The 111,971-nt window shown below is 66.3% G+C and carries 112 protein-coding genes and 4 tRNA genes (2 of these 116 running past the window's edge); 60 read left to right on the forward strand and 56 right to left on the reverse strand.

What is annotated here, in order from left to right; all coding sequences use genetic code 11:
* The 6 genes from DK847_RS12385 to DK847_RS12410 all read right to left on the reverse strand — a co-directional run.
* Positions 1-311: the 5' portion of a M24 family metallopeptidase gene (locus DK847_RS12385; protein WP_111198829.1), read on the reverse strand. Its footprint begins 787 nt before the window's first position; only the first 311 of its 1,098 coding nucleotides appear in the window; its start codon is at positions 309-311; the stop codon falls past the left edge of the window.
* Positions 312-406: 95 nt separating this feature from the next.
* Positions 407-652 carry a hypothetical protein gene (locus DK847_RS12390; protein WP_111198830.1) on the reverse strand — a complete coding sequence of 82 codons (246 nt, stop codon included), beginning with the start codon at positions 650-652 and terminating at the stop codon, positions 407-409.
* 127 nt (positions 653-779) lie between these two features.
* Positions 780-2,822 carry an ASKHA domain-containing protein gene (locus DK847_RS12395; protein WP_111198831.1) on the reverse strand — a complete coding sequence of 681 codons (2,043 nt, stop codon included), beginning with the start codon at positions 2,820-2,822 and terminating at the stop codon, positions 780-782.
* A 144-nt stretch (positions 2,823-2,966) separates the two neighbouring features.
* Positions 2,967-3,926 (reverse strand): methyltetrahydrofolate cobalamin methyltransferase, encoded by a 960-nt coding sequence (locus tag DK847_RS12400; protein WP_111198832.1) that lies wholly within the window; start codon positions 3,924-3,926, stop codon positions 2,967-2,969.
* Positions 3,923-4,222, reverse strand: a complete 300-nt coding sequence (locus DK847_RS12405) for a virulence factor (protein ID WP_111198833.1) — start codon at positions 4,220-4,222, stop codon at positions 3,923-3,925. Before DK847_RS12405 ends, DK847_RS12400 begins: the two co-directional genes overlap by 4 nt.
* Positions 4,223-4,327: 105 nt before the next feature.
* Positions 4,328-4,585: a GlsB/YeaQ/YmgE family stress response membrane protein gene (locus DK847_RS12410; protein ID WP_111198834.1), complete on the reverse strand. Its 258-nt coding sequence runs from the start codon at positions 4,583-4,585 to the stop codon at positions 4,328-4,330.
* A gap of 123 nt (positions 4,586-4,708) precedes the next feature.
* On the opposite strand from DK847_RS12410, the gene DK847_RS12415 reads away from it, so the two are divergent.
* A complete protein-coding gene (locus tag DK847_RS12415) occupies positions 4,709-5,164 on the forward strand; it encodes a YidB family protein (protein ID WP_111198835.1) in 456 nt (151 codons plus the stop codon).
* Positions 5,165-5,527: 363 nt separating this feature from the next.
* Here DK847_RS12415 and DK847_RS12420 read toward each other — a convergent pair whose 3' ends face one another.
* The 7 genes from DK847_RS12420 to DK847_RS20790 form a co-directional block, all read right to left on the reverse strand.
* Positions 5,528-6,751 (reverse strand): CaiB/BaiF CoA transferase family protein, encoded by a 1,224-nt coding sequence (locus DK847_RS12420; RefSeq protein ID WP_111198836.1) that lies wholly within the window; start codon positions 6,749-6,751, stop codon positions 5,528-5,530.
* Between the two features lie 192 nt (positions 6,752-6,943).
* On the reverse strand, positions 6,944-7,396 hold the full coding sequence (locus DK847_RS12425; protein ID WP_111198837.1) for a hypothetical protein: 453 nt from the start codon (positions 7,394-7,396) through the stop codon (positions 6,944-6,946).
* A gap of 80 nt (positions 7,397-7,476) precedes the next feature.
* Positions 7,477-7,923 (reverse strand): arsenate-mycothiol transferase ArsC, encoded by a 447-nt coding sequence (locus DK847_RS12430; protein WP_111198838.1) that lies wholly within the window; start codon positions 7,921-7,923, stop codon positions 7,477-7,479.
* A gap of 9 nt (positions 7,924-7,932) precedes the next feature.
* The gene (locus DK847_RS12435) at positions 7,933-8,412 is read right to left on the reverse strand and encodes a UPF0262 family protein (protein WP_111198839.1); all 480 of its coding nucleotides are present in this window, start codon (positions 8,410-8,412) and stop codon (positions 7,933-7,935) included.
* A 96-nt stretch (positions 8,413-8,508) separates the two neighbouring features.
* Complete coding sequence (locus DK847_RS12440; RefSeq protein WP_111198840.1) at positions 8,509-8,949, reverse strand: DUF2948 family protein; 441 nt, start codon at positions 8,947-8,949, stop codon at positions 8,509-8,511.
* Positions 8,950-8,954: 5 nt separating this feature from the next.
* On the reverse strand, positions 8,955-10,241 hold the full coding sequence (gene murA / locus DK847_RS12445) for a UDP-N-acetylglucosamine 1-carboxyvinyltransferase (RefSeq protein WP_111198841.1): 1,287 nt from the start codon (positions 10,239-10,241) through the stop codon (positions 8,955-8,957).
* A gap of 90 nt (positions 10,242-10,331) precedes the next feature.
* Positions 10,332-10,499: a hypothetical protein gene (locus tag DK847_RS20790; protein WP_193548198.1), complete on the reverse strand. Its 168-nt coding sequence runs from the start codon at positions 10,497-10,499 to the stop codon at positions 10,332-10,334.
* 94 nt (positions 10,500-10,593) lie between these two features.
* On the opposite strand from DK847_RS20790, the gene DK847_RS12450 reads away from it, so the two are divergent.
* From DK847_RS12450 to DK847_RS12465, 4 genes are all read left to right on the forward strand, one after another.
* A tRNA-Thr gene (locus DK847_RS12450) sits at positions 10,594-10,668 on the forward strand.
* Between the two features lie 150 nt (positions 10,669-10,818).
* Complete coding sequence (locus DK847_RS12455; RefSeq protein ID WP_146256109.1) at positions 10,819-11,184, forward strand: hypothetical protein; 366 nt, start codon at positions 10,819-10,821, stop codon at positions 11,182-11,184.
* Between the two features lie 193 nt (positions 11,185-11,377).
* The gene (locus DK847_RS12460) at positions 11,378-11,755 is read left to right on the forward strand and encodes a Rap1a/Tai family immunity protein (RefSeq protein WP_111198843.1); all 378 of its coding nucleotides are present in this window, start codon (positions 11,378-11,380) and stop codon (positions 11,753-11,755) included.
* Positions 11,756-11,929: 174 nt separating this feature from the next.
* The gene (locus DK847_RS12465) at positions 11,930-12,979 is read left to right on the forward strand and encodes a CBS domain-containing protein (protein WP_111198844.1); all 1,050 of its coding nucleotides are present in this window, start codon (positions 11,930-11,932) and stop codon (positions 12,977-12,979) included.
* 19 nt (positions 12,980-12,998) lie between these two features.
* Here the strand turns inward: DK847_RS12465 and DK847_RS12470 are convergent, their stop codons facing one another.
* The 4 genes from DK847_RS12470 to DK847_RS12485 all read right to left on the reverse strand — a co-directional run bounded on the left by DK847_RS12470 (position 12,999) and on the right by DK847_RS12485 (position 16,579).
* Entirely contained in the window at positions 12,999-13,250 is a 252-nt protein-coding gene (locus tag DK847_RS12470) for a hypothetical protein (RefSeq protein WP_111198845.1), read from the reverse strand.
* 151 nt (positions 13,251-13,401) lie between these two features.
* Positions 13,402-14,748: a S53 family peptidase gene (locus tag DK847_RS12475; protein ID WP_111198846.1), complete on the reverse strand. Its 1,347-nt coding sequence runs from the start codon at positions 14,746-14,748 to the stop codon at positions 13,402-13,404.
* Positions 14,749-14,992: 244 nt separating this feature from the next.
* Positions 14,993-15,541 (reverse strand): hypothetical protein, encoded by a 549-nt coding sequence (locus DK847_RS12480; RefSeq protein WP_111198847.1) that lies wholly within the window; start codon positions 15,539-15,541, stop codon positions 14,993-14,995.
* Positions 15,542-15,601: 60 nt separating this feature from the next.
* Positions 15,602-16,579 (reverse strand): L,D-transpeptidase, encoded by a 978-nt coding sequence (locus tag DK847_RS12485; RefSeq protein ID WP_245414596.1) that lies wholly within the window; start codon positions 16,577-16,579, stop codon positions 15,602-15,604.
* Positions 16,580-16,790: 211 nt separating this feature from the next.
* Between DK847_RS12485 and DK847_RS12490 the strand changes: the two genes are divergently transcribed.
* The gene (locus tag DK847_RS12490; protein WP_146256110.1) at positions 16,791-17,093 is read left to right on the forward strand and encodes a hypothetical protein; all 303 of its coding nucleotides are present in this window, start codon (positions 16,791-16,793) and stop codon (positions 17,091-17,093) included.
* On the opposite strand, the gene DK847_RS12495 is transcribed toward DK847_RS12490, so the two are convergent.
* Positions 17,083-17,685 (reverse strand): DNA-3-methyladenine glycosylase, encoded by a 603-nt coding sequence (locus DK847_RS12495; RefSeq protein WP_204508313.1) that lies wholly within the window; start codon positions 17,683-17,685, stop codon positions 17,083-17,085. The two genes, DK847_RS12490 and DK847_RS12495, sit on opposite strands and share 11 nt — an antisense overlap.
* Before the next feature lie 15 nt (positions 17,686-17,700).
* Here DK847_RS12495 and DK847_RS12500 point away from each other — a divergent pair, with 15 nt between their 5' ends.
* Positions 17,701-18,009 (forward strand): hypothetical protein, encoded by a 309-nt coding sequence (locus tag DK847_RS12500; RefSeq protein WP_111198850.1) that lies wholly within the window; start codon positions 17,701-17,703, stop codon positions 18,007-18,009.
* A 63-nt stretch (positions 18,010-18,072) separates the two neighbouring features.
* Complete coding sequence (locus tag DK847_RS12505) at positions 18,073-18,984, forward strand: NAD(P)/FAD-dependent oxidoreductase (RefSeq protein WP_111198851.1); 912 nt, start codon at positions 18,073-18,075, stop codon at positions 18,982-18,984.
* Here the strand turns inward: DK847_RS12505 and DK847_RS12510 are convergent, their stop codons facing one another.
* The 3 genes from DK847_RS12510 to DK847_RS12520 are packed head-to-tail and all read right to left on the reverse strand — an operon-like array spanning position 18,985 to position 21,792.
* Positions 18,985-19,551 carry a thermonuclease family protein gene (locus DK847_RS12510; protein ID WP_146256111.1) on the reverse strand — a complete coding sequence of 189 codons (567 nt, stop codon included), beginning with the start codon at positions 19,549-19,551 and terminating at the stop codon, positions 18,985-18,987. It lies immediately after the preceding gene.
* Positions 19,548-19,997 carry a molybdenum cofactor biosynthesis protein MoaE gene (locus DK847_RS12515; protein WP_111198853.1) on the reverse strand — a complete coding sequence of 150 codons (450 nt, stop codon included), beginning with the start codon at positions 19,995-19,997 and terminating at the stop codon, positions 19,548-19,550. Before DK847_RS12515 ends, DK847_RS12510 begins: the two co-directional genes overlap by 4 nt.
* 31 nt (positions 19,998-20,028) lie before the next feature.
* Positions 20,029-21,792: an AsmA family protein gene (locus DK847_RS12520; RefSeq protein ID WP_161957252.1), complete on the reverse strand. Its 1,764-nt coding sequence runs from the start codon at positions 21,790-21,792 to the stop codon at positions 20,029-20,031.
* A 97-nt stretch (positions 21,793-21,889) separates the two neighbouring features.
* On the opposite strand from DK847_RS12520, the gene DK847_RS12525 reads away from it, so the two are divergent.
* Positions 21,890-23,830, forward strand: coding sequence for an acetoacetate--CoA ligase (locus DK847_RS12525; RefSeq protein WP_111198973.1), 1,941 nt, complete (start codon positions 21,890-21,892; stop codon positions 23,828-23,830).
* Positions 23,831-23,833: 3 nt separating this feature from the next.
* Here DK847_RS12525 and DK847_RS12530 read toward each other — a convergent pair whose 3' ends face one another.
* Positions 23,834-25,516, reverse strand: coding sequence for an ABC transporter permease (locus tag DK847_RS12530; RefSeq protein WP_111198855.1), 1,683 nt, complete (start codon positions 25,514-25,516; stop codon positions 23,834-23,836).
* A 7-nt stretch (positions 25,517-25,523) separates the two neighbouring features.
* Positions 25,524-28,055, reverse strand: coding sequence for a PAS domain-containing protein (locus DK847_RS12535; protein ID WP_111198856.1), 2,532 nt, complete (start codon positions 28,053-28,055; stop codon positions 25,524-25,526).
* A gap of 208 nt (positions 28,056-28,263) precedes the next feature.
* Here DK847_RS12535 and DK847_RS12540 point away from each other — a divergent pair, with 208 nt between their 5' ends.
* Both DK847_RS12540 and DK847_RS12545 read left to right on the forward strand, forming a co-directional pair.
* Complete coding sequence (locus DK847_RS12540) at positions 28,264-28,722, forward strand: phasin family protein (protein WP_161957253.1); 459 nt, start codon at positions 28,264-28,266, stop codon at positions 28,720-28,722.
* Between the two features lie 159 nt (positions 28,723-28,881).
* A tRNA-His gene (locus DK847_RS12545) sits at positions 28,882-28,958 on the forward strand.
* 6 nt (positions 28,959-28,964) lie between these two features.
* Here the strand turns inward: DK847_RS12545 and DK847_RS12550 are convergent.
* From DK847_RS12550 to DK847_RS12575, 7 genes are all read right to left on the reverse strand, one after another.
* On the reverse strand, positions 28,965-29,168 hold the full coding sequence (locus DK847_RS12550) for a glycosyltransferase family protein (RefSeq protein WP_111198858.1): 204 nt from the start codon (positions 29,166-29,168) through the stop codon (positions 28,965-28,967).
* A 106-nt stretch (positions 29,169-29,274) separates the two neighbouring features.
* Positions 29,275-29,427 (reverse strand): hypothetical protein, encoded by a 153-nt coding sequence (locus DK847_RS20625; RefSeq protein WP_161957254.1) that lies wholly within the window; start codon positions 29,425-29,427, stop codon positions 29,275-29,277.
* Between the two features lie 58 nt (positions 29,428-29,485).
* On the reverse strand, positions 29,486-29,725 hold the full coding sequence (locus tag DK847_RS12555; RefSeq protein WP_111198859.1) for a hypothetical protein: 240 nt from the start codon (positions 29,723-29,725) through the stop codon (positions 29,486-29,488).
* A 61-nt stretch (positions 29,726-29,786) separates the two neighbouring features.
* Positions 29,787-29,960, reverse strand: a complete 174-nt coding sequence (locus DK847_RS12560; RefSeq protein WP_111198974.1) for a DUF1328 domain-containing protein — start codon at positions 29,958-29,960, stop codon at positions 29,787-29,789.
* A gap of 44 nt (positions 29,961-30,004) precedes the next feature.
* Complete coding sequence (gene glcF, locus DK847_RS12565) at positions 30,005-31,291, reverse strand: glycolate oxidase subunit GlcF (RefSeq protein ID WP_111198860.1); 1,287 nt, start codon at positions 31,289-31,291, stop codon at positions 30,005-30,007.
* A complete protein-coding gene (gene glcE / locus DK847_RS12570) occupies positions 31,291-32,442 on the reverse strand; it encodes a glycolate oxidase subunit GlcE (protein ID WP_111198861.1) in 1,152 nt (383 codons plus the stop codon). The genes glcF and glcE overlap by 1 nt, the downstream gene beginning before the upstream one ends.
* Positions 32,442-33,932, reverse strand: coding sequence for an FAD-linked oxidase C-terminal domain-containing protein (locus DK847_RS12575; protein WP_111198862.1), 1,491 nt, complete (start codon positions 33,930-33,932; stop codon positions 32,442-32,444). Before DK847_RS12575 ends, glcE begins: the two co-directional genes overlap by 1 nt.
* Before the next feature lie 91 nt (positions 33,933-34,023).
* Here DK847_RS12575 and DK847_RS12580 point away from each other — a divergent pair, with 91 nt between their 5' ends.
* The 12 genes from DK847_RS12580 to DK847_RS12630 all read left to right on the forward strand — a co-directional run bounded on the left by DK847_RS12580 (position 34,024) and on the right by DK847_RS12630 (position 46,020).
* Positions 34,024-34,404, forward strand: coding sequence for a c-type cytochrome (locus tag DK847_RS12580; RefSeq protein WP_161957255.1), 381 nt, complete (start codon positions 34,024-34,026; stop codon positions 34,402-34,404).
* 68 nt (positions 34,405-34,472) lie between these two features.
* On the forward strand, positions 34,473-35,237 hold the full coding sequence (locus DK847_RS12585) for a (Fe-S)-binding protein (RefSeq protein WP_111198863.1): 765 nt from the start codon (positions 34,473-34,475) through the stop codon (positions 35,235-35,237).
* Positions 35,237-36,655, forward strand: a complete 1,419-nt coding sequence (locus tag DK847_RS12590; RefSeq protein WP_111198864.1) for a LutB/LldF family L-lactate oxidation iron-sulfur protein — start codon at positions 35,237-35,239, stop codon at positions 36,653-36,655. The genes DK847_RS12585 and DK847_RS12590 overlap by 1 nt, the downstream gene beginning before the upstream one ends.
* On the forward strand, positions 36,652-37,320 hold the full coding sequence (locus DK847_RS12595) for a LutC/YkgG family protein (protein ID WP_111198865.1): 669 nt from the start codon (positions 36,652-36,654) through the stop codon (positions 37,318-37,320). Before DK847_RS12590 ends, DK847_RS12595 begins: the two co-directional genes overlap by 4 nt.
* Positions 37,321-37,330: 10 nt before the next feature.
* Positions 37,331-37,801 (forward strand): hypothetical protein, encoded by a 471-nt coding sequence (locus tag DK847_RS12600; RefSeq protein ID WP_111198866.1) that lies wholly within the window; start codon positions 37,331-37,333, stop codon positions 37,799-37,801.
* Positions 37,802-37,869: 68 nt separating this feature from the next.
* Entirely contained in the window at positions 37,870-38,715 is an 846-nt protein-coding gene (locus DK847_RS12605) for a fumarylacetoacetate hydrolase family protein (protein WP_111198867.1), read from the forward strand.
* Positions 38,716-38,938: 223 nt separating this feature from the next.
* Positions 38,939-40,375, forward strand: a complete 1,437-nt coding sequence (gene hisS / locus DK847_RS12610; protein ID WP_111198868.1) for a histidine--tRNA ligase — start codon at positions 38,939-38,941, stop codon at positions 40,373-40,375.
* Positions 40,375-41,514, forward strand: coding sequence for an ATP phosphoribosyltransferase regulatory subunit (locus DK847_RS12615; RefSeq protein WP_111198869.1), 1,140 nt, complete (start codon positions 40,375-40,377; stop codon positions 41,512-41,514). The genes hisS and DK847_RS12615 overlap by 1 nt, the downstream gene beginning before the upstream one ends.
* Entirely contained in the window at positions 41,511-42,200 is a 690-nt protein-coding gene (hisG, locus tag DK847_RS12620; protein WP_111198870.1) for an ATP phosphoribosyltransferase, read from the forward strand. Before DK847_RS12615 ends, hisG begins: the two co-directional genes overlap by 4 nt.
* 65 nt (positions 42,201-42,265) lie before the next feature.
* A complete protein-coding gene (locus DK847_RS20400; RefSeq protein ID WP_146256112.1) occupies positions 42,266-42,532 on the forward strand; it encodes a hypothetical protein in 267 nt (88 codons plus the stop codon).
* A 153-nt stretch (positions 42,533-42,685) separates the two neighbouring features.
* The gene (locus DK847_RS12625; protein WP_111198871.1) at positions 42,686-43,894 is read left to right on the forward strand and encodes a lytic murein transglycosylase; all 1,209 of its coding nucleotides are present in this window, start codon (positions 42,686-42,688) and stop codon (positions 43,892-43,894) included.
* Between the two features lie 236 nt (positions 43,895-44,130).
* A complete protein-coding gene (locus DK847_RS12630) occupies positions 44,131-46,020 on the forward strand; it encodes a hypothetical protein (protein ID WP_111198872.1) in 1,890 nt (629 codons plus the stop codon).
* A 2-nt stretch (positions 46,021-46,022) separates the two neighbouring features.
* On the opposite strand, the gene DK847_RS12635 is transcribed toward DK847_RS12630, so the two are convergent.
* Genes DK847_RS12635 through DK847_RS12645 form a run of 3 tightly spaced genes read right to left on the reverse strand, consistent with a single transcriptional unit; the run spans position 46,023 to position 49,206 of the window.
* Positions 46,023-47,231, reverse strand: coding sequence for an ABC transporter permease (locus DK847_RS12635; RefSeq protein ID WP_111198873.1), 1,209 nt, complete (start codon positions 47,229-47,231; stop codon positions 46,023-46,025).
* Complete coding sequence (locus DK847_RS12640; protein ID WP_111198874.1) at positions 47,231-47,935, reverse strand: ABC transporter ATP-binding protein; 705 nt, start codon at positions 47,933-47,935, stop codon at positions 47,231-47,233. Before DK847_RS12640 ends, DK847_RS12635 begins: the two co-directional genes overlap by 1 nt.
* Positions 47,932-49,206 (reverse strand): efflux RND transporter periplasmic adaptor subunit, encoded by a 1,275-nt coding sequence (locus DK847_RS12645; RefSeq protein WP_204508317.1) that lies wholly within the window; start codon positions 49,204-49,206, stop codon positions 47,932-47,934. The genes DK847_RS12640 and DK847_RS12645 overlap by 4 nt, the downstream gene beginning before the upstream one ends.
* A 104-nt stretch (positions 49,207-49,310) precedes the next feature.
* Between DK847_RS12645 and DK847_RS12650 the strand changes: the two genes are divergently transcribed.
* Positions 49,311-50,105 carry an alpha/beta hydrolase gene (locus DK847_RS12650; RefSeq protein ID WP_111198876.1) on the forward strand — a complete coding sequence of 265 codons (795 nt, stop codon included), beginning with the start codon at positions 49,311-49,313 and terminating at the stop codon, positions 50,103-50,105.
* 62 nt (positions 50,106-50,167) lie between these two features.
* Here DK847_RS12650 and DK847_RS12655 read toward each other — a convergent pair whose 3' ends face one another.
* From DK847_RS12655 to DK847_RS12665, 3 genes are read right to left on the reverse strand one after another with little or no spacing between them, the layout of a single operon-like run.
* A complete protein-coding gene (locus DK847_RS12655) occupies positions 50,168-51,037 on the reverse strand; it encodes an SDR family oxidoreductase (RefSeq protein WP_111198976.1) in 870 nt (289 codons plus the stop codon).
* Positions 51,034-52,146 (reverse strand): tRNA epoxyqueuosine(34) reductase QueG, encoded by a 1,113-nt coding sequence (gene queG / locus DK847_RS12660; protein WP_245414597.1) that lies wholly within the window; start codon positions 52,144-52,146, stop codon positions 51,034-51,036. Before queG ends, DK847_RS12655 begins: the two co-directional genes overlap by 4 nt.
* 1 nt (position 52,147) lies before the next feature.
* The gene (locus DK847_RS12665; protein WP_111198878.1) at positions 52,148-52,831 is read right to left on the reverse strand and encodes a glutathione S-transferase family protein; all 684 of its coding nucleotides are present in this window, start codon (positions 52,829-52,831) and stop codon (positions 52,148-52,150) included.
* Positions 52,832-52,997: 166 nt separating this feature from the next.
* On the opposite strand from DK847_RS12665, the gene DK847_RS12670 reads away from it, so the two are divergent.
* Positions 52,998-53,822 carry an undecaprenyl-diphosphate phosphatase gene (locus tag DK847_RS12670; RefSeq protein ID WP_111198879.1) on the forward strand — a complete coding sequence of 275 codons (825 nt, stop codon included), beginning with the start codon at positions 52,998-53,000 and terminating at the stop codon, positions 53,820-53,822.
* On the opposite strand, the gene DK847_RS12675 is transcribed toward DK847_RS12670, so the two are convergent.
* A complete protein-coding gene (locus tag DK847_RS12675) occupies positions 53,789-54,769 on the reverse strand; it encodes a complex I NDUFA9 subunit family protein (protein WP_111198880.1) in 981 nt (326 codons plus the stop codon). The genes DK847_RS12670 and DK847_RS12675 overlap by 34 nt on opposite strands.
* A gap of 134 nt (positions 54,770-54,903) precedes the next feature.
* Here DK847_RS12675 and DK847_RS12680 point away from each other — a divergent pair.
* From DK847_RS12680 to ptsN, 8 genes are all read left to right on the forward strand, one after another.
* Positions 54,904-54,988: transfer RNA gene (locus DK847_RS12680), tRNA-Leu, on the forward strand.
* A gap of 28 nt (positions 54,989-55,016) precedes the next feature.
* On the forward strand, positions 55,017-55,628 hold the full coding sequence (locus DK847_RS12685) for a ribonuclease D (RefSeq protein ID WP_111198881.1): 612 nt from the start codon (positions 55,017-55,019) through the stop codon (positions 55,626-55,628).
* Positions 55,612-56,244 carry an LPS export ABC transporter periplasmic protein LptC gene (lptC, locus tag DK847_RS12690; protein ID WP_111198882.1) on the forward strand — a complete coding sequence of 211 codons (633 nt, stop codon included), beginning with the start codon at positions 55,612-55,614 and terminating at the stop codon, positions 56,242-56,244. The genes DK847_RS12685 and lptC overlap by 17 nt, the downstream gene beginning before the upstream one ends.
* Positions 56,241-56,795 carry an LptA/OstA family protein gene (locus DK847_RS12695; RefSeq protein WP_146256113.1) on the forward strand — a complete coding sequence of 185 codons (555 nt, stop codon included), beginning with the start codon at positions 56,241-56,243 and terminating at the stop codon, positions 56,793-56,795. The genes lptC and DK847_RS12695 overlap by 4 nt, the downstream gene beginning before the upstream one ends.
* 86 nt (positions 56,796-56,881) lie before the next feature.
* Complete coding sequence (lptB, locus tag DK847_RS12700) at positions 56,882-57,664, forward strand: LPS export ABC transporter ATP-binding protein (RefSeq protein WP_111198884.1); 783 nt, start codon at positions 56,882-56,884, stop codon at positions 57,662-57,664.
* 15 nt (positions 57,665-57,679) lie between these two features.
* Positions 57,680-59,194, forward strand: coding sequence for an RNA polymerase factor sigma-54 (gene rpoN / locus DK847_RS12705; protein WP_111198885.1), 1,515 nt, complete (start codon positions 57,680-57,682; stop codon positions 59,192-59,194).
* 196 nt (positions 59,195-59,390) lie between these two features.
* On the forward strand, positions 59,391-59,960 hold the full coding sequence (hpf, locus tag DK847_RS12710) for a ribosome hibernation-promoting factor, HPF/YfiA family (protein ID WP_111198886.1): 570 nt from the start codon (positions 59,391-59,393) through the stop codon (positions 59,958-59,960).
* Positions 59,961-59,990: 30 nt separating this feature from the next.
* Complete coding sequence (gene ptsN / locus DK847_RS12715; protein ID WP_111198887.1) at positions 59,991-60,467, forward strand: PTS IIA-like nitrogen regulatory protein PtsN; 477 nt, start codon at positions 59,991-59,993, stop codon at positions 60,465-60,467.
* Between the two features lie 486 nt (positions 60,468-60,953).
* Here the strand turns inward: ptsN and DK847_RS12720 are convergent, their stop codons facing one another.
* Both DK847_RS12720 and DK847_RS12725 read right to left on the reverse strand, forming a co-directional pair.
* Entirely contained in the window at positions 60,954-61,208 is a 255-nt protein-coding gene (locus DK847_RS12720) for a DUF1150 family protein (RefSeq protein WP_111198888.1), read from the reverse strand.
* Between the two features lie 4 nt (positions 61,209-61,212).
* Entirely contained in the window at positions 61,213-61,635 is a 423-nt protein-coding gene (locus DK847_RS12725) for an Hsp20 family protein (RefSeq protein WP_111198889.1), read from the reverse strand.
* Positions 61,636-61,848: 213 nt separating this feature from the next.
* Here DK847_RS12725 and DK847_RS12730 point away from each other — a divergent pair, with 213 nt between their 5' ends.
* The 8 genes from DK847_RS12730 to DK847_RS12765 all read left to right on the forward strand — a co-directional run bounded on the left by DK847_RS12730 (position 61,849) and on the right by DK847_RS12765 (position 70,170).
* Positions 61,849-62,850, forward strand: a complete 1,002-nt coding sequence (locus DK847_RS12730; RefSeq protein ID WP_111198890.1) for a BMP family lipoprotein — start codon at positions 61,849-61,851, stop codon at positions 62,848-62,850.
* Positions 62,851-62,914: 64 nt separating this feature from the next.
* A complete protein-coding gene (locus DK847_RS12735) occupies positions 62,915-64,432 on the forward strand; it encodes an ABC transporter ATP-binding protein (protein WP_111198891.1) in 1,518 nt (505 codons plus the stop codon).
* Entirely contained in the window at positions 64,432-65,541 is a 1,110-nt protein-coding gene (locus DK847_RS12740) for an ABC transporter permease (RefSeq protein WP_111198892.1), read from the forward strand. Before DK847_RS12735 ends, DK847_RS12740 begins: the two co-directional genes overlap by 1 nt.
* Positions 65,538-66,485 (forward strand): ABC transporter permease, encoded by a 948-nt coding sequence (locus DK847_RS12745; RefSeq protein WP_204508319.1) that lies wholly within the window; start codon positions 65,538-65,540, stop codon positions 66,483-66,485. The genes DK847_RS12740 and DK847_RS12745 overlap by 4 nt, the downstream gene beginning before the upstream one ends.
* A gap of 1 nt (position 66,486) precedes the next feature.
* On the forward strand, positions 66,487-66,879 hold the full coding sequence (gene cdd / locus DK847_RS12750; protein WP_111198893.1) for a cytidine deaminase: 393 nt from the start codon (positions 66,487-66,489) through the stop codon (positions 66,877-66,879).
* Entirely contained in the window at positions 66,876-67,658 is a 783-nt protein-coding gene (locus DK847_RS12755) for a purine-nucleoside phosphorylase (protein ID WP_111198894.1), read from the forward strand. The genes cdd and DK847_RS12755 overlap by 4 nt, the downstream gene beginning before the upstream one ends.
* 1 nt (position 67,659) lies before the next feature.
* Positions 67,660-68,967, forward strand: a complete 1,308-nt coding sequence (deoA, locus tag DK847_RS12760; protein ID WP_111198895.1) for a thymidine phosphorylase — start codon at positions 67,660-67,662, stop codon at positions 68,965-68,967.
* 12 nt (positions 68,968-68,979) lie between these two features.
* Complete coding sequence (locus tag DK847_RS12765) at positions 68,980-70,170, forward strand: phosphopentomutase (protein WP_111198896.1); 1,191 nt, start codon at positions 68,980-68,982, stop codon at positions 70,168-70,170.
* On the opposite strand, the gene choV is transcribed toward DK847_RS12765, so the two are convergent.
* The 3 genes from choV to choX all read right to left on the reverse strand — a co-directional run bounded on the left by choV (position 70,154) and on the right by choX (position 73,248).
* The gene (choV, locus tag DK847_RS12770; RefSeq protein WP_111198897.1) at positions 70,154-71,344 is read right to left on the reverse strand and encodes a choline ABC transporter ATP-binding protein; all 1,191 of its coding nucleotides are present in this window, start codon (positions 71,342-71,344) and stop codon (positions 70,154-70,156) included. The two genes, DK847_RS12765 and choV, sit on opposite strands and share 17 nt — an antisense overlap.
* Entirely contained in the window at positions 71,341-72,195 is an 855-nt protein-coding gene (choW, locus tag DK847_RS12775) for a choline ABC transporter permease subunit (protein ID WP_111198898.1), read from the reverse strand. The genes choV and choW overlap by 4 nt, the downstream gene beginning before the upstream one ends.
* A gap of 114 nt (positions 72,196-72,309) precedes the next feature.
* Complete coding sequence (gene choX, locus DK847_RS12780; protein WP_111198899.1) at positions 72,310-73,248, reverse strand: choline ABC transporter substrate-binding protein; 939 nt, start codon at positions 73,246-73,248, stop codon at positions 72,310-72,312.
* 139 nt (positions 73,249-73,387) lie between these two features.
* On the opposite strand from choX, the gene betI reads away from it, so the two are divergent.
* From betI to DK847_RS12825, 9 genes are all read left to right on the forward strand, one after another.
* The gene (gene betI, locus DK847_RS12785) at positions 73,388-74,005 is read left to right on the forward strand and encodes a transcriptional regulator BetI (RefSeq protein ID WP_111198900.1); all 618 of its coding nucleotides are present in this window, start codon (positions 73,388-73,390) and stop codon (positions 74,003-74,005) included.
* A gap of 17 nt (positions 74,006-74,022) precedes the next feature.
* Complete coding sequence (locus DK847_RS12790; protein WP_111198901.1) at positions 74,023-75,009, forward strand: Gfo/Idh/MocA family protein; 987 nt, start codon at positions 74,023-74,025, stop codon at positions 75,007-75,009.
* A 160-nt stretch (positions 75,010-75,169) separates the two neighbouring features.
* Positions 75,170-75,436: a 30S ribosomal protein S20 gene (rpsT, locus tag DK847_RS12795; RefSeq protein WP_111198902.1), complete on the forward strand. Its 267-nt coding sequence runs from the start codon at positions 75,170-75,172 to the stop codon at positions 75,434-75,436.
* A 794-nt stretch (positions 75,437-76,230) separates the two neighbouring features.
* On the forward strand, positions 76,231-77,658 hold the full coding sequence (dnaA, locus tag DK847_RS12800; protein ID WP_111198978.1) for a chromosomal replication initiator protein DnaA: 1,428 nt from the start codon (positions 76,231-76,233) through the stop codon (positions 77,656-77,658).
* Between the two features lie 96 nt (positions 77,659-77,754).
* Positions 77,755-78,867 (forward strand): DNA polymerase III subunit beta, encoded by a 1,113-nt coding sequence (gene dnaN, locus DK847_RS12805; RefSeq protein WP_111198903.1) that lies wholly within the window; start codon positions 77,755-77,757, stop codon positions 78,865-78,867.
* 9 nt (positions 78,868-78,876) lie between these two features.
* The gene (gene recF, locus DK847_RS12810; protein WP_111198904.1) at positions 78,877-80,031 is read left to right on the forward strand and encodes a DNA replication/repair protein RecF; all 1,155 of its coding nucleotides are present in this window, start codon (positions 78,877-78,879) and stop codon (positions 80,029-80,031) included.
* Positions 80,031-82,463, forward strand: coding sequence for a DNA topoisomerase (ATP-hydrolyzing) subunit B (gene gyrB / locus DK847_RS12815; protein ID WP_111198905.1), 2,433 nt, complete (start codon positions 80,031-80,033; stop codon positions 82,461-82,463). Before recF ends, gyrB begins: the two co-directional genes overlap by 1 nt.
* Before the next feature lie 219 nt (positions 82,464-82,682).
* The gene (locus DK847_RS12820) at positions 82,683-85,544 is read left to right on the forward strand and encodes a beta strand repeat-containing protein (RefSeq protein WP_111198906.1); all 2,862 of its coding nucleotides are present in this window, start codon (positions 82,683-82,685) and stop codon (positions 85,542-85,544) included.
* Between the two features lie 18 nt (positions 85,545-85,562).
* Entirely contained in the window at positions 85,563-87,542 is a 1,980-nt protein-coding gene (locus DK847_RS12825) for an O-linked N-acetylglucosamine transferase, SPINDLY family protein (RefSeq protein WP_111198907.1), read from the forward strand.
* 30 nt (positions 87,543-87,572) lie between these two features.
* Here the strand turns inward: DK847_RS12825 and DK847_RS12830 are convergent, their stop codons facing one another.
* The 4 genes from DK847_RS12830 to DK847_RS12845 are packed head-to-tail and all read right to left on the reverse strand — an operon-like array spanning position 87,573 to position 92,027.
* Positions 87,573-88,541, reverse strand: a complete 969-nt coding sequence (locus DK847_RS12830) for a sugar-binding transcriptional regulator (protein WP_111198908.1) — start codon at positions 88,539-88,541, stop codon at positions 87,573-87,575.
* A 3-nt stretch (positions 88,542-88,544) separates the two neighbouring features.
* Positions 88,545-89,315 (reverse strand): alpha/beta fold hydrolase, encoded by a 771-nt coding sequence (locus tag DK847_RS12835; protein ID WP_111198909.1) that lies wholly within the window; start codon positions 89,313-89,315, stop codon positions 88,545-88,547.
* Positions 89,315-89,554, reverse strand: coding sequence for a biotin/lipoyl-containing protein (locus DK847_RS12840; RefSeq protein WP_111198910.1), 240 nt, complete (start codon positions 89,552-89,554; stop codon positions 89,315-89,317). Before DK847_RS12840 ends, DK847_RS12835 begins: the two co-directional genes overlap by 1 nt.
* Before the next feature lie 13 nt (positions 89,555-89,567).
* Positions 89,568-92,027 carry an alpha-ketoacid dehydrogenase subunit alpha/beta gene (locus DK847_RS12845; protein ID WP_111198911.1) on the reverse strand — a complete coding sequence of 820 codons (2,460 nt, stop codon included), beginning with the start codon at positions 92,025-92,027 and terminating at the stop codon, positions 89,568-89,570.
* A 139-nt stretch (positions 92,028-92,166) separates the two neighbouring features.
* Between DK847_RS12845 and DK847_RS12850 the strand changes: the two genes are divergently transcribed.
* From DK847_RS12850 to DK847_RS20405, 3 genes are all read left to right on the forward strand, one after another.
* The gene (locus DK847_RS12850) at positions 92,167-93,324 is read left to right on the forward strand and encodes a serine hydrolase domain-containing protein (RefSeq protein ID WP_161957256.1); all 1,158 of its coding nucleotides are present in this window, start codon (positions 92,167-92,169) and stop codon (positions 93,322-93,324) included.
* The gene (locus DK847_RS12855) at positions 93,321-94,928 is read left to right on the forward strand and encodes a N,N-dimethylformamidase beta subunit family domain-containing protein (RefSeq protein ID WP_111198913.1); all 1,608 of its coding nucleotides are present in this window, start codon (positions 93,321-93,323) and stop codon (positions 94,926-94,928) included. The genes DK847_RS12850 and DK847_RS12855 overlap by 4 nt, the downstream gene beginning before the upstream one ends.
* A 636-nt stretch (positions 94,929-95,564) precedes the next feature.
* Positions 95,565-95,942 (forward strand): hypothetical protein, encoded by a 378-nt coding sequence (locus DK847_RS20405; protein WP_146256114.1) that lies wholly within the window; start codon positions 95,565-95,567, stop codon positions 95,940-95,942.
* Positions 95,943-95,947: 5 nt separating this feature from the next.
* Here the strand turns inward: DK847_RS20405 and DK847_RS12865 are convergent, their stop codons facing one another.
* Entirely contained in the window at positions 95,948-97,360 is a 1,413-nt protein-coding gene (locus tag DK847_RS12865) for an ATP-binding protein (protein WP_111198915.1), read from the reverse strand.
* On the reverse strand, positions 97,354-98,055 hold the full coding sequence (locus DK847_RS12870; protein ID WP_161957257.1) for a response regulator transcription factor: 702 nt from the start codon (positions 98,053-98,055) through the stop codon (positions 97,354-97,356). The genes DK847_RS12865 and DK847_RS12870 overlap by 7 nt, the downstream gene beginning before the upstream one ends.
* Before the next feature lie 173 nt (positions 98,056-98,228).
* Between DK847_RS12870 and DK847_RS12875 the strand changes: the two genes are divergently transcribed.
* Positions 98,229-98,543: a hypothetical protein gene (locus DK847_RS12875; protein ID WP_146256115.1), complete on the forward strand. Its 315-nt coding sequence runs from the start codon at positions 98,229-98,231 to the stop codon at positions 98,541-98,543.
* Positions 98,540-98,806, forward strand: a complete 267-nt coding sequence (locus tag DK847_RS12880; RefSeq protein ID WP_111198918.1) for a hypothetical protein — start codon at positions 98,540-98,542, stop codon at positions 98,804-98,806. The genes DK847_RS12875 and DK847_RS12880 overlap by 4 nt, the downstream gene beginning before the upstream one ends.
* A gap of 117 nt (positions 98,807-98,923) precedes the next feature.
* On the opposite strand, the gene DK847_RS12885 is transcribed toward DK847_RS12880, so the two are convergent.
* The 4 genes from DK847_RS12885 to DK847_RS12900 all read right to left on the reverse strand — a co-directional run bounded on the left by DK847_RS12885 (position 98,924) and on the right by DK847_RS12900 (position 103,086).
* Positions 98,924-99,724: a BtpA/SgcQ family protein gene (locus tag DK847_RS12885; RefSeq protein ID WP_111198919.1), complete on the reverse strand. Its 801-nt coding sequence runs from the start codon at positions 99,722-99,724 to the stop codon at positions 98,924-98,926.
* A 52-nt stretch (positions 99,725-99,776) separates the two neighbouring features.
* A tRNA-Gly gene (locus DK847_RS12890) sits at positions 99,777-99,851 on the reverse strand.
* A 90-nt stretch (positions 99,852-99,941) separates the two neighbouring features.
* Positions 99,942-101,549: a thiamine pyrophosphate-binding protein gene (locus tag DK847_RS12895; RefSeq protein WP_111198920.1), complete on the reverse strand. Its 1,608-nt coding sequence runs from the start codon at positions 101,547-101,549 to the stop codon at positions 99,942-99,944.
* Between the two features lie 424 nt (positions 101,550-101,973).
* Positions 101,974-103,086, reverse strand: coding sequence for a linear amide C-N hydrolase (locus DK847_RS12900; RefSeq protein WP_111198921.1), 1,113 nt, complete (start codon positions 103,084-103,086; stop codon positions 101,974-101,976).
* A gap of 506 nt (positions 103,087-103,592) precedes the next feature.
* Between DK847_RS12900 and DK847_RS12905 the strand changes: the two genes are divergently transcribed.
* From DK847_RS12905 to DK847_RS12915, 3 genes are all read left to right on the forward strand, one after another.
* Positions 103,593-104,447, forward strand: a complete 855-nt coding sequence (locus DK847_RS12905) for a GNAT family N-acetyltransferase (protein ID WP_161957258.1) — start codon at positions 103,593-103,595, stop codon at positions 104,445-104,447.
* Between the two features lie 107 nt (positions 104,448-104,554).
* The gene (locus tag DK847_RS12910) at positions 104,555-105,322 is read left to right on the forward strand and encodes a hypothetical protein (protein WP_111198923.1); all 768 of its coding nucleotides are present in this window, start codon (positions 104,555-104,557) and stop codon (positions 105,320-105,322) included.
* Positions 105,323-105,493: 171 nt separating this feature from the next.
* On the forward strand, positions 105,494-106,663 hold the full coding sequence (locus tag DK847_RS12915; protein ID WP_146256116.1) for a hypothetical protein: 1,170 nt from the start codon (positions 105,494-105,496) through the stop codon (positions 106,661-106,663).
* Here DK847_RS12915 and DK847_RS12920 read toward each other — a convergent pair.
* The 4 genes from DK847_RS12920 to DK847_RS12935 all read right to left on the reverse strand — a co-directional run bounded on the left by DK847_RS12920 (position 106,660) and on the right by DK847_RS12935 (position 111,104).
* Positions 106,660-107,664, reverse strand: a complete 1,005-nt coding sequence (locus tag DK847_RS12920; RefSeq protein WP_161957259.1) for a DegT/DnrJ/EryC1/StrS family aminotransferase — start codon at positions 107,662-107,664, stop codon at positions 106,660-106,662. The two genes, DK847_RS12915 and DK847_RS12920, sit on opposite strands and share 4 nt — an antisense overlap.
* Positions 107,661-109,139, reverse strand: coding sequence for a class I SAM-dependent methyltransferase (locus DK847_RS12925; RefSeq protein ID WP_111198926.1), 1,479 nt, complete (start codon positions 109,137-109,139; stop codon positions 107,661-107,663). The genes DK847_RS12920 and DK847_RS12925 overlap by 4 nt, the downstream gene beginning before the upstream one ends.
* Positions 109,140-109,391: 252 nt before the next feature.
* Entirely contained in the window at positions 109,392-109,847 is a 456-nt protein-coding gene (locus DK847_RS12930) for a hypothetical protein (protein WP_111198927.1), read from the reverse strand.
* A gap of 144 nt (positions 109,848-109,991) precedes the next feature.
* Positions 109,992-111,104: a 2'-deoxycytidine 5'-triphosphate deaminase gene (locus DK847_RS12935; RefSeq protein ID WP_111198928.1), complete on the reverse strand. Its 1,113-nt coding sequence runs from the start codon at positions 111,102-111,104 to the stop codon at positions 109,992-109,994.
* Between the two features lie 83 nt (positions 111,105-111,187).
* Here DK847_RS12935 and apaG point away from each other — a divergent pair, with 83 nt between their 5' ends.
* Positions 111,188-111,580: a Co2+/Mg2+ efflux protein ApaG gene (gene apaG / locus DK847_RS12940; RefSeq protein WP_111198929.1), complete on the forward strand. Its 393-nt coding sequence runs from the start codon at positions 111,188-111,190 to the stop codon at positions 111,578-111,580.
* A gap of 8 nt (positions 111,581-111,588) precedes the next feature.
* Positions 111,589-111,971 carry the 5' end (the start) of an acetylornithine deacetylase gene (gene argE, locus DK847_RS12945; RefSeq protein WP_111198930.1) on the forward strand. The gene runs 775 nt beyond the window's last position, so 383 of the gene's 1,158 nt are visible here — the first part of the coding sequence; it begins with the start codon at positions 111,589-111,591; the stop codon falls past the right edge of the window.

Below are 111,971 nucleotides of genomic sequence, written 5' to 3' on the forward strand. Positions count from 1 at the left end.
CCCTCGACACCGATGCGCGCCGCCTTGCGCAGTTGCGGAAGGGCCTCGCCGGCCGCCATGAAGGCACCCATGTAGCCCTGCTCGTCACGCCACGGGAAGACCCTGCCCGGGAACCCGATGGGGGTGAAGGAACCCATTTCGAGATGCGGCACAATGGCGACTGATTCGCCCTGACGTGGCACGATGACGGCGAGCGGGCGCTCCATCTGGTGGAAGTCCTTGCCGAAGACGCGGCGGAAATTGGCGCCCGGCACCAGCACCAGGGCATCGAGCCCGGTGCGGGCAAGGACCGTCATGAGGGGAGTGAGCATGCGAGTTGCACTAAGTTGCAGAAATGCTTTTCAGTAACCGTTTGCCAAATTGCTCAACTTACAATTCGGCGCCATAGGGTAGCAGAGGTTCGCCGCTACTCCTTGATCATGTAGATATAGGCGGTGCTTACACCGTATTTTTCGGCCAGCTTGGTGGCCGGTACGCCCTTGGCGCGCTTCGCCAGGATATCGGCACGCATCTTCTCGGCCTCGACAGCCGAGCGCCGCCGGCGCTTGGGCCCGCCCGAGCGGCTGTCCTCGAGATGCGCTGTGTCGAGCATCTTCTGTGCCGTGCTGATGATCTTGTTGAGATAGGCAATCTGTCTTTTCGAAAGTGCCATGTTTGTTCCGCTGGTTGTGGGAGAGCGGCAGAAAGCGGCTGTGGCTCTCGGGCTGTCGACACAGCTTGCTTACCCTGCAAAGTGATGCAAGGCAATCCTAAGTTATGATTGCCCCCGAAGTGGCTGGTCAGCCGCGCCTGCGCCGCCGGCGCTCGGCCCCGTCATCACCTGCCGTCACGACATCCTTGGGCGGCGGCAGCGTCACTTCCTTCGACAGCTGCGGGAAGGGCGCGGTCTTGTGCGGGATGGCCATGGCCTCGACGAAGTGCTGCTGGAACATCGGCTCCACCGCCGTCTCGATCTTCTCGATGCGGCGGACCACACTCTCGATCTCGTCACGCGCCTTCATGTTGAGGAGCGCGATGCGCGCACCCGTGCCCGCGGCATTGCCCGCACTCTGCACCTTGGCGAGGTCGCAATCGGGGATGAGGCCGAGGATCATCGCATACTTGACGTCGATGTGGCTGCCGAAGGCGCCGGCGAGCCTGATCTTGCCGACCTGTTCGATCCCGAGCTTGTCCATCAGCAGGCGCACGCCGGCATAGAGTGCGGCCTTGCCGAGCTGGATGGCGCGCACGTCATTCTGCGTCACGCGGATCAGGGGCTCGTTGCCGCCTTCCTTCGGGGCGCGGATCACATAGTTGAAGGTGCGCTTGTGCGGCTCGATGCGCGGGCTCTTCTCCGCCAGCGAGCCGTCGATGAGGCCATCCTGGTTGATGACGCCCGAGAGATACATCTCGGCAATCGCCTCGATGATGCCGGAGCCGCAGATGCCGGTGACGCCGGTCTGCACGATCGCCTCCTCGAAGCCCTCTTCGTCCGACCACTTGTCGCAGCCGATCACCTTGTAGCGTGGCTCCAGCGTTTCCGGGTTGATGCGGATGCGCTCGATGGCGCCGGGGGCCGCGCGCTGGCCCGAGGAAATCTGTGCGCCTTCGAAAGCGGGGCCGGTGGGCGAGGAGCAGGCGAGCAGCCGCGCCTTGGAACCGAGCACAATCTCGGCATTGGTGCCGACGTCGACGGCCAGCATGATCTCGTCCTGCTCATGCGGCGCTTCGGAGAGAACGACGCCCGCGGTGTCCGCGCCCACATGGCCCGCGATGCAGGGCAGCACATAGGCCCAGGCGCCCGGGTTGAGATGCAGGTCGAGTTCCTTCGCGGGGCAGGTGACGGCGAGCCCGGTGGCCAGTGCGAAGGGCGCACCGCCGAGCTCGGTCGGGTCGATGCCGAGGAAGAGGTGGTGCATGACGGGGTTGCCGACCAGCACCACTTCGAGAATGTCGGTGAGTTCGATGCCGCCCTGCCTCGCCACGTCCTGCGCCAGCGTGTTGAGCGCCTGGCGGATGGCGGCGGTCATCTCCTTCTCGCCGCCCGGATTCATCATCACGTAGGAGACGCGGCTCATCAGGTCTTCGCCGAAGCGGATCTGCGGGTTCATCAGGCCGGCGGAGGCCGTCACCTCGCCGGTCGAGAGATTGGTGAGGTGGGCGGCAATCGTGGTGGAGCCCACGTCGATGGCTAGCCCAAAGACCTTGTCATGGAAGCCCGGCCAGATGGCGACAAGGCGGTTGCCGCCGCCCGGCGCGCGGCTGAACACGGCGGCAGTGATCTTCCACTCGCCCTTGCGCAGCGTCTTCTGCAGGTCGGAGATGATGGAAAGATCGCAGGAGAGATTGTCGATGCCCCACTGGTCGTGCAGCGCCTTGTAGACGCGCTCGAGATCGGAGGACGGCTTGTGCATGTCGGGCTCTTCGACCTCGATGAAGCACAGCCTGGTGGCGGGATCGAGCTCGATGGCGCGGGTGTCGGCTTCCTTGCGGACGACCTGCTTGTGGACCTGGGACTCCGGCGGCACGTCGATGACGAGATCGCCGAGGATCTGCGTCTGGCAGGACAGGCGGCGGCCCGCGGGCAGGCCGCGGATCTTGTCGTAGCGCTCCTCGACCTTGGTGACGCCGGAGACATGGGAGGCGGTGGAGGTGATGCCGTGCTTGGCGAAGTCGCCTTCGCCCACATTGATCTGGCAGCGCCCGCAAATGGCACGACCCCCGCACACCGAGTCGATGTCGACGCCGAGCGCGCGCGCGGCCTGCAGCACCGGCGTGCCGATGGGGAAGCGGCCACGCTTGCCCGAAGGCGTGAAGACGATGAGGGGGTTCGTTTCGGTCATTGCGCTCTGCCAATCTCTGTTCCCCTCCCCCCTTGTGGGGAGGGGTAGGGGTGGGGGTGGTGCCGCGCGGTGGGTGGGGGAGCCTGAGCCTCAGCCATCACCCCCACCCTGCCCTCCCCACAAGGGGGAGGGGGAAGGTCTGTGTTAGCGGCGGCGGCGCGCCTCGCGCGCGGCGCGGCGGGCGGCGAGTTCCTCGGCGGAGGGCGCTGCCTCGCCCGGAGCAAGCGCTGCGGTCGAGGGGGCAGGCGCCATGTCGCGGAACTTGTTGTTCCAGAACTTGCAGTGCGCATCCGTGCCGTTCAGCACGTTGGCACCGAAGATCGCATGCATGTCTTCGTCGTGCAGCGGGTTCATGATGGCCGAGGTCATGCCGTGGCTCGCGGCCATGGCGAGGAAGTAGCCGGTGAGCGCGCGGCGGTTGGGCATGCCGAAGGAAATGTTGGAGGCGCCGCAGGTGGTGTTGACCTTCAGCTCCTCGCGCAGGCGGCGGACGAGGCGGAACACCTGCTGGCCGGCCGTGCCCATGGCGCCGATCGGCATGACCAGCGGGTCGACCACGATGTCATGCGGCTTGATGCCATGGTCGGCGGCGCGCTCGACGATCTTCTTGGCCACCGCGAAGCGCACGTCCGGGTCTTCCGAAATGCCGGTCTCGTCATTCGAGATGGCGACGACGGCAACATTGTACTTGGCCACCAGCGGCAGGATGGCCTCGAGCTTCTCTTCCTCGCCGGTCACCGAGTTCACCAGCGGGCGGCCCTTGGCGGTCTCGAGGCCCATCTTGAGGGCGGAGGACACCGAGGAGTCGATGCACAGCGGCAGGTCGCACACGGACTGCACGATCTCGATGGTCTGGCGCATCAGCGGCGGCTCGGATTCGTTCGGGTTCACCGCGGTGACGCCGGCATTGACGTCGAGGATGTGGGCACCGGCCTCCATCTGGGCCAGCGCATCCTTGATCACGGTGTCGAAGTTGCCGGCCTGCATCTCGGCGGCGAGCTTCTTGCGGCCCGTCGGGTTGATGCGCTCACCGATGACGGTGAAGGGGCGGTCGAAACCGATGATGTGCTCACGCGTGGCGGACGCGACGAGGGTATGGGTCATTGGGCTTTGCCTCCGTTGGCAATGAGTGTCTTGAGCTTGTCTTGCGTGAATAGGGCTTCGATTTCGGCCCTGGCCTTCTCGACTTCCGCCGCGAGGTCGTCACCCACGGGGACGGGCTCGGCCCGGCGCCAGTCGGCGAGGTAGCTGTCGGTATCGGAGGCGCCGCCCCGCATGGCGGCCATGTCGATCGCTTCCTGGAAGCGGTCGGCGAGCATGCGCTTTTCCTCCTTGCGGCCGGCCTTGACCGAGACCGCGGAAGGAATGTCGCGCCAGTACGTGATAATCAGGTTGGCCATGATGGGCCGTGTATGCCCGGTCCCGCGGGGGGCGGATAGCCTGAAAGCGACATGGAAAAAGGGCGGGACGAAGCCTCGTCCCGCCCCTTGCAGACGGTAAACGGTTCAGGCCCGGCGGTTCTTCGAGATCATGCCCCAGACGGCGAGCACGATGATCGCACCGACGATCGAGGCAATGAAACCCGCGCCCTGGCCCGGGCCATACCAGCCGATGGCCTGGCCAAGCCATGTCGCCACGAAGGCGCCGACGATGCCGAGAATGGCGGTGAGAACGAAGCCCTGCGGCTCGTTCGGGCCGGGCATCAGGAACTTGGCGATAACCCCCGCCACAAACCCGATGATGATCGTCCAAATGATTGACATCAACGTCCCCTATGGTTTTCTGGTCTAGGACTACCCAATGGCAAGGAGCGTTTTCAGTTCCCCTGCCCCTTGCAATCCTGGTGGCCGGGGCCACCTCAGAAGACCATAGACTTGGAGCGTCACATGTCAAACCGCATGCCTTCTCTCGCCGCCCTGCTGGGTCTCGTGGCCGTGGCCGGCTACCAGAATCGCGAAAAGATCGGGGAATTCATCAAGAACTTGCAGAGCCCGGGCAGCGGCACCTCGCCCGCCCCCGCCGAACAGGGCACCGACATGGCCGGATCGGGCTATGGCGGTGGTGCCGTGTCCGGCGGCCTTGGCGACCTGATCGACCATTTCCGCAATTCGGGGCTGGCCAAGAAGGCTGACAGCTGGGTCTCGACCGGCCAGAACGAGCCGGTGGACGAGGCCGAGATGGGCCAGGCCCTGGGGCCGGACCTGCTCGACCAGCTGGCCCGGCAGACCGGCCTCAGCCGCGAGGAACTGGCCAAGCGCCTGTCGCAGGTGCTGCCCCAGGCCATCGACCACATGACGCCGGAAGGCCGCCTGCCGCCCCGCTCGCGCGAGGGCGCCGCATAGGCCCGCGCCGAACGGTTTCGATTTTCAGGATGCCCGGGTGAGAGCCCGGGCATTTTCTTTGCGCAGGCACGGAATCGAAATCAGTCAAAGGATATTTTTCCTTGACTTTTGGTCGCACCTATGTTAGGTATGTGTTCCTTGAAGTGCTTGCTGCTGATTGACATTGTGAATCTGTTTTCGGGGCCGGAGCGGGTCTCTCCCGGCGGGGGCGTGTCTGGTGCGCTGACAGTCTCATCATGGCCGGGCTTGTCCCGGCCATCCTTTTCCGTGGCGGCCAACAGGATCGCCGGGACAAGCCCGGCGATGATGGCATGAGGGTGGCATGAGGAGAGTGGAGTGGAAGGGGAAGAGAGGCCGGCCTGTCTACCCGATCACGCCCGCCTTGCGCAGCCGTGCGATCTCATCGGCGTCCAGGCCCAGCTCCTCGCGCAGGACCTTCTCCGTGCCGTCGCCCAGGCGCGGCGGGGCCTTGTCGTACTGGATGGGGGTTCCGGAGAAGACGATGGGGTTGGCGACGCCCGGCACCTGCACGCCGTCGTCACGCGTCAGCCCGATCTGCAGGCCGCGCGCCAGCACCTGCTCATTGGCAAAGACCTGGTCGATCGCGTTGATCGGGCCGCAGGGGATGGCGGCACTCTCGAAGGCCTGGACCCATTCCGCCGTGGTGCGCGTCTTCATCGGCTCGACGAGGAGCGGGATCAGTTCGGCGCGGTTGATGACGCGGCCGCGGTTGAGCTTGAAGCGCTCATCCTCCGCCAGATGCGGCAGGCCGAGGATGCCCACATACTCCTTGAACTGACGATCATTGGCGACAGCCATGATGATGTGGCCGTCCTTCGTCGCGAAGGTCTGGTAGGGCACGATGTTGGGATGCGCATTGCCGAGCCGGGTGGGCGCCTTGCCGCCGACGAGATAGTTGAGAGCCTGGTTGGCCAGCACGCCGACCTGGCTGTCGAGCAGCGCCACGTCGATGTGCTGGCCCTCGCCGGTGCGCTCGCGGTGGAACAGCGCGGCCTGGATGCCGATGGTGCAGTAGAGCCCGGTGAAGATGTCGGCGAAGGCCACGCCGATCTTCATTGGCTCGGCGCCAGGCATGCCATCGGGCTGGCCCGTCACCGACATGATGCCGCCCATGCCCTGGATCATGAAGTCATAGCCGGCGCGCTGCGCGTAAGGGCCGGTTTGGCCGAAGCCGGTGAGCGAGCAGTAGATGAGGCGCGGGTTGACCGCCTTCAGGCTCTCGTAGTCGAGGCCGTATTTCTTCAGGCCGCCGACCTTGAAGTTCTCCATCACGATGTCGGACTTCGCCGCGAGATCGCGGATGAGCTTCTGGCCTTCTGCACTCGCCATGTCGATCTCCACCGACCACTTGCCGCGGTTGGTGGACAGGAAATAGGCCGCATCGCCCTTGGAGCCATCGGGGTTGGTGATGAAGGGCGGTCCCCAGCCGCGGGTGTCGTCACCTTCGCCCGGCTTCTCGACCTTGATCACCTCGGCGCCGAAATCGGCGAGGATCTGGGTGCACCAGGGCCCGGCGAGCACGCGGCTCAAGTCGAGGACGCGAAGACCGGCGAGTGGACCTGGCATGATGGCTCCGTGAGAGTGACTGTGCTGGAGATCATCTAGTCAATATTTGCGGTGACGTCACCCCGCCTTGCAGCCACCTCTGCTCATCATCGCCGGACTTGTCCCGGCGATCCTTGTCCGCCCCACCCGAAATGATGTCCGGGTCAAGCCCGGGCATGATGAGACGCGTGGTGCGGTGAAGCGGAATGGACCCTAGATCGCGGCCCACTGAGCGTCATCGATCTCCAGACCCTCTTGCGCGGCGAGGTCGAGCTTTTCCACATAGGGGTTCTTGTGGCGCTCGCCGCCCACCGCGAAGGACGGGTCCACCGGGCAGCCCAGCCCAATGTTCTCGCGGACCGTGAAAGGCAGCATGTAGAGGCCATGCCGCACGTTGCGCAGGAAGGCGCGGCCGTTGGCGGCGACCTCGCGCATGATGGCGGGGGCGAGGAAGGCGCAGGAGACCTGCTGCAGGTCGATGCCCAGCGCATCGCGGGTGAGGTCCAGCGTGCGGCGCTCGTCCTTCAGCGCCTCGCCCAAGAGCTTCACGCCGGAATAGCCGCAGGCCTCGAGCCAGATGGTGGCCCAGGCGATGTCGGCGGCGTCGGGGAGGCCGCCCAGCTTCTTCGTCAGTTCGGCCTGGGCCGTCTGCATGTCGATGCGCATGGGATGAGTGTAGGACGGAAGCGAGAAGGTGGCTAGACCAACTCCGCGCGTCCTCTCCCGCAGCGCGGGAGAAGACGAAGTCACACGCCTCTTGCCGCGAACGTGCCGAAGCGCTGCTTGATGCGGCGGACCAGCTGGTCGCGCACCTCGCGGTAGCTGTCCAGAATCTGTTCGCGGCTGCCCGCGGTGATCGAGGGATCGAGGGTGGGCCAGTATTCCGTCTCGATGGCCATGGTGCGGGTGAGCTCCAGGGCGCGGTGGTGCGCCTCGGGCGAGAGCGAAATGACGAGGTCGAAGCTCGAATCCTCGAGGTCCTCGAAGCCCTGCGGGCGGTGCTTGCCGAGGTCGATGCCCATCTCGTCCATCACCGTGGCGACGAAGGGATCGGGCGTTCCGGGCCGCACCCCGCAGGAGGCGACATAGACGCGCTGGCCGTAGAAATGCTTCATGATGGCGGCCGCCATCACCGAACGGATGACGTTCTGCGTGCAGGCAAAGAGGACGGCGCTGGGAAGGTCTCCCGCCATCGGGTGAGCCTAGCCCCGCCAGTGCAGGACGCAGACGAGGGTGAAGAGGCGGCGCGCCGTGTCGAAGTCCACTTCCACCTTGCCGTTGAGGCGCTCCTTCAGAAGCTCGCTGCCCTCGTTGTGCAGGCCGCGGCGGGCCATGTCGATGGTCTCGATCTGGCTCGGCGTCGCCGTGCGGATCGCCTCGTAATAGCTCTCGCAAATCATGAAGTAGTCCTTCACGATGCGGCGGAAGGGCGACATCGAGAGGCCGATGAGGGTGAGGCGCTCCTCGCGCTCGTTCAGCACGTCGAAGATCAGCCGGCCATCTGCGGTGGAGAGCTTGAGGCGGTAGGGGCCTTCGGGCTGGCTCAGCAGCGTGAAGCTGTTCTCCTCCACCAGGTCGTAGATGGCGACACGGCGCTCATGCTCGGCCTCGGGCGAGGGGCCGGGGCCGATGGTGGCGTCGAGTTCGACCGCCGCGAGGCGGGTCTTCGGTTTGTCGGTCATGGGGGGAGGATAGCCGGGTGAGGGCAGGCGAGGCTAGGGCGACGAGAGGATAGGGTGGTGGAAGGAATTTTCCCCTCCCCTTGCTGGGAGGGGGATCTAAGCCGGGTCGTCTTCTTCCTCGTCCTCGACGTCGTGGTGCGGCACGGCGATGGCGGCCCAGGCCGGGCCCAGGTCACTCATCTGGCATTCGAGGCATTCGACGGAAAGCCGGATGGTGGCGCCTTCCGAGAAGGCCAGCAGCACCTCGCCCGAGGGCGCATCGATTTCGGCGAAGGTGACGGAGAGCAGCGACAGCACCTCGTCCTTCTCCAGGTGGCTCATGTTCAGCGTCTTGACGGCGAGCACGCGGTCGAAGTGCAGCCCGGTGCGGCGGCGCTGCGGGGTATCGGGGTCATCCCAGGCGAAGCGGTTGGCCAGCAGCACGAACTGCTTGCGCTTCCGGTCATAGCTCATGTCGCCCGCCAGCAGCACGGCGTCCTGCATCTGGGCGGAAATGATGGCGAGGTCCTCGGTGTCGAGGGCGGAGAGGCGCAGCATCAGGATCAGCCGGAGATACGCGCCACATCGGCGCCGCAGGCGACAAGCTTGTCTTCCAGCGTCTCGAAGCCACGATCAAGGTGATAGACGCGGCTGATCATCGTCTCGCCTGCGGCCGCGAGCCCCGCGATAACGAGGGAGACCGAGGCGCGGAGGTCGGTGGCCATGACGGGTGCACCGGTGAGCTTCTTCACGCCGCGCACTTCCGCGGTGTCGCCGTGGAGGTGGATGTCGGAACCGAGACGGGCGAGTTCCTGCACATGCATGAAGCGGTTCTCGAAGATCGTCTCGCGGATGATGGAGGTGCCATTGGCCATGGTCATCATCGCCATCAGCTGCGCCTGGCAGTCGGTGGGAAAGCCGGGGAAGGGCTCGGTGTCGAGCCGCACCGGCGCGAGCGCCGCGCCATTGCGGTGGATGCGCAAGCCATCGTTCTTCACATCGACGCTGACGCCGGCGCGCTGCATGACGTCGATGACGGCGCCGAGGTGACTGGCGTTGGCATCCTTCAGCAGCACGTCGCCGCCGGTCATGCCCACGCACATGGCATAGGTGCCGGTCTCAATCCTGTCCGGGATCACGCTGTGTTCGCAGCCCGCAAGGCTGGTGACGCCCTTGATGCGAAGCGTCGGGGTGTGGATGCCCTCGATCTTCGCCCCCATCTTGACGAGGCATTCGGCCACGTCGCCGATCTCGGGTTCGGAGGCGGCATTCTCGATGATGGTGTCGCCGTCGGCCAGCACGGCGGCCATCAGCGCGGCATGGGTGGCGCCGACCGACACCTTGTCGAACACGATGTGCGCGCCCTTGAGGCCCTTCCTCGCGGCGGCGATCACATAGCCGTTCTCGATCTCGAGGCTGGCGCCGAGCTTCTCCATCGCCATCAGGTGCATGTCGACGGGACGCGTGCCGATGGCGCAGCCGCCGGGGAGCGACACCTTCGCCTCGCCGCAGCGAGCCAGCAGGGGCCCGAGCACCCAGAAGCTGGCGCGCATCTTGGAGACGAGGTCATAGGGCGCGGTGGTGTCGACGATGTCCTTCGCCGAGAGGTGCATCACGTCGCCCATGCCGGTCTGGCCGGCGCGCTTGCCGGCGACCGTGATGTCGACACCGTGGTTCTGCAGGATGCGCTGCAGCAGGCGCACGTCGGCGAGGCGCGGAACGTTGGACAAGGTCAGCGTGCCGGGGGTGAGCAGCGAGGTGATCATCAGCGGAAGAGCGGCGTTCTTGGCGCCCGAAATCGCGATGGTGCCGTTCAGGCGGTTGCCGCCGCGGATGCGGATACGATCCATACTTTGTTCCCCTGCTCGGCAGGCGGCCCGGGAATCACCCCGAATGGCCCCGAACCTGCCCCGGTTTTGGCGCTAACAAGCACAGATGGCTCAATTGGGGCAACCATCCTCGTCAGGGGGCGTTTCCGGGGGGGCTTCTCCCGCGGGCCGCGTGGCGGCCTGCGCCCGGGCCTGCGCCTTGCGCTTCGCGATATTGGCCTTCAGCGCCCGCGCAAGGCGGGCCTTGCGGGCCTCGGATGAGGGTTTTTCGGCAGCCATCACGGGCTTTTCCGCCGCCCCGCGGCAATCGTCAAGCGATGGGGTTGCGCAAGCCCGCCCGCTGTGGCATGTGTCCGCCCGCTTCACATGGTGCGCTGCCGTAGCTCAGTGGTAGAGCACTCCCTTGGTAAGGGAGAGGTCGGGAGTTCAATCCTCCCTGGCAGCACCATTTCACGCCACATCGCTGCATCGACCGGGCCGGCTGCCATATCGTGGCTGGCATGAGCAGGGCGTGGGTGGTTATCAGGCCCGCAGCGGCCTAAGCTTGGCCGATGCCGCGGCCGGGTGCCTTCCGGGCCGCAGCGCTGCGAGGTGCTTCATGAAACGTCGGCTGGCTGCCGTTGCGGTGTTCCTTCTGCTGTCCCCCGTTGCCGAGGCGCGCGACAGGGTGGTCGACTGCGCCATTCTCTCGCTGCCCGGCAAGGCCGTGCAGTTCAAGGGCAAGTGCAACTTCATGCCGGAGGCGGGGGGATCCTTCTCGCTTGCCGATGCCGACGGCAAGCCGAAGCTCTATGGCGACATCGGGGTGGTGTCGGTGACGCTGACGGGCAAGGATACGGCGGAGGTGAGCGGCCTCGTCATCGACAGCGGCGGCGGGCACAGTTCGCGCTGGGGCACGGCGCGGCGGGCGGCGGACGACCGCGCCTGCTGGGATGGCGAGGATTTCCGCATCTGCGCCTGGTAGGCCGACGGGGCGCCGCTGAGGTCGCCTGAAGCAGGCCCCAAGCCGCGCGGATTTCACCACACGTGTCTGGATCCGGTGATCTGAACGCAACGTCAATTTGAGGGAAGTCAATTCAGGGCCGGCTTTGGTTGGCTAAAAGGGACCCATCGCGGAGATTGCAGGATGGCTCTCCGCCACCGAGGAGACTGGGCACATGTCCACCGTGCATCGCTCGCTTGCCGCCGTGCTTGTTATCACCGCCCTGTCGGTCGGCCCCGCCTCCGCCGCGGAGGTCTCGGGCCGGCAGCTGCTGTCGCTCTGCGCGGCCGGACTGGCGGGCGCCGACCACCCTGTCGAGGCGGCGGAATGCACCGGCTTCATCGCCGGGGTGGCCGATACCTTCGACTGTGTTGAGGCAAACCACGGCGCGAGGTGGAACAGCAAGGTGAACCTGCCGGAGGCCGAGCTTGCCGGCCTCGTCATCCAGTACATCCAGTCGCACCCCGAGGCCCTGGAGAGCGACGCCCACCGGCTGGTGGGCGCGGCACTGGCGGCGGCCTATCCCTGCCGGCCCCGCACGGCCGCAAAGTAACGCCGCTTCATCCGGGAATTCCCGCAGCCAGCTTGACGCCATGGCTGGAGGCTTGCGGAATTCACCTAGGAAACTTGCGCCATTCCGCATGAGAGCCATGAGCAATCAATGATTTGAGCTGGCGCCGGCCGCCCGCATATAGCGCTTGGCAGTCGTTAGGAGTGAGGCCAGCCAATGACCGTTGCGGCGATCGTCAAGCGCAGTTCCACCAGGCTCGTGTCCATCGGCGAGGATGCGGACATCCGCGCCGTGGCGGCCAGGATCGGCGAGCCCGATACCGGTGCCGTCGTCGTGCTGAACCAGGCGGGGGAACTCACCGGCATCATCACCGAGCATGACCTCGTCCGTGCCATGGCCACCGGGAATGCCGGCCTCACCGCGCGCGACTTCATGACCCGCGAAGTCTTCACCTGCGCCCCGCGCGACACCGATATCGGCGTGATGCTGGCGATGACGGAGAGAGAGATCCGCCACATGCCGGTGGTGCTGGAAGGCAAGGCAGTGGCGATGATCGGCCTGCCGGAAGTGGTGAAATACCGGCTGGGAAAGATCGGCCGCCTGGCGGAAGAGGCCCAGCAGGAACCGGACGACGCCAAGCGCCTCGACATTCTCTCGAGCCACCTGAAGAAGCTGCCCGGCGACATGCGGCGCGGACAGATCGTCGATGTCGCCCGGCGAGTGATCGTCGAGCAGGGCATGAAGGGCTTCACGGTGCGCAACATCACCCGCGAGGCGGGCCTCTCACCCGGCATGATCAACCTGCATTTCGGCAGCATGGAAGGTCTGCTGCACGCCGTCTTCGATTCGGTGATGTTCGAACTGCCTGACACGGCGGGGCGCGAACCGGTGAACCTGACGGTAGCCATCATCAACCTGCGCCTGATCGTGAAGCGCTATTTCGAGCCGCAGTATTTCTCGCGCCAGAGCCTGCTGGTGTGGCTGCCGCTGTTCGATGCGATGCTGCGCGACCCCGAGTTCCGCAAGAAGGTCTATGCCCGCGACGAGGACTACGTGGCGGAATTCGCCAGCCACATCGCCAAGGTGATGGCCTTCCGCCAGATCGAGGGCGATGCCGTGGCGATCGCCCGCAACCTGATGAGCTTCATGGACGGATTGTGGCTGCGCTGGTGCCATTCCAGCCGTGACGACACGCGGCCCGAACATGCCGCGGCCATGGAATATCTCGAAAGCAAGGTCGGCTCGCTGGCGATCGAGGGCGTCTGACGCGGCGCCCGGCTGCGCCTCACGAGACGTAGGGCGTGGGACCGGGGCTCGGACCGGGGGTCGGCGCGGGATCGAGTGCGGGCAGTACGCCCGGTGCCTGCAGCGGGAACTGCGAATAGCCGCAGCGCGGCGCGCCGCGGTTGCTGCCGGGCGGCAGGTCGTCCCGGCACTCCCAGGTAGGCTTGGCGGCGATGGCTCCGCCGCTGGCCAGCAGGCTCGCGCCGGTGACCGCGCTGGCGAGCGCCATGGCCCGCAGCATCTTGTGTTTCATGTCTCGACGTCCTTCGAGGGAACAGGCCGATGGGCGCAAGACCGCATCCGGCAACTTCTGCGGCTCCCCTAGCAACCCGGAGGCGTCGAAGACAGCTGGTGCTTATGTCACTGGGGCTGGTGCTTATACCTAAGGCCGCAGCAACCCTGCCTCAGAACGGCGCGAGGCTCACGTTGGGCGTGCCAAGCCCGGTGGGTCCGTCATAGCCGGGGCCCGCCTTGCACAGGAAGCCGATGGCGCAGGTGCCGGTGCTGCCGGAGGTGACATCGCGCAGCGCGCCACGCTGGGCATAGAGGTTCCTGCCATAGCCGGTGGCGACGGTGGTGCCGCCCTTGTTCGGATAAACCGAGGAGGCGACGGTGCCGGAACTCAGCGTCAGGCGGATCGCCACGTTGCGCTGGGCGATGATGCCGGCGATGATGGGCGCGCCCACGCTGGTGCCGCCGAAGCGGAAGTAGCTGCCGCGATAGACCACGAAGACGCCGGTGTTGATGTCAGCCACGGCGGAGACGTCCGACGCGACGCGGCCGACGCAGGCGGTGGAGGGCAGCACCGGGCTCTGCCAGGCCATCTGGCTGTAGATCTTGCTGCAGCCGCTGCCGGCCTTGGCCCAGGCGGTCTGCGACCATGATCCGTTATAGGTCAGCGACGTGCCGCCGACCGAGAGCACATAGGGTGCGGATGACGGGAACTCGGTGCCGCCGGCATAGGCGCTGTCGCCCGAGCTGACGGTGACGGCGATGTGGACGGGCAGCTTTCCGGCATAGCCGTTGGTGATGGTGTTCACCGGGCTGTAGAAGGCGGAATAGAGGCTGGAGCCGGTTTCCGACCCGCCATAGCTGTTGGAGATGGCGATGACGCCCGGAAAGGCGCTGGCCGTCAGCACCGCCTTGCCGAGATTGGCGTAGCTCGCCGAGTTGGCCTGGACCAGCACGATGTTGCACCATGGGCACATGGCGCTGACCATCTGGACGTCGAGGGCCTGCTCCTGCGCCCAACTGCTGGAGGCCATCGGATAATTGCCCGCCACGCCGGACTGGTTGAGCTTGGTGAAGCGCACGCAGCCCGTGGTGAGCGTGGCCGTGCACAGCGGCGGAAGGTTGTTGAGCTGGCGGTAGGTCGCAAGGTCGGTGGCTGCCTGGCCATAGCCATAGGCGGCGACCACGGCCACCGTGGGCCGTGCGCCGGCGGGAACGGCTGGCATGGTGATGGTGCCGTAATAGGCCGACCACAGGTCACGCGCGAAATAGGGAACGGCACCGAGCGTGCTGCGGCTGAAGGGGCGCAGCCCCGCGGCCAGCGGGCGGCCCGCCTGGTCGGTGGCGATCTCGCCATGGCAGCGCGCATGGCCGGCAGCGGGCGCATCCGAGCACAGGCGCTTGTAGAAGCCCTGGCCGGCGCGCTCCACCCCGATGACGGATTGGGCGGCGGCTTCACTGAGGCCCGCGGCCATCACCGCGGAGACAACGAGAATCGCCTGCAGAATCCTCACCAACATGCTGCGCACCTTCCGTAACCTGACATTGAAACCGGGCCACGCCCCCGCGCGGCACCGACCGCCGGCACCATGGCCGGTGGAAACTTACACATTGCTGACAGCCTGTGGCGATCAGCGCATCCCTGCTGCGGCGCTGTTACATTGTGCCGGGATTTGAAACCACAGATCGAAAGTTGAACCATCCGTCGCAGGCCTCACACACGCCTGAGCTGCAGACGGATGGATCGCGGCGGGGTCGCGGGCGCTAGAGGGCGCCCTCGTCGGTGAGCGACATCACCTCGGCCACACGGCCGTTCTTGACCAGGCACTGCCACCGCGCCTTGTCCTTGCCGACGCCGATGATGACGGTGTTGTTGGCTTCCGAGCTGTTGGTGTCGAGCACCACCACCTCGCCATTGTTGGTCTTGTTCGAGACCGCGGCGAGGCAGGCCTCCTGGTCCTTGCTGGGAGCCAGGGTGAGATTGCCGCCAGCGCCGCCACTGCTGCTGGGGGCGGCACTGCTCGTCACCTGGCAGATGCCGTTGGCCCCGCCCTTGCCGGTATAGGTGACGGTGAGCTCCGAACCATCGACGCCGAAGTCGATGCTGACGCCATTGGCGCGGGCTTCCCAGGCCGTGGAGCTGAAGGTCTTCACCGTGGCCTTGGTGCCGTTGATCCTCACCTTGCCCTTGCCGTTCGATTTGACCTCGATGCCGGTGGGGCAGCTCGCCGTGAATTTCGGCGGATTGGCCAGGGCCGGCGTGGCGAGCATGGCGAGAAGGGTGGCGGCGGCCGCAAGGGTGAAGGGTTTCATGGGTGTCTCCTTGTTTGCAGTGTGAGCAGGAAAGAATTCAGGGCGCAGGCGTGGCGTGCGTCAGTAGACCCCTTCGAGGATGGTGAAGTCGTTGGCGCGGTGGGATGCGGTGTTGGGCTGGTCCGTCGTCACCACCGTCATGCCGTTCTGCATGCGCTTGCGGATTTCACCGCGCACGTTCTGGTCGGCCGTGATGCGCCGGAGTTCACGCCCCATGTCCTCGCGGTCGGTCTTGCCATAGCCCACACTCGACCAGGTGAGGCTGTCATCCGCCCTGTCGGCGCCGGTGAGGGTGTAGACATTCTCGCCCAGCGGCTTGCCGCCGCCGGAGATCGCCGCCTTTCCGCGCGCCACCACGTGCCCGTCCTCCATCACGGTGACGCTCTTGTCCCTGCTGCTCACCACGACGCTGGTGACGGTGGGCTTTGCAGCATGCCCGGCGCCGTACTGGTCCTTCAGCAAGGCGGTGTCGACGGCGGCGAACTCGCGCCGCGCATAATCGCCCAGCACCATGCCGGGATGGGTGACGGCCGCGGGCTGCGAATGCTCGTCGGCGATCACCACCGTCATGCCTTTGCGGGTGATGTCGAACAGCAGTTCCGAGAACTGCATCGGCAGGCGCACGCAGCCATGCGAGGCGGGATAGCCCGGCAGGTTGCCGGCATGCAGCGCGATGCCGCTCCACGTCAGGCGGTTCATGTTGGGCATGGGGGCGTTGGAATAGGTGGAGGAGCGGTGGTGCTTGTCCTTCTGCAGGATCTGGAACACCCCTGTCGGCGTGCGGTGGCCCGGCTTGCCGGTGGAACAGGTGGAGGCGGCGATGCGGATCCCGTTGCGGTAGACATGCACCAGCTGGTCCGGGATCGACACGATGATCAGGATGGGCCCGCCTTCCGAGCGCTCCGGAAACCAGTTGAACTCGCCATTCTTCAGGTCATAGGCGAGCTTGTTGACGAGCTGTGCGGCGGCGGGCCGTGCGAGCAGGGGGGCCGCTGCCGCCAGCCCGGCGCCCGAGATGAGAAAACTGCGTCTTTGCAAGAGTACCGCCAACTGTTCACTTGGAGGTGGCAGAATTCCCGATGTGGTTGATGCCCGTCAACCAAACATTTGCGTGATCCGGGGCTGCACGCAGCAAGCGAAACGACCGACGCTCCTGAAGTCTCCACCGGAGCGCCGTGGCTGCGGGCGGCACGCCGCACTAGACTTCGCGACGGACGGCATGACCTCAAGCTCCGAGAAGGAGAATGACATGCGTTGTTCCCTGTCCATCCTCTGCACGGCAGTGATGGTGTCTGCGCTGCTGTGGCCCGCCGCAGCGCCCGCCGAGGCTGCTTCACGCAGCGCCGTGCTTTCGGCCTGCAACCGCACCGCCGGTTGCGGCTATACCAAGAACAAGGACAATGGCGATATTTCAGGCTGCAGCCGCCAGTCCGGCAAGTGCTTCTATTGCCCCAATGACGGCAAGAAGCAGTGCTTCGGCGTGGGCCGCACCTTGCCGCCTGCCGGCAGGCTGCCAGTGATCACCGGCGATGCCGTGGTGCTCACGAAGTAGCAAAGCGGCGGCTGAGAAACGGCGAACCCGCAAGGCCGAAACGCCACGGCACCTCCGCCGCGCGGCTGATGCCGATGCGCGGCCCGGTGGCCAGCGGCACGTTGCCCAGCGCGGGGTTGAGGCCGAAGGGCCGAGCCAGCAGCGACAGCCCATTCTGCGCGCTGCCGATGGCCAGTGCCGCGGCCAGCTTGCCAGGCCCCGAACAGAGATGTTTCGGGTTCTCGCGGCCGCGGCGTTCGGACATCCGCTCCAGCCCGCGCGTCGGCTGCAGGGCGCGGATCAGCACGGCGGAACCCGGCAGGCACACGGCATTGAGGCACCAGTGCATGCCGTAGATGCGATAGACATAGGCCGAGCCCGGCGGACCGAACATGGCGGCGTTGCGCGGCGTCAGGCCACGGAAGCTGTGCGAGGCGGGATCGTCGCGCAGATAGGCCTCGGTTTCGACGATGATGCCGCCCGCCCCGCCGCAGACAAGCTCGAGCCCGATCATCGCCGCTGCCACCTCGCGGGCGTCACGCATGAAGAAGCTCTGATCGGGCATGGCGCCGGAACCCGCCGCCGCTCCGTCCGTTCCATCGGTTTCCATCATGGAGGCAGTGTGCCGATGAACCAGGCCAATCTCCAGCTCGAAGGCTTGCTCATGGCCGTGGCGGCGCTCAACCGCATGCTGGTCGAGAAGGGGCTCGCCTCCGCCCATGAGATCGACACCGCGCTGCGCCGTGCCGAAGCCCGCATCACCTCCGACGACCGCTTCCAGGACGCGGATATCGCGCTCGCCAACCGTGATGCCATGTGCTTTCCGATCCGCCTGTTGCGGCTTGCCAATGCCGACGAGGACTGCGCCGCCGTGAGCTTCGGCGAGCTGGCCCGCCAGGTGGGCCTCAGCAAGCCGCGCTACAACGACCAGCGCTGAAGTTGCGGCGGAACCGTACCCCCATCACCGCCGTTGCGACTCCCGGCTGTGAAAGGTGGTGACGTGGCGGAGTTCGACTGCATCGTGATCGGCGGTGGCCCGGCAGGGCTTTCCGCAGCGATCTACCTGGCGCGCTTCCATCTTTCCGTCGCGGTGTTCGACGATGGCCGCAGCCGGGCCGCCCTCATTCCGCTCACCCGCAACCTCGCAGGCTTTCCGGTGGGGGTGGGCGGGCGTGACCTGCTGCGCCGCATGCGGGTGCAGGCGGAAGGCTTCGGCGCGCGGATGCGGGCCGACACGGTGGAAGGCTTGGCGCCACAGGACGGCGGCTTCGCGCTGACGGCGGGCGATCGGCACTGGCGTGCCAGCCGGGTGCTGCTGGCCACCGGCGTCATCAACCTTGCCCCGAAGATGAAGCCCGACGCGCATGACGACGCGCTGCGCTGCGGCCTGCTGCGCTATTGCCCGGTCTGCGATGGCCATGAGGTGACGGACCGCCGCGTGGCGCTGCTCGGCAGCGGGCCGCACGGGCTTGCCGAGGCGCAGTTCATGCGCAGCTTTTCACGCGACGTTTCGCTGGTCGCTCCCAGTGGCCCGCATGGCTTCGACGAGTCCCGGCGTGCGGCCCTGGCGGAGTGGGGCATTGCGGCGATCGACGGACCGGTGGATGCCATTGTCGCTGGCCGCGACGACATCGCGCTGCAGGTGGCAGGCGAGACGCACTGCTTCGACACGCTCTATGCCGCGCTCGGCACGGCGCTGCGCTCCGAACTGGCACGCGCTGCCGGCGCGCAGACCGCGCCGGATGGCGCGGTGCTGGTGGACCGCCACCAGATGACCTCCGTCGAAGGCCTCTATGCGGCGGGTGACGTGGTGAAGGGCCTGGACCAGATCGCCACCGCCATGGGACAGGCGGCGATTGCGGCCACGGCGATGCGCAATGCCATCTGCGCCGAGCGGCCGCTGCGCCGCTAGCTAGTCGGCGCCGTCCCCTGCCATCACGCCCTGGCGGTTGGCGCTGCGCCAGTCTTCCGGGGTCTGGAACCTGCCTTGCCAGATGCCGCGCCGCGCCGCGCGGGCCTCGGCCTGGGCTGCCGCATGGTCGAGGCCGTGCCGGGTATAGGCGATGGCCCAGCCGGCACGCACCATGGCGTCGTTGAGGTTGACGCTGCCCGCGCTGCATTCGGCGACCGAGCGCCCATAGCGGTCGGTGTCGAGGATCTGGCAGGTGACGGTGGCATTGCGGATGAGGCGGCGCAGTTCATCGCGCGCTTCCCGCCCGCAGTCATAGCTGCTGCCGTCCGCCTTCCAGCAGGTCTGGAACAGTTCCGGCGCGTCGATGGCGTGCAGGCGATAGTCCTTGCCATCCTTGCGCAGCGAGTCGCCATCGACGGCGGTGAAAGCACCGGTCTCGTCGGGCAGCAGGCCGGACTGCCGCGCCAGGAAGGTGATGGCGGCGAGGAGCAGCAGCATCACGGCACCTTCGGCGAGGCTGCGCCACCACGGCCTGGGCGCGCGCCGCGCGGGTCTGCTGCGCCTCACTTTGTCCAGCGCCGCGCCGCGTCGTCGTCGCTGTCCTTGGCGGCGACCCAGGCCGCACCCTCGCCGTTTTCCTCGAGCTTCCAGAACGGCGCCTTGGTCTTCAGCCAGTCGATGAGGAAGTGGCAGGCCTCGAAGGCAGCCTCGCGGTGCGCCGAGGCGGCGATCACCAGCACGATGTCCTCGCCCGGTTCGAGGCGGCCGTAGCGGTGGATGATGAGTGTCGCGTCGAGCGGCCAGCGGCGCTGCGCCTCCGCCTCGATCTCCGCCAGCGCCTTCTCGGTCATGCCGGGATAATGCTCCAGCGTCATGGCGCGGACGTCGGTGCCGTCAGACAGGTCGCGCACCGTGCCGAGGAACATCACGGTGCCGCCGATGGAGGTGCTGCCCTGCTTCAGGCGGCTCAGTTCGGCGCCGGGGTCGAAGGCTTCTTGCTGGACGCGGATCATGGCTCTGTCATGCCCCTGTTGGCGCTGCGCTTCAATTGCCTTGCAGCGGTGCGGCTTCCTGCAGGCGCGCGAAGCCACCCTCCGGGTTGGTGAGGATGTTGGGGATGTCGGGATAGACCTGCGGCCTGGCCCACAGCCCCTTGGCGACGACCGGCACCGGCAGCAGCGGCTGGCCGTTGACGAAGCCGCTGCCCGCCATGGCGATGCCCTGGCGCAGCACGTCGAGGATGCCCTCGGCCGTGACGGTGAGGGCCGGGCTCTCCAGCCTCGCATCGCGGATGGTGGCAATGCCGTCGGCGATGGTGGCGCTGGCGTTGAGGTTGTCGAAGGGCGTGGCGCCCGGCGCTGCCTGCCAGCCCTCGAGGATCTTCTGCTTCGCGGCCAGGAACAGGGCGGTGATGTCGACCCCCTGGATGCTGCCGGCGGCGATGCCGATGCGGGCGGTGCCCTTCAGCGTGCCCGCCAGTTCCTCCTGGGTGGTGCCGGTGGCGGAAAGGTCGGCCACCAGGTCGCCCGTGCCGGTGAGCTTGCTTGCCCCGGTGAGCGCGCCCAGCAGCGGTTGCACCGGCGTATCCTCCGCCGCGAGGCTGAGGCTGACCGCCGGCGGCAGGGTGGTTGCATCGGCGGTGATGTCGAGGTTCAGCGTGCCATTGCCCGGCAGCTGCGATTCGACCGTGGCCTGCAGCTTGCCGCCGGCGAGCGTGGCGATGACGCGCGCCGGGCCCGCCGCCACCGGGCCATAGGCCAGCTGCCGCGCCCCGATGTTGAGTTCGGCATCGAAGGTCCGGAGCAGGGCGAAGGGCAGCGGCCTGCGGCCCCAGTCCGTCGCCGTGGCGCCGGCCGCGGGCACGAAGCCGTCGAGCCACAGCGTGTCGGCGGCCAGCCGCGCCTGCAGCTTGGGCAGGCCGCTGCGCAGGTCCACCGACATGTCGCCCACCGCCCGGAAGGCACCGAGCGACAAAGTGGCGTTGCGGATGGCATAGGCGCGGCCGGCACTGTCCAGCGCGCCATCGACAGCAATGCTGGCGCCGACCGCGCTGCCCTCCGGCAGCGGCAGCCCGATGAGGCGCAGCGCCGCGGCCGGATCATCGCTCGACAGGCTGACCGGCCCCGCGAGGCTCAGCACCTTGGCGGTGGCGAGGCGGCCGCTGAAGCTGGCGCTGCCCTCCCGGGCGGAGAGCACCAGTTCGAGCGGCGAGCCATCGGCATTGACGCGCGCCAGCGACTTCAGGTCGGCATCGATGCGCACCAGCCGGCCATTGATGACGGCACTGCCCGCGAAGCCGGCGCCGCCGTCAGCGCGCAGGTTCAGCGTGCCGTCGACATGGGAAAGCTCCATGCTCTGGCCGTTGCGGGCATCGAAATAGCGGAAGCGCGACTGGTCGAGCGTGATGGTCATGGCGCCGGGCGCCTTGCCGGCAAAGTCCCAGCTGGCCTCGCCCCGCTCGCTGACGAGCAGTGCGAACTCGGCCCCCTCGAGGGTGATGGCGGGTGCCGCGGGTGCCGCGCCGAAGAGCTGCCCCAGCGTCACCGGAATGATGGCCGAGCGGGCCATGACGAAGCTGTCGTCATCGGGCTTGGGGCCTGACAGCGCGGCCTCCTCGACACGCAGCGCCAGGGGCGAGAACACCAGGTGCGTGGCGCCGTGCACGGTGACGGCGCGGCCCAGCTGCTGCTGGGCCAGCGCGGCGAGGCCGCCGGCGGCGATGCGCGGCGTGACGAGGACGAAGGCGATGATCGCCGCCGCCACCAGGGCAATTGCCGCGCCAGTTGCAGCCAGCCGTCGGTCGTACATCGGAAACTCCTGAAATCGCGCCGCTTTTGGGCGGGACTTGCGGCCCTTTCGTGACATGACTAGAGCCAAGCGCAACCGCCACCCTGGAGTGCCTTACATGACCGAACGTGCTTTGTGGACCCCCGGACCGGAGCGGATCGCCGCCTCGAACCTCGCCCGCTTCATGGCGCCGCTGGGCTTCACCCGCTTCGAGGAGGTGCTGCGCTATTCGGTGGAGGAGCCCGAGGCCTTCTGGTCGAGGCTGTGGGACTTCTGCGCGGTGAAGGCCGAAACGCGCGGCGAGCGGATCATCACCGACGGCACGAAGATGCCGGGTGCCAGGTTCTTCCCCGACGCACGCCTGAACTATGCCGAGAACATGCTGCGCCGGAGCGACGATGGCGATGCGCTGGTGTTCCGCGGCGAGGACAGGGTGAAGCGGCGGATGAGCTGGGCGGAACTCAACAAGGCGGTGGCGAAGCTCAACCGCGCCTTTGCCGCGGCAGGCGTGAAGGCCGGTGACCGCATCTGCGCCATCGTGCCCAACATGCCCGAATCCATCATCGCCTTCCTCGCGGCCTCTTCGCTGGGCGCCATCTGGTCGTCCTGCTCGCCGGACTTCGGCGAGCGCGGCATCCTCGACCGCTTCGGCCAGATCGCGCCGAAGATCCTCATCACCTGCGATGGCTATTACTATGCCGGCAAGACCATCCGCATGGGCGAGAAGGTCGGCAATGTGCTGAAGGAACTGCCGAGCGTCGAGCGGGCGCTGGTGATCGACTACATCGGCGAGGCCGATGAGGTGGCGAAGCTCTTGCCGGGTGGCCAGTCCCTCGCCGATTTCGTGAGCAGCGAGAGCGATGCGCCGATCAGCTTCGCGCAGCTGCCCCCCGATCATCCGCTCTACATCCTCTATTCCTCGGGCACCACGGGCATTCCGAAATGCATCGTCCACGGCGCCGGCGGCATCCTGCTGAAGCACCTCTCCGAGCATGTGCTGAACACCGACACCAGGCCATCCGACAAGCTGTTCTACTTCTCCACCTGCGGCTGGATGATGTGGAACTGGCTGGTCTCCGGCCTTGGCGCGGGGGCCACCCTGCTGCTCTATGACGGCTCGCCCTTCCATCCCTCCGAGCGCGTGCTCTTCGACTATGCCGACGACGAGGGCATGACCATCTTCGGCACCTCGGCCAAGTACATCGACGCGGTGAAGAAAAGCGGCCTCATGCCGAAGGAGACGCACAGGCTCGACAGCCTTCGCGCCATGCTCTCCACCGGTTCGCCGCTCTCGGCCGAGAGCTTCGATTTCGTCTATGCCGGCATCAAGCAGGACATCCAGCTCGCCTCGATCTCGGGCGGCACCGACATCTGCGGCTGCTTCGTCGGCGGCAACCCGCTGTCACCCGTATGGCGCGGCGAAATCCAGGGCGCGATGATGGGCGTGGCCGTCGACGTCTATGACGAGACGGGCAGGCCGGTGCGCGGCGAAAAGGGCGAGCTCGTCTGCGTCAAGCCCTTCCCCTCGATGCCGGTGATGTTCTGGAACGATCCGGATGGATCGAAATATCACAACGCCTATTTCGCGCGCTTCCCCGGCATCTGGTGCCATGGCGACTTCGCCGAGATCACGCCGCACGATGGCATGATCATCCATGGCCGCTCGGACGCCACGCTGAACCCCGGCGGCGTGCGCATCGGCACGGCGGAGATCTATGCCCAGGTCGAGCAGGTGCCGGAGGTGATCGAGGCCATCGCCATCGGCCAGGACTGGGATGGCGACGTGCGCGTGGTGCTGTTCCTGCGCCTCAGGCCCGGCGTCACGCTGGACGATGCACTGGTGGCCCGCATCAAGAAGAAGATCCGCGACGGCGCCTCGCCGCGCCATGTGCCGGCCAAGGTCATCGCCATCGCCGACATCCCGCGCACCAAGTCCGGCAAGATCACCGAGCTCGCGGTGCGCGACGTGGTGCATGGCCGGGAGGTCAAGAACAAGGAGGCGCTGGCCAACCCGGAAGCGCTGGACCTGTTCGCGGGGATCGCCGAGCTGCAGAGGTAGCCTTCAGTTCGTGCTGTGCGAATCGTGCAGGGTGCGCGACAGCAGGATCACCGGCAGCAACCCCACGGCGACGATGGTGAGGGCGGGCAGCGCGCTCTCCTCCAGCTGGTCGAGCGAGGCCAGCATGAAGACGGAAGTTGCCAGCGTCTCGAAGTCGAAGGGCCGCAGGATCAGCGTCGCCGGAAGTTCCTTCATGCAGTCGACGAAGACGAGCAGTGCCGCTGATGCCAGCGCCGGCCTGAGCAGCGGCAGGTGCACCTCGATGAAGGCGGCGATGGGACCGCGCCCCAGGGTGCGCGCCGCCGCGGCGACATTGGGCGTCACCTTCTGCAGCCCCGTCTCGATCGCCCCGAAGGACACCGCGAGGAAGCGCACCACATAGGCGAAGACCAGCGCCGCGATGGTGCCCGACAGCAGGAGCCCCGAGGAGACGCCGATCTGCTCGCGCAGGAAGCTGTCGAGCGCGTTGTCGAAGGCGGCCAGTGGAATGAGCACGCCGATGCCCAGCACCGTGCCGGGAATGGCATAGCCCGTGGCGGCAAGCCGGATCACCCGCTTGGTGAGGCCTGAATGCATGGCGCGGTTGGCATAGCCGAGGATGAGGCCCAGCAGCACGGCGGTGGCCGCCGCCAGCACCGCCAGCAGCAGCGAGTGATAGACCGCGCTGAGGTAGGTGGCCGACAGCGCATCCTCCAGCCGAGACATGGCGAAGTGCATCAGGATCAGCGCGGGCACCACGAAGCCGATGAGGATCGGAAGCCCGCAGACGACGACGGCGAGTGCGCGCTGCCAGCCATTCAGCCGGATGCGGTCAGGCTGGCGCGGGCGCTGGGCGGGCAGCACGAAGGACTGCCGCCGCCGCGCCTGCCGCTCGATCCACAGCAGCACGAAGATGAACAGCAGCATGACGGCGGAAATCTGTGCCGCGCCGCCGAGGTTTCCCTGCGACAGCCACGTGGTGTAGACGCCGAGCGTCAGCGTGCGGACGCCGAAGAAGCCCGCGGCACCGATGTCGTTGAGGCATTCCATCAGCGCCAGCGACACGCCCACCGCGATGCCGGGCCGGGCGAGCGGCAGCGCCACGTTGCGGAAGGCGCCCCACGGCGTGCGGCCGAGCGCGCGCGCGACTTCAAGCTGCGTTGCCGGCTGGCGGATGAAGCTCGCCCGCGCGGTGAGGAAGACGTAAGGATAGAGCACCATCGACAGCACGAAGATGGCGCCGCCGAGCGAGCGGATTTCGGGGAACCAGTAGTCGCCCTTGGCGGTCCAGCCCATCAGGCCGCGCAGGCCGGTCTGCACCGGCCCGGCATAGCTCAGGAAATCGACATAGGCATAGGCCACGATATAGCCCGGCATGGCCATGGGCAGCAGCGAGGCCCACACGAAGAGCGGCCGCAAGGGGAAGCGGCACATGGTGACGAGCCATGCCGTTCCCGTGCCGACGATGAAGGTGATGACGCCCACCCCCGCCATCAGCGCCACGGTGCGCAGCACATAGCCCGGCAGCACGGTGGAGATGAGGTGCGGCCAGACATTCTCGGTCGGCATCAGCGCCAGAACGATGATGGTGAGAACGGGCAGCACCAGCGCCAGCCCGATGACCAGCGCCGCCACGGCGAACAGCCTTTCGCTCAACGGGCGGGGCGGGCCTTTTGCCGGACCCCTGGCAAGCTGGGCGGCGGTCATGGCGGTGTTACTCCGCCAGCACGCGGGTGGTGGGGAAGGTGACCTCGGCGAGCGTGCCCTTGCGCGGCTCGCTGGCCAGCGCCAGGCGCGCCCGGTTGGCTTCCACCAGCGCCTTGGTGAGCGGCAGGCCGAGCCCGGTGCCCTGCACCTCGCGGCCTTCGGTGATCACGCGCCCGAAGGGCTCGAGCGCGCCGCGCAGCTGGTCCTCGTCCATGCCGATGCCGGTGTCCTTGACGCGCAGCTTCAGCTCGCCATTGCCCATGAGCTGGGCGGATATCACCACCTGGCCGCCGGCATCGGTGAACTTGATGGCGTTGGAGACGAGGTTCAGCAGTGCCTGGCGCATCGAGCGCAGGTCGGCCACCACGTTGGGCAGGTCTGCCGGCATCGACTTCCTGAGCACCACGCGGGCCGCGGTGGCCTGTTCCTGCATGAGCTTCAGCACATAGTCGGCGACGTCGCCGAGCGACACGGCGGTGAAATTGAGTTCGAGCTTGCCGGCCTCGACCTTGGAGAGATCGAGCAGGTCGTTGATGAGCGACAGGAGATGCGCGCCGCTCGCGTGGATGTCCTGCACGTAGCCGCGGTACTTCTCGTTGTCGATCTCGCCGAAGCGGCCAAGCCGCATCACTTCCGAGAAGCCCATGATGGCGTTGAGCGGTGTTCTCAGCTCGTGGCTGACGGAGGCGAGGAACTCGGATTTCTGGCGGCTCGTCGCCTCGGCCTTTTCCTTGGCCTCGCGCAGCTCGGCCTCGGTCTTCTTCCACTGGGTGATGTCGCGTACCACCGCGCAGAAGGCGGCCTGCGAGCGGGTGGCCTGCAGCCGGCCGATGGTGATGAACAGCGGCACCGTGCCGCCGTGGTTCACCAGTGCGGTCACCTCGCGCCCGTCATTGAACACCGCGGCAAGGCCCGGGCCCTGCAGTGCGGCCAGATAGTCGCGCACCACCTTGCGGCTGTCGGGCGACAGGAGGTCGAACAGCGGCTTTCCGGCAACATCCGCGATGCGGTAGCCGAAGATCGCCTCGGCCCCGGCGCTGAAGGTGTGGATCTTCGCGTCCTGGTCCAGGGTGATGATGCCGTCGGCGGCGGTGTCGAGAATGGCGCGCAGCTCCTGGTCGGCGTCGCCAGACTGCTGGCGCATGGGCAGCTGGATCACCTCGGCACTGGCACGCTGTGCCTCGGGCGGGGCGATGGTCTCGACCGTGGCAGGCGCTGCCTCGGGTGCCGGCGGCACGGCGGGCGCCCTGGCGGGCGCTGCGGCCGGCGCAAGGCGGAGCTCCGGCCGGGACAGCGCCGCCGGCAGCAGCAGGAACTGCCGCGCCGGGCCGCCGAGCCACGGGATCACCACCATCTGGACACTGGCCTCGATCTCGCTGCCGCCGTCGGTGACGATCTCGGCGCGCGGCAGCGCCTGGCCGAGCTGGCCGAAGCGGTTGGAGAGGGCCTGGTCGTTGATCACGTCCTCGCCGGTTTCATAGCCGAACAGGCGCGCCGCGGCGGGGTTGGCATAGAGCAGCTGGCCATCCTTGGCGACGAGCACCGCCTCGGGCCGGTTTTCCAGCGGCAGCCGCACCTGGTCGGGAATGCGCTGCAGCTTGCGGCGCGGCGGCGCAGGCGGTGGCGCCTCCGGCGCGGGCGGGGCAGCGGCGCGGGCCGGCGGGCGCGGCTTGGCCTCGCGGATCTCTGCCTCCAGCGTCTTGCCCAGCTTCTCGAAGGCGGCGGCATCGGCCTCGGACAGGGCGCCGGAGCCCGCTGCGGCGGCCCCCGGCGGCGGCGGGGCGGCTTGTGGCGCCGCGGCGGCAGCCGCTGCGGGCTCGGCGCCGGAGAGCTTCAGCTCCAGCGCCCGGCGTTCGGTCACGTCATCGAGCAGCAGCATGGCGAAGGCCGCGCCCTCGGCCTCGCGGTTCAGGCGGCGGGCGGTGAGACGGATGTCGCGGATGCCGATGCGCACCGCAAGGGCGCGGTGCTGCACCACGGTGCCGGCAGCGCCAATGCGCGCCAGCAGCTGGTCCGCCTGGGCCTGCTCGCCCAGCAGGTCGCCCAGCGCACCCCGCTGGTTGGCCCCCAGCAGCAATTGGGCCGCGGCATTGAGGTGACGGAAGCCGCCATCGCGCCCGACGAGAATGGCGGCGGAGGGCAGCAGGTCGAAGGCAGCCGCCATGTCGGCATCGGCCCGGGCCAGCCCCGCGCCGGCCGTGGAGCGGGCGACGGCCAGAACGCCCGGCCGGCCATCGGCCAGCGCATGGATCATGCAGCGGCAGGTGAGGGGGACTTCGCTGGCGGCGGAGGGGAATTTGAGCTCGACCGTCTCCACCTGGCCGCGATGCAGGCTGCGCGACAGGTTCATCAGCGCCTCGACGCCCGGCTCCTGCTCGTCGAAGGGCCGGTCGATGAGGTCGAACAGCGAGGCGCCGCCGAAGAAGGCGATGGCCGCCGGATTGGCCCAGACGATGCGGCCGCGCCCGGCATCCCACAGCCAGGCGGCCTCCGGCACGTCCCTCAGGTCTTCCAGCGTCGGTGTCGCGGCGTCGGCCAAGGCTCACCCCAAAACTTGCGCCCAGATGTTTACGATGGCTTAACCGAAAAAATAAAGGAATTCGGCAACATCCGGTTAATTTTCAGGCGGCCCGGGCGGGCGTGCGCGGCCGCAATGCAATATTTATGTTGCACTGCACAATAATCTGGCCTATATGGTTGCCCATCAGGCAGGCAGAGACCACGCCTGGCCAACAGGAGAAGCACCCATGTCGACCAAGAAGGCCAAGCCCGAAATGTCCACCGAAACCGTGACCAAGGCCACCGAGCAGGTTGCCGAGCAGGTTGCGTCCTTTGCCCAGAAGACCCTCGATCAGGCGCAGGGCGCCTTCGAGAAGGTCTCGGAAGTGGCCCATGGCAACGTCCAGCTGATGGACGCCGCGGCCAATGCCTACAAGAACCGCGTCACTGACATCCAGCTGAAGTCGATGGAATTCGTGCAGCTGAACATCAATTCCGGCTTCGCCTTCGCGCGCAAGCTCTTCGCCGTGCGCGACCCGCAGGAAGCCGTCAACCTCCACCAGGGCTTCTTCAAGGAGCAGGCCGAGACGCTGCAGCGCCAGGCCGCCGAACTCTCGGAGCTGTCGGTTGCCCTCGCCAAGGAATCGATGAAGCCGGTGCAGGAGCAGATGACCAAGTCCTTCGCCAGCCTCTCCAAGGTGGCCTGATCCGCATTGCCGGTGCACGGGCCGTCCTCCCCGGCCGGTGCACCAAACTCCCAAGGCCCGCTCGTTTCGACGCGGGCCTTTTTGTTGGCTTGAAATCCATGCCGACTGGGGCTAGGAACGCCCCCGAGCGCGGGGCCTCGCAGCCCCGCCGCCAGTGATGCCGCCTTAGCTCAGTTGGTTAGAGCACTAGATTGTGGATCTAGGGGTCCCCCGTTCGAGCCGGGGAGGCGGTACCACTCTTCTCAGCGCTTCAGCATCGCCTCGGCCTGGGTGAGATCGTCGTTGATCGCGTCGAGCGACGACATGATGGCGCGCATGTCGCGCTCGTCGCCCATGCCGGCCATGGCCAGCCGCACCACGTGGGTCTGTGCCTTGACGCGGGCCAGCGCATCGTGAAGTTCATCGAGCGCGCCGTCATCCTCGCCGATGGTGATGTCGATATTCACGTCCGTCCCCCTTGCAGCGCTGATTTGCAACTGCAGCCTTCAGAATAATTTGTGACGATGCCATCGCGCAAGCGAGGAAAATTCAACTTGGCATCAGTAACTCTACTTATGACGCTTGGGCAATCCATTGCAGCCACAGAATGGCGGCAAGTGCTGCACCGATCAGTGCACCATCCAGCGGCTCAAGCAGCCAGAGCCCGCGCATCTCCCGGCGCCGGCGGGGCGCGCGGTTCTCCTGATAACGAATTCTCTTCACCATGGCAGCAACTCCCGGCCTAGTACGAAGTCCGGAATGCGAAGCGGGGGACACGGTTCCCTCACTCCTCGCTGGCACGGCGAAAGCCCATGCGCCACAGCAGGTCGGCCGCGTGGCGGCCGAGCCTGTCGACCTGGGCTTCGTCGAGATCCGGCAGCACCACATGTGCTGCCTCGTGGATGGCGATGTCGAGCAGGGTCTGGTCATCCAGCGCTGGGTCGATCTCGATCCGCCATTCATGCGGGAAGGCAAGCCCCCACATGCCGCGGTTGCGCTTGTAGCAGTAGCGGATCCTGCGCATCCCTTTCCCCTGTTCCGTGAAGCAGGGGCGTAACGGGGCACCGGGGGGATTGGTTCGCGCTTCAGAAGATCGCTTCGCCGGCGATGAGCCCCATGATGAGGAAGATCACGAAAATGGCGATGGCGATGAAGAACAGGATCTTCGAGATCTGTGCCGCGCCGGCTGCGATGCCGGTGAAACCGAGCACGCCGGCGATCACCGAGATGACAAGAAAGATGAGTGCCCACTTGAGCATGGCTGCCTCCTGCATTGAGACCGCCGCAACGGAACAGCCTGCCCTCAGGTTCCCGCCAGCCGGGCCGGGCGCGGGCCGCCATAGGCCCAGTCGAGCAGTTCCACCGTGTGGAGGATGGGGATCTTCGTGCCGAGCCCGATCTGCGTGATGCAGCCGATGTTGCCGGTGGCGATGGCCTCGGGGGCGAGGGATTCGATGTTCGCCACCTTGCGCTCGCGCAACCGGACAGCGATCTCTGGCTGCAGGATGTTGTAGGTGCCTGCCGAACCGCAGCACAGGTGACCCTCGGGCACCTCCACCACGGTGAAACCGGCGCGCCGCAGCAGTCTCTGCGGCTCGGTCCTGATCTTCTGGCCATGCTGCATGGAGCAGGCGGAATGATAGGCGAGCCGCAACCCGCCCTGCGCTGCGGGCAGGTCCTGCGCCATGAGGAACTCGGTCACGTCCTTCGCCTTGGCGCTGATGGCCCTTGCCTTCTCGGCATAGGCCGCATCATGGCGCAGCATGTGGCCATAATCCTTGATGGTGGTGCCGCAGCCCGATGCCGTGATGATCACCGCATCGACATCGGCCTTCGTCCACTGGTCGATCGAGCGGCGCGCGCGGGCCAGCGCATCCTGTTCCAGCCCCATGTGATGGGTGAGCGACCCGCAGCAGGCCTCCTCGCCCGAAACGACCACCTCGTATCCGAGCCGCGTGAGCAGGCGGATGGTGGCGGCGTTGATGCCGGGGTCGAGCACGCTCTGCACGCAGCCCATCAGCAGCGCCACGCGGCCCTTCCTCGCGCCCTGTGCGGGATAGGTGCCAGGCTGGCCCATGCGCTCCGGCGTGGGCATGCGCTTCGGCACGAGGCCGAGGAGTGCCGCAATGCGCGTGGCGCCGAAGGATTTCGCCACGGGTGCCAGCGGCGAGGCGATCTTCGCGCCGATCAGCGACAGGCGGAACAGCCCGGGCCGCGGCATGGTGTAGGCCAGTACATTGCGCAGCAGGCGCTCGAACAGCGGCCGCCTGTAGGTCTCCTCCACATGGGCGCGCGCCTCGTCGACGAGGTGCATGTAGTTGACGCCCGAGGGGCAGGTGGTCATGCAGGACAGGCACGAGAGGCAGCGGTCGAGGTGCTTCACCGTCTTCTCATCGGCCGGTTGACCTGACTCCAGCATGTTCTTGATGAGGTAGATGCGGCCTCTTGGTGAGTCGAGTTCGTCGCCCAGAAGCGCATAGGTGGGGCAGGTGGCGGTGCAGAAGCCGCAATGCACGCATTTGCGCAGGATCTGGTTCGCGGCGTCGATGCGCGGGGTGGCCAGTTGTTCGGCGGTGAAGTTGGTCTGCATCAGAGCCCCCGATACATGCGGCCGGGGTTGAGGATGTGGCGCGGGTCGAAGGCGTCCTTCACCCGGGCCGAGAGTGCGGCGAGGGCTGCCTCCTGCGGCTGGAACACATTGACCGCCGCGCGCGTGGCCTCGGGCGCGCGGACCAGCGTCCCATGCCCCGCGCGGAAGCTGCCGCGCACGAGGGCTTCCGTGGCATCATGCGACGGCGGCACTTCCAGCCAGACGAGCCCGCCGGCCCAGTCGAAGAGATAGCGGATGTCGAGCTTGTCCCTCAGTGCGCTGATGATGCCAGGTGCATCCGACGGCGCCACCGAGATGCGCCACAGCGGGTGGCGCGGGTTCCCGGCGAACATCGCGCCGTCGCGGATGGCCTTCCAGGTGGTGGCGGAACTCTTCGCCGCCATCACCTCGATCGGTCGCTTCAGCACCCTGCCCAGCTGGTCGCGGCGATAGGCGACGGAAGGCGCGATGCCCTCGAGGCGGAGGTAGACGGCCTCATCCGGAACGTAAGCCGCAGCCGACACCTCGCAGGGCGACTGCATGGCAAGGCTCATGGCCTCGACCGCCTGCGCGTCGTCGAGGCCCCGCAGCACCACCGTCTCCTCCGTTTCCGGAGCGGGCAGCACCTTGAGGATCACCGAGGTAAGGGCCGCGAGCGTGCCCCAGGAGCCGGTGACGAGCTTCGGCATGTCATAGCCCGTGACGTTCTTGACCACGCGCGCACCGGCCTTGAATGCGTTGCCCGCACCCGTCACGCCGTGCACACCGAGAATGTGGTCGCGCACCGCGCCCGCCTTGATGCGCCGCGGTCCCGACAGGTTGGAGGCCACGAGCCCGCCGATGCTGCCGCTGTGCGCGGCACCGAGCAGGGCGGAGAAATCCGGCGGCTCGAAGGCCAGCTGCTGGCCGCGCGCCGCCAGCATGGTTTCGATCTCCGCCAGCGGGGTCCCGGCCTGGACGTCGAGGATCAGTTCCTCCGGCTCATAGGCGATGATGCCCGAAAAACCCGACATGTCCAGCGTCGCCGCCGCCTGCACCGGGTGGCCGATGTGGCGCCTGGTGCCGGTGCCGATGATCTCCAGCGGCGCTTCCGCCGCGGCGATCATTTCGGCCAGTTCGGCTGGCGTTGCAGGCTTCAGCACGGCACCCATCAGAATCTCGGAATATCCGCGAAGGGGAGTGTTCCGCCCTTCACATGCATGCGGCCCAGCTCGGCGCAGCGGTGCAGCGTGGGGAAGACCTTGCCGGGGTTGAGCAGCCCCTTGTCGTCGAAGGCGCATTTGACGCGCATCTGCTGCGCGAGGTCTCCCTCCGAGAACATCTCCGGCATCAGGTCGCGCTTCTCGATGCCCACGCCATGCTCGCCCGTCAGCACGCCGCCCACCTTCACGCAGAGGCGCAGGATGTCGGCGCCGAATTTTTCCGCGCGGTCGAGCTCGTCAGGGTCATTGGCGTCGAACAGGATCAGCGGATGCAAATTGCCATCGCCCGCATGGAAGACATTGGCCACGCGCAGCCGGTGCAGGCGTGACAGCTCCGCCATGCCCTGCAGCACCTCCGGCAGGCGCTTCCTCGGAATGGTGCCATCCATGCAGATGTAGTCGGGCGAGATGCGCCCCACCGCGGGGAAGGCCGCCTTGCGGCCTGCCCAGAACAGCAGGCGCTCTTCCTCCGAGGTCGAGATGCGCAGCGTCGTCGAATTGTTGGCGCGCGCGATTTCGGAGACGCGCTCGATCAGGTGGTCGACCTCCACCTGCGGTCCGTCGAGCTCGACGATCAGCAGCGCCTCGACGTCGAGCGGATAGTCGGCATGGACGAAGTCCTCCGCAGCATGGATGGCGGGGCGGTCCATCATCTCCATGCCGCCGGGGATGATACCGGCGGAGATGACGTCAGCCACGCACTGGCCCGCGTCCTCGGATGTCGGGAAGCCCACCAGCACGGCGCGCGCCGTCTCGGGCTTCTGCAGGATGCGCACGGTCACTTCGGTCACGACGCCGAGCAGGCCTTCGGACCCCGTCATCACGCCCAGCAGGTCATAGCCTTCCGAGTCGAGATGCTTGCCACCCAACCGGATCACCTCGCCCGTCACCAGCACCATCTCCAGCCCCAACACGTTGTTGGCGGTGAGGCCGTATTTGAGGCAGTGCACGCCGCCCGAATTTTCCGCCACGTTGCCGCCGATGGTGCAGGCGATCTGGGAGGAGGGGTCGGGCGCGTAATAGAAGCCCTTGTGCTCCACGGCCTTGGTGATGGCGAGGTTGGTGACGCCGGGCTGCACCACCGCACAGCGGTTGGCATAGTCGACCTCCAGCACCCGGTTGAACTTGGCCATGCCGAGCAGGATACCGTCGGCCAGCGGCAGCGCCCCGCCCGAGAGCGAGGTGCCCGCGCCCCTTGGCACCACCTTGATGCCATTCTCGTGGGCATATTCCAGCACGGCGGCGACCTGCGCGGTGGTTTCCGGCAGCACCACCACCAGCGGCATCTGGCGGTAGGCGGTGAGCCCATCGGTCTCGAAGGCCCGCATTTCCACGGGCGCCTCGATCACGCCCTCGCCCGGCACGATGCGGCGCAGCGCCGCAGCGATGGCCGAGCGGCGCCGGATCGTGTCCTCGTCAGGGACGGGCATTGTGAGCATGCGTGATCTTTTCGTGAATTGCAGCGTTAAAGGCAGGGGAATTAAACCGCGTCCGACCGCCAATGCAACGAAAGATCAATGGAGTGAAGCCATGACCCGACTGACGATCACGCTCGTGTCGCTGCTGGTGCTGCCCGCCGCCGCACTCGCCCAGGATGCAGGCGATGCCGCCAAGGGCGAGAAGGTCTTTGCCCAGTGCAAGGCCTGCCACGACGTCGAGAAGGGCGTCAACAAGATCGGGCCAACGCTCAAGGGCGTGATCGGCCGCACCGTCGCCTCCGTGCCGGACTACAAGTATTCCACCGCCATGCTGGACTTCGCCAAGACCCACCCGGCCTGGACGGACGAGCTCTTCCTCACCTACATCGAGAACCCCAAGAAGGAGGTTCCCGGCACCAAGATGGCCTATGCCGGCCTGAAGAAGCCGGAAGACCGGGCCAATCTGCTCGCCTATCTCAAGACCAGGCAGTGACCTCATGGAGCCTTGCGGGCGCGCACGGGGGCTGGCAAAACCTCCCCCCGTGATTGCCCCGAGGTTCCATGCCTGAAACATCCCCGCGCGTCGGCCTGTTCGTCACCTGCCTTGTCGACATGTTCCGCCCCTCCATCGGCTTTGCGACGGTGAAGCTGCTGGAGGATGCCGGCTGCACCGTCGAGGTGCCGGAACTCCAGACCTGCTGCGGCCAGCCCGCCTACAATTCCGGCGACCAGGCGGATGCCCGGGCGCTGGCGCTGAACGTCATCGAGGCCTTCAAGGGCTTCGACTATGTGGTCGTGCCGTCGGGCTCCTGCGGCGGCATGATCGTGAAGCATTACCCGGAATTCTTCGAGCCGGGCTCCACCGAGCATGACGAGGCGCTCGACCTCGCGCGCCGCACCCATGAGATCACCTCCTTCCTCACGCGCGTCATGAAGGTGGAGAAGGTCGAGGCCCAGTTCCCGGCGCGCGCCACCTATCACGACTCCTGCTCAGGGCTCCGCGAACTCGGCATCCGCAACGAACCCAGGAAGCTCCTCGCCAGCGTCGAGGGCGTGAGCCTCCGCGAGATGACGGACGCCGAGGTGTGCTGCGGCTTCGGCGGCACCTTCTGCGTCAAGTATCCCGGCATCTCCGACAAGATGCTGGAGAAGAAGCTTCGCCATATCGAGGCGACGGGGGCCGACACGCTGATCGCCGGCGACCTGGGCTGCCTGATGAACATGGCCGGCAAGCTGAAGCGACAGGGCTCCGCCATCAAGGTGCGCCACGTGGCCGAGGTGCTGGCCGGTGATTACGAAACCCCGCCCATTGCGGAGGCCGAGTGATGACGGAAATGTCCACCACCGCGTTCAAGGACAACGTCACCCGTGCGCTGGCCGACGACAAGCTGCAATTCGCCATGACGGAGACGGGCCCGCGCTTCATCGCCAAGCGCACCAAGGCCCGCGAGGCGCTGCCTGAGTTCGATCAGCTGCGTGACCAGGCGCGCGACATCAAGGACCATGTGCTCGACCACCTCGACATCTACCTCGAGACCTACGAGGCCAAGGTGAAGGAGGCGGGCGGCCACGTGCACTGGGCGGAAACGCCGGACGAGGCCCGTGCCGCGGTTCTGGAGATCTGCCGCAAGGCCAATGCGAAGATGGTCACCAAGGGCAAGTCGATGATCTCGGAAGAGATCGACCTCAACAAGCATCTTGAGGAAAACGGCATCACCCCGGTCGAGACCGACCTCGGCGAATACATCATCCAGCTCAGGAACGAGCGGCCCTCGCACATCATCGCCCCTGCCGTGCACCTGACACGCGACCAGGTGGAGGCGGATTTCCGCCGCGTCCACACCCATCTCGACCCGAAGCGCGATCTCACCGAAATCCCGGCGCTGGTGGAAGAAGCCCGCGCCGTGCTGCGGCAGAAATATCTGAACGCGGATGTGGGCATCACCGGCGCCAATTTCCTCATCGCCGAAACCGGCACCTCGATCATCGTCACCAACGAGGGCAATGGCGACCTGACGCAGTCACTGCCGAAGGTGCACATCGTGCTCGCCTCGATCGAGAAGCTGGTGCCGACGCTGGAGGACGCAACCACCATCCTGCGCGTGCTGGCACGTTCCGCCACGGGCCAGGACTTCTCCAACTACACCACCTTCTCGACCGGCGGCCGCCGCCCGGGCGACCCGGATGGCCCCGTCGAATACCACGTCATCCTGCTCGACAACGGCCGCACCTCGGTGCTCGGCACAGAGTTCCAGGACATGCTGCGCTGCATCCGCTGCGGTGCCTGCCTCAACCACTGCCCGGTCTACAATGCGGTGGGCGGCCACGCCTATGGCTGGGTCTATCCGGGCCCCATCGGCTCGGTGGTCACACCTGCCCTCGTCGGCATCGAGAACGCGCGGCACCTTCCCAATGCATCGACCTTCTGCGGCCGCTGCGAGGAAGTCTGCCCGATGCGCATCCCCATCCCCAAGATGCTGCGCCACTGGCGCGAGAAGGAGTTCGAGCGCCACCTGCAACCCACGAGCCAGCGCTGGGGCCTCGGCCTCTGGGCCTTCATGGCGAAGCGCCCGCGCCTCTACCGCAAGGCAACCGCCATTGCCGCGCGCGTGCTGTCGAACCAGGCGGTGGGCAAGGGCCGCCTGAAGAAGGTGCCGCTCGCCTCGGGCTGGACCGCGTTCCGCGATTTGCCCGCGCCGCAGGGCAAGACCTTCCACCAGTTGTGGAAGGAGCGCCGCCCATGAGTGCGCGCGAGATGATCCTGGGCCGCGTGCGCGCCCGCATTCCCCGCGGGCCCGAAGGTGCGCGCCGCGAGGCGGTGGAGCGTCGCCTTGCCGAGCATCCGCGCAACCTGATCCCGCAGCGCGGGCAGGGCGACATCGAGCACCGCATCCGCGTCTTCACCGAGATGATGCTCGCCGTGGGCGGCACGGTGGAGGTGATCGACGACATCAACGAGGTGCCGCACCACGTGGCGGTCTACCTGCGTGACGGCAACCTGCCCGCCCGCGTGCGGCGCGGCGCGGACCCGCTGCTGGCCAGGCTCCCCTGGCACCGTGGCGGCACGCTCGAGGTGGTGGAGGGCCCGGCGGTCGACGAGGACCGCGCCTCGGTCACCCATGCCTTCGCGGGCATCGCCGAATCCGGCACCATCGTGCAGATCTCGGGCGCGGACAACCCCACGACGCTGAACTTCCTGCCGGAGGCCCATATCGTGGTGCTCGAATCCGCCGCCCTTTTCGCCAGTTACGAAGAGGCGTGGACGAAGTTGCGCAGCCTGATGGGCGAGGGCATCATGCCGCGCACGGTGAACATGATCTCGGGTCCCTCCCGCACCGCCGACATCGAGCAAACCATCGTGAGGCCCGCCCATGGCCCGAAGAACATGCACGTCATCATCGTCCGCTAGCCTGCTCTTTGTGCTCCTGTCGTCCGGCGCAGCCCTTGCCTGCGCCGATGACGAGGCAACCCTGTTCTCATGCCTCGCGAAGGACCAGTCCCACACCATCCAACTCTGCGCCGTAAGGGATGATGCGGCGGGCGGCTTCCAGTCGCTGCAATATCGCTATGGGACGGCAGAGAAGACCGAACTCACCTTTCCCGAGAACCGCAACGAGGGCAGGGCGGCCATGTCCTTCGCCCATGCCTTCGATGGCGACAGTTATGTCTGGTCGCTGCGCTTTGCCAATGAGGGCTACACCTACCGCCTCTTCGGCATGGGCAATGACGCGGGCGTCGAGGTCTGGCGCAAGAAGAAGCGGCTGGCGCAGGTAATGTGCGGCGAGCGGCCCTATGCCATTGCGGCGGATATCCGGAAGGCCGCGGGCTGCGACCTCAACAATCCCTTCGGGAAGGACGGCTGCGGCGAGGTTCCCCCGCAGCGCAAGTGAGCTTTTGACTCGCAGCGGATTCGACGGCATTTTGCCGCGATCGTCATACAAATGGGATGGGACGTCAGATGAAGCTGCTGCGTTACGGTGCGAAGGGCAAGGAGAAGCCGGGCCTGCTGGACAGCGAGGGGCGGCTCCGCGACCTCTCTTCGGTGATCCCGGACATCACCGGCGAGACGATCAGCCCCAAGGGCCTCGCGCGGCTCAGGAAGATCAAGCCGGAATCGCTCCCCCTGGTGCGCGGCAAGCCGAGGATCGGTGCCTGCATCGCCAACCCGCAGAAGTTCATCGCCATCGGCCTCAACTATTCCGACCACGCGGCCGAGTCGGGCCTCCAGGTTCCGAAGGAGCCGGTGGTCTTCACCAAGCAGGTAAGCTGCCTGTCGGGTCCCTTCGACGACGTGACGCTGCCCCCTAAGTCCAAGAAGTCGGACTGGGAGGTGGAGCTCGGCGTCATCATCGGCACCAGGGCCAAGAACATCAAGAAGGCCGACGCGCTGAAGCATGTCGCCGGCTACTGCACCATCAACGACCTCTCCGAGCGCGAATTCCAGGCAGAGCGCTCCGGCCAGTGGACCAAGGGCAAGTCCTACGACACCTTCGGGCCCGTAGGCCCCTGGCTCGTCACCGCGGACGAGGTCAAGGACCCGCAGAAGCTGCACATGTGGCTGGAACTCAACGGCAAGCGCGTGCAGAACGGCTCCACCTCCACCATGGTCTTCGGGGTCGCGCACATCGTGGCCTATCTCTCGGAGTTCTTCACCCTCATGCCGGGCGACATCATCACCACCGGCACGCCCCCGGGCGTCGGCATGGGCATGAAGCCGCAGCGCTTCCTGAAGCCGGGCGACGTGATGCGGCTGGGCATCGAGGGCCTGGGCGAGCAGGGCCAGAAGGTGGTGCGGGACAAATAGGTCCTTCCGGGCCTCCCCGCCTTCCCACACCATCATCATGGCCGGGCGCGTCCCGGCCATCTTTTTTGGCGGCCGTGCAAAGGATGCCCGGGACCCGCCCGGGCATGATGAGGTGGGGGAGCCGTGGCCCGTGATGGCCGGGCATGGGCGCCCCCGCCGCATGGCGGTTGCCCCCCGTCCCCCGTTCCTCTAGAACCCGGCGCATTCAAGCCGGGTTGCCCACATGACCAAAGAAAACCGCCCGAAGGCGCGCGTCGCCAAGGGGTTCCGTGACATTGCCGCCGAGGAAATCCGCGGCACCCGCCAGATGCTGGCGACGATCCAGCGGGTCTACGAGGCCTATGGCTTCGAGCCGGTGGAGCAGCCCTTCATCGAATACACCGATGCGCTCGGCAAGTTCCTGCCCGACCAGGACCGGCCCAATGCCGGCGTCTTCTCCTTCCAGGACGATGACGATCAGTGGCTGTCGCTGCGCTATGACCTGACGGCACCGCTCGCCCGCTACGTGGCCGAGAACAGCCAGAAGCTTCCCACCCCCTATCGCAGCTATCGCCAGGGCTGGGTCTTCCGCAACGAGAAGCCGGGCCCCGGGCGCTTCCGCCAGTTCATGCAGTTCGACGCCGACACGGTGGGCTCCGCCTCGCCGGTGGCCGATGCCGAAGTCTGCATGATGGCGGCGGACACGATGGAGGCGCTGGGCCTTCAGCGCGGCCAGTACGTGATGAAGTTCAACAGCCGCAAGCTGCTCGACGGCTTCACCGAGACCTTCGCGATCGGCGAGGAGGTGAAGCTCACCTGGCTCCGCGCGCTCGACAAGCTCGACCGTCTCGGAAAGGAGGGCGTTGCCCTTCTCCTCGGCGAGGGCCGCAAGGACGAGTCCGGCGATTTCACCAAGGGCGCGGGCCTCAACGCGAAGCAGATCGAGGCGAGCCTTGCCTTCGCCACCGCGACGGCACTCGACCCCGCCTTCGTCAGCGGCAGCAAGAACGGTGAGGACGGCCTGCGCGATCTCGAAGCCATGCAGGCGCTCTTCGCCGCCGCTGGCTATGGCGCGGACCGCATCCGCTATGACTCCTCCGTTGTCCGCGGCCTCGAATATTACACCGGCCCCGTCTTCGAATGCGAACTCCTGATGGAGACGAAGGACGAGGACGGCCGCACCGTGCGCTTCGGTTCGGTCGGTGGCGGTGGCCGCTATGACGATCTGGTGGCGCGCTTCACCGGCCAGCAGGTGCCGGCCACCGGCTTCTCAATCGGCGTGTCGCGCCTCTATTCGGCGCTGAAGCTGGTGGGCAAGGCGCAGGAGTCGGCCACACTCGCCCCCGTCGTCGTCCTCGTCATGGACAAGGACCGGCAGGGCGATTACTGGCGCATGGTGCAGGCGCTGCGCGCCGGCGGCGTGCGCGCCGAAATGTATGCGGGCACGGCCGGCATGAAGGCGCAGATGAAATATGCCGACAAGCGCGGCGCGCCTTTGGTCGTCATCCAGGGTGGTGACGAGAAGGCCAAGGGCGAAGTGCAGGTGAAGGACCTCCGTCTCGGTTCCGAGCTCGCCAGCAACATCGCATCCCGCGAGGAATATGCCTCCCAGCGCCTCGCCCAGTTCTCGGTGCCGGAGGCCGACCTCGTGGCCGCGGTGAAGAAGGCGCTGGCGCAGTAATGGCCGGAAAGTCGAGCGCCGAGAGGTCGTCGCTGGAGCACCAGAACACGGCGCTGATGGCCGTGTTCGAACGCGCCGGCTTCGATCACGTGGCGCCCGACATCATCCAGCCCGCCGACATCTTCCTCGAACGCTCGGGCGAGGACATCCGTGCACGGACCTTCGTCTTCACCGACCCGTCGGGGGCGGAGATGTGCCTCCGCCCGGATCTCACCGTGCCCGCCTGCCGCTATCACCTGAGCCATGCGGATAACCCCGCCGCCGAGCGTCGCTACTGCTATCTCGGCCCCGCCTTCCGCTTCCCCGACGAGCTGCTGAGTCCGCAGGAGTTCACACAAGCGGGCCTCGAATGGTTCGGCGCACCTGAGCCCATCGCGGCGGAAGCCCGCGTGCTGAAGCTCACCATCTCCGCCCTCGAGGCCGCGGGCCTGTCGCGCTACCGCGTCAGCTTCGGCGACTTGGGGCTGTTCTCGGCACTCCTCGAAGACACCGAGATGCCGGAGCGATGGCGCCAGCGCCTGCGCCATCATTTCTGGCGTCCGCATGCCTTCCGCGAGCTGCTCGACAGCTTCTGCGCCGGTCGCGGCGCCCGCCGCACATCCATCTCGCCGCTGGTCGACCGCGTTGCCGCGGGCGATGCGCTGGCCATTGCCGAGGCCGAGATCGACGCGCGCAAGCTGCCGCTCGTCGGTGGCCGCGACGTGCCGGAGATCGCCGCGCGGCTGGCCAACAAGGCCGCCGACCGGCAGGAGACACCGCTGGAGCGGAGCAAGGCCGACACGCTCAATGCCTATCTCGCGGTCGCGGGCGAGGCCTCTTCCATCGACGCGCAGTTTGCTGCGATCGCCGGTGGCCCACGCTTCAAGGGCGCGCGCGATTACTACGCGAAGCGGCTCTTCGAGATGGAGGAGCTGGGTTTGAACCCGCGCCGCTTCCACTTCGCCGCGGGCTTCGGCCGCGAGCTCGAATACTACACGGGCTTCACCTTCCAGATCGAGGCGGATACGCCGCATGGCCCTGTCGCCGTGGCGGGCGGCGGGCGCTATGACAACCTGCTCTCCGACATGGGCTCCCCCGTCGCGGTGCCGGCCGTTGGCTGTGCCATCCACACCGATCGGCTGAAGGCGGTGCTGGCATGAGCGTCATCACGCTGGCCATCCCGTCAAAGGGCCGCCTCATGGAGGCGACGGCCGAATTGCTCGCCAAGGCCGGCTTCACCATCGACCGGCTGGGCGCCGACCGCGGCTATCGCGGTGTGCTGCGCGGGTTGGAGGGTGTCGAGATCGCTTTCCTCTCGGCCTCCGAGATCGCCCAGAACCTGCGCGACGGAAAGGTCGACCTGGGCGTCACCGGCCAGGACCTGCTGACCGAGAAGATCCCGCCCGACGACAAGGCCGTGCAGCTCCTCGTCCGCCTCGGCTTCGGCCCGGCGGATGTCGTCGTCGCCGTCCCCGAATGCTGGCTCGACGTCGCCACCATGGCGGACCTCGACGAGATCGCCGAAAGCTTCTACGAGCGCCACGGCCGCCGCCTGCGGGTTGCAACCAAGTACCACAACCTCACGCGCCGCTTCTTCGCCGAGAAGGGTGTCACCGGCTACCGCATCGTCGAAAGCCTGGGGGCCACCGAAGGGGCACCCGCGGCGGGGATTGCCGAGATCATCGTCGATATCACCACCACGGGCTCGACGCTGGCCGCAAACGCGTTGAAAATCCTTGATGATGGCGTGATCCTCAGGTCCTGCGCGGTGCTCGCGGGCCGGGTGGGGCAGCTGGATGATCCCCGCGCCCGCCGCCTGGTCGAGGTTCTTTCCGCCATCACCTGATTGTGTTGTGGCAATTTCCGCGTTCCGCGTTACCTTATCCGATGAGACGATCAGGGAGGTTGCCGATGAGATCCCTTCTGACAGTTGCGGCCCTGCTGGCGGGACTTTCCGCACCCGCGCTCGCCGCGGAAACCGCGTCGCCGCCGCCGCCCGTGCCCCAGACCCAGGCCGCGCTTGCCCCGTCGCGGGGCCAGGCTCTGCCTGATGCCCAGCCGCAGTCCCCGGCGGTGGAGGTGGTGCCCATGTCCGCCCCTCTCGATGCCAATGCCGCACCCCCTGCGCGCGGGGGAGGGTGCAGCCACGGGAAATCGACGGTCTACCTCACGAACTGAGCCTTCCCCCAAGTCGGCCGGTTCCCCAGCCCCTCCCGCACGCCCCTGCGGGAGGGGTTTTCGCGTGGAGCCCGCCATCCGGCCTTTAATTTGACCAAGAGGGGACTTAGCGCCAAAGGTCACGATCAACGGCAGACGAATCGGGAGACAGGAATGCGGAACTTCAAACTGGCGGCGCTGGCCCTTTCGGCCCTTCTCGGCGCAAGCGGCATGGCCCAGGCGGCCGCCACCTGCGGCGACAGCGCCAAGGGCTTCGACGGCTTCATCAAGCAGTTCAGGAAGGAAGCCGCCGCGGCCGGTGTCAACGCCAAGGGCCTCTCCGCGCTCGATGGCGTCACCTACCAGCCGGGCATCATCAAGAAAGACCGCGCCCAGGGCGTGTTCTCGCTGTCCTTCATCGATTTCTCGAAGCGCATGGTGTCGAACTACCGCATCAAGGAAGGTGCGAACATCCTCGCCCAGAACAAGCAGATGTTCGACAGGATCCAGCAGCAGTACGGCGTGCCGGGCGAAGTGCTCATCGCCTTCTGGGCGTTCGAGACCGACTTCGGCAAGAACATGGGTGACTTCGACACCATCGCCTCGCTCGCCACCCTGTCCTGGGACTGCCGCCGCCCGGAGAAGTTCCGCGAGCAGCTGATCGGCGCTTTGCTGCTCTATCAGAACGGCGACCTCCAGCGCGAGGACATGAAGGGCGCCTGGGCCGGCGAGATCGGCCACACCCAGTTCCTGCCCAAGGAATATTACGAGACCGCCGTCGACTTCGACGGCGACGGTCACCGCAACCTCAGGAAGTCGATCCCCGACGCCATGGCGTCAGGCGCGGCCCTTCTGGTGAAGCACGGCTGGAAGGCCAATGAGCCCTGGCTCGAGGAGGTGAAGCTCACCAAGGACCTGCCCTGGGACCAGGCCGACATCGCCATCCAGCTGCCGCGCAGCCAGTGGGTGAAGTGGGGCGTTCAGGGTGTCGACCGCAAGCTCAAGGCGGACAAGTTCCCGGCCTCGCTGCTGTTGCCCATGGGCAAGGATGGCCCGGCCTTCCTCGCCTATGAGAACTTCACGACCGCCTATCTGAAGTGGAACGAGTCGCTCGTCTATTCGCTCACGGCCGGCTATCTCGCCAACCGCATCGCCGGTGATGGTCCCTTCAACCCCGGCCGCGCGCCCGTGCAGGCCCTGTCCTATGACCAGATCAAGCAGCTGCAGACGATCCTCGAGGGCAAGGGCTATGACGTCGGCACGGTCGACGGCAAGCTCGGCAAGTCGACGCGCGACGCGGTGAAGCAGGAACAGCTGAAGATGGGCTGGCCGGCGGATTCCTATCCCACCGTCCCCTTCCTCGAGAAGCTGCAGAACGGCTGATGCCGTTCGTTCTGCTTACGATAAGTTCTCCCTCTCCCGCACCGGCGGGGGAGGGCAGCCAACCGAAACGGCGGCCCGCGCAGCGCCAGATTGTGTCTGCCGGCTTTGCTTGCCTTTGTGCCATGGCGGGTGAAACTTAGTTCAGTGTGGCGCCGTCAATTTACCAACCCTTAGTGGAGCTTCGGCTAAGCCGGACGGCACCCGCACGCCGCGGTCTCATGCATCCGGAGGCAACAATGACGGCCCCTTCCAAGCTCTCCAGCGCGCTTCGCTCGCTCGCCCTCTCCGCCATCGGCATCGCGTCGGCGGGCCTGCTGGCCCCGGCAGTCGCGGATACGCCCCCTGCCTTCACCATCCGCAACAAGACCGGCCTGCCCGATACCCAGATCAGGCTCTATTATCTGGGCGCGGGGATGAACACCGCGGGCGATTTCGTGGTGCTGAAGCCCGATGGCTCGTGGGCCAAGGCGGGCGGCCCCGACACCGGCTGGAACCCCACCGGATGGAATACCAATGCCAATAGTGGAAAGGGTGGCGCCACCGGCGCCGGTGTGGTGCCCTGCTACCCCGCGAAGGGCGGCGAGACCGTCACCATCCCGCTCGATGCCAAGTCGCTGCGCGTCTATCTGTTCCAGGTGCGCAAGAGCCAGGCCCAGTTCAACACGCCCTGCATGACGGCACCCGCCAAGACCGGGCAGAAATTCGTCCGCGGTGCCTTCGGTACGACCTTCACCGCCGGCGATGCCTCGGCCACCAGCCTGTCGCCCTTCGCCTATACGCTGCTGACCGGCAATGGCGGCCTCGTGGGGCCGAAGCTCAACAACCTCAAGAGCGGCAACTTCCCCGCCTGGGCCTATGCCGAGATCGGCGCCGCCGACATCGATGCCAGCCAGGTCGATGCCATCGCCTTCCCGATCAACATCACCGCCAAGATGACGACAAGCCCGGGCACCACGCACCCCTTGTGGAACATGGGTGTGGGCTTCACCCCCAACGGTGAGGGCATCGTCAACATGCAATCGATCGTGGCCTCCTACAGGGCCTTCGTCGCCACGCTTCCGGTGGATGGTGGAACACCCACCGCGCCCACCAAGCCTCAGCGCAACTACAACAACCTCATCGTCGGCATTCCCGGCGGCCTCGGCTTCCTGACCAATCCGGGCAAGTACCTCGGCGAGGTGAACCCCGGCGGGCCGTTCTTCGTCAACGTCTTCTCCAACCTCGCCGACGGCTATATCTGGAACAACTGGACCGGCACCATCGACGACGGCGGCATCCTCTCCGGCACGCCCAACAACCTGCCCCAGACGGTGTTCTCCGGCTCGGTCGTCACCCTGCCGTCCTATCCGGGATACAAGGGCAAGGCCACGCTCAAGGCGCTGAAATTCACCGGCGGCGGCGTCTCTGCCTATGTCCTCAGCCCCTCGACCTACCAGACGCTGTGCAAGGCCAACGCCATCAACGGCGCCTGCGGCTACATGTCGACCGCCTACCAGATCTTCGCTGCCGACGGTGCGCTCAACACGCCCATCGACAACAACCAGTTCAACCTGCTCAGCACGGCCGAACAGAATGCCTGGGCGACCTATGGCGGCGCGCCGACCTACAACACCGTTGTCGCGCGGCTCGGCCTCATCATCTCCATGGCCTTCAACCGCGGCGTTGCCGGCGGACTGCAGACCAAGGGCGGCCTGTGCGCCGACAAGGTCCGCTATCCACACACCAGCGCCTGCTGGAGCGACCAGGCGCTGTGGTATCCGAAGCCCGCCACGACGCCGGCCGACAAGGCCAAGTATTTTGGCGGCGACACCACCCAGAACGAATTCTCGCGCTGGCTGCACACCGCCCAGATCGGCACCGCGCCGAAGATCGTGCCGATGATGACGAGGCCCAACAACCCTGCCGTCTCCGCCAATGGCGTCATGGGCATGGGCTATGGCTTCGCGGTGGACGAGAACCCCACACCGCCCTTCAACCCGCTGACCATGGCGCAGACGCCGTCGGAGTTCAGCAGCAACGTCGCCATGGAAACGTCCAGCGGCTGCAACTACATCACCTTCTCGCCGCTGCTGGCGGGGGTGGCCAACTGGTCGCCGGTGTCGCCGACCTGCGCCCCCGCACCCTGAGGCTATTCGCGGCGGAGCGCCTCGATCGGGTCGAGGCGCGCCGCCCGCCGCGCCGGGAAGAAGCCGAAGATCACGCCGATCAGCGCTGACACCGCGAAGGCCAGCGCGATCACCCGCAGGTCGGCCTGGAACGGCACGTCCATGATGGCCGAGCCCGCCGCGGCAAGCCCCAGCCCGATGGCGATGCCCAGCACACCGCCGAACAGGGCGAGCACCACCGCCTCCACCAGGAACTGCGTCAGCACCTGGCGTTCCAGCGCGCCGATCGCCAGCCTGATGCCGATCTCGCGCGTGCGCTCGGTCACCGAAACGAGCATGATGTTCATGATGCCGATGCCGCCGACGAGCAGCGACACGGCGGCAACGGCACCCAGCAGCCCGGTAAGGATGGTCGTCGTCGAGGCCATGGTGGCGAGGATCTGCGTGAGGTCGCGGATGGTGAAGTCGTCTTCCTCGCCCGGCACGATGCGGCGGCGCTCGCGCAGCACGTCCTCGGCATCGCGCTGCACCCGCGCAATGTCCTGCGCGTCGGTCACCGAGATCGAGATGGTGCCGATGCGCGTGTTGCCGGCAATCCGCCGGTGATAGGTGCGCATCGGCAGCACCACGATCGAATCCTGGTCGGAGCCGAAGGCGGACTGGCCCTTGGCCTCCATGTGCCCGATCACCTCGCAGGAGAAGTTGCCGATGCGCAGCCGCTCGCCGATCGGGTCCTGCGCGCCGAACAGCTCGCGCGTGAGGGTGGCGCCGATGACGCAGACCGAGGCCCCGGCGCGCAGTTCGCTGTCGGAGAACACCCGCCCGTCTGCCAGCGTCCAGTCCTGCACCGCGAACCAGTCGGAATTGGTGCCGGTCACCGAGGTGTCGTAGTTGAGCGAACCATAGACGGTCTTGGCCTGCTTCTGCGCCGTGGGCGCAACGCCCCGGATGCCGGTGAGGTTGTTCTTCAGCGCCGTCACGTCGCGTTCGTCGAAGGCACGCGCGTCGGATGTGCCACCCGGCCCGAAGGTCGATTGCCCGGGCCTGACGATCAGCATGTTGGAGCCAAGCTTGGCGAGGTTCTCCTGCACCTTGCTGGAAGCGCCATTGCCCAGCGTCACCATGGCGATCACCGCACCGACGCCGATGACGATGCCGAGCAGCGTCAGCACCGAGCGCAGCACGTTGCGCCGGATCGACGACATGGCGAGCTTCACCGTCTCCCACAGCATCAGGCCGCCGCCTTCTGCTGGTCGCTGGCGATGCGCCCGTCGAGGAAGTGGATGATGCGGTGGGCATGGGCCGCCATGTCGGGCTCATGCGTCACCATCACCACGGTGATGCCGCGCTCCGTGTTGAGCCTGGCGATCAGCTCCATGATCTCCTGGCTGCGCTGCGTGTCGAGGTTGCCGGTGGGTTCGTCGGCGAGCAGCAGCAGGGGGTCGGTCACGATCGCCCGGGCAATCGCCACACGCTGCTGCTGGCCGCCGGAGAGTTCGCCCGGCGTATGGTGCTCGCGGCCCTTGAGGCCGACCCGGTGCAGCGCCTCCATGGCGCGCTCGCGCCGCTCGCGCCGGGGCGTGCCGCGATAGATCAGCGGCAGCTCGACGTTCTCGATGGCGGTGGTGCGGTTGAGCAGGTTGAAGCCCTGGAACACGAAGCCGATGAAGTTGCGCCGCAGCAGCGCGCGCTGGTCCTGGTCGAGGTTGTTCACCTCCTGCCCGAGGAAGCGGAAGCTGCCGCCCGTCGGCCGGTCGAGGCAGCCGATGATGTTCATGGCGGTGGACTTGCCAGATCCCGAAGGACCCATGATGGCGATGAACTCACCGCGCCCGATCGTCAGGTCAACGCCGGCCAGCGCCCGCACCAGTCCACCGCCCTCGCCATAGCTGCGGGTGACGCCGGTGAAGGAGACGAGCGGCGGCTCGGTGCTCACGTGCCGCTGGTCCTGGAGGAGATGATCACCTCGTCGCCGGGCTTCACGCCGCCCGATTCGATCACGGTGTCCTTGCCGTCGGTGACGCCGACATGCACCGTCACTTCCTTCGGCGCGCCATTCTCGAGCACGTAGAGCGTGCGCGTGCCATCGGCGGCCGGGGCCGTGTTCTTGCGTGCCGGCGGCATGCGCGGGATGAACATGTTCATCACGCTGAAGCCCGGCTGCTTCTGTTCCTTGGGCGGGGTATAGCGCAGCGCTGCATTGGGCACCGCCAGCGCGTCCGCCACCTCCTGCACCACGATCTGCGCCGTTGCGGTCATGCCGGGGCGGAGCAGCAGTTCATCATTGTCCACCGTCAGTACCGCCTTGTAGGTCACCACGTTGTCGGTCACCTCGGGGGAATATTCGATGGTGTCGATCACCGCGGGGAAACTCTTGCCGGGATAGGCGTCGACGGTGAAGCTCGCCTTCTGCCCTTCGCGCACCGCGCCGATGTCGGCCTCGTCCACGTCGGCTTCCAGCTGCATGTGCGCCAGGTCCTCGGCCAGCGTGAACAGCACCGGCGCCTGGAACGAGGAGGCGACCGTCTGCCCGGGCTCGGCGTCACGCTTCAGCACGATGCCGTTGACCGGCGACAGGATGCGCGTCTTGGTCAGGTCGGTCTCGGTCATTGCCATGTCCGCCTTGGCCACGGCGATGTCGGCCTGCGCGGCCACCACGCCGGCCTCGGCGCGTGCCTTCGCGGCGCGTGCCGTGTCGAGGTCCTGGGTGGAGGACACGCCGCGCGCACTCAGCTTCTCGGCGCGCTCGAACAGGATCTGCTTTTCGTTCAGCGTCGCTTTGGCATCCGCCAGCCGGGCCTCGGTGGCCGCCAGTGCCGCCTTGCCGCGCGCCAGTTCCGCCTGCAGCCTTTCGGTGTCGAGTTCGGCCAGCACGTCGCCCTTCTTCACCACGCTGTTGGCCTTGACGTTCACCGTGCGGATGACGCCGGAGCGCTCGCTCGACACCTCCACCTCGGTGGTGGGCTGGATGTTGCCGGTGGCCTGCACCCTGACGACGATGGTCTTCGTCTCCGCCGGGGCGGTGTCATAGCTGATCGCCTTGCCGCCGCCCTGGCCCGCCATCACCCACCACGCGATGCCGCCCAGCGCCAGCGCCAGCAGCGCCAGCCACAGCAGGCGGCGGCCCCGGCGCTTGCGGCGGCTCTTGGGGTCGAGGCCCAGCATGGCCTCGATTTCGGCGGGGCCGGGGGGTGACTGAATGTTCATCTGGTCCAATGCGTTGTCAGGGTCCGGTGGGTAGACGTGAATGACGGCACAAATCCGGCGCGGGGCGGATTTGCAAGCCATGCAACGCCTGATATGACCCTGCCATGACCGATATCAAGTTCGAAAAGGCCCCGGACGGCACATCCATCGCCTGGCGTCAGGACGGGCGGGACGATCTCGGCCGCTGCGGCTTCGTCTGGCTGGGCGGCTACAAGTCGGACATGGAGGGCTCCAAGGCCGAGGCGCTTGCAGCCCTGGCGCGCGAAACCCGCCGCGCCTGCCTGCGTTTCGATTATTCCGGCCACGGCGCATCGGGCGGCCTGTTCGTTGACGGCACCATCTCGAAGTGGCTGGAACAGTCGGCCCACATGCTGCTCACCCATGGGCGCGGCCCGCGCATCCTCGTCGGCTCCTCGATGGGCGGCTGGCTCGCCCTGCTGCTCTACCGCCTGCTGCAGCTCAAGGCTCCGGCCGCGGCGCAGGCCATCAAGGGCCTCGTGCTGCTCGCCCCCGCCGCGGACATGACGGAAGACCTGATGTGGGACGAATTCCCGGAGGCGGTCCGCACCGAGTTGAACGACAAGGGCGTGTGGCTCCGCCCCTCGGCCTATGGCGAGCCCTATGCCATCACCCGGCGCCTGATCGAGGATGGCCGCCGCCACCTGATGCTGAACCAGGGGCTGGACGTCGCGTGCCCCGTCCGCATCCTGCAGGGCGACGCCGATCCCGACGTGCCGGCCGCGCATGCCGTCAAGGTCTTCGGCGCGCTGCGCGGCGCGGACGTGACGCTGACGCTGATCAAGGGCGGCGACCACCGGCTCTCGACGCCCGCCAACCTCTCGCTCCTGCGCGACACCGTGCTGCGCCTGGCGGAAAGGTCGGAGGGGATCGGGGTTTAGGAAACCTCGTCGCCGGGGTGACGGAAGAAAAAGGTGAGCCGACGCCCAGTGCGATTGAGCGCCTACCGCCCCATCTCCCGCGCAATCGCGGTCAGCCCCTCGCGATAGGTGGGATAGCTCAGCCTCACCCCCAGCTCGGTCACGATCCGCGCATTCGAGACGCGCTTCGAATCCGCATAGAAGCTCCGCGCCATGGGCGAGAGGTCGGCCGCCTCGAAGGACACGTCCGGCGGCACCGGCAGGCCCAGCAGCGTGGCGCCATATGCCACCACGTCCTGCGGCGGGCAGGCCTCGTCGTCGCACACATTGTAGGCGCGCCCGGGCTGCGGATGCGCGATCGAGGCTTCGAGCGTGTTGGCGATGTCCGCCACATGGATGCGGCTGAAGATCTGGCCCTGCTTGATCACGCGCTTGGCCGTGCCATCGAGCAGCGACAGCAGCTGGTTGCGCCCCGGTCCATAGATGCCGGCGAGCCGGAAGATCATCACCGGCAGGCCGTGGTCGCGCCACAGTGCGAGCCACTGGTTCTCGGCCAGAAGCCGCTTGTGCCCGCGCTCGGTGTTGGGGGTGAGCGGCGTGTCCTCGGTCACGAGCCCGCCGCCATGATCGCCATAGACGCCGGTGGTGGAGAGATAGGCCACCCACTGGAACTGCTTTGCCCGCGCCGCGGCGTCGCGCGCATGCCAGCGCAGCACGGGGTCGCCGTCCTCACCGGGCGGCGCCGAGTCGACCATATGCGTCACCCCGTCGAAAGCTTCCTGCGGCAGTGGCCGCGAACCGTCGAACACGAAGGCGCGATAGCCCCTGGCGCGGATCGCGGCGGCGCCCGCCTCGCTGCGGCTGGTGGCGCTCACCGTCCAGCCTTTCGCCGCCAGCCGTTCCGCCAGCACCCTGGCCGAGAAGCCGAGGCCGAAGAAGAGAATGTGGTTCATGCCGTCTCCCATTCGCGGCGGACGTCAGCGTCCGTCTCATGTCCGGTGCGCTCTGTACGCAACTGTGCAAAATCCGGTTCGCCCAGCAGCCGCGACATCGCCCACACCGCCATGGCCCGCACGATGGGTGCAGGGTCATCGAGCAATGCCGTCACCTGCGGCACGAGGCTCTTGTCGCCGCTGTTGCCCGCCGCGATCAGCACATTGCGGATGAAGCGGTCGCGCCCCGTGCGCTTCACGGGCGAGCCGGTGAACAGCGCGCGGAAGGCTGCATCTTCGAGCGCCAGCAAGTGGCCGAGCCGCGGCGCTTTCAGGTCTTCGCGCGCCAGCAGCTTCGCCTCGCGCGCGGCTGCAGCGAACTTGTTCCACGGGCAGGCGGCGAGGCAATCGTCGCAGCCATAGATGCGGTTGCCCATGGCCACGCGGAACTCCCGGTCGATATGTCCCGCATGCTCGATGGTGAGGTACGAGATGCAGCGCCGTGCATCGAGCTGGTAGGGCGCGGGGAATGCCTTGGTTGGGCAGATGTCGAGGCAGGCGCGGCACGAGCCGCAGTGATCGGCCTCCGCCGCATCGGCCTCGATCTCCGCCGTCGTCAGGATGGTGCCGATGAAGAACCACGAGCCCAACTCGCGTGACACGAGGTTGGTGTGCTTGCCCTGCCAGCCCAGCCCCGCCTTCTGGGCGAGTGGCTTCTCCATCAGGGGGGCCGTGTCGACGAAGACCTTCACATCAGCGCCCGTGCGCCTGGCCAGCCACTGCGCGATGCGCTTCAGCTTGCCCTTGACGACGTCATGGTAGTCGCGGTTCAGGGCATAGACGGAGATGACGCCACTCTCCCTGTCCGCGAGCCGCTCCAGCGGGTCGAGGTCCTGGCCATAGCTCTGCGCGAAGACGATCGCCGTCCTGGCCTCCGGCCACATGGCCTGCGGGCTGGCGCGGCGGGCTTCCGTCTCCGCCATCCAGGCCATGCTGCCGTGGCGGCCCTCGGTGATGAACTGGCTGAGGCGCTCGGCCTGCTGCGCATCGGGGCCGAGCGTCACGATGCGCGTTGCGCTGAAGCCTTCGCCAGAGGCTCTCTCGCCAAGCTCCTGGCGGAGGGTCTTCACCTCAGAAATCGAGGTCCGCGTAATGCGGCCCCGGCTGCATGCCGCGGATGGTGTCGGCCAGCAGCGGCCGGAAGGAGGGGCGCGACTTCACCCGCTGGTACCAGCCCTTGGCGACCGGGTAATCCGCCCACGGAATATCGCCGAAATAGTCGATCGCCGAGATGTGCCCCGCCGCCGCCAGGTCGGCAATCGAGAGTTCCTCGCCCGCCAGCCACACCCGGTGGTCCACGAGGTGCGAGATGTAGTCGAGGTGGTCGCGCAGCCGCAGCATGGCCTGGCGCACGCGGGCTGTGTCCGGGCCGCCGCCGCCCTTGTCGCGCCGCAGGAAGCGGCGGATGACCTTTTCCGTCAGCAGCGGTTCCGAGACCTCGGCATAGAACTTGCCGTCGAACCAGCCGGCGAGCCGTCGCACCTCGGCGCGCTCGAAGGCGTCGCCGGGGATGAGCGGAATGCGTGTCGCCCTGGTTTCCTCGAGGTATTCGGTGATGGCCTCGATGCCGGAGAGCGCGGTGGTGGAATCCTCGAGGTAGACTGGCAGCGTTCCGGCAGGATTGAGCTCGTACAGATGCGGGCTCGGCTCCCATGGCTCCTCGTCGATCAGCTCCACCGGCACGCCATATTCCGCAAGGGCAAGGCGCAACCTGCGGCTGAACGGGTCGAGCGTAAAGTGAACGAGAGACGGCATGTTAGGACGAATTTAACCCTGTGCTTGGCAACTCTGGGGCAATCGCGAAACAAAAGCCGCATTTGCCCGGAATGTTGCGCGCGTATAAAACGCGCGCGGCCTCCGCGGCAAGAAAATCCGACCCGCAAGCCCCGAGCCCCAGGTTCCAATCCCAGAGTTGCCATTCATGCTCATCCTCCAGATCGTCGTGCTGGCGCTCATCCAGGGCATCACCGAATTCCTTCCTATCTCCTCCTCCGGCCACCTGCTGCTGGTGCCGGTGCTCACCGGCTGGCCCGACCAGGGCGTGCTGACCGACGTGATGGTGCACATGGGGTCCTTCCTCGCGGTCATCGTGTATTTCTGGAAGGATTGCGTGAACCTTCTCATGGGTCTCGTCGACCTGGCGCGCGGCCGCAGGAGTGCCTGGGGCCGGCTGGCGCTGCTCATCGTGCTCGGCACCATTCCGGCAGTCGTGGCGGGCGTCCTCCTCGACAAGCTCGGCTTCATGGACCTGGTGCGGCAGATGCCCATCATCGTGGCGTGGAACGCCATCGTCTTCGGCATCCTGCTCTATGTCTGCGACCGTTTCGGCATGAGCACCCGGCGCATGGCGGACATGACCTGGGTGCCGGCGCTGATCATCGGGCTTGCCCAGGCGGTGGCGCTCATCCCCGGCGTCAGCCGCTCCGGCATCACCATGACGGCAGCGCGAGCACTTGGCTTCGAGCGGCCGGAATCGGCGCGTTTCGCCTTCCTGCTCGGCATTCCCGCCATCGCCGGTGCCGGCGTCCTGAAGCTGGGCGAAGCGGTGCACACAGGGGCCCATGTCAGCTTCGGCATGGTGCTGACGATGATCCTCACCTTCTTCGTGGCGCTCGGCACCATCACGGTGCTGATGAAGCTCGTCCGCCACATGAGCTTCCTGCCCTTCGCCATCTATCGCGTGGCGCTGGGCGTGGTGCTGCTGGCGCTGATCTATTCGGGAATGCCCCTGGGCGCGGTGAACTGACCGGCCTTGCGGTAGCGGTAGAGATAGCCCGGAACGATCCCCTCGATTCCCTGCGGCGTGACGCCGAGGCCCTCGAGCGTGCGCTGCTCGCGGCGCGCTGCCTCGCTCACCACGTTGTCGTGGCGCAGCATCTCCACCTGGTCGACGGTCAGCATCGGGTTGGGCAGCAGCCCGAGGATCGATGCCTGCAGCCTGGCGAGGCCCCAGGGCAGCGGCAGCAGCAGGCGCTTGCGGCCGATGGTGTCGAGCGTGAACTGCATCAGCGCCCTGAAGCTGAACTGCTCCGGCCCGCCCAGCTCATAGGTCTTGCCGTCGGCCTCGCCTTGATCGACGAGGCGGGCCACCGCCTCGCCCACATCGCCGGCGAAGACCGGCTGGAACGCGGTTTCACCCCCGCCGATCAGCGGCAGGAAGGGCGAGAAGCGCGCCATCTCCGCGAAGCGGTTGAAGAAGCCGTCTTCCGGCCCGAACACGATCGACGGGCGCAGCACGATGGCGCCGGGGAAGTTGGCGCGGGCCCGCGCCTCGCCCTCGGCCTTGCTGCGGCCATAGGCGGAGGCGGAAACGGCATCGGCCCCGATCGCCGACATCTGGATGAACACCCGCGCGCGCGCCGCCCTGGCGGCCTTGGCCGAGGCCTCGGCGCCGAACACATGCACCGCGTCGAAGCTCTGGGCGCCCGCGGAATGCAGCACGCCGGTGAGGTTGATCACCGCATAGGCGCCCTCGCAGGCCGCCTCGAGCGAGGCGGGGTAGCGCACGTTCGCCTGCACCGCCATGATCTGGCCGGTATTGCCCAGGGGCTGCAGATGGCCTGCGAGGTCGGGCCTGCGGCAGGCCACCCGGATGCGGTAGCCGCGCCTGGCCAGCGCCCTCACGATATGCCGCCCCACGAAGCCCGAACCGCCGATGATGGTGATGAGTCTGTCGGAAGGCTGAACGAGCACGGAAGCTCTCCCCTGATTTTCGGTTGTGGCGGGCCTTTTAACGCCGCGCCCGGACGGATGCAAAGCCCAAGAAACGATCTCCGCAGGACTGCGGTTGACAGCCGCCTTGGGCCTCTCTAAGAGACGCGTCGCCTGCCCAGATGGCGGAATTGGTAGACGCACTAGTTTCAGGTACTAGCGCTGAAAGGCGTGGAGGTTCGAGTCCTCTTCTGGGCACCACTTTTATAGTCTAGTTACGGCGGGACCCATGGCAATCAAGCTTTACAAGGGCGACCTGCCTCCGGGCCTCGATTTCGGAAGCTCCGTCGCCGTCGACACCGAAACGCTGGGCCTCGTTCCCCGCCGTGACAAGCTCTGCCTCGTGCAGCTCTCCGCCGGAGACGGCAACGCCCACCTCGTGCAGCTCGACCGCGCGAACTATGACGCGCCCAACCTCAAGGCACTCTTCGCCAACGAGGCCGTCACCAAGATCTTCCACTATGCGCGCTTCGACGTGGCGGTGATCCGCCATTACCTGGGCGTCGACGTGACGCCCCTCTACTGCACCAAGATCGCCTCCAAGCTCACCCGCACCTACACCGACCGGCATGGCCTCAAGGACCTGGTGAAGGAGCTTCTCGGCATCGAGCTCAACAAGCAGCAGCAAAGCTCGGACTGGGGCGCCCACATGCTGTCCGACGCGCAGAAGCAATATGCCGCTCAGGACGTGCTCTATCTGCACGAGCTGAAGTCCCGCCTCGACCAGATGCTGGCGCGCGAGGGCCGCGAGGCGGTGGCCCGGGCCTGCTTCGACTTCATCCCCACGCGCGCCGCCCTCGATCTCTCGGGCTGGACCGAGGAAGATGTCTTCGCCCACTGAACAGGCCCGCAGGGCTGTCAGGAATGCCACGGTTTCCCGCCTGCTGAGCTGGCTGGCGGCCGCCATCGGACTGGGCTTCGTCATCGCCTTCCTGGCCCAGGCCGGCCTGTTCCACGCGCTCTTGCCCCGCCAGGACGTGCCCCCGCCCCCCAATGTCGAGCCCGACCGCATCACGGCGGGCATCTCCACCGTCAACGGCATCGACGACGGCAAGCAGCCCTACCAGGTCACCGCTCGCCGCGGCTGGCAGGATGGCAAGACGCCCAACCTCGTCCACCTCGAGGACCCGGTGGGCGAGTTCCGCCGCGCCAGCGGCGCGCGCTACACCATCACCGGCACCACCGGGCTCTATGACACCGAGGTCAAGTCGCTCAACCTCGACGGCAACGTGGTGCTGGAGCAGGAAGGCCGCTTCAAGGCCCGCATGGACAAGGCGAAGATCGCGGTGAAGCAGAAGACGCTCACCGCCGACACCCCGGTCACCGCGCAGTTCGGCTCCGGCACGGTCGATGCAAACGGCATGCAAATAACCGATGACGGTGCCCGAATTCTGTTCTTGAATGGCGTCAAGGCGCGCTTCACCGCGGCCGAGGCCAAGGGAGATACCAATCCATGACTTTGAGGCTCGCCGCCTGCGCTGCGGCACTGTTCCTGTTCGCTGCCGCCCCGGCCCTCGCCCAGGAAGCCGATGGCCAGGCCGACGGCACGGCCGCCGCCGACACCACGACCGGCACCAAGGCCAAGGCCAAGACGGCCCAGCCCGCTACGCCGGTTGATATCGTTGCCAACGAGATGGAAATTCTCGACAAGGAGAAGAAGGCCATCTTCCGCGGCGCGGTCGACGCCACCAAGGGCACCACCAAGCTCAGGTCGGACGAGCTCGTCGTCACCTACGCCGACGTCAAGCAGCCCGACGGCACCACCAAGACCGACGCCACCGACCTCGACGCCAAGGGCAACGTGCTGATCGTCACCCCCAAGGAGAAGATCACCGGCGACTGGGCGAAATATGATCCGCAGACCGAGAAGCTCACGGTCGGCGGCACCAATGTCAGGCTGGTGCAGGGCACCACCGTTCTGGTGGGCCAGGAACTCCACGCCGACCTCAAGACCGGCCGCACCCAGATGACGGGCGGCCGCGTCAAGGGCAGCTTCCTTCCCAAGTGATCAGCCTTATCTAAAATTAAACCTATTGGGTGGACACTCACTTGGCGCGTGACGAAGATTTAGTGGCAGACAGGCAGGCAACGGCAATGGCGCCCCGGCGGGCACAGATTCCGCAGACGGGCGAAGCAGCCGCCGCCTCCCTCGAGCGTCCGGGCCTCGTGGTTGAAGGGCTGAGGAAGTCCTACAAGCGGCGGCCCGTGGTGCGTGATGTCTCGCTCTCCGTCAGGCGCGGTGAAGCTGTGGGACTTCTGGGACCCAATGGCGCCGGCAAGACCACGGTGTTCTACATGATCACCGGGCTCATTGCCGCCGACAGCGGCCGGATCAGCCTCGATGGCGCCGACATCACCCACCTGCCCATGTACCGCCGGGCGCGGCTGGGCATCGGGTATCTGGCGCAGGAAAGCTCGATCTTCCGCGGCCTCACGGTGGAGGAAAACATTCGCGCCGTGCTGGAGCTGACCGAGGGCTCGCGGGCGAAGCGCGAAGCGAAGTTGCGTGAGTTGCTCGATGAATTCTCCATCGCCCACATCCGGAATTCGCCGGCTGTTGCACTTTCTGGCGGCGAGCGTCGCCGGGTGGAAATCGCCCGAGCGCTTGCAGCCGACCCCGAATTCATGCTCCTCGACGAGCCCTTCGCCGGAATTGACCCGATTGCGATCGGTGATATTCGCCGCCTGGTGCGACAGCTCACCTCTCGGGGAATCGGGGTGCTTGTTACGGATCACAACGTCCGCGAAACCCTCGAGCTCATCGACAAGGCCCTCATCATCCATGAGGGCCAGGTCCTGACCGAGGGTTCACCCCAGGAAATCGTCTCCCATCCGGACGTCCGGCGCTATTACCTTGGCGCCGACTTCACCCTCTAGCGGGGGGCGCCCCCCATGGCGCTGAACCAGCGGCTCGACCTCCGCCAGGGCCAGTCCCTGGTGATGACGCCGCAGCTGCAGCAGGCGATCAAGCTGCTGCAGATGTCCAACCTCGAACTGCAGGCCTATGTCGACCAGGAGCTGGAGCGCAATCCGCTCCTCGAGCGCGACGAGCGCGCCGAGATCCAGAAGCCTGCCGAAGCGCCGGAGAGCCAGCCGGACATGGTGGCGGCCCTCGCCTCCACCTCCGCCGCCGAGGACCGGCTGCGAACGCTCGATACCGAGCTCGAGAATGTCTACACCCATGAATCGCGCGCCGATGCCGCTTCGCGTGAGGCCGCCGTGCCGCCGCCCGATTCCGGCTGGTCGTCGCTCAGGCCGCAGGGGGCGCTCTCGCTCGATGCCGAGGGGCTGGATTTCGACGCGACGCTCACCCGCCAGCCCACGCTCGCCGAGCACCTCACCGACCAGATGCACCTGCTGCTCACCGGCCCTGCCGACCAGCTCATCGGCCAGCACCTGATCGGCAGCCTCAACGAGGCGGGCTACCTCATCGCCGACATTCCCGCCATGGCCGAGGCGCTGGGCACCTCCGCGGCCCATGTCGAGGCGGTGCTGGCAATGCTTCAGTCCTGTGATCCGCCGGGCGTCTTCGCCCGCGACCTCAGGGAATGCCTCACCCTCCAGCTGAAGGAGCGTGACCGCTTCGACCCCGCCATGGCCGCCCTCGTCGCCCATCTCGATCTGGTGGCCAAGCGCGACTATGCGGCCCTCAGGACCATCTGCCGCGTCGATCTCGAGGACCTGAAGGACATGGTGGCGGAGCTCCGCGCGCTGGACCCGAAGCCCGGCCATGCCTTCGGGTCGGATCCCGTCCAGCCGGTCATCCCGGACGTCCTGGTGCGTCCCTCGCCCGAGGGCGCCTGGGTGGTGGAGCTCAACACCGATACGCTGCCGCGCGTCCTCATCAACAACCAGTACCTCGCCCGCGTCTCCGCCACCGCCCAGCGGAGCGAGGACAAGGTCTATCTGTCCGAGTGCCAGGCCAATGCCTCCTGGCTTGTGAAAAGCCTCGACCAGCGCGCCAAGACCATCCTCAAGGTGGCGCGCGAGATCGTCCGCCAGCAGGATGCCTTCCTGCTGCTCGGCATCCAGCACCTCAGGCCCCTGAACCTGCGCACCGTGGCGGATGCCATCGAGATGCACGAGTCCACCGTCAGCCGCGTCACCTCCAACAAGTACATGGCAACCCCGCGCGGCATCTTCGAGTTGAAGTATTTCTTCACCACCGCCATCGCCTCGGCGGACGGGGAGGGCGATGCCCACTCGGCTGAGGCCGTTCGCCACCGCATCCGCGAGTTGATCGCAGCCGAGGGCCAGGACGTGCTGTCGGATGACACGATCGTCGACAGGTTGAAGGCCTCGGGCATCGACATTGCCCGTCGGACAGTGGCCAAGTACCGGGAAAGCCTGGGGATTCCTTCTTCCGTCCAGCGCCGCCGGGAAGCCCGCGTGCAGGCTGCCCAATAGGGTTTGACGGGGCCTCCGCCCTCGACTAGGTTCCGCCCGCTTCGCGAAGGGGCCCCTGGGGAAGGGGGTCCGGTACGCAGGTTCAGCGAAGCGGAAGGCAACTGCGTTTCGGATCCGCCGGACAGCCCAGTTGACGTGTCAGCCAAACGCGCCCATGTGTAATCGCAGGGGCGAAGCAGGGATATTTGCGACGGCCATGCAGATCAAAGTCACCGGAAAGAACCTCGATGTTGGCGACGCCTTGCGCGAGCACATCGAAAGCCGCCTCGGCACCCTCCAGCAGAAGTATTTCGACGGCACCGTTCACGCCACCGTGACGGTGGAGAAGCAGCGCAGCTTCTTCCACACCGACTGCGCCCTCCACCTCGCCACCGGCCTCGTGCTGCAGGCCGAGGGCACCGGCGCTGAAGCCCATCCGAGCTTCGACGAGGCCGCCGCCCATCTCGAAAAGCAGCTCCGCCGCTACAAGCAGCGCCTCAAGGACCATCACCGCAAGCGCCGCGAGCCGGTCCGCCAGTTCGAGGCCCAGAGCTATGTGATCGAGCCGCAGTCCGACGAGCATGACGGCCAGGGCGAGCACCCCGTCGTGGTGGCCGAGACCGGCCTCAAGCTGCCGGAACTCTCGGTTGGCGAGGCGGTTATGCAACTCGACATCTCCACCCAGCCGTTCCTGCTATTCCGCAATGGTGGCCATGGCGGGCTCAATCTCGTCTACCGGCGTCCCGACGGCAACATCGGCTGGGTCGATCCCAAGCCGGCGGCCTGACGCGCGACCTTCCCGGGGAGCTGACCCGACATGACCCTCGATTCCCTGATCGACAAGCAGTCCGTTCTGGCGAGCCTCAAGGCGCCCAACAAGAAACAGCTGCTTCAGGAACTCTCCCAGGCCCTCGCCGCCCAGGTGGCGGTGGACCACCGGGTGATTCTCGAGACGCTGATGAAGCGCGAGAAGCTGGGTTCCACCGGCATCGGCCAGGGCATCGCCATCCCGCATGGCAAGCTGCCGTCGATCAGCCGCGTCTATGGCCTGTTCGCGAGGCTCGCCCAGCCGGTCGATTTCGATTCGGTCGACGGCCAGCCGGTTGACCTCGTCTTCGTGCTGCTGGCCCCCGAGGATGCCGGCGCCGACCACCTGAAGGCCCTCGCCAAGATCTCGCGCCTGCTGCGCGACCCCGCCGTGGTCGCCAAGCTGCGCGGCACCGATGATGCCATGGGCCTCTACGCGATCCTGACCGAGCCCGCCGCCAACCCGAAATCGGCCTCGGCGGCTTAGGGGCATATCCAGTTATTGCCGTCATCCCGGCGAAGGCCGGGATCCCGCTTCCTTCCCCTGGTCTCCTCATGAATTCATCTCCCCCGGGCCTGACCCGGGGGCCCTTTGTCCGCCGCCCGAAAGGGATGCGCGGATCAAGTCCGCGCAAGGTGAATTCACAGAGTGCCGGACCGAAGCGGGACCCCGGCCTTCGCCGGGGTGACGCCAGTTTCGGGGGTATGACAGAACTCACTCCCACCACTCCCTCCTCGCCGGAAGGGGGGTCCCCCGGCACGCACCTCGCCCGCAGGGCCAGGGGAGAGGGTCATCCGGGATCGGCTGTGGCGCGCCGGCCCGGGAAATCTTTCACAATGTCAATCAGCAGCAGGCACGTGCTGGGATATATAGAACAAAATAGGAACAAAGTCAAGCTGAAAATTCCTGCTGCAGGATAAAAAAGGGCCCCGGCATCCGCCGGGGCCCGTCATTCAGCACTGGTTTGCGGGCTCAGTGCACGCTCATCGGCATCAGCTCATGTTCGAAGGCGCTGCCCATGGCCGCTTCCTTCGAGCCGGAGATCGACACCGGCGTGCCATCGGCATTGTAGAGGCAGAACAGCTTCGAGTCGGCCGAAACGCTGGCCTGCCCGCCCAGCAGCCGCTTGGCTTCGTTGACTGCGATCTCGCGGATATATCCGAGGTCGCCCTCGCCCAGCAAAGCTAGGTCCTGCGGCGTGAGATCGACGGACTTCTTCAATTCCATATGATCACCCTCCAATCTGGATACGGCGGACCACCCGCCGCGGTTCGGGTCGTTCGAGGTGGAGTTCGAGCAGGCCGTTCTCCAGCCTCGCCCCGGTCACCTCCATCCCGTCCGCCAGCACGAAGGCCCGCTGGAACTGGCGGGCCGCGATGCCGCGGTGCAGGTAGGCCTTCCCGTCCTCCTCCTTCTGGCGGCCGCGGATCACCAGCTGGTTCTCCTCGACCGTCACGTCCAGCTCGTCGCGGGCAAAGCCCGCCACGGCCAGCGTGATGCGAAGCCGCTCGGCCTCGCCCTCCGCGCGCGGAAGCCGTTCGATGTTGTAGGGTGGATAGCCGTCCCCGCCGGTCTTGGTGGCCCGGTCGAGCATCCGCTCGAGCTCATCGAAGCCGAGCAGCAGGGGGGACGAAAAAACAGACAGACTTTTCATTTCGGTTTTGCCCTCGTGAAGCAGCAATGAGCTGGAACCCGGACGCGGCATCCTCAGCTACAACCATCATATGTGAAACCTGTTCCCGGCTTTCAAGCCGCCCGCTTGACCGGCCCATGGCGGGGGTGTTTTGATCGGATGATCAACATTGCTATCGCCACCCCGGCAGGGTTGTGGTTAGATCGGACAAACACTTCAAACAGGGAGACGAAGATGCTCAGACGTTCACTCCTCGCCGCCGTGGCGGCCCTTGCCATGTCGGCCACCGCCGCGCTGGCGGCGGATGACAAGCCGGCGATCGTGTTCGACATCGGCGGCAAGTTCGACAAGTCGTTCAACGAAAGCATGTTCAACGGCTCCGAGAAGTTCAAGAAGGAGACCGGCATCGCCTATGGCGAGTTCGAGATCGCCAACGAGGCCCAGCGCGAGCAGGCCATCCGCAACTTCGCCGACCAGGGCTATTCCCCCATCATCGCGGCGGGCTTCGCCCAGGCCGCGGCGCTGGAGAAGGTCGCCAAGGAGTATCCGGACCTCAAGTTCGCCATCGTCGACATGGTGGTGGACCTGCCCAATGTCCAGTCCATCGTGTTCAAGGAGGAGGAGGGCTCCTACCTCGTCGGCCTCCTCGCCGGCATGGCGTCCAAGTCCGGCAAGGTCGGCTTCGTCGGCGGCATGGACATTCCGCTGATCCGCAAGTTCGGCTGCGGCTATGCCCAGGGCGTGAAGGCCGCCAAGGCCGATGCCACCGTCATCCAGAACATGACGGGTGACACCGGTGCCGCCTGGAACGACCCGGTCAAGGGCGGCGAGATCACCAAGGGCCAGATGGCCCAGGGTGCCGACGTCATCTATGCCGCCGCCGGCGCCACGGGCCTGGGCGTCCTTCAGGCCGCTGCCGATGGCGGTGCGCTGTCGATCGGCGTCGACGCCAACCAGAACTACCTGCACCCCGGCAAGGTCCTCACCTCCATGCTGAAGCGCGTCGACGTCGCCGTCTTCAACGTGATGATGTCCGGCAAGGACGGTTCCTTCACGCCGGGCATCAAGGTGCTCGGCCTCGCCGAGGATGGCGTGGGCTATGCGGTGGACGACAACAACAAGCCGCTGCTGACGCCCGAGATGACCGCCGCGGCCGAGAAGGCCAGGGCCGACATCATCGCCGGCACCATCAAGGTGCACGACTACACGACCGACAATACCTGCCCCGTGCAGTAAGTCACTGCGAGCCGCTTTCCATCCGGAAGGCGGCTCGAACCTTGCCTGCTGAAACGGGAACGGCATGACTCCCGCCATCGAACTCATCCGCATCGACAAGCGCTTCGGCTCCGTCCATGCCAACAAGGACGTGTCGCTGGCGATCGAGCCCGGCTCCATCCACGGCATCATCGGCGAGAACGGTGCGGGCAAGTCGACCCTGATGTCGATCCTCTTCGGCTTCTACCACGCCGACTCGGGCGAGATCCGCGTCAAGGGAAGCCCGGTGAAGATCCGCTCCTCATCCGATGCCATCGCGCTCGGCATCGGCATGGTGCACCAGCACTTCATGCTGGTCGAGCCCTTCACCGTGCTTGAGAACGTGGTGCTCGGCGCCGAGGGCGGCCGCCTCATCGGCCCGGCACTCGCCAAGGCCCGCGCCGAACTCGAGCGCCTCGCCGCGGATTATGAACTCGAGGTCGACCCCGACGCCATCGTCGGTGAACTGCCTGTCGGCCTGCAGCAGCGCGTCGAAATCCTCAAGGCCCTGTTCAAGGGCGCCGAGACCCTGATCCTCGACGAGCCCACCGGCGTCCTCACGCCGGACGAGGCCGACCACCTGTTCCGCATCCTCCGTACACTGAAGGACCAGGGCAAGACCGTCATCCTCATCACCCACAAGCTGCGCGAGATCATGGCCATCACCGACCGCGTCTCGGTCATGCGCCGCGGCGAGCTGGTGGCGACGAAGGAGACGAAAGCCACCAACGTCGAGGAACTGGCCGAGCTGATGGTCGGCCGCCGGGTGCTGCTCAGCGTCGAGAAGGGGCCGTCAAATCCCGGCGAGACGGTGCTGGAGGTCAAGAACCTCACCTGGAAGGACAGGAAGGGCGTGCCCCGCGTCGACAATGTCTCCTTCAGCGTGAGGAAGGGCGAGATCGTCGGCATTGCCGGCGTCTCCGGCAACGGCCAGTCGGAACTGCTCGACGTCATCGCCGGCATTGCAAAGCCCAGCTCCGGCCAGGTGATCTTCGAGGGCAAGGACATCGGCATCCTCGGTGACCCGCGCCACGTGCGCGAGGAGGGGCTGGCCCATGTTCCGGAGGACCGCCAGCACCGCGGCCTCATCGGCAGCTTCGATGCCGCCGAGAGCGCCATCCTCGGCTGGCATCATCTCGAGCAGCTGGGCAAGGGCTTCCGTCTCGACCGTGACAAGGTCGTCGCCCGGGCCCGCGCCGAGATGGAGGAGTTCGACGTCCGCCCGCCCGACCCCTTCCTCAAGTCCTCCAAGTTCTCCGGCGGCAACCAGCAGAAGCTGATCATCGCGCGCGAGATCAAGTCCAACCCCGATCTCCTCATCGTCGGCCAGCCCACACGCGGGGTCGACATCGGCGCCATCGAATACATCCACAAGCGCATCATCCAGCTGCGCGACGAGGGCAAGGCGGTGCTCCTCGTCTCGGTCGAGCTCGACGAGATCCGCTCCATGTCGGACCGCATCCTGGTCATGTTCGCCGGCCGCATCATGGGCGAGCGCGGGCCGGGCGCCGACGAGCGCGAGCTGGGCCTGCTCATGGCCGGCGTCGCCCGGGATGCCGCCTGATGGTACAGCACCGCGGCGAACTTCCGCACTGGGTCGACGTCGGCCTCATTCCGCTCATCAACCTCTGCGTGGCGCTGGCCGTCTCGGGCCTCATCGTGCTCATCATCGGCGAGAACCCGGTGGAGGCGATGTGGATCATGCTCAAGGGGGCCGTCGGCTCGCTCAAGGGCTGGGGCTACCTCCTCTACTATGCCACCACCTTCGTCTTCACCGGGCTTGCCGTGGCGGTGGCCTTCCACGCCGGCCTCTTCAATATCGGCGGCGAGGGCCAGGCCTACATGGCGGGCGTCGGTGCGGCCGCGGTGGGCCTGGGGCTGGAGTTCCTGCCCTGGCCCATCCTCATCCCCCTCGCCATCCTCGCCTCCATGGCCATGGGCGCCTTCTGGGCCTGGATTCCCGGCGTGCTGCAGGCCAAGCGCGGCAGCCACATCGTGATCACCACGATCATGTTCAACTTCATCGCGGCGAGCCTCGTCGGCTACCTGATCAACTACTGGTTCCGCCCCGTCGGCAAGATGGCGGTCGAGAGCCGCGAGATCACCGGGGCCTACATCATGAGCGCGCGCGAGGTGGCGCGCGAATTCTTCGGCGTCAGGATCGCCTCCTCGCCGCTGAACTTCTCCGTCTTCCTCGCGCTCATCGCGGCCTGGGCGGTGTGGTACCTGCTGTGGCGCACCAAGCTCGGCTACGAGATCCGCGCGCTGGGGGCGAACCCGGCCGCCGCGGTCTATGCCGGCATCAGGCCGGACCGCATCATCATCATCGCCATGGTCATCTCCGGCGCGCTCGCGGGCCTCGTGCCGGTGAACGAGATCCTCGGCGTCCAGCACCGGCTGGTGCTGGGCTATGTCGGCGGCGCCGGCTTCGTCGGCATTGCCGTGGCGCTGATGGGCCGCTCGCACCCCATCGGCATCCTGCTCGCCGCCATGCTCTTCGGCCTGCTCTATCAGGGCGGCTCCGAGCTTTCCTTCGCCAAGCCTGAGATCAACCGCGACATGGTGGTGGTGATCCAGGGCCTCGTGATCCTGTTCATGGGGGCCCTCGAATATGCCTTCCGGCCGGCACTCTCGGCGCTGTTCTATCCCGTCGGCGGGGAGGGCAACCAGTGAACCTCTACATCGAGCTCCTCGCCTCCACGATCCGCATGAGCGTACCGCTGATCCTCGCCTGCATGGCGGGGCTCTGGTCGGAGCGGTCGGGCATCGTCGACATCGGGCTCGAGGGCAAGATGCTGATCGCCGCCTTCGTTGCGGCCTCCGCCTCCGCCGTCTTCGGCTCGGCCTGGATCGGCCTGTTCTGCGCCATCCTGGCCTCGCTCGCCTTCGCGCTCGTCCACGGCTATGCCTCGATCAACCAGCGCGGCAACCAAGTGGTCTCGGGCGTTGCCATCAACATGCTGGCCGCCGGTCTCGCCGTGGTGCTCGGCAATGAATGGTTCAAGGAGGGCGGCCGCACGCCGGCCCTTCCGCCGGACGGGCGATTCCTGCCCTTCCAGTTCCCCGCACTGGACACGCTGCCCGTCATCGGACCGCTGGTCCGGATCTTCTTCGAACATTCGATCCTTGCCTATGTCGCCTTCCTGCTGGTGCCGCTCACCGCCTGGGCGCTGGCCCGCACCCGCTTCGGCCTCAGGCTCCGCGCCGTGGGCGAAAACCCGCATGCGGTGGACACGGCCGGCATCTCGGTCGCGGCCCTGCGCTATCGCGCCGTCATCATCGCGGGCGTGCTGTGCGGCATTGCCGGGGCCTATATCTCCACCTCGCTGTCCTCGAGCTTCGTGCGCGACATGACGGCGGGCGGCGGCTTCATGGCGCTCGCGGCGCTGATCTTCGCCAACTGGCGCGCCTGGCCGGCCTTGGGCGCCTGCCTGCTCTTCGGCTTCCTGCAGGCGGTGGGCAATTTCGCGCAAGGCGCCTCGGTCGGCGGCTTCCAGATCCCGGTGCAGTTCATCAACATGCTTCCTTACGTGCTCACCGTCGTGCTGCTCGCCGGCTTCATCGGCAAGTCGGTGCCACCCAAGGCCTCTGGCCTCCCCTATACGAAGGACCGCTGACATGCATGACCTGATCGAGGAGGCGAAGTCCGCCCGCCTGCGCGCCCATGCGCCCTATTCGAAATTCCTCGTCGGTGCCGCCATGCGCGATGAATATGGCCGCGTCCATGGCGGCTGCAACATCGAGAACGCCTCTTACCCGCAGGGCTGGTGCGCCGAGCCTTCCGCCATCTCCGCCCTCGTCATGGCCGGCGGGCGGAAGATCACCGAGATCGCGGTGATGGGCAATGGCGCGACGCTGTGCACCCCCTGCGGCGGCTGCCGCCAGAAGATCCGCGAATTCGCCGCACCGGACGTCAGGATCCATTGCTGCACTGAATCGGGCGAACTGATCCAGACCTTCACGCTGGAGGAGCTGCTGCCCTTCTCCTTCGGCCCGGAGAACCTCGCATGAATGTGCTGGCCGAAAAACTGAAGGGCAGGGCGCCGAAGACCGCCATCATCCTCGGCTCCAGCCTCGGCGCACTGGCCGAGGCCGTCGAGGACCCGCTCATCATTCCGTATACGGATCTTGCGGGCTTCCCCGTGCCGAAGATCTCGGGCCACGCCGGCAAGCTCTTCGTCGGAACACTGGGCGGGAAGGAGGTCGCCGTCCTCGCCGGCCGCGCCCACCCTTACGAGTCCGGCAACGCCGCCGTCATGCGCCCGGCGATCGAGATGCTGAAGGGGGCAGGGATCGAGACGCTGATCCTCACCAACGCGGCGGGAAGCCTCAAGCCCGGGATGCGCCCGGGCTCCATCATGCTGATCTCGGACCACATCAACTATTCCGGCATGAACCCGTTGATCGGCCAGCACGGTGACGAGAACTTCGTGCCGATGACCGATGCCTATGACCCCGCGCTCCGCGCCCGCTTCCACGCCGCGGCGAAGGCGGAGGGCATTGCGCTCCACGAAGGCGTCTATTGCTGGTACTCCGGCCCCTCCTTCGAGACCCCGGCGGAGATCCGCATGTTCCAGGTCATCGGCGGCTCTGCCGTGGGCATGTCGACCGCGCCCGAGACGATCCTCGCCCGCCGCTTCGGCCTGAAGGTTGCGGGCCTCTCCGTCATCACCAACCTCGCCGCGGGCATCGAGGGCGCATCGCCGAGCCACGAGGAAACGAAGCGCGAGGGGGCAAAGGCCGCGGAGAACATGAAGCTCCTCGTCACCCGCTTTCTAAGGGATAGCTGACATGCTGCCGCAGGAGCTGATCCGCCGCAAGCGCGACGGCGCATCGCTGAAGCGCGAGGAAGTGAAGGACTTCATCGCAGGCCTCACCTCGGGTGCGGTATCCGAAGGCCAGGTCGCCGCCTTCGCCATGGCGGTATTCTTCCGCGGCATGAGCCGGGAGGAGGCCGTGGGCCTGACGCTGGCCATGCGCGATTCCGGCACCGTGCTGCAGTGGGACCTGCCCGGCCCGGTGGTCGACAAGCATTCCTCCGGCGGCATCGGCGACAATCTCTCGCTCATGCTCGCCCCCATGCTCGCCGCCTGCGGCTGCTACGTGCCGATGATTTCCGGGAGGGGCCTTGGCCACACCGGCGGCACGCTGGACAAGCTCGATTCCATTCCCGGCTATGCCACCCAGCCGGGGCTCGATCTCTTTCGCCGTGTGACGCGCGAGGCGGGCTGCGCCATCATCGGCCAGACCGCCGACCTCGCCCCCGCCGACAAGCGCCTCTATGGCATCCGCGACGTGACGGCGACGGTCGAGTCGGTGCCGCTCATCACGGCCTCCATTCTTTCCAAGAAGCTCGCCGCGGGACTTGGCTCCCTCGTCCTCGACGTGAAGATGGGCTCCGGCGCCTTCATGACGCGCATGGCCGATGCCGAGGAACTGGCCGAGAGCCTCGTCGACGTGGCGAATGGCGCGGGCCTTCCCACTACGGCGCTGATCACCGACATGAGCGAGCCGCTCGCACCCTGCGCCGGCAATGCGCTGGAGGTGGCCCATGCCTGCGATTTCCTGCTCAACCGCCGCAGCGATCCCCGCGTCATGGACATCACCCTGGCGCTGGGCGCCGAACTGCTGGTCAGCACCGGCATCGCGCCAGACGCCGCCCAGGCCCGCTCCCGCCTCGAGGCAGCGCTCACCTCCGGCAGGGCGGCTGAACATTTCGAGCGCATGGTTGCCGCGCTGGGCGGCCCGGCGAACTTCCTTTCCACCTTCCGCGAGCGGCTGGCAACGGCCCCGGTCATCCGCCCCGTCCATGCCGACCGCGAGGGCTTCGTCTCCGCCATCCAGACCCGCGATCTGGGCCTCGCTGTCATCGAACTGGGCGGCGGCCGCCGCGTGGCCTCCGATGTGATCGACCACCGCGTCGGCCTCTCGCAACTGCTCGGCAAGGCTGCACGGGCCGACGTTTCGCAACCCCTCTGTCTCGTCCACGCGGCTGATGAGGACAGCTTCGCGAAGGCTGCGGAAATCGTCAAATCCGCTTATGTTGTGGGCGAGCGCCCCGGTGAATCGGCAACGGTGCTGGCGCGCATCACTGGCTGAAGCGGAGCAAAGATGGCGCGCGCCTTCCTGTTGATTCTCGATTCCTTCGGCATCGGTGGCGCACCCGATGCGGCAAGCTTCGGCGACGACGGCGCCAACACGCTCGGCCACATCTGCGATCACATGACGCTGAACGTGCCGCACATGGCCTCACTTGGACTGGGGCAGGCGGCGGCACTATCGACTGGCCGCAACCCGCTCGCGGCGCAACCTCTCATCGGACAATTTGGCGTGGCCCGCGAAGTCTCCCGCGGCAAGGACACGATCACCGGCCACTGGGAGATCGCCGGCGTGCCGCTGGCTTTCGACTGGGGCTATTTCCCGCACAGCGTCCCGGCTTTCCCTCAGGACTTGATCGACGGCATCGTCACCCGGGCGAAGATCCCGGGCCTGCTCGCCCTGTGCCATGCGTCGGGCACGCAGGTCATCGAGGACTTCGGCGAAGAGCACATCCGCAGCGGCAAGCCCATCGCCTATACCAGTGCTGACAGCGTGCTGCAGATCGCGGCGCATGAGGAGCATTTCGGGCTCGACCGCCTCTACGAGGTCTGCCGCATCGCGCGCGAGCTCACCTATCCCATGAACATCGGCCGTGTCATTGCGCGGCCTTTCCTCGGAGAGCGGCCGGGGGAATTCAAGCGCACCGGACACCGCAAGGACTTCGCGGTGACGCCGCCGCAGCCCACCCTGCTGGAGGTGCTGAGCAGGGCGGGCCGGGACGTCGTCTCGGTCGGCAAGATCGGCGACATCTATGCCCATGTGGGAACCGGCCGCGAGTTCAAGGTGGCGGGCAACCCGGCCTTCCTCGAAACGACCCTCGCCAACATGGACGGCCTTGGCGAGGGCGGCTTCCTGATGACCAATTTCGTCGACTTCGACACCGAATTCGGCCACCGCCGTGATCCGGTGGGTTACGGCCGGCTGCTCGAATCCTTCGATGCCGGGCTTCCGCGCATCATGGCGAAGTTGCGCGCGGGCGACCTGCTCGTCCTTACCGCGGATCACGGAAATGACCCTACGTGGCGCGGCACCGATCACACCCGCGAGCAGATCCCGGTGATGAGCTACATGCCGGGCATGCATCCCGGCAGCTTCGGGCTCAGAAAAAGCTTCGCCGACATCGGCCAGACCATCGCGCACCATCTCGGCGCCGGCCCGCTCGCCGCCGGCACCGCCTGGGACCCGGCTACTCCTGGCGCTTGAGCACCGCCTGCAGCACATTCCTGACGCCGATGGCGCCGAGGAATCGGTCATTCTCGTCGAAGATCGCCACGGGGGCGACGTCGGTGTTGTGAATGGCCAGCATCACCACCTTCAGCGAGGTTCCCGGCCGCGCCCAGAACACCGGGCGATGGCCCTCATCGACAGGTGTTTCGACGTGATCGCATGACACCCAGGTGGCGGGATGCCCGTCGCGTTCCGCGGCGACGACCTTGCCATCGGTCCCCAGCCTGAAGCGCGTGGTGCGGCGCTTGTCCAGCCACACCCAGCCATCGGCATCCTTCTCCAACTCGTGCAGTGCCCGCATCACGTTCCATGCGGTCAGCACCGAGAGCGGGTTCACATTGGCGATGAAGTCCCGCACATAGTCGTTGGCGGGCTTCAGCACGATGTCCTCCGGCGCTCCCGACTGGACGATGCGGCCGCCCTCCATGATGGTGATGCGGTTGCCGATCTTGAGCGCTTCCTCGAGGTCGTGGCTGACGAAGAGAATGGTCTTCTTGATCTGTTTCTGCAGCTGCAGGAGCTCGTCCTGCAGCTTGGTGCGGATCAGTGGATCGAGCGCGGAGAAGGGCTCGTCCATCAGCAGGATCGGCGCTTCCGTTGCAAACGCCCGGGCCAGGCCGACGCGCTGCTGCATGCCGCCCGAGAGCTCGTGGACGTATTTGTTGGCCCATTGCTTGAGGCCGACGAGCTCCAATTGCTTGTCGACCTTGGCATTGCGCTCAGGCACAGGAACGCCTGCAAGCTCCAGGCCGAAGCCGGCGTTCTCGCGCACCGTTCGCCACGGCAGCAGCGCGAACTGCTGGAACACCATGGCCACCTGTTTCTGGCGGATGTGGCGCAGCGTGGGCTCGTCGCAGGAGGCGACATCGACCATGCGGCTTCCATCCTTCACCAGCACCTCGCCGCCCGTCACCTTGTTGAGGCCGTTGACGGCGCGCAGCAGCGTCGACTTGCCGGAGCCCGAAAGCCCCATCAGCACGCTGATCTCGCCCTCGTTGACGGTGAGGCTGGCTTGCGTGGCTCCCAGCACCGCACCGGTCTTGGCCAGGATCTCCGAGCGGTCGGTGCCGGCATGGGCCAGCTTGAGAGCTTCGTCGGTCTTGTCGCCGAAGATGATGTCGACGTTTCTGAACTCTATTGCCGTCGTCATTTCTTGGCTCCCGCCTTCACCGCCAGCATGCGGTCGAGGATGATGGCCAGCACCACGATGGCGAGGCCCGCCTCGATGCCGAGCGGAATGTTGCGGTTGGACAACGCCTTGAACACCGGGTTGCCGAGTGACGGCGCGCCGATCAGCGTGGCGAAGACCACCATGGAGAGCGACAGCATGATGCATTGCGTGAGGCCGGCCATGATCGATGGCATGGCGGCCGGCAGTTCCACCTTCCACAGGAGTTGCCGCTTGGTGGCGCCGAAGGCCTCGCCCGCCTCGATCATCGGCTTGGGGATCGAGGTGATGCCGAGATAGGTCATGCGCACCGGCGCCGGCATGGCGAAGATGATGGTGACGATGAGGGCAGGTGCAGCACCCAGCCCGAACAGGATGAGGATGGGGATCAGGTAGACGAAGGTCGGCATGGTCTGCATCAGGTCGAGGATCGGCTGGGTGACATGCCAGACCCTGGTCTTGTGCGCCGCCCAGATGCCGAGCGGCACGCCCATGGCCATCGACAGCGCGGTGGCGCCGACGACCAGCACCAGCGTCTGCACCGTTTCCTTCCACAGGCCCTGGTTTATGATGAAGAGAAGGCCGATCAGCACGCCCAGCGCCAGCTTCCACGACTTCTGCAGCCAATAGGCGAAGCCGGCGATGGCGAGTGCCAGCAGCACCGGCGGAATGGCGAGCAGGCCCGCCGTGGTCCAGTCCACCACGAAGTTGAGCGACACCTTGAGGGCGTCGAACAGCCACTGGAAGTAATTGACGATGAAGTCCATGAAGCTCTTGCCCCATGGCCCCACCGGGATCTTCCACGACCGGATGAAATTGGAGACCGGATCCATCTGCCCCTCCCCCGAGAGTGACGCCGCTGGCTTATGCTGCCGCGGTCAGTCTGGCATCAAACGCATACGAAAGGAAAGGAGCCCGGGAGGTTGTCCCGGGCTCCTCAAACGTGCTCAGCCCTTCAGCGCGGCGTCGACCGCGGCGGCCGCGTCGCCGCCGTCCAGCGTGGTGACGCCCTGCAGCCAGGGCTTTACCACATCCGGATTGGCCTTGAGCCAGGCCTTGGCGGTTTCCTTCGGGTCGGCGCCGTTCTTCAGCACCGGGTCCATCATGGCGCCTTCCATGGCGAGGTCGAACTTCAGGTTCTTCAGCAGCTGGCCGACGTTCGGGCACTCGCTGGTGTAGCCGGCGCGGGCCACGGTGTAGACGGTGGCGGCGCCAAACCCTGAGTCACCCATGCCATCGAGATAGGCGATCTTCATCTCGCCCATGATCGGATGCGGCGTCCAGCCAAGGAAGATGATCCATTCGTTGTTCTTCATGGCCTTCTCGGCCTCGGTCAGCATGCCGGCTTCCGAGCTTTCGACCAGCTGGAAGTCCTTCATGTTGTTCTTCGGATCGTCGATCATCGTCTGGATGATGCGGTTGCCGTCATTGCCGGCCTCGATGCCGAAGATCTTGGCACCGAACTTGTCCTTGTTGGCGCCGAGGTCGGCGAGCGACTTCACGCCCGCATCGGCCACATATTGCGGAACGACGAGGCCGTAGCCCGCGCCCTCGAGGTTGGCGGCGACCTGTTCCACCGACTTGTCGTCGAGATAGGCCTGGATGTCGGCGGTCATGGAGGGCATCCAGTTGCCGAGGAACACGTCGATGTCCTTGTTCTTGAGCGACGCCATGGTGACCGGCACCGAGAGGGTGGAGACCTGCGGCTCATAGCCCAGCGCCTCGAGCACGACCGAGGTGGCGCCGGTGGTGACCTGGATGTCGGTCCAGCCCACATCCGCGAATTTCACGGCCTTGCAGCTGGCCGGATCGGCGGCAAAGGCGGTGGAGGCCATGGCGACGCCCATGACGGCAGCCGCCGCCACGCTCTTGATGAATGACTTCATAATCTGCTCCCTGTTCACCCGAAGCCTTCTTGGCGGCCCCGCGGCATGGGCCGAGACTAATTCAGGTTTCGCACACTCGGCAAGTTTTCATTGGACAGCTGACCAATAAAAACCGACAGTTTCGGCTGGAGGCAGGGGAATGCCGAAGCTTGGAATGGCGCCGATCCGGCGCAAGCAGCTGGTGGAGGCGGCGATTGCCGCCATCCACGTGCATGGCTTCGCCAATGCCACCGTGGCGCGCATCGCCGCCCAGGCGGGGATATCCTCCGGCATGGTGCACCACTATTTCAAGGACAAGGACGAGCTGCTCTTCGCCACCATGCGCCACCTTCTGGCGGAACTCAGAGCCGATGCGGTGGCCCGCCTGTCCCGCTCGGCGGAGCCGCGCGAACGCATCCGCGCAATCATCGATGCCTGCTTCGGCGATGCCCAGTTCGACGAGCAGGTGTTCAGCGCCTGGCTGGCACTCTACGGCAATGCCCGCCACTCGCCACGGCTGATGAACATCCTCTCGCTCTATCACCGCCGCCTGCGCAGCAGCCTGCTCCACGACCTGCGCCGCCTCGTTCCCGAAGTCGAGGCCCTGCGCCTCGCAGACGGCATCGCCGCCATGATCGACGGGCTGTGGCTGCGCTATGCGCTGACGGGAAAGCCGGAGAACCCGGAAACCCCGCGCGCCCTGACGCGCGACTATCTCAGTGCGGCGCTCGCAGACACTTCCAACACTGGCCGTGGCAGACTAAACATGCGCTCCTGATCAGGGAGGGCTGACACATGAAACCCGTGAAGTGGGGCATCATCTCGACGGCGAACATCGGCGTGGCCAAGGTCCTGCCGGGCATGCTGAAGTCGAAGGACATCGAGATCGTCGCGATCTCGTCGCGCAACAAGAAGACGGCACAGGAATGGGCCAAGAAGCTGGGAATCCCCAAGGCCTATGGCTCCTACGAGGAAATGCTGGCCGACCCCGAGATCGAGGCCGTCTACAATCCGCTGCCCAACCACCTGCATGTGCCGCTGACGCTGGCCGCGGCGAAGGCGGGAAAGCACGTGCTGTGCGAAAAGCCCATCGCCATCACCGCGAAGGAGGCGATGCAGCTCAGGAAGATCAAGAACGTCTTCGTGGCGGAAGCCTTCATGGTGCGCCATGCCACGCAGTGGCTCGCAGCGCGCGATCTCGTGAAGAAGAAGAAGATCGGCGAGGTGCGGGCGATCCAGGTGCTCTTCTCCTATTTCAATCGCGACCCGAAGAACGTGAGGAACAAGGCGGACATCGGCGGCGGCGGGCTGCTCGACATCGGCTGCTATCCGATCACCGTGTCGCGCTACATCTTCGACGGCGAGCCCACCCGCGTGGTCGGCACCTTCGACCGCGACCCCAAGTTCAGGACCGACCGGATCGCCGGCGGCCTTGCCGATTTCGGCCAGGGGCGTCACCTGTCCTTCACCGTCTCGACCCAGCTTGCGCCCTACCAGCGCGTCAACATCATGGGCACCAAGGGCCGGATCGAGATCGAGATTCCCTTCAACGCGCCCCCTGACAGGCCGAACCGCTATTTCGTGCAGGGCATGGAGATGAACCAGGGGGTGTGGACGGAACTTCCCGTGTCCGACCAGTACCAGCTGCAGGCGGAGGCCTTCGGCCGCGTGGTCCGCAAGAAGCAGAAGCCCTTCTGGGGGGTGGAGGACGCCATCCAGAACATGAAGATCCTTGACGCCTTCTTCCGCTCGGAAAAGACCGGGAAATGGGAAAAACCCTGAGATATCAGAGTCGCTTACAGGCCATTGACGGAAAGGCCCCACTTCCCTATAAGCCCGCCATCCCGATGGGCCGGGAAGGCGGGCCGTCTGCCAATGGGCATGGCGGCTCCTTGTCTTGCAAGGCCGATCAAACGCATTTCTGAAGCAGGACCAAAGCCACATGGCCAATACGAAATCGGCGAAGAAGGCCACCCGCGTCTCCGCCCGCCGCACCGAGATCAACAAGAACCGCGTCAGCCGCATGCGCACCTTCGTGCGCAAGGTCGAGGAGGCGATTGCCTCCGGCAACCAGGCGGAAGCCGCCGCCGCCCTCCAGGCCGCCCAGCCGGAGCTGATGCGCGGCGCCCAGAAGGGCGTTCTTCACAAGAACACCGCCTCGCGCAAGGTCTCGCGCCTTGCCGCCCGCGTGAAGGCTCTCAAGGCCTGACGACCCGTCCTGCCTTGTGCAGGACCCTGTCGTTTTCTGTGGCGCCGGACAGTATCTGTCCGGCGTTTTTCGTTGTTCCTGCGGGGTCTTGGGCTTTTCCACAGCCGCATGATTTATCCGGGGACGGAACGTCTCGCGCAGAATTTTTAGCGAAAATACAAAGGCTTATCCGGCAACCCGGCGGGAGCTGCCGCAAACCGCGCGCCCCGCGCGCGAAGCCCTTCGATAAGGCTCACGGTGGTGCAGGCCTCGCCGCGCCCCGCCCAGCCGTGTGCCCTGCCGCAAAAGCGGAAGAGTCTCAGGGCCTTAGGATTGGGGCGCGGAACCGGCGCCGGGCCGCAAACGCGTCAAGCCACTTCCGTGTACGGAGCGTTTCCTGAATCAGGTTGCTTGGGCCGCGAGCGCTTTTGTAAGTTCCCGTCCGTGGGCAGGCCGCACGGCCAATCGCCCGCAACATGACAGGACCCGGGCCAGTCGCGCCCAACGGTTCTGACAAGCGGTCAGTGGTGGCGTTTGCTGGGCGGCCTCCGTCCAAGCGGAAGCTATGTGTGCGTGGGGTGAGGGTGTTGTGAGTGAGGCTTGGGGCACATGACAAACCCGGACAACGGACCGTGTCGACTTGAAATGCTACGGCAGGGGCATGTGATGATCACTTCGGAAACTTCGGCCTTCGTCCCGGAGCGCGCTGGCAGGTAGCCAGCGGCAGCTGCCGGGATCGAGAGACGGTTGGGCCATCGGCCCAGTCGCAATGATGATGCGCGCCGCAGAATGCGCGCGAAGGGATGCGGAAGAAGATGACTGTTTTGACGGACGTGAAGACGAGGTGGGATCGTGTTGCACAGCGCCTGCGGGCTGAACTTGGTGAAGATCTCTATACCTCGTGGTTCGCGCGCATGGAGCTCGAGGACTTCGAGCAGGGCCGCCTGATCGTTTCCGTTCCCACCCGTTTCCTCAAGTCCTGGATCGAGACCCACTATGTCTCGAAGCTGCACAAGATCAGCGAGGCCGAACTCGGCCGCTTCGACTCCATCCATGTTCGCGTCAGGATGCGCGGCGGCGTGCCGCAGCGTGCCGTGGCCGATGAGCAGGCCCCGCATGCGCCGCAGCCCGCCGCGGCCGCGCAGCCGCAGCCTTCGGTGATCGCGCAGGCGCAGGCCGTGTCCGCCGCCGAGCGCGGGCCGCAGCTCGATCCGCACCAGACCTTCGAGACCTTCGTGGTCGGATCTTCCAACCAGCTGGCCCATGCCGCCATGTGCCGTGTGGCCGATGCCGCCCCGGGTGCGGCCGTCACCTTCAATCCGCTGTTCATCCATGCCGGTTCCGGCCTCGGCAAGACGCATCTGCTCTCTGCCGTGGCCCACCGCCTGAAGGAGAAGCGCCCCGATCGCCGTGTGATGTTCCTCACCGCCGAGCGCTTCATGATCAATTTCGTGATGGCGCTGAGGCAGCGCGACACGCTGGCCTTCAAGGACCAGTTCGCCGCCGTCGACGTGCTGCTGATCGACGACTTCCAGTTCCTGCAGGGCAAGACCATGCAGCAGGAGTTCTGCAACGCCTTCAACGGCCTCGTCGACTCGCGCCGCCAGGTGATCGTGGCCGCCGACGTGCCGCCGGCCCAGCTCGACTCGATCGACCAGCGCATGCGCTCGCGCCTGATGGGCGGCCTCGTGGTCGACATCGAGATGCCGGACCTCGAAACCCGCCGCCGCATCCTGCAGAGCCGCTACGAGACGATGCAGAAGCGCGACCAGACGGTCGTCATCCCGGACGAGGTGCTGGAATTCATCGCCAACCGGGTGACCGGCACGGGCCGCGAGCTGGAAGGGGCGCTGAACCGCATCACCGCCTACCAGCAGTTCAACAATGCCGCGGTGACGCTTGACCTCGCCTCGCTCGTCCTGCGCGACATGCAGGCCAGCCCCGATGGCTCGCGCATCAAGATCGACGACATCCTGAAGATCGTCGGCCGCCACTTCAATGTCGGCCGCACCGACCTGCTGTCGCCGCGCCGGGCGCGGAGCGTGGTGGTGCCCCGCCAGATCGGCATGTATCTGGCCAAGAAGATGACCGCCCGGTCGCTTCCCGAAATCGGCCGCCGCTTCGGCGGGCGTGACCATTCGACGGTGCTGCACGCCGTGCGCAAGATCGAGGACCAGATCAAGACGGACGACAAGCTCGCCCGTGAGGTGGCCCTCCTCATCCGGCTCGTCGAACAGGGCTGAAAAGCCCCCGATAACCCTTGAACTTGCACGCTTTCCGCGCCAAAGTTTCCGGCCCGGCATGAGGCCGGAAACCACGGAACGAGGGATTACCGGCTTATGCGTGTCACGATCGAGAGGTCAGCTTTCCTCAAGGCGCTCACCCATGTGCAGAGCGTCGTCGAGCGGCGCAACACCATTCCGATCCTGTCCAACGTGCTGCTGCAGGCGGGCGACGGCCAGCTGAAGCTGACCGCCACCGACCTCGACATCGAGATCGTCGAAAGCGTGCCGGCCGAGGTGTCGAAATCCGGCGCCACCACCGTGCCGGCGCACATGCTCTATGACATCGTGAGGAAGTTGCCCGATGGCGCGCAGCTCGAACTCGAGCAGGCGGGCGACGGCCAGCGCGTGTCGATCTTCGCCGGCCGCTCGCGCTTTGCACTGCAGGCGCTGCCGCACGAGGATTTCCCTGATCTTGCGGCGGGCGATTTCCCGCATCATTTCGCCATCACCGCCACCGACCTCAAGGGCCTGATCGAGAAGACGCGCTTCGCGATCTCGACCGAGGAGACGCGCTACTACCTCAACGGCATCTATTTCCACGACGTGGCGGCGGGCAGCCTGCTGCGCGCCGTGGCGACCGACGGTCATCGCCTCGCCCAGGCGCAGATCGCCAGGCCGGACGGGGCAAAGGGCATGCCGGGCGTCATCGTGCCGCGCAAGACCGTGCTCGAAGTCGTCAAGCTGTTCGAGGGCATCGACGGTGCGGTGGAGGTTTCGCTCTCGGCCGCCAAGGTGCGCTTCGCGGCGGGCGACCTGGTGCTGACATCGAAGCTGATCGATGGCACCTTCCCGGATTATGAGCGCGTCATCCCGCGCAACAACGACAAGAAGCTGGAGCTCGACACCAGGACCTTCGCCCAGGCGGTGGACCGTGTCTCCACCATCTCGCAGGAGAAGGGCCGCGCGGTGAAGCTGGCGATCGGCGGCAACAAGGTGGTGCTCACCGTCAACAATCCGGACTCGGGTTCGGCGGAAGAGGAAGTGGCCTGTTCCTATGACGCCGACCCGCTCGATATCGGCTTCAACTCGCGCTACCTGATGGACGTGGCGGGCCAGATGAAGTCGGACGGCATGGAACTGCACCTCGCCGATGCGGGTTCGCCCACCATCGTGCGCGACCCGACCGACGAGCAGGCCCTCTATGTGCTCATGCCCATGCGGGTGTAAGCCTCGTTTGTGACCGATTCCCCGATCCTCGCCATCCGAAGGCTGACGCTGACGGAGTTCCGCAACTATCCCGCGCTGCGCCTCGAGACGGGCGCGCAGCTGGTGGCGCTGACGGGTGCGAATGGCGCGGGCAAGACCAATATCCTCGAGGCGATCTCGCTGCTGTCGCCTGGCCGGGGCCTCCGGGGTGTCACCTTCGATGAACTCCCCCGCCAGGGTGGCTCCGGTTCCTGGGCCATTGCCGCCGAGGTGGAGGCCGAGCATGGCCGCGTGTCCCTCGGCACGGCCTGGAGCGGCCAGGCCGATGGCGGGGATGGCGGCGGCCGCCAGGTCGTCATCGACGGCGAGGCGCAGAAGGGGCCCGGTGCGCTGGGCGATACCATGCGCCTGCTCTGGCTGACCCCGGCGCAGGACCGGCTGTTTGCCGGGCCGGCCTCGGACCGGCGGCGCTTCCTCGACCGCATGGTCACGGCCTTCGACCCGGAACATGCCGCCCGCATCACGGTGTTCGAGAAGGTGATGCGCGAGCGCAACCTGCTGTTGGAGGAGGCCCGCCCGGACCCCGCCTGGCTCTCGAGCCTCGAGGCCCACATGGCGGAGGCCGCGGTGGCGATTTCGGCCGCCCGGCTGGTTGGATTGGAGGCCCTAGAGACCCATATAGGGGAGGGCCGGGAGACCAGTTCCTTCCCCTGGGCGGAGGTTGCCGTCGCGGGCGAGATCGAGGCGCTGGTGGCCCAGAAACCTGCCGTGCAAGTCGAGGACGAATATCGTAGGATTTTACGCGATTCGCGGGGGTTGGACCGGGCGGCGGGGCGGACCCTCAGGGGCCCTCACCGGAGCGATCTGGAGGTGGTCCACGGGCCGAAGCGGATGGCCGCGGCACACTGCTCCACGGGGGAGCAGAAGGCGCTGCTGATCGGCCTGGTGCTGGCGCAGGCCCGCGCCGTGAAGGCAGGCGCGGGGGTTCCGCCGCTGCTGTTGCTCGACGAGGTGGCAGCCCATCTCGACCGGGCGCGGCGCAGGAGTTTGATCGAAGCACTGTCGGCCCTTGGGTCGCAGAGCTGGATGACGGGAACAGACGCAGTGCTGTTCGAGGCAATTGGTGAGATGGGCCAGGTCTTCCAGGTGGAGGACGGCCGCGTCTCGGAAGCGATGGAAGACTGATGTCAGACGTTGAGAACACCGGAAACGGCAATGGCACCTACGGCGCGGACTCGATCAAGGTCCTCAAGGGGCTCGATGCCGTGCGCAAGCGCCCCGGCATGTATATCGGTGACACGGATGACGGTTCCGGCCTGCACCACATGGTCTACGAGGTCGTCGACAACGCCATCGACGAGGCGCTCGCCGGCCACGCCACGCATGTGACGGTGACGCTCAATGCCGATGGCTCCTGCACGGTCACCGACAACGGCCGCGGCATCCCGACCGACATCCACCCCTCCGAAGGCGTCTCGGCCGCCGAGGTCATCATGACCCAGCTGCATGCCGGCGGCAAATTCGACCAGAATTCCTACAAGGTGTCGGGCGGCCTGCACGGCGTCGGCGTGTCCGTGGTCAATGCGCTGTCGGTCAAGCTCAAGCTCACCATCTTCCGCGATGGCAAGGAACACTTCATGAGCTTCACCCATGGCGAGCCGGATGCGCCGCTGAAGGTGGTGGGCGACGCGCCGGACCGGCGCGGCACGGAGGTGACCTTCCTGCCGTCCTCCGAGACCTTCACCAGGACGGAGTTCGACCTTGGCACGCTGGAGCACCGGCTGCGCGAACTCGCCTTCCTGAATTCCGGCGTGCGCATCATCCTCACCGACAAGCGCGGCGTGGAAGACAAGGTGGTGGAGCTGTTCTACGAGGGCGGCATCGCCGCCTTCGTGCGCTATCTCGACCGCACCAAGCAGGCGGTGCTGTCCGAGCCCATCATGATCCATGGCGAGCGTGACGGCATCACGGTCGACTGTGCGCTGTGGTGGAACGACAGCTATCACGAGAACGTGCTGTGCTTCACCAACAACATTCCGCAGCGCGACGGCGGCACGCATCTGGCGGGCTTCCGCGGCGCGCTCACCCGTGTCGTCAACAATTACGCGAATGACAGCGGCATCGCCAAGAAGGAGAAGGTGGCCCTGACGGGAGACGACGCGCGCGAGGCGCTCACCTGCGTGCTCTCCGTCAAGGTGCCGGACCCCAAGTTCTCCTCGCAGACCAAGGACAAGCTGGTCTCCTCCGAAGTCCGCCCGGTGGTCGAGAACCTCGTCAACGAGCAGCTCGGCGCCTGGTTCGAGGAGCATCCGTCCGAGGCCCGCGCCATCGTCTCCAAGGTCGTGGAAGCCGCCGCCGCGCGCGAGGCCGCCCGCAAGGCGCGTGAGCTCACACGGCGCAAGGGTGCGCTCGACATCTCGTCGCTGCCCGGAAAGCTCGCCGACTGCCAGGAGCGTGACCCCGCCAAGTCCGAACTCTTCATCGTCGAGGGTGACTCGGCCGGCGGCTCGGCCAAGCAGGCGCGCCACCGCGAGAACCAGGCCGTGCTTCCGCTGCGCGGCAAGATTCTCAACGTCGAGCGCGCCCGCTTCGACAAGATGCTGTCCTCCGCCGAGATCGGCACGCTGATCACCGCCCTGGGCACCGGCATCGGCCGCGAGGAATTCAACGCCGACAAGCTGCGTTACCACAAGATCATCATCATGACCGACGCCGACGTCGACGGCGCCCATATCCGAACGCTGCTCCTCACCTTCTTCTACCGGCAGATGCCGGAGGTGATCGAGCGCGGCCACCTCTTCATCGCCCAGCCGCCGCTCTACAAGGTGAAGCGCGGCTCCTCCGAGCAGTACCTGAAGGATTCGAAGGCGCTGGAGGACTATCTCGTCAACACCGGCCTCGAGAACACCACGCTGGTGCTGGCCGATGGCACGGAGCGGGCAGGCCAGGACCTGCGCGCCATCGTGGAGGAAGCCCTCTCGGTGCGTGCCGCCCTCGACGCGCTGCATTCGCGCTATCCGCGCCCGCTGCTGGAGCAGGCGGCGATTGCCGGCGTGCTGAACCCGGAAGTTCTGTCGAGCACCGAGCGCGCGACGGATGCCGCGGCCTATATCGCGCGCCGCCTCGACGTGATCGCCGACGAGACCGAGCGTGGCTGGGTGGGTGAGCCGACGACGGATGGCGGCTTGAGCTTCACCCGCGAGGTGCGCGGCGTGAAGGAGGCCTGGACGCTCGACGGCAAGCTCATCGGCTCTGCCGATGCGCTGCGCCTCGACAGGAAGTCGGTGCATCTGCAGGAGATCTACGAGAAGCCCGCGAAGCTCCGCCGCAAGGATGGCGAGACGGTCATCCACGGCCCCACCTCGCTGCTCGATGCCGTCTTCGCATTCGGCCGCAAGGGCATCACCATGCAGCGCTACAAGGGCCTGGGCGAGATGAACCCCGAGCAGCTGTGGGAGACGACGCTCGACCCCAACGTCCGCACGCTGCTGCGCGTGAAGGTGTCCGAGCTCGACGAGGCGGATGACATCTTCACCAAGCTGATGGGCGACGTGGTGGAACCGCGCCGCGACTTCATCCGCGAGAACGCGCTGAGTGTCGCGAACCTCGACGTCTGATCCTGCCTTAACCCCCCGTTTAGACCTGCCGGGTTAGTTTCGCGCCGTGCGGAATGCGGGCTATCATGGCCCGCGGGCATGATGCCGCCTCACCAATACCGTCGCAACTCCGGCCATCAGGACGCTGTGCAAGTCTCGCACAGGGTTGCCGCGGCAATGTCTCCATGCGGATCGTGAGGTTATTGGGCGCGCGTCGCGCTGCCCGGCAGGAGCCCATCCATGTCGATCGTTTCGTCGCTGACCACCAGGCAGATCGCGACCCTGAGCACCACCGCCATCCGGGCACTGTCGACGACCGACGTACAGGCGCTCAGCACCACGCAGGTGGGCGCCCTGACCGCGGCGCAGATCAATGCCATGGAGACGACCGACCTCACCACCCTGGACACCGCCCAGGTGCAGGCGATCTCGACCACCGCCATCAAGTCGCTGATCGCGGCCACCATCACCAATCTCACCGACACGCAGGCGGCTTCGCTCACCACCGGGCAGATCGGGCTGCTGCAGGCCTATGCGGTGGAGGCGCTCGAATCGACCGACGTCCAGGCCTGGACGACGACCCAGCTCGGCGCCCTCACCTCCCGCCAGCTTGCCGGGCTCACCACCACGGCGCTTGCCGAATTCTCGGATACCCAGCTTGGCCAGCTCACCTCCACGCAGGTGCGCGGCCTGACCACCACCCAGCTGAACAACCTCGCATCCACCCAGCTCAACGCGCTGAACATCGCCGATCTCTCGGCGACCCAGGTTCGCGGCATGACCTCGACCGCCGTCGATGCCCTGTCGACGACCCAGGCGCAGGGCCTCACCACGTCGCAGATCGCGGTTCTCTCCGCCGCCGGCCTCGAGGCGCTCACCTCGACGGAATTGCAGGGCTGGTCGACGACCCAGCTCTCGGCGCTCACCTCCCAGCAGCTGGGCGGCCTCACCACCACCGGCCTGGCCGATCTCTCGGACACGCAGCTCGGCCTCCTGACCTCGACGCAGATCCGTGGCCTCACCACGCTGCAGCTCAACAATCTCGCCTCCACCCAGCTCAATGCCCTCGACGTGACGGCGCTTTCCGCCACGCAGATCCGCGGCATGAGCTCGACGGCGATCGATGCGCTGTCCACCACCCAGGCACAGTCGCTCACCACCGCGCAGCTCGCCGCCATCTCGGTCACGGGGCTCGATGCGCTGACCTCGACGGAGGTCCAGGGCTGGAGCACCACGCAGCTCGGCGCCATCACCTCGCAGCAGCTGGCCGGCCTCACCACCACGGCGCTGGCCGACTTCTCAGACACGCAGCTGGGCCAGCTCACCGCCACGCAGGTCAAGGGCCTCACCTCCACCCAGCTCAACAACCTGGCCTCGACGCAGCTCAACGCTCTGAACGTCACCGACCTCTCGGTGTCGCAGATCCGCAACATGAGCGCCACGGCCATCGGCACGCTGACGACCACCCAGGCGCAGTCGCTCGGCACGCTGCAGATCGCCGCCCTCAGCGCAGCCGGGCTTGAGGCCTTCGACTCCACCGTGGTCCAGGGCTGGTCGACGACGCAGCTCGGCGCCATCACCTCGCAGCAGCTCGCCGGGCTGACGACGACCGGCATCGCCGACTTCTCCGATACGCAGCTGGGCCAGCTCAGCTCGACCCAGCTGCGCGGCCTCACCTCCACCCAGCTCAACAACCTGGCCACCACCCAGCTCAATGCGCTGGACGTGACGAGCCTGTCCGGCACGCAGGTGGCGGGCCTCAGCACCACCGCCATCACCAACCTTACCTCCACCCAGGCCCGGGCCTTCACCGTCACCCAGGTCACGGCAATGACGGCAAGCGGGCTTGGCGCCGTTGCATCCACCGACCTGCAGGCCTGGAGCACCACCCAGCTCGGTGCCATCACCACACGGCAGATGTCGCAGCTCACCACCACGGCGATCGCCAACTTCTCCGATACCCAGCTGGGCCAGCTGACGTCGACCCAGGTGAGGGGCCTCACCTCCACCCAGGTCAACAACATCGGCACCACGCAGCTCAATGCGCTGAACGTTGCAGACCTCTCGACGGCGCAGATCCGCGCCATGACCTCGACGGCGCTTGATGCGCTGACCACCACCCAGGCCCAGGCACTGACCACCGTGCAGATCGCCGTACTCTCGGCCACCGGCCTGTCGGCACTGTCGTCCACCGAATTGCAGGGCTGGTCCACCACCCAGCTCGGCGCACTCACCTCGCAGCAGTTCGTCGGCATCGCCGCCACCGAGGTCGAGGACTTCTCGACGACCCAGCTTGCCAGCCTCACCTCCACCCAGCTGCGCGGCCTGACGGCAACCCAGCTGAGCGGCCTCACCAGCACCTATCTGCAGGCGCTGGACGTTGCCTCGCTCTCCACCCAGCAGGTGGCGGGGCTCGACACCACGGCGGCGGGCAACCTGTCCAGCACGCAGGTGCAGTCGCTCTCCGCCGGCCAGATCGGCGCGCTGTCGGCCAGCGTGCTCTCCGCCTTCGGCTCCACCGACATCCAGGCCTGGAGCACCACCCAGCTGGGCGCGGTGACCGCCACGCAGCTGGGCGGCCTCACCACCACCGAGATCACCGACTTCTCGGACACGCAGCTGGGCCTGCTCAGCTCGACGCAGCTGCGCGGCTTCACCTCCAGCCAGCTCAACGCGCTGGACACCGCTCAGCTCACCGTGCTGACGGCGTCCTCGCTCTCCACCGCGCAGATCGCCGGCCTCACCTCCACCGCGCTCGACCGCTTCACCACGACGCAGATCGGCACGCTCGATGCCAGCCAGTTCCGCGCCATCACGCCTTCGGCCCTGGACAGCCTCGACACCGCCATCTTCTCGGGGCTGAGCTCGACACAGGCGGGGGCGCTCACATCGGCGCAGGTCGCAGCACTCAGCACCACCAACTTCGCCTCGCTGAACGAAACCACCGGCATCCCGTCGCTCGCCACCTCGGCGATTGCCGGCATCACCACCGACCAGATCGCCGCCCTGTCCTCGACCCAGGCCAACGCCTTCACCACCTCGCAGATCGGGCTGATGAGCTCCGACCAGCTCACCGCCCTCATCGTCGCCTCCAACAGCTAGCCGGGAGATCCTCCAGCCTTGCCATCCACCATCGCCGCGCTGTTTCGTGACGCAGACATCATCGAGAAGGCCGAAGGTGCCGCGGCTGCCGCCGAGCTCTACAAGCGCTGGATCGCGCTCAACCCGGACGACCCGCACCTGGCGCCGGCGCACTTCAACATGGCGGTGGTGGCGCAGCGTGGTGGTGATTCCTTCGCCGCCATCAACGCCCTGCGTGACGCGCTGCGCATCGACCCCGATTTCCACCCGTCCTACATCAATCTCGGGCGGGCGCTGGAGGACCAGGGCCAGGCCGGAGCCGCCGTCAGCCAGTGGCTGGCGCTGGTCAACCGCTTGCCGGCCCTCAACGGAACAACCCTGCGCCACAAGCTGATGGCACTGCACCAGATCGGCCGGGTTCTGGAATCCAACCATGCCGATGCGGCGGCCGAAGATGCGCTGCGCCAGGCCATCGACCTGTCGCCGGAAAGCGCGCAGGCGGTGCAGCACTGGATTGCGCTGCGCCAGAAGCAGTGCAAGTGGCCCGTGGTGCAGGGCTGGGACGGGGTGGAGGCAAGGCGGCTCCTCGCCAACATATCGCCGCTGTCGGCCGCCGTGATGTTCGATGATCCCGTCTTCCAGCTGGCCCGCAACGCCAGCTATGCGCGGCAGTCGATCGCGCGGCCGCCCGCACTCTTCGACCATGCTGCCCGCCGGTGCGAGCGGCCCGCGCGGCTGAAGATCGGCTATGTCTCGTCCGATCTCCGCGAGCACGCCGTTGGCTTCGGCCTGGCGGAGGCCCTGGAACTGCATGACCGCAGCCGCTTCGAGATCCATGCCTATTACTGCGGCATTGCGCGCGAGGATGCCACGCGGGCCCGGATCCATGCCGCGGTCGATGGCTGGACCGATATCACCGGCCTCACCGATGATGCCGCCGCAGCGCGCATTGCGGCTGACGGGATCGACATCCTCATCGACGTCAACGGCTATACGCGTGATGCCCGCACGGCCGTCTTCGCACGCCGGCCCGCGCCCATCGCCGCCAACTGGTTCGGTTTTCCCGGCAGCATGGCGACACCCTATCACCATTACCTCATCGCCGACGGCCATGTGGTGCCGGAGGGCCATGAATGCTTCTTCACCGAGCGGGTCCTGCGCCTGCCCTGTTACCAGCCCAATGACCGCAAGCGCACGGTGGCGCCCGAGCCGCCGCAGCGCGCCGCTGAAGGCCTGCCGGAGCAGGGCTTCGTCTTCTGCTGCCTCAACGGCACGCAGAAGATCACGCCGCAGGTCTTCGGCGCGTGGCTGAAGATCCTTGCCGCGGTGGAGGGGAGCGTGCTGTGGCTGCTCGACTCGTCAAGCGAAACCAATGCCCGGCTGCGCGCCATGGCGGCGGCGGCGGGCATCGCGCCCGAGCGCCTGTGCTTCGCGCCGAAGCGGCCGAATCCCCAGCACCTCGCGCGCTATGCGCTGGCGGACCTGTTCCTCGACACCTTCCCCTATGGCGCCCACACCACGGCCTCTGACGCCATGTGGATGGGAACGCCGGTGCTGACGCTGGAGGGCCGGGGCTTCGCGGCGCGCGTCTGCGCCGGGCTGGTGAAGTCGGCCGGCATGCCGGACCTCGTCTGCACCAGCCTCGAGGACTATGTCTCCCGCGCCGTCGCCATCGCGGAGGTGCCGGGTGCGGCAGCGGAATTGCGTGAACGGCTGAAAGCCGGCCGCGGCAATTCCATTCTGTTCGACACGGCGCTTCTGGTGAACAGCCTCGAGGCCCTCTATGACCGGATGTGGGAAGAGTTCCGCAGCGGCGCACTGCCGGTTCCCGGTCTCACCAACCTCACTGCCTATGAGCAGATCGGCCTTGCCCTGGTGGAAGGCCATGAAGGCGACAGCATCCCGCCGCAGCTCTACGCCGAAGAACTGGCGCGCTGGTCACTGCATGAACCCCTGCCGCCGGATGGCAGGCTGCTGACTGCCGCGGCGGCACCGCCGCCGAGGCGCGCTGCCGCGTAGCGCTGGGCGCGGCGCCCCCGCTGCCGCGTGCTAGAGCAGTCCGAGCAGGGCCCGCGCTGCCTGCTCGTCGGTCACCAGCGTGTTGCAGCCGATGCTCCGGTGCACGGCGAGGATCGCCGCCGCGCGCTCCTGCCCACCACTCGCCAGCACCTTGTGCGGCGCCGCCTTCAGCGTCTCGACCCCGACGGACATGATGCGCTCATTGATCGGGTGATCGACCAGCTGCCCCTGCGCGTCGATGAAGTTGCACATGATGTCCGCCACGCAACCGGCCCGCAGCAGCTGGGCCGCCTCCTCATCCGTGATCAGCTGGCGCACCAGCGAGCCGGAGCTCTCCTTCAGCCCGCCCGCACTCACCACCGCGAGGTCGAGCGACTGGGCAAGCCCGCGCAAGCGCGCGATGCCACGGTCCGCCATCAGCCGCGCACGCGTCTCCGCACTGTCCACGACCAGCGGGGCGGGGAACAGGAAGCACTCCGCCTGCAGCGCGCTCGCCAGCCGCCAGGCGAATTCGAAGGGGTTGGCGAATTGCGTCTCGACAGCACCGCCCATCAGCGACATCACCTTCACGCCCTGCCGTTTTGGCGGATTGAAGCTTTCGAGTGCGGCACTGAGCGTGCGGCCCCAGCCGACGCCGATAGTCATGCCGTCCGTCACCGCGTCCGACAGCAGGCGGCCGAGCGCCAGCCCCACCGCGCGCCGCGTGCCCTCGCCATTGGCAGGCGACGGCACCACGATGGCCTCGTCGAGACCCAGCGCCCGTTCGAGGCGGATCGAGAGTTCGGCGAGGTCCGGCACCCGGTCCTCGATGGTGATCCGCACCTCGCCGCGCTGCCGCGCCTCCTCGAGCAGGCGGATGACGGTGGAGCGGCCAATGCCCAGCTGTTCCGCCACCTCCGACTGGGTGAAGCCGAAGGCGTGGTAGAGCCAGGCCGCGCGCAGCCGCAGCGCCGCGTCGTCTGCCAGGGCCGCGCCTGCATTGCGCTTCAGCTTGGCCATGGCTCAGCCACCCACGCGCGTGATGAAGGCGGTGATGGCAGCATTCACCTGGCGTGCCGCCTCGACATGCGGCAGGTGGCCGGCCTCGGGGATCACCAGCTGCTGGCCCCCGAAGGCCGCGAGGGCAGCCGGGCTCGGCGGGTTGATGGCATCCGCGCCACCGAAGATGACGAGGCGCGGCAGGCCCGTCGCCGCGATGAGCCGGGCGGCTTCGCCCAGCTGCTCCTCATGTGCCTCCACGCCCTTTGCGATGGCGCGCAGTGCCTCGCGGGCACCGGTGCGCGAAAGTTGCTCCAGCACGCGGGCAATGGTGAAGCGGTTGATGAGCAGCGGCTTGGAGACGAGCTTCTGCAGCAGCGCCTCTGCCTCTTCCTTGGTCGCAAGGTCCGGGAAGCGCGCCAGGAAGTCATGGTCGATCGCGTGGCCGAGACCGGCGGGTGCGAGGAGCGTCAGCGAGCGCACGCGCTCCGGCTGGCCCAACGCCATCAGCATGGCAATGCTGCCGCCCAGCGAATGGCCAAGCAGGTGCACGGGGCCCATCCCCTGCGCATCGAGTGCCGCCGTCACCGCCCCGGCGAGTGCCGCCGCGCTGCCATCCCCGGCATCGGCGGCAAGCGAGTCCCCATGCCCCGGCAGGTCGAGGGAATGGACGCGCGCCACCTCCATCAGCGCGGGCGAGGTGCCCGCCCAGGACAGGCGGTCGGAGCCGAAGCCGTGGATCAGCACGAGATCCGGCCCCTCGCCACCCAGCGTCTTGAAGGTGAGGCCTTGCATCACGCCTCGTCGATGACGGCGAGAACGTCGCCCACGCTCGCGATCTCGTCCGCCGGCACGCGGATTTCCTTCAGCGTGCCGGAGGCCGGCGCCTCGATTTCCATGGTGAGCTTGGGCGTGGTGATGGTCAGCAGCATCTCGCCCTTCTCCACCTTGTCGCCCGGGCCCTTCGACCAGTAGTCGATCTGGGCCTCGGTGATCTCGTTGCCAAGCTGCGGCATCACGACGTCGGTGCTCATGTCTCTGTCCTCCTCAAAGGCCGTTGCGGGCGAGTGTGCGGTCATCCCAGTTGCGGATGCCGCGGCGGTTCGAATGCTTGTCCGGATGGAACTCTGACGTGACGATCTCGATGATGTCGTCCGCCTGCGGGAAATAGCTCGTCTCCATCTCCGCCCCCGGCACGATCCAGTTGGGCGAACCCAGCACGCGCGGCGCTGATTTCAGGCTGCCGAAGGCGAAGCGCGTGAGGTTGGCGGCAAGCGTCATGGCGAAGGAGCCGCGTTCCGAGGCCTCCGTCACCACCAGCAGGTGCCCGGTCTTCTCGATCGAGCGGATCACCGGGTCATAGTTGAAGGGCACCAGCGAGCGTGCATCGATCACCTCGAGCGACAGGCCATGGCTCTCCTCCAGTTCCTGCGCGGCGGCAAGGGCTGGGTAGAGCGAGGGTCCGATGGTCAGCACGGTTGCGTGGCCGCCGTCGCGCTTCACGTCGGGCTCGCCCATGGCAATGCGGTAATAGTCCGCCGGCACGCCGTCGGGCCGGAAGGTCTCGACCGTGTCGTAGAGGCGCTGGCTCTCGAAGAACACCACCGGGTCCTCGGACGAGAGTGCCGAGGCCATCAGCCCCTTCGCGTCGTAAGGCGTTGCCGGATAGAGCACCTTGAGGCCGGGGATATGCGCCACCAGCGCCGTCCAGTCCTGCGAATGCTGCGCGCCATACTTGCTGCCCACCGAGCAGCGCAGCACCACCGGCACCTTCAGGATGCCGGCGGACATGGCCTGCCACTTGGCCATCTGGTTGAAGATCTCGTCGCCCGCCCGGCCGATGAAGTCGCCATACATCAGCTCGATCAGCGTGCGCCCGCCCTCCATGGCATGGCCCACGGCGGTGGCGACGATGGCCGCTTCCGAGATCGGCGAATTGAACAGCCGCTCATAGGGCAGGATGTCGGAGAGCCCGCGATAGACGCCGAAGGCGCCGCCCCATTCGCGGCATTCCTCGCCATAGGCGATGAGGCGCTCGTCATGGATCATGTGGTGCAGGATCGCCTCGAACAGCCCGTCGCGATAGGTGATGGCGCGCATGGCGGAGAGCTTCTGGCCATCGGTGCCGATCCCGAAGCGCGCCTTCTTGGCATCCTGCCGGATGCGTGCCGACGTCTCGATTGGCGCCAGCAGCTTCACCTCACCCGCGGGAACGGGAATCTCCTCATGCGAGAACATCAGCCGCCCGATCAGCGTCGGGTCGGCGGGAACATCGACGGGTGCCGCGGCCGTCACCGCCGCGCGCGTCACCGCCGCCATGGCGGAGGCCACCTCCGCCTTCATCGCATCGACCGCCGCCTGGTCGATCACGCCCGCGCTGATCAGCTGGGCCGCGAACTTGGCGATCGGGTCATGCGCCTCCCACAGCGCCAGTTCTTCCTTGGTGCGATAGGCATTGGCATCGGTGGTCGAATGCCCGCCGGAGCGATAGCATTCGACGTCGAGCAGGGCAGGGCCTTTCCCTTCGAGCAGCAGCGCGCGCTTGCGCGCCACGGCATCGGCCACCGCCAGCGGGTTTGTGCCGTCCACCGTCTCGGCATGGAGCGCCTGCGGGTTCACCGCCGCGCCGATGCGCGAGAGCCTGTCCCAGCCCATGGTCTCGCCGATGGTCTGCCCGCCCATGGCGTAGAAATTGTTGGAGAAGAAGAACAGCACCGGCAGCCCGCCCGGGCGTGCGTCCGTCCACAGCGTGCGGTACTGCGCCATGGCGGCGAAATTCATCGCCTCGAAAACGGGCCCGCAACCGGTCGAGCCGTCGCCGCTCATCGAGACCGTGATGGAAGCTTCACCCGCCAGCTTCTTGCGCAGCGCCGCCCCCGTGGCGGTGCCGGCGGAGGCACCGACGATGGCATTGTTGGGATAGGCGCCGAAGGGGGTGAAGAAGGCATGCATCGAGCCGCCCATGCCGCCATTGAAGCCATCCGCCTTCATGAAGATCTCCGCCAGCAGCCCGAAGAGCAGGAAGTTCTCCGCCGTGCTGGTCACGGGCGTGGGCGGCAGATGCTGTTCCACCATGCGCAGCAGCGCGCCGTCGCGGTGGCTGGCCATGATGCGCTGCAGCTCCGCCTCCGGCAGCTTGGCGATGGCGGAGAGGCCCTTGGCGATGAACTCGCCATGGCTGCGGTGGCTGCCGAAGATGTGGTCGGCCGGTTCCAGCGCCAGCGCGGCCCCCACGGCCGCGCCCTCCTGCCCGAGCGAGAGGTGGGCAGGCCCTTTGTAGACGTAAGGAATGTCGGCATAGCTGCCCTTGGCCTTGAAGGCGCCCAGCATGGTCTCGAATTCCCGCACGATCATCATGTGGCGCAGGATGTCGACCATCGCTTTCGGGCCTCGCGCCACCAGTTCCGCGCCGAAGGGCCGGGCATAGGCATGGAGGGGAATGCGGGGGAAGGCCAGTTCGCCAGCCTGTTGGAATGCCTGGGGGTCGACGGGGATGGATTTCGGCATGGTCCTGCACTTCGTGTAAACAATTGCGCATCATGATACACAAATGTCTCGCAACATGCCAGCCCCGACCGGCCGCGGGGGCGAGACACCGGGCGCTCCCGTGCTAAGGTCATGAAAAATAGCGTTGATGGGGGATTCGATGGGGAACGCACTGCCGACGGCCACGCTGGACAATTGGCGCGAACATCCGTTCAGCGTCTGGGGCTTCACCCATGTTGACAGCCTGGTCCCGGTCGCGCCCATCCCCACCGCGCCGCCGCCCTCCGCCCTGCGCCGCGGCAAGGAGCTGGATTTGGCCCGGCTGGCCATCGTCTGGGCCGGCAGCCGCCGCAGCGCCGAGGCCGCGCTGGAGGAAACCCACACCGACGGCTTCATGGTGCTGAAGGACGGCGAGGTGGTGGCCGAGCGCCTCATCAACCAGACCGCCAGCGACCGCCACATCGTCTTCTCGGTCAGCAAGTCGATCACCGCCGTGCTCGCCGGCATCCTGGTGCAGCAGGGCAAGCTCGATCCGGAGGCGCCCGTGTCGCGCTACGTGCCGGAGGTCGAGGGCTCGGCCTATGCCGACGCCACGCTGCGCCATGTGCTGGACATGGCGGTCAGCATCCGCTTCGTCGAGGATTATCTCGACCCGCAGGGTGATGTCGCCCGCTACCGCGCCGCCATGGGCTGGAACCCGCCGGGGGCGATCGCCAGTGCCGATGGCATCAATGCCTTCGTGACGAGCCTGCCCAAGGCGGAGCATCCGCATGGCAGCCGCTTCCATTACGTCTCGCCCAACAGCGACCTGCTCGGCTGGATCCTCGAGCGTGCGGCGGGCGAGAATTTCGCCAGCCTGCTCTCCCGCCTCATCTGGCAGCCCATGCACATGGCGCAGGAGGCCTTCGTGACGGTCGATCGCCATTGTGCCCCGCGCACGGCAGGCGGCATCTGCACCAGCTTGGGCGATCTCGCACGCTTCGGCGAGATGATGCGCAACAAGGGCCGCTTCAACGGCCAGCGCATCGTGCCGGAGGAGTGGATCAACGACATCCTGCACAAGGGCGACCATGCCCAGTGGTCGCGCGGCGAGATGGTGAACCTCTTCCCCGATGGCCGCTACCGGTCCAAGTGGTACGTGCCGGATCCCAACTCCAGCGTGCTCTGCGCCATCGGCATCCATGGCCAGTGGATCTATGTCGATTACGATGCCGGCATGGTGGCGGTGAAGCAGTCCTCCCAGCCCATCCCGGCAGACGAGGCCCTGGACAATCTCACCTATGCGATGTTCCAGGCCATCGCCGATGAACTCAGATGAGTGCTGACCGCAGCGAGGCCTGGCGGCGCGAGGCGGTACTCGGCATCTATGCCGAGCGGCCCTTCCGCGAGCCACCGGCGCAGCCGCGCATCTGGAGCTATTGCGACCAGCTCTCCTATGCACCGGGCGAGACGGTGAAGGTCAGCATCTGCACCAATGCGGATCTTTGCGACGTCGACGTCATCCGCGATGGCCACACGCCGGAAAGGGTCTTCTCGCGTTCGGATCTTCGCGGCGCGTGGCACGACACGCCGAATGATTGCTCCGTCGTGGGCTGCGGCTGGCCCGTCTCGCTCGAAATCCCCGTGGCGCCGGACTGGCCCTCGGGCGGCTACATCCTGCGCACCCGCGTCGACGGTGACATGCACGAGCATTTTTTCATCGTCCGCCCGCGTGACGGCATCGACAGGCGCGGCCGCCTGCTGCTCATTGCCGCCACCGCCACCTGGACGGCCTATAATGACTGGGGCGGCTCCAATCATTACCAGGGCTATTGCGGCCCGAAGGGCGACCGCTTCTCGCCCGTGCTTAGCACGCAGCGCCCCTTGGCCAAAGGTTTCGTCTCGCTGCCGCCGGACGCACCGCGCGCCGTGTTGCTGGATGATCCGCCGATCAATTCGGAGCCCCGCTACCCGCACATGGAATGGGCCTATGCCAACGGCTATTCCAAGAAATACATGTCATCGGGCTGGGCCAGCTTCGAGCGCCACTTCGTCACCTGGGCGGAAGCCGAGGGCTATGCACTCGACATCATCAGCCAGACCGACCTGCAGTATCGCCCGCGTCTGATCGAGGGCTATTCCTGCATCGCGCTCGTCGGCCATGACGAATACTGGTCCTGGGAGATGCGCGACGCCATCGATGCCTGGGTGGAGAAGGGCGGCCGCATCGCCCGCTTCGCCGGCAATTTCATGTGGCAGATCCGCCTCTCGGACGAAGGCCGCACCCAGACCTGCTACAAATACATCGCGCGCGACGAAGACCCCTTCATGCAGGAGGGACCGCGCGAGCGCGTGACCGAATCCTGGGAGGCCCCCGAGATCGGCCGGCCCGGCGCCGCGAGCTTCGGCCTCAATGCCACCCACGGCCTTTATGCCAGCTGGTCCGGCTGCAGCCCGCGCGGGGCCAAGGGTTTCCCTGTCTACCGGCCGGAGCACTGGGCTTTCGCCAACACCGGCCTCTATTACGGTGACATCCTCGGCGGTGCTTCGCGCATCTTCGGCTACGAGGTCGATGGGCTTCCTTACGAAATCCGCGGCGGCCTGCCCCATGTGGCCGATCCGTCACTCGCGCCCGAAGGGATCGAGATCCTCGCCCTCGGCCTCGCGGCGACGATCGAGGAAGGCTCGACCATCCTTCCCGGCCGCAGCTTCCTCGGGACCGAGGACGGTGAATATGTCGCCTCGGTGCTCACCGGCCGCAAGGATACGGCGGCGATCGAGGCCACCAAGCGCGGCTGCGGCATGATCGTGCATTTTCCGAAGGGCAGGGGCGAGGTCTTCCACGCCGGCTCCAGCGACTGGATCATCGGCCTCACCCGCAAGGATGAGATCGTCGCAATGGTCACCCGCAATGTGCTGAATAGGTTTCTAGTTTCTCGATAGTCTTGACGATTAACTGTATTGCAGCACTGATAAAGCGCAATTTTTAATTGATAAATTCGTTACTCACTGATAGTCTTTCTATCCATAGGTGAGTGGATAGGCAGTTGCTTCAATTTCTGTGGGAATTCGCACTCTCCGATACAGCGAGCGCTGTCGCGAACCTCCTTGAGGCAGTTGGATTCGTTTTTGGCTGCTTTGGGATCGCTGCAACTTATTTCGCTGCTTTAAAGTCCCGCTCGGCTGCGGAGCAAGCCAGAGACGCCGCTAACGCGATGAGGAATCGGGTGCATGAGGTGGAAGTAATGTCGGAACTCTCCGCTGCCGTATCAGCCATGGATGAATTGATGCGGCTACATAGGTCCCGCCTTTGGGAGATGTCACTGGATCGACATTCTCAAGTTCGAAAATCCTTAATTAGAGTAAGGGCAGTCTCGCAGCACTTCCCAGAAGGCGATCAGGTGAAGTTACAAATGACAATACAACAGATCACTTCGATCCAGAGATTAATAGACAAGCGTTGCAGAAGTGAAGAAGACAAACTGGATCATGTCAGATTCAACGGCATAATTAGAAAGCAAATTGATGATCTAAACGACGTGCTCGTGTCAGCACAAAAGCGACTTACGAGTAATTGAAATGATCGGTAGTAAACATATCGAACTCTTGAGAAGACTTGCTAAATCAACCAAAGAAGGAAAGCTAAGCTGGCAGGAAGACACGAGTAAAGATAGTTTTATCGTGGCATTCTCGAGATATTCGGTTTCCATAGCTTACTATGCCGATTTAGCGGGTAGTGAAGACGAGATAACGGTCAAAATATTCAATTCAGAGGGTGAACTAATCGAGAGTGTGAGCCATACAGATTTCGCACAAGGAACATTGAGTATCGGTTCTTCGTTTTTTTTCCTGCGAGAGCTGTATCATGATGCCCGAAGAAAAGCGGTTGGTATCGATGGCGCCTTGGACTCTATACTTGAGGAACTCCCTAGTGATGACGATGAGGTCCCCTTTTGATTTAATCATAGGGAAACGACACCCAGCCGCGGCAGCCTGATCGTGGCGCGAAGCCCCCCGGCCTCGCGGTTCTCGAGCAGCAACTGCCCGCCCAGCGACTGCACGATGCGCTGGGTGATGGCGAGACCAAGCCCGATGCCGCCGGAGGCGCGGTTGCGCGAGGCCTCGCCGCGGTAGAAGGGTCTCAACACCTGCGGCAGCTCGCTGGCCGGAATGCCGGGGCCATTATCCTCCACCAGGATCACCGCGTCCTCATCCTCGGCGCGCAGGATGATGCGCACCTCATCGCCATGGCGGCGGGCATTCTGGATGAGGTTGAACAGACAGCGCTTCAGGCCTGTCGCGTCGGATGTGATCAGCAGCGGCACCGAGCGGTCTTCCTCCGCCACCGCGACGCCCGGAAAATCTTCGATCGTTCGTTCCACCAGCACCGGCAGGTCCACTGTTTCGCGCGCCGCGGCGGCCGCACCGGAGCGCGCGAATTCCAGCACCGAGTTGACGATCGCCTCGATGTCATGCACGTCGCCGGCGATCTTGGCGCCAGTCTCCTCACCGATCAGTTCCGAGCGCAGGCGGATGCGGGTGAGCGGTGTTCTCAGGTCATGCGCCAGCGCCACGGCGAGATATTCATAATCCGCGACATAGCTCTTCAGCCGCTGCTGCATGGTGTTGATGGCGCGGATCAGCCCCCGCGCCGGGTTGCTGCCGGTCTCGTCGATGGGCGCCACGCGCAGGTCATGGCCGATCTGCGTCACCGCCATCTCGAGCTGGCGGTAGGGGGCCGTCAGCCGGCGCACCGCCAGCACGCTCGCCGCCACGATGAGCAGCGAGAACAGCACATACCATTGCAGGCTGTCGGGCGAGAGCAGCGGCGGCGGCGGCGAGCGTGGCGAGGAGAGGTTCAGCCATGCGCCGTCGGAAAGCTGGATGGAGGCGAGAAAACGCCCGCTGCCGGCGAGGCTCGACGACAGGCGCGCAAGCCCCAGCTCCACCGGGCCGGGGTCGTCGGAGCGCGCGCCCGCCATGGGGTTGTGCGCGGGGCCGCCGTCCTGCTCCGCCACGCGCAGCTCAATGGCACCGCGCGCGGCGACACTGTTGAGCAGGATGTCCTCGGTCTCCGCCAGCGCGTCGTCATCCGCCACCGGGCTTGTCACCAGCGGCGTCCTGTCGAGGGAGACGCCGGGCGACAGCTGGTCGAGCAGCTTCACCGCCTTCTGACGTTCGGCCGGTGCCGCGGCGTTGATGACGCGCATTGCGCCCTCGACGCGCTCGAGCAGGCGCAGCAGGTCGCCCGCCCGGCTGGTCTGCGACACTTCATGGGTCGCGACGCCCAATGCAGTGATCTCGAGCGCAAACAGCGCCACGACCACGGTGATGATCAGCCAACCCGGGCCGGGCCGGAACAGCGCCTTCAGCATCGCGTCACCTGTCCCACCAGCATGTAGCCCACCGCGCGCACGCTCTCGATGGCGAGGGTGATGCCGGCCTTGGCCAGCTTGCGCCTGAGCCTGCTCAGCAGCACGTCCACGCTGCGGTCATAGAGCCCGGCGCTGCGGCCGAACACCTGCTGCAGGATCTGGGCGCGCGGCAGCGTGGCATTGGCATGCGCCAGGAGGAGCGCGAGGAGTTCGAATTCGGCGAAGGTCAGCGCCACGTTTTCCCCGTCCGGTGCCGTCACGCTGCGTAGGCCGGGGTCGACGACCATGCCGTCCAGCGCATGGCGCCCCGCGCCGGCCTCCGGTTCCCCGGTCTGGCGGCGGCGCACCGCGGCGCGGGCCCGCGCCAGCAGTTCGCGCGGCTCGAAGGGCTTGACCATGTAATCATCCGCACCGAGTTCGAGGCCCGTCACCTTGTCGGCGAGCTGGCCCATGGCGGTGAGCATGATGATCGGCACGCTGCTGGTGCTGCGCAGGTCGCGGCACAGGTCCAGTCCGCTCTGCCCCGGCAGCATCACGTCCAGCAGCAGGAGGTCGAACGCAGTCCGGCTGACAGCGGACTTCGCGCTCGCCCCGTCATGCGCCACATCAACTTCGAATTCGGAGCGTTCCAGATAGGCCTTCACCAGGGAGCAGATCTCCTGGTCGTCATCGACGATGAGAATGCGCGAGGCCATGGCCGCAAGGTTCCTGCAGGTGGCTCCCAGAGAGCAGAGGACTGTGGCGCATTGACGGCATGCCGCCTGCAACAAAATGCAACAGAATGCCGTCAGTCGTAACATCACCACACACCGCAGCGGTGTTAGCTTCAGCGTCAGACAGACGGGCGGTGATGCTCATGAAACGCCACATGCACATGAACGTCCTCGCCGCGCTGTCCGCCACCCTGCTGCTTCTCGGCCAGACCGATGGGGCCCAAGCTGCAACGGTGGTGAAGCCGGGTGTGAAGCGATGTGCCCTGCTGCAGTCACAGCTGACCGCGGCAGTCAGATCGAAGCACATGGTGCTCTCGCCGCGGGCCAGGTCGCTCGAGGCGGAGGCCCGGGAGTTCTGCCAGCAGGGCAAGACCGCGCAGGGTGCGCGTGCCTATGTGAAGGCCCTGAACACCCTTGGCATCATGCCCGATCTTGAAACTGCACACGTCGCAACAGGAGAAGTCCCATGAAGTCCACCCTCGCGCTCTCGCTCGGCCTCGCGGTCATCCTTGGCCTCGGCGCCGCACTGCCGGTCTCGGCCGCCACCACCACCGCAACCAGCGCTGCTGCAGCCAAGCCCACACACTACTACGTGTCGCTGAAGGCCAAGGGCCCCGGCTGCGAAGTGGTGGCCATGAAGCCCACCACCAAGCTCATGGTGGGCAAGCATTCCTTCAAGACCGAGGCCGATGCCTCGAAGGCCATGGCGGGCGACAAGGCCTGCAAGGCCTGATGGCCTGAGGGTCGAAGGGCCTCGCGGATCCCCACTCCCGCTCCACGCGAGGCCACATGCAGCGAGGGGTTGCCAGTGTCCTGGCAACCCCTCGTTCATTCATTGGTCATTTTGCGTTCAGCGCAGCGTCTCGACCTTGTCCATGAAGCGCTTCACCCGCGCGCCGTCCACCGCGTTCCAGGTAATGCCGTCGACCTTGAAATGCGTGCCGATGATGACGCCGGAGGCGAGTGCCAGCGTATCCTTCACATTGTCGATGGTGACGCCGGTATTGGCGAAGACCGGCACGTCCTTCACCGTCTCGCACACCTTCTTGAGTTGCGACTGGTCGGCGGGCTCGCCCGTCACGGGGCCGGAGACGAGGATGGCATCGGCCAGCGAGGAGAACACCGCGCTCCTTGCGCGCAGTTCGATGGGCCGCGCATCCAGCGAATGGGCGAATTCGGCGTTGATGTTGTAGAGCAGCTTCAGGTCCGGCCGGCCCAGGTTGCGGCGCAGCCTCGCCGGTGTCGCGGCATCGGGCGCCCATACGCCCATGTCGGAGGCGAAGACGCCGGTGAAGATCTCGCGCACGAACTGCGCCCCCGTCGCCGCCGCAATAGCGACGCTTGCGGTCGGGTCCCACAGGTAGTTGACGCCGAAGGGCACCTTGATCATCGGTTTCAGCGCCGCCACCACCGCGGTCATGGCGGCGGTCGATTCAAGGGTTGCCTTCAGCAGGTAGGGCCGGTCGTTCTCGTTGCCGAACATGATGGCGTCGACGCCGCCCGCCTGCAGCTTCTCGATGTCGGAGGCCACGCCGTCGATCAGCTTCTGCATGCCGCCCTTCTCGTCATAGAGCGGCGAACCCGGCATGGCGCCGATATGCGCCATGGCGATGATCACCTTCTTCCTGGAACCGAAAAAGTCGAAGACCATGCGTCTGCTCCTGGGTGAGCACCAGAAGCGACATGTTCCGGGCTGCGGGGACTGGAGCGGGCGATGGGAATCGAACCCACGACATGCAGCTTGGGAAGCTGCCGTTCTACCACTGAACTACGCCCGCGACGGGGCGGAGATTAGAGGAGCGGGGCCGGGGCGGCAAGGGGGTGGGGAGGAGGCGCATAACGCCCCCCCTGAGGAGTTGTTCTGCTTCTTAAGGCTCACGCTCGATGAGCAGGAAGCTCGGCCCGGCATAGGTAAGGGCTTTCGAAAGAACGCCCGGCACGTCGCTGGAACTTGCAATTTTCTCGACACGTGCACCGAAGCCTTCCGCGATGGACTGGAGATCGAGGTTCGGGTCGCCGAAGTCCAGTCCCACGAAATGCGTGGTGGCGAAGTCTGTCTTCATCTCGTTGCACCACAGGTCTTTCAACAGCCGGTATTCGTGGTTCACGAAGCACACGAATACGGTGGGGATGCGATACTTCGCGGCTGTCCACAGGGCGTGAATCGAGAACATGCTGCCGCCATCGCCGACAAAGCAGACAGCCGGCTTGCCACTCGCCAGGCCGATCCCGACGCTCAGCGGCATGGCCCAGCCCAGACCTCCACCGCGCGGCGAGAAGTGCACGTTTCGGAAGCCCAGAGAGACCGCCATGTCCTGCACGATCGCGTCTTCCGAGGAACCCTCGGTGACGATGTGTGTCGTGCGGTCGAGTTGACGGAGAACGTCGAGGATCAGCGCATTGCTGGCGTGTGGCCCTGAAGGCGGATACTTGGCATCGAGTGCGGCCTCATCGATTTTCCGAGGGGCCGGTGGTGTTGATGGAGCGTCCAGCGCCTTGACCAATGCCGAGAGCGTGGCATGGACATCACCAAGAACCGCGATGTCGCAGGGGAAGTCGAAGCCGAGCTGACTGGTTGCCGGGGCGATCTGGATGACCTTCAGATTGGGAGGCAGTGCCACACTTCCCGTATATGTGAAGCTGTCCACCTTCTCGCCGATCAGCAGCATGGTGTCATATCTGCCGAGCGTCTCGTTGATTGCCATGGTGGTGGGCGGAAGCTGGCCACGGGAGCGCGGGTGCAGCGGATCCACGGTTCCCTGCACGTGGAAGGGTGCCGCAAAAACATCGGCGCCGAGCGCATCGGCAATGCGGCTTACATCGCTTATGCCCTGCGCCGCACCGACAGCGTAATCTGCGACAATGACAAGCTTTCCAGGCGGAACGGCTCGGAGCGCGGTGACTGCTTCCCCAAGACCTTGCGGCACCGTATCAGCGACAATGCGGGTCTTCTTGAAGGTGGTGTGCTCGGTCTGCTCCAGCATGAAGTTCATGGGGATGGAGAGGAACACGGGGCCGCTCGGTTGCAACCGGGCCTGCAGATAGCAGCGCTGCAGTGCGATGGCTAGGTCGTCCGTGCGGGTCACTTCGTAGGAATACTTCGTTGCCGTCTGGGCCAGTTGCACATTGGGAGCGCCGAGCACCGGGTTGTGGATGAGGAAGCGCGAATCCTGCTGTCCATTGATCACAAGCAGCGGGATGCCCGACATGATTGCGTTACGCATGTTGAACATGCCATTTGCGAGGCCCGGATAGGTATGGAGGCTCACGATCGACGGCCTGCCGGTGATCAGCGCATACCCGGCGGCGATGCCAACGGCGCTCGACTCGTGGAGCGAGAGCATGTAGGTCGCCTTCGAGTTTGCCACGGCCGCGAGGAAGCTGGTTTCCGTGGTTCCTGGATTGCCGAAGACGTACGAGACATCATAGGTCGCCAGAAAATCCTGAATTAACTCTCCACCCGTTCGCACCGTCACCTTTGATCTCCCTGTTCTTTGACATTCCACTCAAGTGGAGTGTTAACCCACCAATAGAACTGCTTTTCATTAAATATCGACCACGACGTTGAGCGGTTTGATCACATTGTGGGCAGCAACAGGAAGTAGGAACAAAAACAACTATAGATCGATCAATGGTCTGCGGCTTTGCACGCCAGAGCGAGCTGCTCGTCTTAATCTAAGTGGGCGGCTCAAATGACAGTCAGCACGACCATCACCCTCATTCCCTGATGCTCCTTCGCGATCTGCTCCCAAGTCTTGCGACCCACGTTGCGAGAGATGACAGCTTTGGTGACGGGGAACCCTTGCAACTCCCTGAGCAGCTCGGACTTTGAACGGGCGGCGGGTTACGATGCGGCAAGGGGGTGGCCCCTGCGAGGACGCAGGAGGCCGCCTGGGTTGACTATTTCGAGAGATCGGTGGCCGCGGCGGGCTGGTCGATGGAGATGTAGCGGATCTCCTTGGCATCGAGGTCGAGGTCCTTCAACGAAACCTGCCGGATGGCCGGGTTGTCGTAGGTCCGGAACTGATAGATGCCGTTCTTGAGGTCGGCACTCACCGCCCACTCGGTGATCTCGTATCCCGCCACGCCGCCTCCGGCGGCGCCACCAGCCAATGTCTGGATCGCCCCCGGCGGAATGTCAAACTGGTTGAGCAGGTGGAAGGCAATCGGCATGCCCTCGGAGGCGTCCTTGAACTTCGGAGCAGTGTTCACAAGGAAGGCCGCGCGAATGAAGCGCGACTGCGAGGAATAGTCGCCAGGCTGTGCCACCTGGCCGCCACCGGTTGACCACTGCGGGAAGCTCTTGCCGTTGAACACCAGCGGCGGCACCGGCGCTGCGGTCGAGGTTGCGAACATCGACAGGCTGTCGAGGTGCCATTGCATGCCAGGGGCATTGGTCATCACGCCGGTCGGATTGTCGATCATGTTCAACTCGCCACCGACATACTCGATGGCGACGCTGTTGCCAGATGCGTCATGAACCGTGACATGAATCGGCAAAGTGCCGTTGAAAGCGGCCAGCGGTGCCCGATTGACCTTGATCTTCGAAAGCCCGGCCTTCACCTCATCGACTGTGGCAAATTGTGTGAGGATGTAGGTAAGGAGCTGATACGAGGCGATGGAGTTGGCCGCATCCGCCGCGGAAACATCCTGAAACTCGGCAATCTGAGGGAAGAAGAGAAGCCCGCCGTTCAAACCCTTCTCGTTCATGCCGTCGACGAAGTAGGGAAGGTCGAGACCATTCATGCCGGTAGCGGCATATTTGGTCTTGAACGCGAGCCCGCTACCGTCCTTGCCGTCAGGCCCGACGCCCTGGATGGTGAAGTTTCGGGGCATGACCATCAGCTTGGAGTGCAGCGGCAGCGCAAACTCCATCGTTCGGCCATAGACGAATTCACCATTCTCGGCCTTGAGCAGGAACGAGGTACAGGCATTTGCGGATGTGGCAGTGAATGCCATGAGGGCGGATACAGAGGCAGCGCAGACAGCGCGCAGGAACTTGAGCTTGGACATCTTGGTCTCCGAACGGTGGGTGATTGCGAGATGCGAGTTCTGTCATTTTTCAGGGAACAGGAAGGTCAAGGCACACTGTAGACACCTGTCGTCATCAGAGTCCTTCTGACCGGACTGAACGCGATGACTGGGTTCATAGTCACTATTGAAATTGCAAGTAATAGTAGAAACACTGATTGGCAGGGCAGATCGCTCGTCTGTCTCCTGCATGCTCGGATATGAGAAGGGCTCTTGAGAGGGCATTCACTGGGCGGGAGGCTGTTCCCGTTCAAGGCCGGCACGCCGAACGTCCTCCTTCGCCTTCCGCATGGCGGGCGGCTGATATCGAAGGGGCATTTGCCGCACGTGCCTCTTCATTGTATCGATACCGCAGTTGCGCCAGGCCACGGTTCGTCGTGTCCCGCCGGAGAGTGCCCCCTGCAGTGCCCTGACCTGTCCATTCAATGACCTGTCCATTCAATGACATCGCCTATCTGTCGGGCCTTTCGAACATCGGAACGCCAGAGATGGCAGAACATGGAGCGCTGGCGGTCCTGAAGCGCGCGGTCAGGGGCAGCGGGCACTATGATGGCGTTGGCCCCTGGCCCTATCTCTGGGTTGAATCGCCGCGGGACCTCGAGGTGCTCCGTGAAGGCTTCCGCCATCTGGTCACGCTCACGGTCGTCACTCAGCCCGGCTATGTTCATCCGGTGCAAGGCGGCGACACGTCATTCCTCAAGCACCATTTCGTCTATGATCCCGCCTTGCCGGCCCCGGTGATGAGCAGGCGCACGCGGACGCGGATCGCAAGGTGCGAGGCCAGGGCGACCTTCCGGCCCATCACCGATGTCGGGAGGCGGATGGCGTGCCTCGCACTCTACAGGCGCCTCCTGCAGCGGCGGGGACTGACCGGCTGCTACGTCGATTTTCCGGACGATCACTTCCAGGGCCTCGCCTCGCTTGAAGCTGGCGTGTTCTTCGAAGTCGTTGATGCGGACGGACCGGGAGCCTTCTCCTGTGGCGTCGTTTTCAACGGGATCCTCCAGGTCCTGCACATGGCAAGTTCGGATGAAGGCCTGCGGTGGGATGCCTCATATCTCCTGATGAAGGGCATGCAGGAGCATGCAAGAAGCAACCGGCTTCGCCTGATGACGGGAGGCATGCCGGACACCGGGTCCCCCGGGCTCCGGCAGTTCAAGCGGAAATGGGCAAATACCCATGAGCCGGTCTACATCATGAAGATCATCAACGATGCTGCCCTCTATCATGGGCTCTGCAATGGTGTCCTGCGATCGTCACGCTATTTCCCCGGCTATCGCGCCACGGCCGGCCTGGCCGCGATGGGTGGTCCCGATGCATCGCTTCCGGGAGGTCCGTTCTGACGCCGACATTCCTCATCTGGGCGCCGCGCTACTCGCACAGAAGCTCCGGGGTGCGGGCGCTCTACCGGCTCTGCCATCATCTCAACTCCTGCGGATATCCGGCTGCGATGGTGGCCAAACCCTGCAGCGATCCGCCGCCCTGGCTGTGCCCCCTGCATCGGGGTCCGGTGGGCGAGAGCATCGTCATCTATCCGGAAGTCGTCCCGGGAAATCCGCTGGGCGCCAGGAAGGTCATCCGCTGGGTGCTGAACGATCCCGGGCTGCTCGGAGGCCAGACCTTCTATTCCGATTATGAGATGGTGTTCGTCTACGATCCGCAGAAGCTCCCGGTGGTGAACCGGTCGCTGTCACGCGGCATCGGGCGCGATCGTGTCCTGTGGACAGGGCTGGTCGATCCGAGCGTGATCTATCCCGATGCCTCCGTCACCAGGACCATCGACTGTTCCTTCACCCACAAGGGCAGGGCGCTGAGCCAGCGGTTTCCCTTGCCCCATGCGAACATCCTGAGGCTGGAAGACCTGACCGCCAGCTTCAGGGACCTGGGCGACACGCTGCGGAAAACGAAGGTTCTCTACTCCTATGATCACTACAGCAATGTCCTGCGGGAAGCCGTGATCTGCGGATGCGACGTCCGGGTCATCGGCGAGGATGGCGTGTGGCACGATCCCAGGACCTGCGGCTGTCCGCTGAACATCCTCTGGCAACCGGACCTGCTCGCAACCTATGCCGATCACTTCAACAGCAGTGACTTCATCATCCCCTTCGTCAGGACGGTCGAGACGCGGTGGCCCGTGAGGAGCATCAGGTTGCCCTCACCCGCGGCCCGCACTGCAGGCCGTGCCGCGCGTCAGCGGACCGGGCCCCGGGCAGGGTGATGGCCGGTCGTCACGTGTTGCGAAACAGGAAGGCCATGCCGGCGCGCAGCGGCAACCGGCCACTCGCCGCTGTCCCGATGGTGGCCACTGTCAGAACTACCAGTTGCCGAAGCCGGCGGCGCGGTGTTTCCTGCCGCCGCTTCGTCAGTTGTGTTCATGGAGTTCACCACAATGCGGTCTCTGCTCGGCGCGCTTGCCCTTCTTGCCGGTTTCACCATCGCCCTCGCCCCGGGCCAGGCAGCGCAGTCCTCCGGCAAGCCATCACCGGCGGCGATCGTCGTCCCGTCGCAGGCCGGCAAGGTCGATGGCCGGCCCGGCAACTCGGACCGCTACATGTGGGAGGTCTTCACTTCCGCCGTCAGGCCCGCGGTGACACCGGGCAAGGCCGTGTTCGAAACCTGGGCGACGGACGAGGACATCTACCAGGCCAACCCGGTGTGGCCCACGGCCGGGGCCGAGCGGCCCATCCGCGCCAGCCGCCGCCAGACCAACTTCCACCTGGCGGGCAGTGATCTTCCGCCCTGCGGCACGCCGGAGAATCCCTGGGTCGCCAATTTCCCGCTCACCGGCTGCCTGGCGGAAGTGGTCTACCGCGACCGCCTGCAGTTCGACTACATCGTCGGCAACGGCCTCAATACCAAGGCGGGGGCGGCAGCCTTCTATGCCTCGCCGCGGGTCGTCAACTTCCCCGGCGCCTCGCTGGCGCTGAAGGCGGACTGGGTTCCCCTCACCGACCTGCTGCAATGGGTGCCGGAGTTGGGCAGCCTCGAGAATGCCCGCCGCGCCTATTACACCGTGGTCTCGGAAGGGGTGGAATATGGCCTCGTCGCCATGCACATCTCGACCGCCGCGAACCCCGCCTGGGTGTGGGGCACCTTCGAGCACCGCAACAATCCGGGCCGTTGCGATGCCACCGGCTGCTATGACAGCTTCGGCGCCCGCAGGCCGGTGGTGCTGCCCGACGAGAAGCAGTCGAACACCCAGTACGGCGCCTGCACCAAGACACCGGAGCTGAAGCGCCTGATGCAGGCCGCGGGCCTTTCCGGCGTGTGGGAGAATTATTGCCTGAAGTCCACCCAGGTGTCCTTCACCAATGCCGCCGGCAAGCCCACGGTGCTGACCAATTCGGTGACCGAGCGCCTGTCGGTCAATGGCGAGCTCATCGGGTCCTGCATCAGCTGCCACGCCTATGCCGCCTTCGGCGCCGATGGCGCACCCACCAGTGCCGCCCTCACCATGCTGGCCTACAATCCGGTGGGAAAGCCCATCGCTTCGCCCTTCGCGGATGCCAAGCCCAACGACTTCATGTGGGGCATCATCAACTTCCTCAACAGCAACTAGGCCTCAGCGGCAAACGCCCGGACGGCGTCCGTCACCGCGCTGACCTCGTCTTCACCGAGCCCGGGAAAACACGGCAGCGAGAGCACCGTGGCGCACCAGCCGTCGGCGCCGGGAAAGGCTTCCGCGTGCGCGGCCCAGGGTGCTGCGAGCCGGTGCAGCGGCTGCGGGAAGTGCACCTTGGTCTCGATGCCCCGCGCCCTGAGGAAGGCCGCCAGCGCATCCCGTCGCGGCGTGCGGACCACGGCGAGGTGCTGCAGGTCGCCCGGCCCGGACACCGGCTGAACCTCCGGTGGCAGCTGTGCAGCATATTGCGCCCCGATCGCCTGCCGCGCCGCCAGCCACCGGGGCAGGCTGGCAAGCTTCACCCGCAGCACCGCCGCCTGCAGCTCGTCCATGCGCGAGGTCAGCTGGCGCCCGTCGCGCAGCACGTCGTCACGGCCGGCCAGGTCGCGCATCAGCTGTGCCAGGCCCTCGTCGTTGGTGGTGATGGCCCCGGCATCGCCCAGCGCCCCAAGCGTCTTGGTGGGATAGAAACTCCAGCAGGCGACGGCTTCAGGCCCCGGCTGCCAGCCATGGGCATGCGCCGCGTCGAACAGGCGGCAGCCCGCCTCGCCATCGCCGGGCTGCCGGCCATAGAGCAGCACCGGAACGGCGTCGGCGTGCGGCGCCGCCATGCGCCCGTCGGGGCCGACATCGGCCAGCGCCAGCGCCACGCCGGCGCGGTGCAGCCCGATGGCGGTGAGCGGCAGGGTATTGTCCTGCAGCGTGGCGCGCTTCAGGCCGAGGGCCGCGGCGGCGATGGTCAGTGCGTCGGTTCCGCTGGCGCAGCTCACGCAATGGGCCTGGCCGCAGAAGGCTGCCCACTCGGCCTCGAAGCGCGCCGTCTCCTGCCCGCGCAGGAACCAGCCGCTGGCCAGCACGCGCTCCATCGCCTGGCGCATCGCGGGCATGAGCGGGGCATGCAGCCGCGCCACGTCGTTGAGTGGAATGGGCCTGGTCACGGCCTGGTCACGATGGCGAGGCCGGGAATGGCGCTGTCGTCCACCCGCGCCTGCCAGCCCTTCGGCAGCTGCGACAGGAACCACTGCACCCCGTTCTCCTCCCGCCATTCCGGAATGCGGTCGAGCACGGCATTGTTGATGAGCATCGTTCCGCCGGGCTTCAGCCGGCCCATCAGCGGCTGGGCATAGCGTGCCCAGTCGCGCGGTGAATTGCCGTGCAGGTCCATCACGATCAGCCCGTGCGTTTCGCGCGCCTGGGCGAGGAAGCCCACTGCCTCGGCGACGACCACCTCGACGTCGAGCCCCGCCAGGTTCTGCCGCGCGCCGCGGTCCACCCGGTCGACCGTCACCACGCGAAAGCCGCTGCCGGCAAGGATCGCCGACAGGCGCCCGCGTGAGGTGCCGAGTTCCAGCACCTCGCGGCAGGGCTGCGCCAGCGCATGGCGCAGGATCAGCCGGGTGATGGGGTGCGCGCTCGACCAGCCCGGAATGCCCCACTGGCCGATATTGCCCAGCCAGTTGGCGCGCATCACCGCGTCGGGTTCGGGGCAGCTGAACAATGTTCCGCTTTCCGTCAGCCGGTGGAAATGCGGGTTGTCGCGCCGGAACGACAGCCCGAAGTGATAGGCCCAGGCCCGGCCGATGTCGCCGCTCTGGCCGAAGTCGAGTTCCGGCTGCACGGCGCGGCCGAAGGGAAACTCGTTCAACGGAATGGGCAGCGCGCCCAGCCGCTGGAAGCAGGCCGCCACCACGCCCTGCTCGCACATGTCGCGCCGGCCGTCATGGCCATCATCGAGCGGCAGCTGGTGCAGGATGGCGCTCATGGTGTCCATGTAGCGAAGCCCCGGCGGCAGCGACACGATGCCGGAATAGAGCGCCAGCTTGCGGTCGACGAGTTCGAAATAGCGGCCATAGATGTGCGGCCCCTCCTTGTCGTCCTGCGCCACGCGCAGCGGGTCCTCTCCTGCCAGCCAGTGCTCGAACCACGGCGGCTTCGCCGTCACCACCATGTCGCCGTCGAGGATCCATTCCGGTGCGCCCGGGCGCACCCGCTCGGGAAACCACTTCCACCAATAGCCGAAATGCTCCGGCGGGCAGTCCGCCGCTGCCAGCAGATCCGCCAGGGCAGGGTTGTCATCGGGCCCGATTGGCCACCATTCCACCGGCAGCAGCGACCACGAAAGAATGTCGCGTGCCCGCTCGGGGGCAATGTCGTGGGTGCACAGGCAATAATCCACCTTGTCGCCGAACAGCCGCGTCGCCTGCGCGATGGCGGTGCGCGTCACCGCATCGTCGCGGCCATTGCCCTTGATCCAGCGCAGCACCGGGCGGCTGCCGAGCGAGAAATGCCGCCCCGCCAGCCCCTGGTGCTGCGCGAGGTCGGCCTCCGCCATGCGCTGCGCATGGGTGGTGGCGCGCCCCGTCCAGCGGCGCACGAGGTCCTTCAGATATCCGATGCCGCCCGCCGCCGCCATGTGCCCCGCCCCAACCCTGCCGATCCCCGCAGAAGATAAGCAGGCAGGCGATTTGTCCAGTGGCACGGCCGTGCGGCGGAGGCCTTGCTCCGCCGCCGCGTCCTTGACCTATTTCGCGCAGGCCGCCGGGGTGATGCCGAAATCAGGCGACTATGCGCTTTAAAGCTGAATTCAACTGGTCCGACCAAAAAAAGCGGCGGGGCATGGGGCACCCCGCCGCTGCAACCGTCATGCTGCTGAAGGAACCGGGGCTCAGCCCTTGTTGCAGTTGGTGCCGGCTGCGCAGCTTCCGCTGCTGCTCTTGCTGCTCGAACTCGACGAGTCGTCGTCGCCCGAGTCATCGTCATTGGAGTCATCGTCGCTGGAGTCGTCATCGCCCGAGTCGTCATCGGAATCATCCGGGCCGTCGTCATTGTCGTTGCCGTTGTCGTCGCCCTGGTCATGGTCGGACGGGTCGTCGCTGCCGCCGCCGGAAGAACCACCGCCGCTGTTGTCGCCATCGTCGTCGCCGCCGTCATGGCCGCTGCCGGAATTGCCGCCGCCATCATTGCCGCTGCCGGAGTTGTCGCCGCCGGAGCCGCCATCATGGCCGCTGCCCTTGTCGGCGAAGGCGGGCGTCCCGTGGGTGGTGACGGCGGCCGTGGTGATCATCAGCGCAAGCGCGCCGAGGCCGAGTGTGGACAGAAGCTTCCTGCGTTCGATCATCATGTGGTCTTCTCCTTGCTGGCGTCGAGCAGCGCCGTTGCGGCGCCGTCTGTGTGGGGTACGCACGCACCCTGCCGCACATTCCCTGTCACAAGACTGACAGGACAGATGCGCCCGCGGTTCGGAGAAAATGGAAACGGGGCAGCCTCAGCGCTGCGCGGGATCGAAGGCCCTGAAGTGCTTCGAGAGCTTCAGGCCCTGCCGCTGGTAGTTGGAGCCGATGCCCTGGCCATAGACGCGCTCGGGCGCCTCCGTCAGCGGCTCATAGACCAGCCGCCCGATGATCTGCCCGTCCTCGAGGATGAAGGGCACCTCGTGGCTGCGCACTTCCAGGACCGCACGCGCACCTTCTCCGTGTCCGGACGAATGTCCGAAGCCGGGGTCGAAGAAGCCGGCGTAATGCACGCGGAACTCGCCCACCAGCGGGTTGAAGGGCACCATCTCGGCGGCATGCGCCGGGGGCACGCGCACCGCCTCCTTGGAGGCGAGGATGTAGAACTGGTCGGGGTCCAGCACCAGCGACCCGCGCTGCCAGATCGGCTCCCAGTAGTCGAGCACCGCGAGGGCCGCCTTGCGGTCGACGTCGACGAGGCCCGCATGGCGCTTGGCGCGGAAGCCCACCGGGCCGTCCTCGCCCAGCGTCGACAGGTCGACGGAAAGTGCCAGCCCGTTGTCGATGTTCACCTCGCCCGACGAGATCAGCCCCTCGCGCGCATGCAGTTCGCGGATGAGGTCGTCGGTGGCAAGCGATGCCCCCTGGCGGAAGCGGATCTGCGACAGGCGCGAGCCTTCGCGCACCAGGATGGGGAAGGTGCGCGGCGAGATCTCGGCATAGAGCGGGCCTTCATAGCCTTCCGGCACCTTGTCGAATTCCTGCGCATGATCGGTGATGACGCGCGTGAAGATGTCGAGCCGCCCGGTGGAACTCTTGGGGTTTGCCGCGGCGGCAACGCCCTTCGGCAGCTTCAGGCTCTCCTGCAGCGGCACGATGTAGACGCAGCCCGTCTCCAGCACGGCGCCATCGCCCAGCGGCATGCGGTGCAGCGACAGTTCCTTGACGCGGGCTTCCACCGTGGCGCGGGGCCCTGGCAGGAAGGAGGCGCGCACGCGATAGGCCCATGCCCCCAGCCGCAGGTCGAGGCTGGCCGGCTGGATCTGGTCCGCGTCGGCCGGCCGCGCGAGGCGGATCAGGCCCTCCTCGCAATAGCGGGCAATGGTCCGGGCGGGCAGGATGCCGCGGGTTTCTCGTGGGGTTCCCATGACCACCACATGGCGGAATTGGTGCGGGCTTGGCAAGTGTCTTCGCTGTGGAAAACCCCGCCACATGGGCTAAACTGCCGCTCATGTATGAGCGCATCACCCGCGGCGTGAAGGTCATCGTCCGCCCCCGCTATCTCGACGGCCAGTCGAAGCCGGAGGATGGGCATTATGTCTGGGCCTATTCCGTCACCATCGAGAACCATGGCCGCGAGACGGTGACCCTGCGCACCCGCTACTGGAAGATCACCGATGCGCTGGGCCAGGTGCAGGAGGTGCGCGGCGCGGGCGTGGTCGGCGAGCAGCCCACGCTGCAGCCGGGCGACAGCTACAGCTACACCTCCGGCTGCCCGCTCAAGACCTCGTCGGGCTTCATGGCCGGCGCCTACCAGATGCAGCTTCCCTCCGGCGAATTCATCAATGTCGAGATCCCGGCCTTCTCGCTCGACAGTCCGCACGAAAAACACCCCATCAACTGACAGAGATCATGACAGGAACCCGCTATTCGACCGAGGAGATGCTGGCCCGCCTCATCGCCTTCGACACGACCAGCCGTGACGGCAACATTCCCCTGATCGAATTCGTCGAGGACTATCTCGATGGCTGGGGCGTTCCGTATTTCCGCGTCGATTACGAGGCCAACAGGAAGACCAACCTCTTCGCCACCATCGGGCCCGCCATCGCCGGCGGCATCGTGCTCTCGGGCCACACCGACGTGGTGCCGGTCGACGGCCAGCCCTGGACGAGCGACCCCTTCGAACTGACGGCGCGTGATGACCGGCTCTTCGGCCGCGGCACCTGCGACATGAAGGGCTTCCTCGCGGTGTGCCTGGCGGAGGTGCCGAACTTCCTCGCGGCGGGCCTCAGGAC

This window comes from Aestuariivirga litoralis, assembly GCF_003234965.1.
In the GTDB taxonomy this organism is placed as follows: Bacteria; Pseudomonadota; Alphaproteobacteria; order Rhizobiales; family Aestuariivirgaceae; genus Aestuariivirga; species Aestuariivirga litoralis.

Bases quoted from the DNA above. Each gene is read 5' to 3' on its own strand.
- DK847_RS12390 (WP_111198830.1), bottom strand. From the start codon at position 652: ATGGCACTTTCGAAAAGACAGATTGCCTATCTCAACAAGATCATCAGC.
- DK847_RS12395 (WP_111198831.1), bottom strand. From the start codon at position 2,822: ATGACCGAAACGAACCCCCTCATCGTCTTCACGCCTTCGGGCAAGCGT.
- DK847_RS12400 (WP_111198832.1), bottom strand. From the start codon at position 3,926: ATGACCCATACCCTCGTCGCGTCCGCCACGCGTGAGCACATCATCGGT.
- DK847_RS12405 (WP_111198833.1), bottom strand. From the start codon at position 4,222: ATGGCCAACCTGATTATCACGTACTGGCGCGACATTCCTTCCGCGGTC.
- DK847_RS12410 (WP_111198834.1), bottom strand. From the start codon at position 4,585: ATGTCAATCATTTGGACGATCATCATCGGGTTTGTGGCGGGGGTTATC.
- DK847_RS12415 (WP_111198835.1), top strand. From the start codon at position 4,709: ATGTCAAACCGCATGCCTTCTCTCGCCGCCCTGCTGGGTCTCGTGGCC.
- DK847_RS12420 (WP_111198836.1), bottom strand. From the start codon at position 6,751: ATGCCAGGTCCACTCGCCGGTCTTCGCGTCCTCGACTTGAGCCGCGTG.
- DK847_RS12425 (WP_111198837.1), bottom strand. From the start codon at position 7,396: ATGCGCATCGACATGCAGACGGCCCAGGCCGAACTGACGAAGAAGCTG.
- DK847_RS12430 (WP_111198838.1), bottom strand. From the start codon at position 7,923: ATGGCGGGAGACCTTCCCAGCGCCGTCCTCTTTGCCTGCACGCAGAAC.
- DK847_RS12435 (WP_111198839.1), bottom strand. From the start codon at position 8,412: ATGACCGACAAACCGAAGACCCGCCTCGCGGCGGTCGAACTCGACGCC.
- DK847_RS12440 (WP_111198840.1), bottom strand. From the start codon at position 8,949: ATGCTGCGCCTCTCCGCCCTCGACACCGAGGACCTCGCCATCATTTCC.
- murA (WP_111198841.1), bottom strand. From the start codon at position 10,241: ATGGATCGTATCCGCATCCGCGGCGGCAACCGCCTGAACGGCACCATC.
- DK847_RS20790 (WP_193548198.1), bottom strand. From the start codon at position 10,499: ATGGCTGCCGAAAAACCCTCATCCGAGGCCCGCAAGGCCCGCCTTGCG.
- DK847_RS12455 (WP_146256109.1), top strand. From the start codon at position 10,819: ATGAAACGTCGGCTGGCTGCCGTTGCGGTGTTCCTTCTGCTGTCCCCC.
- DK847_RS12460 (WP_111198843.1), top strand. From the start codon at position 11,378: ATGTCCACCGTGCATCGCTCGCTTGCCGCCGTGCTTGTTATCACCGCC.
- DK847_RS12465 (WP_111198844.1), top strand. From the start codon at position 11,930: ATGACCGTTGCGGCGATCGTCAAGCGCAGTTCCACCAGGCTCGTGTCC.
- DK847_RS12470 (WP_111198845.1), bottom strand. From the start codon at position 13,250: ATGAAACACAAGATGCTGCGGGCCATGGCGCTCGCCAGCGCGGTCACC.
- DK847_RS12475 (WP_111198846.1), bottom strand. From the start codon at position 14,748: ATGTTGGTGAGGATTCTGCAGGCGATTCTCGTTGTCTCCGCGGTGATG.
- DK847_RS12480 (WP_111198847.1), bottom strand. From the start codon at position 15,541: ATGAAACCCTTCACCCTTGCGGCCGCCGCCACCCTTCTCGCCATGCTC.
- DK847_RS12490 (WP_146256110.1), top strand. From the start codon at position 16,791: ATGCGTTGTTCCCTGTCCATCCTCTGCACGGCAGTGATGGTGTCTGCG.
- DK847_RS12495 (WP_204508313.1), bottom strand. From the start codon at position 17,685: ATGATGGAAACCGATGGAACGGACGGAGCGGCGGCGGGTTCCGGCGCC.
- DK847_RS12500 (WP_111198850.1), top strand. From the start codon at position 17,701: ATGAACCAGGCCAATCTCCAGCTCGAAGGCTTGCTCATGGCCGTGGCG.
- DK847_RS12515 (WP_111198853.1), bottom strand. From the start codon at position 19,997: ATGATCCGCGTCCAGCAAGAAGCCTTCGACCCCGGCGCCGAACTGAGC.
- DK847_RS12520 (WP_161957252.1), bottom strand. From the start codon at position 21,792: ATGTACGACCGACGGCTGGCTGCAACTGGCGCGGCAATTGCCCTGGTG.
- DK847_RS12525 (WP_111198973.1), top strand. From the start codon at position 21,890: ATGACCGAACGTGCTTTGTGGACCCCCGGACCGGAGCGGATCGCCGCC.
- DK847_RS12530 (WP_111198855.1), bottom strand. From the start codon at position 25,516: ATGACCGCCGCCCAGCTTGCCAGGGGTCCGGCAAAAGGCCCGCCCCGC.
- DK847_RS12540 (WP_161957253.1), top strand. From the start codon at position 28,264: ATGTCGACCAAGAAGGCCAAGCCCGAAATGTCCACCGAAACCGTGACC.
- DK847_RS20625 (WP_161957254.1), bottom strand. From the start codon at position 29,427: ATGGTGAAGAGAATTCGTTATCAGGAGAACCGCGCGCCCCGCCGGCGC.
- DK847_RS12555 (WP_111198859.1), bottom strand. From the start codon at position 29,725: ATGCGCAGGATCCGCTACTGCTACAAGCGCAACCGCGGCATGTGGGGG.
- DK847_RS12560 (WP_111198974.1), bottom strand. From the start codon at position 29,960: ATGCTCAAGTGGGCACTCATCTTTCTTGTCATCTCGGTGATCGCCGGC.
- glcF (WP_111198860.1), bottom strand. From the start codon at position 31,291: ATGCAGACCAACTTCACCGCCGAACAACTGGCCACCCCGCGCATCGAC.
- glcE (WP_111198861.1), bottom strand. From the start codon at position 32,442: ATGGGTGCCGTGCTGAAGCCTGCAACGCCAGCCGAACTGGCCGAAATG.
- DK847_RS12575 (WP_111198862.1), bottom strand. From the start codon at position 33,932: ATGCTCACAATGCCCGTCCCTGACGAGGACACGATCCGGCGCCGCTCG.
- DK847_RS12580 (WP_161957255.1), top strand. From the start codon at position 34,024: ATGACCCGACTGACGATCACGCTCGTGTCGCTGCTGGTGCTGCCCGCC.
- DK847_RS12585 (WP_111198863.1), top strand. From the start codon at position 34,473: ATGCCTGAAACATCCCCGCGCGTCGGCCTGTTCGTCACCTGCCTTGTC.
- DK847_RS12590 (WP_111198864.1), top strand. From the start codon at position 35,237: ATGACGGAAATGTCCACCACCGCGTTCAAGGACAACGTCACCCGTGCG.
- DK847_RS12595 (WP_111198865.1), top strand. From the start codon at position 36,652: ATGAGTGCGCGCGAGATGATCCTGGGCCGCGTGCGCGCCCGCATTCCC.
- DK847_RS12605 (WP_111198867.1), top strand. From the start codon at position 37,870: ATGAAGCTGCTGCGTTACGGTGCGAAGGGCAAGGAGAAGCCGGGCCTG.
- hisS (WP_111198868.1), top strand. From the start codon at position 38,939: ATGACCAAAGAAAACCGCCCGAAGGCGCGCGTCGCCAAGGGGTTCCGT.
- DK847_RS12615 (WP_111198869.1), top strand. From the start codon at position 40,375: ATGGCCGGAAAGTCGAGCGCCGAGAGGTCGTCGCTGGAGCACCAGAAC.
- hisG (WP_111198870.1), top strand. From the start codon at position 41,511: ATGAGCGTCATCACGCTGGCCATCCCGTCAAAGGGCCGCCTCATGGAG.
- DK847_RS20400 (WP_146256112.1), top strand. From the start codon at position 42,266: ATGAGATCCCTTCTGACAGTTGCGGCCCTGCTGGCGGGACTTTCCGCA.
- DK847_RS12625 (WP_111198871.1), top strand. From the start codon at position 42,686: ATGCGGAACTTCAAACTGGCGGCGCTGGCCCTTTCGGCCCTTCTCGGC.
- DK847_RS12630 (WP_111198872.1), top strand. From the start codon at position 44,131: ATGACGGCCCCTTCCAAGCTCTCCAGCGCGCTTCGCTCGCTCGCCCTC.
- DK847_RS12635 (WP_111198873.1), bottom strand. From the start codon at position 47,231: ATGCTGTGGGAGACGGTGAAGCTCGCCATGTCGTCGATCCGGCGCAAC.
- DK847_RS12645 (WP_204508317.1), bottom strand. From the start codon at position 49,206: ATGAACATTCAGTCACCCCCCGGCCCCGCCGAAATCGAGGCCATGCTG.
- DK847_RS12650 (WP_111198876.1), top strand. From the start codon at position 49,311: ATGACCGATATCAAGTTCGAAAAGGCCCCGGACGGCACATCCATCGCC.
- DK847_RS12655 (WP_111198976.1), bottom strand. From the start codon at position 51,037: ATGAACCACATTCTCTTCTTCGGCCTCGGCTTCTCGGCCAGGGTGCTG.
- DK847_RS12665 (WP_111198878.1), bottom strand. From the start codon at position 52,831: ATGCCGTCTCTCGTTCACTTTACGCTCGACCCGTTCAGCCGCAGGTTG.
- DK847_RS12670 (WP_111198879.1), top strand. From the start codon at position 52,998: ATGCTCATCCTCCAGATCGTCGTGCTGGCGCTCATCCAGGGCATCACC.
- DK847_RS12685 (WP_111198881.1), top strand. From the start codon at position 55,017: ATGGCAATCAAGCTTTACAAGGGCGACCTGCCTCCGGGCCTCGATTTC.
- lptC (WP_111198882.1), top strand. From the start codon at position 55,612: ATGTCTTCGCCCACTGAACAGGCCCGCAGGGCTGTCAGGAATGCCACG.
- DK847_RS12695 (WP_146256113.1), top strand. From the start codon at position 56,241: ATGACTTTGAGGCTCGCCGCCTGCGCTGCGGCACTGTTCCTGTTCGCT.
- lptB (WP_111198884.1), top strand. From the start codon at position 56,882: ATGGCGCCCCGGCGGGCACAGATTCCGCAGACGGGCGAAGCAGCCGCC.
- rpoN (WP_111198885.1), top strand. From the start codon at position 57,680: ATGGCGCTGAACCAGCGGCTCGACCTCCGCCAGGGCCAGTCCCTGGTG.
- hpf (WP_111198886.1), top strand. From the start codon at position 59,391: ATGCAGATCAAAGTCACCGGAAAGAACCTCGATGTTGGCGACGCCTTG.
- ptsN (WP_111198887.1), top strand. From the start codon at position 59,991: ATGACCCTCGATTCCCTGATCGACAAGCAGTCCGTTCTGGCGAGCCTC.
- DK847_RS12720 (WP_111198888.1), bottom strand. From the start codon at position 61,208: ATGGAATTGAAGAAGTCCGTCGATCTCACGCCGCAGGACCTAGCTTTG.
- DK847_RS12725 (WP_111198889.1), bottom strand. From the start codon at position 61,635: ATGAAAAGTCTGTCTGTTTTTTCGTCCCCCCTGCTGCTCGGCTTCGAT.
- DK847_RS12730 (WP_111198890.1), top strand. From the start codon at position 61,849: ATGCTCAGACGTTCACTCCTCGCCGCCGTGGCGGCCCTTGCCATGTCG.
- DK847_RS12735 (WP_111198891.1), top strand. From the start codon at position 62,915: ATGACTCCCGCCATCGAACTCATCCGCATCGACAAGCGCTTCGGCTCC.
- DK847_RS12740 (WP_111198892.1), top strand. From the start codon at position 64,432: ATGGTACAGCACCGCGGCGAACTTCCGCACTGGGTCGACGTCGGCCTC.
- cdd (WP_111198893.1), top strand. From the start codon at position 66,487: ATGCATGACCTGATCGAGGAGGCGAAGTCCGCCCGCCTGCGCGCCCAT.
- DK847_RS12755 (WP_111198894.1), top strand. From the start codon at position 66,876: ATGAATGTGCTGGCCGAAAAACTGAAGGGCAGGGCGCCGAAGACCGCC.
- deoA (WP_111198895.1), top strand. From the start codon at position 67,660: ATGCTGCCGCAGGAGCTGATCCGCCGCAAGCGCGACGGCGCATCGCTG.
- DK847_RS12765 (WP_111198896.1), top strand. From the start codon at position 68,980: ATGGCGCGCGCCTTCCTGTTGATTCTCGATTCCTTCGGCATCGGTGGC.
- choV (WP_111198897.1), bottom strand. From the start codon at position 71,344: ATGACGACGGCAATAGAGTTCAGAAACGTCGACATCATCTTCGGCGAC.
- choW (WP_111198898.1), bottom strand. From the start codon at position 72,195: ATGGATCCGGTCTCCAATTTCATCCGGTCGTGGAAGATCCCGGTGGGG.
- choX (WP_111198899.1), bottom strand. From the start codon at position 73,248: ATGAAGTCATTCATCAAGAGCGTGGCGGCGGCTGCCGTCATGGGCGTC.
- betI (WP_111198900.1), top strand. From the start codon at position 73,388: ATGCCGAAGCTTGGAATGGCGCCGATCCGGCGCAAGCAGCTGGTGGAG.
- DK847_RS12790 (WP_111198901.1), top strand. From the start codon at position 74,023: ATGAAACCCGTGAAGTGGGGCATCATCTCGACGGCGAACATCGGCGTG.
- rpsT (WP_111198902.1), top strand. From the start codon at position 75,170: ATGGCCAATACGAAATCGGCGAAGAAGGCCACCCGCGTCTCCGCCCGC.
- dnaA (WP_111198978.1), top strand. From the start codon at position 76,231: ATGACTGTTTTGACGGACGTGAAGACGAGGTGGGATCGTGTTGCACAG.
- dnaN (WP_111198903.1), top strand. From the start codon at position 77,755: ATGCGTGTCACGATCGAGAGGTCAGCTTTCCTCAAGGCGCTCACCCAT.
- gyrB (WP_111198905.1), top strand. From the start codon at position 80,031: ATGTCAGACGTTGAGAACACCGGAAACGGCAATGGCACCTACGGCGCG.
- DK847_RS12820 (WP_111198906.1), top strand. From the start codon at position 82,683: ATGTCGATCGTTTCGTCGCTGACCACCAGGCAGATCGCGACCCTGAGC.
- DK847_RS12830 (WP_111198908.1), bottom strand. From the start codon at position 88,541: ATGGCCAAGCTGAAGCGCAATGCAGGCGCGGCCCTGGCAGACGACGCG.
- DK847_RS12835 (WP_111198909.1), bottom strand. From the start codon at position 89,315: ATGCAAGGCCTCACCTTCAAGACGCTGGGTGGCGAGGGGCCGGATCTC.
- DK847_RS12840 (WP_111198910.1), bottom strand. From the start codon at position 89,554: ATGAGCACCGACGTCGTGATGCCGCAGCTTGGCAACGAGATCACCGAG.
- DK847_RS12845 (WP_111198911.1), bottom strand. From the start codon at position 92,027: ATGCCGAAATCCATCCCCGTCGACCCCCAGGCATTCCAACAGGCTGGC.
- DK847_RS12850 (WP_161957256.1), top strand. From the start codon at position 92,167: ATGGGGAACGCACTGCCGACGGCCACGCTGGACAATTGGCGCGAACAT.
- DK847_RS12855 (WP_111198913.1), top strand. From the start codon at position 93,321: ATGAGTGCTGACCGCAGCGAGGCCTGGCGGCGCGAGGCGGTACTCGGC.
- DK847_RS20405 (WP_146256114.1), top strand. From the start codon at position 95,565: ATGATCGGTAGTAAACATATCGAACTCTTGAGAAGACTTGCTAAATCA.
- DK847_RS12865 (WP_111198915.1), bottom strand. From the start codon at position 97,360: ATGCTGAAGGCGCTGTTCCGGCCCGGCCCGGGTTGGCTGATCATCACC.
- DK847_RS12870 (WP_161957257.1), bottom strand. From the start codon at position 98,055: ATGGCCTCGCGCATTCTCATCGTCGATGACGACCAGGAGATCTGCTCC.
- DK847_RS12875 (WP_146256115.1), top strand. From the start codon at position 98,229: ATGCACATGAACGTCCTCGCCGCGCTGTCCGCCACCCTGCTGCTTCTC.
- DK847_RS12880 (WP_111198918.1), top strand. From the start codon at position 98,540: ATGAAGTCCACCCTCGCGCTCTCGCTCGGCCTCGCGGTCATCCTTGGC.
- DK847_RS12885 (WP_111198919.1), bottom strand. From the start codon at position 99,724: ATGGTCTTCGACTTTTTCGGTTCCAGGAAGAAGGTGATCATCGCCATG.
- DK847_RS12900 (WP_111198921.1), bottom strand. From the start codon at position 103,086: ATGTCCAAGCTCAAGTTCCTGCGCGCTGTCTGCGCTGCCTCTGTATCC.
- DK847_RS12905 (WP_161957258.1), top strand. From the start codon at position 103,593: ATGGCAGAACATGGAGCGCTGGCGGTCCTGAAGCGCGCGGTCAGGGGC.
- DK847_RS12910 (WP_111198923.1), top strand. From the start codon at position 104,555: ATGGTGGCCAAACCCTGCAGCGATCCGCCGCCCTGGCTGTGCCCCCTG.
- DK847_RS12915 (WP_146256116.1), top strand. From the start codon at position 105,494: ATGCGGTCTCTGCTCGGCGCGCTTGCCCTTCTTGCCGGTTTCACCATC.
- DK847_RS12925 (WP_111198926.1), bottom strand. From the start codon at position 109,139: ATGGCGGCGGCGGGCGGCATCGGATATCTGAAGGACCTCGTGCGCCGC.
- DK847_RS12930 (WP_111198927.1), bottom strand. From the start codon at position 109,847: ATGATGATCGAACGCAGGAAGCTTCTGTCCACACTCGGCCTCGGCGCG.
- DK847_RS12935 (WP_111198928.1), bottom strand. From the start codon at position 111,104: ATGGGAACCCCACGAGAAACCCGCGGCATCCTGCCCGCCCGGACCATT.
- apaG (WP_111198929.1), top strand. From the start codon at position 111,188: ATGTATGAGCGCATCACCCGCGGCGTGAAGGTCATCGTCCGCCCCCGC.